Genomic DNA, 115,343 nt, shown 5'->3' with positions numbered 1-115,343 from the left:
CGCTCCAGCACCAGCAGAGCGAATGCCAGGAGCAAAGCGATGGCCGCGCCAACCGTGGCAGACAAGCCCACACCCGCCGCCGGCAACGCCAGATTCCATATTTGCTCGATGCTCAACAGCACCAGTACCGACCACCCGCCCAACCACAATGTGGCCGCGCCAATCTGCCTGAGCAGGTGCAGACTGCGCTGGCTCATGCGATCCAGCAGGCGCTCGTACCAGCCTTCCGGCGCTGGTTCCTCAGCAGCCGTCACCGGCACGACGGGATTGATCACCCGCGCCCGCCAGCGCGTCACCCACCACGCCGATTGCAACCCGGCCACCAGCACCAGCAACGCCGCGCTCTGATTGACCAGCAATGCGGGCCACAGCGATTGCGGCGCAAACAGGCCGACGAAAAATGCCAGCCCCCATCCCGCCCCGGCCAACACGCCCAGACCGATCGCCAGGCGACGCAAACGCCGGCCCTGCGTCGCCGCTTGCTGAAAGCGCGGCATCGCGGTCACCGGCGTGCCTTCATCCAGATCGACTTGCATATCCCCCAAAACCCTTGGCTTTCCACACATATCGTTACGATATAACGAAAGTCGTGAAATATTTGTACTCATTTGCGCCATTCAAAGATGCGCAACCTGTCGCTTGCCTGAAGCCTTGACCGAAATGTCTGGAAACGCACATATTACGTTCGTAATTTTCAGTGGGAACTACTTTTACCGATCCGCATCCTTAAGCCAGGAGTGAGAGCATGAGCAACTATGACGTGGTGATTCTGGGCGGCGGCCCCGGCGGTTATAACGCAGCGATCCGCGCCGGCCAGTTGGGCCTCAAGGCCGCGTGTGTCGAGGGCCGCGCCACGCTGGGTGGCACCTGCCTGAACGTCGGCTGCATGCCGTCAAAGGCGCTTTTGCACGCGTCCGAGCTGTACGAAGCGGCGCTGGGTGCGGAGTTCGCCAACCTCGGCATCGAGGTCAAACCCACGCTCAACCTTGCGCAAATGATGAAGCAGAAAGACGAAAGCGTGAGCGGCCTGACCAAAGGCATCGAATTTCTGTTCCGCAAAAACAAAGTCGACTGGATCAAGGGCTGGGGCCATATCGACGGCCCCGGAAAAGTCAGCGTGACCGGCGATCAGGGCAGCCGGATCGAGCTCACCGCCAAGGACATCGTCATCGCCACCGGCTCCGAGCCCACTCCCCTGCCCGGTGTGGAGATCGACAATAAGCGCATCCTCGACTCAACCGGCGCGCTGTCCCTGAATGAAGTACCCAAACATCTGGTAGTGATCGGCGCGGGCGTGATCGGCCTCGAACTTGGCTCGGTCTGGCGCCGGCTCGGCGCGCAGGTAACCGTGGTGGAATACTTAGACCGCATCTGCCCCGGCGTCGACGGCGAAGCCGGCAAAACCCTGCAACGCTCGCTGAGCAAACAGGGCATCAGCTTCAAGTTGAGCTCGAAAGTGACCAGCGCCACCTCCTCGGCCACTGGCGTACAGCTCAGCGTCGAACCCGCCGCTGGCGGCAGCGCGGAAATCCTCGAAGCCGATTACGTGCTGGTGGCCATTGGTCGGCGTCCGTACACCCAGGGCCTGGGCCTGGAAAATGTCGGCCTGAGCACCGACAAACGCGGCATGCTCGCCAATAAACAGCATCGCACCGAAGCACCCGGCGTGTGGGTGATTGGCGACGTGACGTCCGGGCCGATGCTCGCGCACAAGGCCGAAGACGAAGCCATGGCCTGCATCGAGCAGATCGTCGGCAAGGCCGGCGAGGTCAATTACGACCTGATCCCCAACGTGATCTACACCCGCCCGGAACTGGCCAGCGTCGGCAAGACCGAAGAGCAGCTGAAGGCCGAAGGCCGGGCGTACAAGGTCGGCAAATTCCCGTTCACCGCCAACAGCCGGGCGAAGATCAATCACGAGACCGAGGGCTTTGCCAAGGTCATCGCCGATGAGCGCACCGACGAAGTCCTCGGCGTGCATCTGGTCGGGCCGAGCGTCAGTGAAATGATCGGTGAGTTCTGCGTGGCCATGGAATTCAGCGCCTCGGCCGAAGACATCGCGCTGACCTGTCACCCGCATCCAACCCGCTCCGAAGCGTTGCGTCAGGCGGCAATGAATGTCGAGGGGATGGCGACGCAGATGTAAGCACTGTGCGAATACTTCCCGCGCAATGCGGGAAGTATCAGGACGGCAGATGCCCCAGCGGTAACGCGCCGGGCGTCTTCACTGTGTGGATCGCAAAATTGCTGCGGATATCGCTCACCCCCGGCAGCTTCAACAGACATCCGGTGAGGAAGCGGTCATAAGCGCGCAGGTCCGGCACCACCACTTGCAGCAGAAAGTCTGATTCTCCGGACACCAGGAACGCCGAAATCACCTCCGGCAACGCCGTCACCGCCCGGTGGAACGCCTCAGCCTGTTCATCGTTGTGGCGCTCGACCTTGACCCCGACAAACACCGTCAGCCCCAACCCCACTTCATCACGATCCAGATTGGCCTGATAACCGCGAATGACTCCGGCCTCTTCGAGCATGCGCACCCGGCGCAGGCACGGCGATGCCGACAGACCGATTTCATCAGCCAGCTGCACATTGCTAAGGCGCCCGTCCCGTTGCAGCGCGGCGAGAATCTTGCGGTCGAAGGCATCCAGTTTCATGGTTGGCAGATCCTGATGGTTTAGGCGGTGAAAGTGTGCAGATTATGCCAATTCATCCGCCCTTAGAAGCTGATTACGCAACCACCTGCCCTGCCCTTCGGCCCTAGACTGAGGCGACCGAATCGACAACGAGAGGGGTGCGACATGGCGAGTCTCTGGCTGTTTTTCCTGGCGTTGGGGGTGGTCTATCTGCTGCCCGGCCCGGACATGATCCTGCTGTTGCAGACCGGCGCCCGCCAGGGACGCGGCGCAGCGCTGGCCACGGCGATGGGCCTGGCGATTGCCCGAGGTTGCCACGTCGCGTTGGCGGCGTTGGGTTTGGCGGCGCTGTTCAAGGCGGCGCCGTGGACGTTCGATGCCGTGCGGATCGCCGGGGCGGCGTACTTGCTGTGGATCGGCGTTCAATGTCTGCGCACCACGCTGTTGCCGGATCTGAACGCCGACACCGTAACGGACAGTCATGCGCAGTGGTACGCAGCCATCCGTCGCGGCCTGCTGACCAATCTGCTCAACCCGAAAGCGTTGCTGTTCTGTTCGGTGCTGCTGCCGCAATTCATCGTGGCGAATGGCGCACCGGTGCTGACGCAGTTTGCGCTGCTCGGCGCGATCCTGGTGGGCGCAGGCCTGCTGTTCGACAGCGCCTACGCCCTGACCGGCGCCGCGCTGGGCCGCTGGCTGAAACACAGCCCGACAGCCCAACGAGTGCAACAGTGGCTGTTCGGCAGCCTGTTGATCGGCTTCGCCGTTCGCCTGACGTTTGTCCAGCAGGCTTAAGGTTTGCGGGCCTTGCGTTGGCGGCGAGCAATCAGCAACAACGCCACGGCAGTGAAGGCCACAATCGCGCCGATCTGAACCGGCCACTTGTACGGCCGCAGTGTCGAACGCACCGAATCGGTCACCTGAGTGACGTAGCGCTTGTCGGCGTTTTCGAAGTCCGGATAAGGGCATTGATGGCCGAAATCCACGGCCCACGGTACGTACGGCCCTTCGTCGACATAGCGTTTGTACAAGGCGCTCTGCTCTTCCAGGCTGCTGTTCCAGCCCGCCGCCGAGCATAATACGGCGGCGAATGCCTGACTGGTGTGCGGCAGATTATCCGCCGCCCGACTGGCCAGCGCCGTCGCGACGAACCGATAGTGATAACGCTCATCCGGCTGCGCCTCACTGGCTTTCTGACGTTGCACTTCGGCTTCGCTCACCAGCGGCCCGACTTTGAGCCCGGCATTTTCCAGACTGTAGTTGCCGCCGAAGGTCGCGTAATCCGGGGCCATTTCGTAGCCCAGAATGTCCATGCCCCACTCACGGGCCGTCCACGCGGCATTGAACAGCGCGCTGGCACGCTTGGTTGGCCACCATGCCGAATCTGCCTTCAGGCGTTGCTCACCATAGAGCCGGGCCTTGTTCTGCAGATCGGCGCTGTCGAAATAGCCGACCGCCTCTTCATAACGCCCCTCACGCAGCAACCGCCGCCCCAGCAGATTGCGCAGGCTTGCGGCCACCGGCAGCGGCACGTAATTGTCGCGATCCTGCTGACTCAGCGCGGGCGGTGCCGGGACATTGGTATCGACGTAGTTTTTCAGTTCTTCGACCGTCAGCACCCGCTCGGCCACGGTCGCGGCGTCGAACCAGTAAATATTCCGGCTGCGATACAACTGGTCAAAAGCCTGCAGATACTCGCCACGTTGCAGCGCGAGAATCGCGCTTTCACCCTCGACCCGGCACTTGGGCTGCACGCTTTCGATATTCCAGTCGGCGGTGCGCCGCTCACCCCAGGATTCGTCCTGCGGGAACGCTTGCGCGGCTTTTGCGTAGGCCGCAGCTGCTGCGTTCCTGTCGCCGTCGCGCACCGCCAGTTTTGCCCGCAACCACCACGCCAGGCCACTGTCGCCAGCGTGTTCGAGGAACGCCTTGGCGCTGGCGTAATCGCCCTGTTGGTAATTCATCGCCGCCAATCGATCAGCGTTGTCGAGGCTGCCGCGCGTGCTCGCTTGCAGGGCCTTGACCAGCTTCTTCTCGTTCGGCGGCTCATCGCCAAACGACCAGCCCATCCGGCTGATGAGCGAGGCGGTCACCAGTTGCTGCACCGCTTCGCCGCGCAGCAATTTCGCCAGCCGGTCTTCGGGCTCCTCGGCCAGCTCGTTCATCAATTGTTTGAGCGAGGTGTAACCGACGTTCGAGCCGTGCAGATTCTGCGCGGCATAGAGCTTGATGGCGTTGTTCCAGTCACCTGCCGTGCGCAGCGCTCGCGCCTCTTCGCCGAGGCTGGCCACGCCGAGTTCCAGCGGATCGCTGAAACCGTCGATGCTCAATTGCCGGGTCTGGCGGAAGGCTTCGATGGCGTTTTCCAAGGCTTGTAGCGCATCCCCGGCTTCGCGGCTCATGGCAAAGAATGCCCGGCCCAGTGAATAAGCCGCCCAAGTGCTGCGCAACGCGCGCTGATCGGCCGGCAGCGCCAGCAACTGACGGAAATACTCGACAGCCAGTTGATGGTCACCGGCGCCGAACGCCACGGCGCCCGCCACATATAGACGCAGTTCCGCCGGCAGGCTCGCGCCCTGCACGTCGACCTGACGCGCATCGGTCAGGCTGCGCAGTCGTTTGACCAGTGCCTGCTGTTCAGGTGTCAGACCGATCTGCTCGGCCTTGTCGCGCACCTCGGCGGGTTCTGGCGCCTCGGCGTAGATGTCATCCGGATTGTGGGTGGCGACGGTGACATTCTTCAGCCCGGCAATGGTTTTGCCGAGACGACTGATCTCGAACCTGAAGTTGCCCTCCGGCAGTTCCGCCAGCGATTGCCCGCGATCGTCGAGCAGACGCATCGGGAAATCAGGGCCGCAGGCCAGGGCCGATCCCAGCGGCAGGCTGAGACTCAGACAAAGCAGATGGCGGGGCCAGTTACGGGTCAACATGCGAACCTCCTTGATCAATATTTGCGCAGCGTGCCCAACCGATCGCCCGCTGCCCGCCCGCCGGCAATCGGCCGTCGCGCAGGCGGGTGAAGGTAAGCAGATCCGCCGTCTGTTGCAACGTGTAACCGGCGAGCGCGTCAGCCCCTTCACAGCCCCGGGCCTTGATGGTGATGCGGGCGGGCCAGGTGCTGTCGAGGTTACCGAGGTTACGCAAGGTGATGTCATTCACATCGTTCTGTTCGGTGAACACCAAGCCGAGCTGGCTGTTCAATGCATCGCCTCGGGCGACCGCACGCAGCGTGCTCAGACTCCAGGCTCTGCGGTCGTTGGCCAACGGCAGGCGAAACCAGATCAGGCCGGCCAGATGCGCCGGGCGATCCTCGCGTAATACTTTGGCCAACCGGCCCAACTGTTGTGGATCGGCCAGCAATTCGCGTCGCTGGCCGCCACGTTCGAGCGGCACTTCACTTTCCACCACCGGGGCGCCATCGGTATTCGCCAGCAACGCCACGCCGTAGGCCGGCAGCGCCAGATAAAACGGCTTGTTGGTCACCCGCGCCCAGGCCTTGGCCCAGCGCTGCGCCTGCTCGGGATCGAACAGACCGTGACGCGGATCGCTGACGGCGTGCACCTGCAACACGCTGCTGTCGACGGTCGTCAACAGCGCCGGCAATTGCGGGCTGTCGAGCCAGGCGGGCAATGCGGTGATGCTCAGGGGCAGGCTGGCCGGCAATGCGCCGCGCAAGTGAGTGAGGAATTCGATGTAAGCGGGCAGTCGGGCACTGCCGGCGTCATGGTCGATCTCGACGCCGCTCAGGTTCAGCCCCTGCCCTTGCCAGTCGGCAAGTACTTGAAGGATTTGCGCAGTGACCGCTTGCGGGTCGAGCGCCTTGAGCTGGCCGTCGAGACGAATTACTGCGATCAACGGCCGGGCATCGCGTTTCAGCAGTGCGGTATCGATTCGTGCCCGACTCCATCCCGCATTCGGGAAAGCCTGCAGCGCCAATACCCGCAACGTCGAAAAGTCACTGCGACTGTCGTTCAGGGCAGGTTCATGGGCCGGCGTCCATTGCCGTTGCCAGACATAAAGCTGCTGATCGAGCGGCGCTGCGTCCTGCCGTTCACAAGCACACAGCAACAATACAGCCACCACGGCTGAACACCCGATGATAAAGCGCATACCTTGCAGATCCCTGAGACATCAGGCTGCAAGGTTACACAAAAGCGCTCAGGGCTTGCGGGCGATGATGACCTGACTCTTGGCCACCACCGCATCCAGCGCCTGCTTGATCTGCGCGCCGCGCGGCGAGTCCAGCACCGCTTGCCAGGTCTCGGCCCAGTGATTGAGCAGCGGATGATCCGGATTGCTGAATTCGACCTTGGCTTCCCAGAACAGCAACATCCACATCGACCAGTAAAAGCCGTACTGGCTGTGACTGATGATCTCGAGCCCCGCCTCGCTGACCATCGCCTTGAACTGTTCCTCACTGATGATGCGAATGTGGTTGGGCTTCTGGAAATACTCCGGTGCGGCGATGTCCTTTTGCAGGTCCTCGGAGCTGGGGTGCGGCACGCTGAGCAAATACAGCGCGCCCGACTGGCCGACCCGCACCAGTTCGGCAAGGAACTGCGCCGGGTCGTCGACGTGCTCGATGACTTCAGTGGACACCACGCGAGTGGCGGTGCCATCGGCGATCGGCAGCGGATTGCAATCGGTCACATGGCATTCGACGCCACGCGCCGGCGTATCGCTCAGGCGCTTACGGGTCGCTTCGACCTTGGCGCCGTCGATGTCGGCAATGATGATCTTCGCCCCGCGCATGCCGCAGAAATGCACGTTGCCACCGTCTCCGCAGCCAACGTCCAGCAAGGTGTCGTCGGCGGTCACCGGAAAGTCTTTGAACAGCTCACCGGTTTCCTGATTGAACCAGCCGCTGAGCATCGCATCGTGCAGGCCGAGCATATATGGGTCTACCTTGTCGGCGACCGGTGCGACAGCTTGTACGGGGGCCGGAGCCGCCGTGAGTTTTTTCAAAAGGCTCAGCATGAGGTGGCTCCAGAGGACGAGACGACGGTTCGCGAAGTGCCGAGGCGTTTCACCAGCGTGGCGCCTCGATTGCGCATGGGCATTTCGATAAAGCGGTAGTTGAGTTCGCTGAGCAGAACGATCAGGCCACCGGCGATCAGCAGCGTCACGATCGGATGCCCTGCCGGGCTCGGCAGACCGGCGCTCTGCAAACGGAAGGTCATTTCCCGCACCAGTTGATAGGCCGGGATGTGGATCAGGTAAATGCCGTAGGAGCGGCTGCCGATCCATGCCATCAGCCGTTGCAGGCCACCGGCCGGCAACAGGTAATTGCGATCGTACGAGGCGATCCACACCAGCACGGCGCTGAGCACGGCGATAGACCCGATGCGGTAGCCGGCAAAGGTGAAACGGTCGGTAGCCATGAAGCTCAGCAGCGCTCCGAGACCGATCAGCGCGGACAATCCGGCCCACGGCCGACGCAGGAATACGGGCTCCCAACGGCGGTAACCCGGCTGCACGCTCCCTATCGCCAACAGCACACCCAGCGCCAGCGCGTCGGTACGGATCACCATCAGCAGTGGCGTACGCACGGTGAACAATTGCACCGCTACAAGTGCCAGCAATGCCCACACCAGATGCTTGCGGCACAGCAGGATCAATAGCGGAAACAACAGGTAGAACTGCTCCTCCAGCGCCAGACTCCAGTAGACGAAACTGCTGCCGTATTCGTAATGAAAGAACGCATCGGCAAAGCGGAAGTTGGCGTACTGAAGCACGCCTGCCAGGGTGGCCTGAACGTTGGCCGACCATGTGCCGAATGCCCCCGAACGGTTGAGAAACACACACGCCAGCAGCATCAGCGCCAGCCACAGCCAGGCCGACGGCAAGAGGCGAAAGACCCGGCGCAGCCAGAAATTGCGCGTCTGCTCCCAGTATTCCTGGCGATTGCTGCAACCGCGCAGCGCCGGGATCAGGCTGCGGGCGATAACAAACCCGGAGATGGCAAAAAACAGGTCGACGCCCCACCACGGTTGCGCTACGGCATGGATCCTTTCAAGCAGCGGTACCGGGTCGGTGAACAGGCTGCCCTGCAAGTGATGAAACAACACGCCGAGTACCGCGACAGCTCGCAAGACTTCGATGTCCATGATCCGTTTGCCGCTCATGACACACGTCCTGTATCAATCGGTTTGCGGGCGATGATCACCTGACTCTTGGGCATGAACCGGTCGAGCATCTGTTTGATCGCCAATCCATCGGGCTGCGCCAGCAAGTCCTGCCAGGTCCTGGCCCAACTCTCCATCAACGGTGGATACGGTGCCTGGATCCGGTCGCGCACGGCACCGTCGAGGTCACGTCCGGCAGCCCGTTCGCTGGCCCAGAAAAAGATCATACCCATCACCCAGAAAAAACCCGTGGCCTGACGATGCTCGATCACCAGACCGGCATCCTCCACCAGGGCCGCGAAGCGCTCCGGGGTGAAGATCTGCACATGATTGGGTGACTGGTAATAACCCGCCGGAGCGATGCCTTGCTGCAAATGCTCGCCTACCGGTGCCGGCACACTGAGCAGATACAACGCGCCGGGACGGCCCATGCGCACCAGTTCGGCCATGAACGGCTCGGGCTGGTCGATGTGCTCCAGCACTTCCATGCACACGACCTTGCTCGCACAGCCGTCGCTCAACGGCAGTGGCAGACTGTTGCTGACCAGACCGAGGCTGGCCTTGCGGCTCTGCGCTTCGACTTGCCGGGCGAGGTCGCGCACCTTGTCGTGCTCGCTGTCGGTGAAGATCACCGAGGCGCCTTGGCGCACGGCGAACAATGTCGCCACGCCCTCGCCACAACCCACATCGAGCAAAGTGTCGCCGGCATCGATGACAAAGCCCTTGAGCAGCTCGCCACTGTCGCCGTGAAACCAGCCGTCGATCATGGCATCGCGCAGGCCGACGTCTCGCGGCGAAACACTGGCGGCCAGCGGTTCAGGCGCAGCAACCGGCGAAGAGTCCGGCACCGATCGCGCAACCGGACGCAAACGCCTCAGCAATGCGCGGATCATGTGCCTGTGGCTTCCGTTGCAGCGACAGCGCGAGATTCCTGCACTTGAGCAAGGAAATCACGCAAACGCTGCTCGGCCACCGCCTGACTGCAGAACGCCTGGAGACTGGAAACGGCCTGCGCCGACATTTGCGCATAACGCCCGGGGTCGTTCTTCGCCACCTCATAGCTGTCGCGATAGGCCACACAGACCGACGCCCAGTTGGTCATGTAGCGCAATGTGCGGAACGCCTTGCGCGGATCGTGCGGCCAAGCGGTGAGTTCATCGGTGGACTCGACCAGAAACGCGTTGTCGGTGCTCAGGTAATCGATCATTGCCGTGGTGCGCGGCGCCACCGCTGGTTTGCCGCAGGACATGAATTCCATCAGCGGCAGGCACTGGCCCTCGCCGTAGGAAGTGTTCACCACGTATCGGGTGGCCTGCACCAGACGCTCGTAGTCCGCGTCCGCGAGGTAGCCATAAATCAGCACGATGCGGCAGCGGTAGGACTGGTTTTTGTAAAGGTGATGAAGAATGTCGCCGAGCGCCTCTTCGGCATCGTGATGCGTGAGCTTGAGCACCAGCGTCGCGTCTTCGATGTCGCGGAACGTCACGCAGAATGCACTGAGCATGTCTTCCCAGTTCTTGCGTCCGTCACCGGGATTGAACACCGATGTGTAGACGACACCGTCCAGCAGCAGCTCCTGCTCGCGCACCGGCGCCTGGAAATCGATGCCCTCGCCACGGCGCAAGTGTTTCGGGCCGAACGCGTCGAGATTGAGCTGACGACTGTCGGCGACCAAACCCTTGATCGTCAGTCGAACCGGTCCTGTCGAGGGCTGCCCCTGAGGCTGCGTGCCGCGGGCCGCGAAGCGATCCCACACCGGCGCCGGCACCGCGACAATCGGGTAATCGGCACCCATGGCTTCGCGCACCGCATTGACCGTGTAGCTGGAATGAGTGATCGCCGCACCACAGGCCTGGAGCACCATGCGCCAGTCATTGCGCGGCTCGTTGTCGAAGGGTTCGTTGGGAATGGTGCTGAATTCCCAGGCGAACACCGGCAGCGTCGGGCATGCCAGATGAGTCGGCGTGCGGTGCGGCGGCGAGAACGACAGAAACACGCACGGCTCGCCACGGGACAGGCATTCCAGATACAGCGCATCGACTTCGCGCACCGGGTCGACGACTTCCACCACACGCCCAAGGCGTTCGAGCACCGGTCGGTATTCCTTGAGCACGAAGTAATAGCTGTACTCCGACCGCCCCAGGTTCTGCGCGATGGTGTGCTGGTTGGTTTCCGAGTGAATGATGATCAGCATGAGGCGTTATCCGTCACGGGGGCGGCATCGGCAGCCAGCGGCACGAGACCGAAAAAGTCCGCCATGCGCCGTTGCACCGGAGCGAACGCGCAGTAGTCTTGCATGCGTTCGACAGCAGCGGCGGACATGCGCGCGTAATCCTGCGGCTGCGACTTGGCCATCCGGTAACTGTTCTCATAGGCGCGTTTGAGCGAAGCCCAGTCGGGCCGATAGCGCAGGGTGCGGTAGATGATTCGGGTGTCCTGGGGCCAGATCGTCAGCTCTTCGCTGGACTGCACGACGAAGGCCACCGTGTCGTCGATGTAGTCTTCCATCGCCGTATGGTCCGGGGCGATCACCGGTTTGCCGCTGGACATGAACTCCATCAGCGGCAGGCACAAGCCCTCACAACGTGAGGCGTTGACGTAAAAACTGGCAGCCCGGTAAAGCCGCGCGTATTGCTCGTCGTCCAGATAACCGTGCATCACCAGCACCCGGCAGGCGAACGGTGTCAATTGCGCGAGCAAGGTCATCAGTTCGCTGTAGTAGGACGCCAGATCGTTCTGGGTAATCTTCAGCACCAGGGTCGCGTCAGGCGTTTCGCGAAAGGCCCAGCAGAACGCGGTGATCAGATGGTGCCAGTTCTTGCGGCCGTCTTTGGGGTTGAACACAGTGACATAGACCACGCCTTCCACCGCAGCCTCCACTACCGAAGAGGTATCCGGCAAATCCAGCGGAGGTGGCTCGGCCACAGCCACCGCATGCGGCGCGGCGATGGCCGGGAAACGTTTTTCAAGCCAGGCGTGTGCGCTGTCCGACAGCAGATCCTGCACACCTTCCCAGTACCAGTTGTGCAGGTATTTCACCCGTTCTTCACCCGCGTCCAGCATCCACAGGCGCAGATAATGACGGGCAATGACCAGGCGCCGTTTGACCGTCAGCGGTGGCGGGCGCAGAGCCTCGATTTCAGCCAGTTGCTCGGCAGTCAGCGGTTTTGGCAGCAAGTCATCGGCAGACAGTCCCAGCGTGCGGCTGTCGAAAATGCAGCCCTTGATTGCCAGGGTCGCGCCGGTATTGATCGGCGCACTGGCAGGCTGCTCACGAATGGCGGCGAAGTTTTCCCACAAGGGTGTCGGCAGCACGAGTACCGGAAAGTCTTCGCCCATGGCGCGGCGGATCGCGCGGGCGGTATGGCTCGACAGCGTAATCACCCGTCCCTGTCGTGCGAGCATCTGCGTCCAGTCGTGACGCGGATCGTCATCCCACGACTCATCAGGGATTGAATCGAACTCCCATGCGATCACGCAGATCGTCGGACATTCAAGGTCGGTCGGCGTATTTTGTGGAGGCGTGAAGGACAGGAAAACGCTGCTTTCCCCGGCGCCGAGCAGTGTTCGATAGAGTGGATCGACCTCGGCGCGGCTGGACACCACATGCACCCGCCCCAGGCTTTCCAGCACCGGGCGATAGGCCTTGAGCACAAAGTAGTAGCTGTATTCGGGACGCCCGAGACTCTGGCTGATGGAGCGGTCGTTGACATCCGAGTAGAGAATGAAATTCATGGCATCCCACGGTGAAACCACCATCCCGGCCGCTTCACGCTATGACGGCCAGGCGTCGGATCGAACCGGTATCAGCGGTGTTCGTCCTGCGTCATCGGGCACGTCTCTGTTCTTGTTTTAATGTTCGGTTTTACCCTGTCGCACGATCCTTGCGAAATGCCGCAGGAGATCGCGCCGAGGGGCATTCTAAACACATCCCCCAAGGATTCGGGAACCGCCCGGCGAGAAAAACCCGACTACTCTGACGAGAACTGACCAGTCACGATTTGCCCGGTTGAAATTGCTGCGCAATTGGCACAGATTGGCAACCAAACAAATACAACAACGACTTCACCCGTCTTCTGACATGGTTTTTCTCTCGGTCTGACAGACATCCCCTTAAAACCTGTGGGAAGAGGTGAAAGTTAAAGACCGAGGGGTCGCTGTTTGAAAAAGAGTCTGTTCATCACGGGCCTCAGCGGGTTCGTAGGACAACACATCCAGTCACGTCTGCATGGGGAAGACGCGTCGTGGCAACTGCTGCCTGCCACCTCTGCCTATGACCTGACAAAACCGGACAGCCTCATCGATCTGTGGCCGCAGCTGCCCGATGCGGTCATTCACCTGGCTGGCCAGACCTTTGTCCCCGAAGCTTTCCGCGACCCGGCACGTACGATCGACATCAACCTGCTCGGCACCCTGAACCTGTTGCAGGCACTCAAGACCCGTGGCTTCAAGGGCACGTTCCTGTATGTCAGCTCGGGCGACGTCTACGGCCAGGTTGAAGAAGCCGCACTGCCGATCACCGAACAACAACCGCCCTGCCCGCGCAATCCTTATGCCGTGAGCAAGCTGTCGGCCGAATTCCTCAGCCTGCAATGGGGACTGAGCGAAGGCTGGCCGGTGCTGGTGGCGCGTCCGTTCAACCACATCGGCACCGGGCAGAAGGACAGCTTCGTCATCGCCAGCGCCGCGCGGCAGATCAATCGCATCAAGCAAGGGCTGCAGGCACCGCAGCTGGAAGTCGGTGACATCGATGTCACCCGCGACTTCCTTGATGTCGGCGACGTGGTCTCGGCCTATTTCGCGCTGCTGGAAAAAGGCACGCCGGGGCAGGTCTACAACATTTGCTCCGGACATGAGCAAAGCATCCGCAGCCTCATCGAACAGCTGGGCGATCTGGCCGAGGTCGAGTTGCAACTGGTTCAGGATCCGGCACGCATGCGCCGCGCCGATCAGCGTCGCGTCTGCGGCAGCCATCAACGGCTGGCCCGGACCACAGGATGGACGCCGCAAATCACTACACAACAATCCCTGCGGGCGATCCTGTCCGACTGGGAGACGCGAGTACGACAAGAATGACAAAAAGTGCATTGATCACAGGGATCACCGGCCAGGACGGCGCCTATCTGGCCAGACTGCTGCTCGACAAGGGCTACAAGGTTCACGGCCTGGTGGCACGGCGCAGCAGCGACTCACGCTGGCGCCTGCGCGAGATGGGCGTTGAAGCCGATATCGTTTACCTGGACGGCGACATGGCCGACGCCTGCTCGGTGCAGCGTGCGGTGATCAAATCGGCACCGGACGAGGTGTACAACCTGGCGGCCCAGAGCTTCGTCGCTGCCTCCTGGGATCAACCGGTGACCACCGGCATCGTCGATGGCCTGGGCGTGACTCACTTGCTCGAAGCGATCCGTCAGTTCAGTCCGCACACGCGTTTTTATCAGGCGTCCACCAGCGAGATGTTTGGCCTGATCCAGGCCGAGCAGCAGGACGAAAACACCCCGTTCTACCCGCGCAGCCCTTACGGCGTGGCCAAACTCTACGGCCACTGGATCACCGTCAACTACCGCGAAAGTTTCAATCTGCACGCCAGCAGCGGCATCCTGTTCAACCATGAATCGCCACTGCGTGGCATCGAATTCGTGACCCGCAAGGTCACCGACGCGGCCGCCCGCATCAAGCAGGGCAAACAGCAGGAGCTGGCCCTGGGCAACATCGACGCCAAGCGCGACTGGGGCTTCGCCGGTGACTACGTCGAGGCCATGTGGCTGATGCTGCAACAGGACAAGCCTGACGACTTCGTGGTCGCCACCGGGGTGACCACCACCGTGCGCGAGATGTGCCGCATCGCTTTCGATCACGTCGGCCTCAACTACCGCGACTACGTGAAGATCGACCCGGCGTTCTTCCGCCCGGCCGAAGTCGAAGTGCTGCTCGGCAACCCGGCCAAGGCCCAGCGCGTGCTCGGCTGGAAACCCAAGACCGACCTCGACACCCTGATCCGCATGATGATGGATGCGGACATGAAACGCGTCGCCAAGGAGTAGGCCATGCTGATCCCCGTGATTCTGTCCGGCGGTGCCGGCACCCGTTTGTGGCCGGTGTCCCGCGAGGGCCATCCCAAGCCGTTCATGGCCCTGCCCGACGGCCAGTCGCTGCTGGGCAAGACCTACCGCCGCGCCGCCGCGCTGCTGGACGGCTGGGGCGACATCGTCACGGTGACCAATCGCGAGTACTACTTCCAGAGCAAGGATCACTATCAGGCCGCGCGCCTTTCACGCCATCGCGGGCACTTCCTGCTTGAACCCACCGGGCGCAACACTGCACCGGCCATCGCGGCGGCGGCACTGTCGCTGCAAGCCTTGCACGGTGATGCAGCGATCATGGTGGTGATGCCCGCCGACCATTTGATCGTCAACGAAGACGCACTCAAAAGCGCGGTCGAGCACGCGGTCAATCTGGCGAAAGACGGTTATCTGGTGACCTTCGGTGTGGTACCGACCGCCCCGGAAACCGGCTTCGGCTACATCGAGACCGGCGCCCCGCTGGATGCAAAAGGCGCAGCCAAGGTCCAGCGTTTCGTGGAAAAGCCCGACCTGCAAACCGCCACCCATTACCTGGAAAGCGGCAACTTCCTGTGGAACTCGGGAATGTTCTGCTTCACCACCGCCACCCTGATCGCAGAGCTGGAGCTGCACGCCCCCGAGCTGCTGGAACAGACGCGCGCCTGCATGGCCGCCAGCGAACCGCTGGAAACCACGGGTTACCTGCAACAGGAACTGTCGCCGCAACTGTTCGCCGAGATCACCGACATTTCCATCGACTACGCGTTAATGGAACGCTCCGAGAAAGTCGTGGTGGTGCCCGCCGGTTTCGACTGGAGCGATATCGGTTCGTGGGGCGCAGTCGCCGCGCTGGTGCCGGCCGACGCCGATAACAATCGCGCCAGCGGCGAGGCGATCTTCATCGACAGCCGCAACAACTTCGTTCAAAGCGAAGGCCGGCTGGTGGCCGCAGTAGGTGTTGAAGACCTGATCGTCATCGACACCGCCGACGCCGTGCTGGTGGCCCACGCCGACCGTGCGCAGGATGTGCGGCGGGTGGCCAAACAGCTCAAGGACAAATCTCACGAAGCCTATCGTCTGCATCGCACGGTCAGCCGTCCGTGGGGCACCTACACCGTGCTTGAGGAAGGTCCGCGCTTCAAGATCAAGCGCATCGTGGTCAAACCCGGCGGCAAGCTGTCGTTGCAGATGCACCATCACCGCAATGAACACTGGGTGGTGGTCGAAGGCATGGCCAAGGTCACCAACAACGGCAGCGGCACGACCCTGGTGGCAAAGAACGAATCAACGTTTATCGCCGCCGGTCACAAGCATCGCCTGGAGAACCCCGGCGTCATCGACCTGGTGATCATCGAAGTGCAAAGTGGCGAATACCTGGGAGAGGACGACATCGTCCGCTTCGAAGACCAATACGGCAGGACGGTTTGAATGCTGCTTTCCCTGTACCGCTCGCTGCATGACTACCGGGGTTTCATCCTCGGTAGCGTCAAGCGGGAGTTTCAAGCGCGGTATCGCAATTCGCTGTTCGGCGCGCTGTGGACGGTACTCAACCCGCTGTCGATGATCATCGTGTACACGGTGATCTTTTCCCACATCATGCGCGCCCGTCTGCCCGGCGTGGACGACGGCATGGCCTACAGCGTCTACCTGTGCGCCGGGCTGCTGACCTGGGGCCTGTTTTCGGAAATCACCCTGCGCAGCCAGAACATGTTTCTGGAGAACGCCAACCTGCTGAAGAAAATCAGCTTCCCGCGCCTGTGCCTGCCGGTGATCGTGCTGCTCAATGCCGGGATCAACTTCGCGATCATCATCGGCCTGTTCCTCGGCTTTCTGTTGATCACCGGACGCTGGCCGGGCATGGCCCTGTTGGCACTGGTGCCGCTGCTGGCGCTGCAAGTGCTGTTCTGCGCCGGGCTGGGCATGATCCTCGGCGTGCTCAACGTGTTCTTTCGCGATGTCGGACAGCTATTCGCCATCTGCCTGCAATTCTGGTTCTGGCTGACCCCGATCGTGTACCCGCTGAGCATCCTGCCCGAGTGGGTGCAGCGCCTGTTGCAGCTCAATCCGCTGACCAATCTGATCGGCAGTTATCAGAACCTGTTTCTCTACGGTCAGTGGCCGGTGTGGAGTTCGCTGCTGCCGATCTTCGTGATCGGCCTGCTGTTGTGTGCGGTCGGCCTGCGCCTGTTTCGCCGGCGGGTCGGCGAAATGGTGGATGAACTCTGATGGGGTACATACGCGTTACCGGCCTGGGCAAGGCCTACAAGCAGTACCCCACTCGCTGGAGTCGCCTGGCCGAATGGCTGATACCGTTTTCGCCAATGCGCCATCGCCAGCACTGGGTGCTGCAAGACGTGAATTTCGAGATCGCCCCCGGCGAAGCGGTGGGCATTGTCGGGGTCAACGGCGCCGGCAAAAGCACCCTGCTGAAAATGATCACCGGCACCACTCAACCGACCTGCGGCCAGATCCAACTCGAGGGCCGGGTCGCCGCGCTGCTGGAACTGGGCATGGGCTTTCATCCGGACTTCACCGGCAGACAGAACGCAATCATGGCCGGGCAACTGCTGGGCATGCAGGTCGAAGACATCGAAGCACTGATGCCGGACATCGAACGCTTCGCGGAAATCGGCGAGGCCATCGATCACCCGGTGCGCACTTACTCCAGCGGCATGCAGATGCGTCTGGCCTTCAGCGTCGCCACCGCGCGCCGCCCCGACATTCTGATCGTCGACGAAGCACTGTCGGTGGGCGACGCCTACTTTCAGCACAAAAGCTTCGACCGCATCCGCAGCTTCCGCAAGGCCGGCACCACGCTGTTGATCGTGTCCCACGACCGTTCGGCGATCCAGTCGATCTGCGACTCGGCGATCCTGCTCGAGGGCGGCCACATGGTCATGCACGACAAGCCCGAAGCGGTGATGGATTACTACAATGCCCTGCTCGCCGAGCGCGAAGGCCAGACCGTGCGCCAGGAACTGCTCGACGGCGGCCAGGTACGCACCGTGTCCGGCACCGGCGAGGCCGGGATCCTCAGCGTGCGTCTGCTCGATGAACGCGAACGCTCTATCGACGCCGCCGAAGTCGGTCAGCCGGTGACACTGGAAGTCGAGGTGGAGATTCGTCAGGACATCGAACGGCTGGTGCTCGGCTTCCTGATCAAGGATCGCCTGGGCCAGGCCATGTACGGCATCAATACCCACCGCCAGAACCAGGCGCTGGAAGACCTGCGGGCGGGTGAGCGCATCACCTATCGCTTCGCCTTCGTCATGGGCTTGGGCAAGGGCAACTATTCAGTCGCCCTGAGCCTGTCGCGACTGGACTCGCACCTGGACCGCAACTTCGAATGGCGCGACTACGGTCTGGTATTTCACGTAATCAACAACCGCAAGGAAGATTTCGTCGGCTGTTCCTGGCTGGGCGCCCACACGTCGATCACCCGCCATGCGGACAACCTCGCGGAGCGTGCGCCATGACCCGCCTGCTGGTCGAATGCACCCACGTCTTCAAACACCCGAAGGTCAATTCGGGGATTCAGCGGGTGGTGCGCAACGTCATCAAACATCTGCCGCCGAGTGCCGAAGGCGTCGAATGCGTGCCGGTGGTTCTGCTCAAGGGCCAGTTATACCGTGTGAAGCGTCTGGCGCCGCTGGATTCGCCGCTGTTCAATGCCATCGTCACGTTTGGCGAACGCCTGGAACGGCTGGCTCATCGTTTCTGGCAGCTGCATCAACGGCTGGACACCCGTTGCCGCACAAAACTGGCACGACGCGTGTTGTACGTCGGCTATCGCCTGACCTCGTTCGGTGCATTCGGGCTACCGCTGCGGCTGGTCGAGCAGGTCAATCGCTATCAAATGCCTCAACGCTGTGAACCACTGCAACACCAGCCAGGCGATCAACTGGTGCTGCTGGATTCGTCATGGCATTCGGACTTTTTCCTGCATGCCGAGCGCCTCAAACAGGAAGGCCTGGGCCTCGTTGCGGTGATCTACGACCTGATTCCGCTGTCCCATCCGCAGTTCTACGACACGCGGCTGGTCGAGGTGTACAGCGAGTGGTTCGACTGGATCGCCGGCAACGCCGACGGCTTCATGGCGATTTCCGCCACGGTGCGCGATCAGGTGCGGGCAGAACTGCAACGTCGCCTGGGATCGGCGCAAGTCGGCAAACGCTGGTTCGACTACTTTCACCTCGGTTCGGAGCTGGATCTGCAGAGCGTCGAAGCCGGCGTCGAACCACGTTTGCAACAGCTGTTCGCCACACCGGAGCCAGTGTTTCTGATGGTCAGCACCATCGAGCCGCGCAAGAACCACGACTATCTGCTGGATGCCTTCGACCATGCCTGGGCGAACGGCTCGAAAGCTCGCTTGTGCATTGCCGGGCGCATTGGCTGGAAGTGCGACGCGCTGCTTGCGCGGATCCGCAATCATCCCGAACTGAACCGGCGTCTGTTCATGTTCAACGACTTGAGCGACACCAGCCTTGAACACGCTTACGCCCATGCCAGCGCACTGGTGTTTCCGTCGTTCATCGAAGGTTTCGGCCTGCCGCTGGTGGAAGCGATGCAGCGCGGGCTGCCGGCGATGGGCAGTGACATACCGGTGTTCCGCGAGATCGGCGGTGAATTCATGGCGTATTTCGATCTGCAATCGCCGCACAGCCTCGCCGATCTGGTGCAGACCTTTGAACGCAGCGGTCGATTCCCCGCGGCCCGCGATGTGAGCGACTGGCAATGGATCGGCTGGCGCGAAGCCAGCGCGCAACTGGCCGAGCGTACCGCGCGCCATGTGCTGGAGGCACCTGAGGTGTCAGCGAGGCAACATGCGCATAGCCCTTAACGCCCGGATTCTCCAGGCACCGCGCACCGGCATCGGCCATTACGTGGCCGAGCTGGTGAATGCCTTGCACGCGGAAACCGATATCGAAGTGGCGCTGTTCCATGGCTGGGGCTGGAGCTCGCAACTGCCGGAAGCGGCGATGCCCGGTTATTCGCGCCTGACGCCGCTGCTGCGACAGATCCCTGGCGCCTATCAGGCGCGCCGCTGGCTGGAGCAGAAACGCTTCGATCAGGGCCCTGCGCAACCGGTCGATCTGTATCACGAACCAAGCCTGTGGCCGCTGGCCTTCGACGGCCCGACCGTGATCACCCTGCACGATCTCACGCACCTGCATTTTCCCGAGACCCAGCCGCCGGCACGGCTGCGGGAAATCGAACGGCGGCTCGCCGACGGCGTACGCCAGGCGCGGATCATTCTGACTGACTCACAAGCCATCGCTGACGAGGCCCGGGATTATTTCGGACTGCCTGCCGAGCGCTTCGTGGTCGCGCCGCTGGGTGTCGCCGAGCGCTTCCATCCGCGCGAGCCGCACGACATCGATGCGGTGCTCAAGGCCCATGCGGTCGAGTACCGGGAGTATTTCCTGTGTGTCGGGACTCTGGAGCCGCGCAAGAACCTTAACCTGGCCCTGCGCGCCCACGGGCGGCTGCCGGAACGGGTGCGCCAGCGTTTCCCGCTGTTGATCGTCGGCATGGCCGGCTGGCAGCGCGATCAGTTCAGTGAAGAATTGAATCAGGCGCTGGCTTGCGGGCACGTGTGCCTGCTCGGCTATTTGCCCGACGAGCAAGTCGCGCAATTGCTGGCCGGCGCCCGGGCGCTGGTTTTTCCGTCGCTGTATGAGGGGTTCGGCCTGCCGGTGCTGGAAGCGATGGCCAGCGGCACGCCGGTGGTGCTCACCCGCTCTTCGGCCATGCCGGAAGTGGCGGGCGATGCCGGCAACTATATTGAAGCTGACGATGCAGACGGCTTGCGTGATGCGATGAGCCGACTGATCGATGATCAAGCGCACTGGCAGGCATGCCGGGAAGCCGGATTGCAGCAGGCACGGCTTTTTTCCTGGAAGCGTTGCGCGCAGGCCACGGCCGGCGCCTACCACCAGGCCATGGGAGGTTGAATGCGGGTTCTCCATTTTTTCAAGACATACCTGCCTGACTCGGTCGGCGGTATCGAACAAGTCATCTTTCAACTCTGCGAAAGTGGCGCCCAGCACGGCATCGAAGGCCAGGTACTGACGCTCAGCGCCAATCCCGAGCCAGCCGTGGTACGCCTTGGCCAGCACGAAGTGCATCGGGCCAGACTGGACGTGCAGTTCGCCTCCACCGGGTTTTCCTGGAGCGTGTTCAAGCGGTTTCGCGACCTGGCCGCCGAAGCCGACGTGATCAACTACCACTTCCCGTGGCCGTTCATGGATCTGGTGCACTTCGCCAGCGGCGTGAACAAACCGACGGTGGTGACGTACCACTCGGACATCATTCGCCAGAAGCACCTGCTCAAACTTTATCGCCCCCTGATGAACCGCTTTCTCGCCAGCGCCGACCGGATTGTCGCGGCTTCGCCGAACTACCTGCACACCAGCGATGTGTTGCAGCAGTTTCGGGACAAGACCCGCGTCATCCCGTATGGATTGAACAAGGCAGGTTATCCACAGCCCGACGTCGAGCGCATGAACCGCTGGCGTCAGCAGCTTGGGGATAAGTTTTTCCTGTTCGTCGGGGTGATGCGCTATTACAAGGGCCTGCACATCCTGCTCGACGCCTTGAAAGACGTGGACTATCCGGTGGTGATCGTCGGCGCCGGCCCGCTGGAGCAGGAACTGCACGCCCAGGCCGCCGCGCTGGGCCTGCGCAACATTCATTTCCTCGGCCGTCTGAGCGATGAAGACAAGGTCGCCCTGCTGCAACTGAGCTACGCCATCGTATTCCCGTCGCACCTGCGCTCGGAAGCGTTCGGCATTTCGCTGCTCGAAGGCGCGATGTACGGCAAACCGATGATCTCCAGCGAGATCGGCACCGGCACCAGCTATATCAATATCCACAACGAAACCGGACTGGTGGTGCCTCCGAGTCATCCACAGGCGTTTCGTGAAGCGATGCGCACCCTGTGGGAAAACCCGGCCCGCGCCGCCGAAATGGGCCTCAAGGCTGAGGCCCGTTATCGGCAGTTATTCACAGCCGATGAGATGGGCCGCAAGTGGACCGAGTTGTATCAGGAGTTGCTGGAAGAAAAGGCATTGTCCTTCGCCTGATCCGTTACAGATCCAGCACCAGCGGCTGGGCACTTTGTGCCGGTACCGCGCAGCAAATCAGCACCTGCCCCTCCTCCGGCACGTCCGCCGGAGGCTGTGGATAATTCACCGCGCCGCTGATCAGCCGTGTCTTGCAGGTGCCGCACGAACCACCGCGGCAACTGAATTCCGGACGCAGACCGCGGCTTTCCGCCAGCTCCAGCAAACTGCCGCCGTCAGGCTGCCAGCGCGCTTCCTTGGCCGAACGCTCGAACACCACCGGCACCGACTTGGTCGCGGCGGGCAATTGCTCGATCACGATCGCATCCGGATCGGCTTGGCGCTTGAGGGTCGAAGGGCCGAAGGTTTCGGCGTGGATCTGCCCGTCCCGCACATCCAGTTCACGCAAAGTGTCGTAGATCCCCTGGGTAAAACCGCCGGGACCACAGAGCACAAAGTCGACCTGATCAAAGTCCTCGTCGGTCAGCAGATTGCGCAATAGATCGCCATCGATACGGCCACGAATATCGAAATCCTCGCCTTGCACCAGATCGTCCTCTGGCTGGCTGAGCACTCGCAACACCTTCACGGCGTCACCGGCGTCTTCCAGCAAGCGATCCAGCTCCGCGCGAAACGGCTGGTCGGCGAGGCTGCGGGAGCTCTGAACAAACAGGGTCGGACGAATCCGCCGAGTCCGCAGGCCCTGATACACCACCTCACGCAGCATCGACAGCAACGGCGTGATGCCGACTCCGGCGGCGAGCAACACCAATGGACGGCGTTCCAACCCCGCGACGGTGAAATGTCCTTGAGGCAAGCGCGCCTCCAGTACATCGCCCACGCGAATCTGCTCGTGCAGGTGCGTCGACACACGACCTTCACGTTTGACGCTGATCCGAAAGAAATCGTCTGACGGCGCGCCCGACAGGCTGTAGGTGCGGATGTGCACCTCGCCATCGAGGTTGAACCGCAGCGGCAGGTGTTGCCCTGCCAGAAACACCGGCAGACCCGCGCCGTCGTCCGGCTCCAGATAGATCGAGCGGATGTGGCGGCTTTCCATTTCGATCCTGGACACCCGCAATGGCCGCCAGCTGTCACCCAATGCCTTGGCCTGCAACCGTGCATCGGCCTGGGCCCAGTTACCGGTCAGCAGACTGGTTGGCGACATACCCTCGAAGCGCCAACGCAGAGCCAGGGCCGCCGGACGTCGAACCAGCTTTTCCACTTCAAATGTCCACAACCGCTCGGCGCCCTGGAAGGCTTCGATCTGCGGCCCTTCGAGAATCACCTCGGTACGACCGCTGAGCTGCAACACATCGCCTGTGGAAAAGTCGATAAACAGCAAGCCGGCCAAGGGATTCAGCAGCAGATTGCCGAGGGTGTTGAAGTGCAGATTGCCGGCAAAATCCGGGATCGTCAGGCGATTGCCTTCGATCCGCACAAAACCCGGCTGGCCGCCACGGTGAGAAACATCCACCGAACGCTCACCGTCGACATCAACGTAACTGGCGACAAAGAAGGTGTCGGCGCTTTCAATCAGCGCAATGGCGGCGTCATCGAGGCTGTCACGGTGTTCGGCCTTGCGAGTCTGCGGATCCGTCAGTGGCACCCGCTGAAACTGGCGCAATTGGATGTACTGCGGACAGTTGCCGAACGACTGATCTACCGTCAGCGCAAAACCGTCCGCCCCGAAGCTGCCAATATGACCATTGAGCCGATTGCGCCGGCGGGTGTGCAGCTCGATGCCGAGCAATCCGATCGCGGCGCCGGCCTGCAACTGCGCCGGATCATCGGCAGCCGGCAGACTGGCGAACTGCAGTTGCGTCGGCTCCGGAGAGTGAGCAAAGCCCGGCTCCCCCTCCAGCACACTGGCCCAGGGACGACCTTCGGCATCCACCGCGCCGTACAGCATGAAGGGCAATTGCTGATAGAACTGGCGGTGCTGATCCGGCATCCAGGTGCGAATCACCTTACGACCGAATTCCTCCATGCGTTCGGCAACGCCGACATGGGCCTGCAATTGTTGCTCGCCAGCGTGCCACGGTGAACGTTCCATCTCGGCCTCTCCCCTGCACCCTCGGCGCAGTGTGGATGATCAATGTCAGGCGGTGGTTTGCAGGCCGGCGACAGTGCGCGGCATGCCGACAAAACCGGGCAGCGCTTCGATGCGCGAGAGCCAGGCGCGAACGTTAGCGTAGTCGTCCAGCGACACATTGCCTTCCGGCGCATGGGCGATGTAACTGTAGGCCGAGACATCGGCAATGGTCGGCTCGCTACCCACCAGGTACGGGGTTTTGCCCAGTTCCTGATCCATCACCTTGAGAAAGTTATGCGCACGGGTGATCACTTCCTCGGCGTTGAACTTCGCTCCGAATACCGTGATCAGGCGGGCGGCGGCGGGACCGAAAGCAATTGGCCCGGCGGCTGCGGACAACCAGCGCTGTACGTGCGCGGCGCCGACCGGATCGCTTGGCAGCCAGCGACCATTGCCGTATTTCTGTGCCAGGTAGACGAGGATCGCGTTGGAGTCGGCCAGCACCACACCGTTGTCATCAATGGCCGGTACTTGCCCGAAGCTGTTGATCGCCAGGTAGCCGGGCTGTTTGTGCTCGCCTTTGGCCAGATCGACAAAGATCAGCTCTGTCGGCAATTGCAGCAGGGACAACATCAGCTCGACGCGATGGGCGTGGCCGGAACGCGGGAAGTTGTAGAGTTTGATCGCTTGCATGGTCGACTCCGTTGAATGATGGCGCCGTTCAGGGTGGACGGCGGCCGTGGGAGCCATCTTCCACCTATCGTGAAAACAACAGAATCACCAGCAAACGCAATCCATTATTTCTCTGGATGAAATAAAGCGGCATTTTTCAAGGCGGGATGCTCACGCAATGCGTTCACCATGAAGTCGACAAAACTGCGCACCCTCGCCGGCGCCTTGCGCCCGCCCTGATACACCACATGGATCGGCAGCGCAGGCAATTCAAACTCGGCGAGGACGATTTCCAGTTCGCCGGAAGCCACCTTGCTGGCCACCTGATAAGACAGCACCCGGGTCAGCCCCAGGCCCAGCGACGCTGCCGTGATCGCAGCCTGATTGGCGGTGACCACCAGACGCGGCTCCGGTCTTACGCCAATGAGTTCACCGTTTTCCATGAATGGCCAGCTGCGCTGCTGGCCGATGGCCGACGTCGCCACCACCGGCGCCCCTGCCAGGGCCTGTGGATGGGTCGGCCGGCCGTGAATCGCAAAGTACGCCGGTGAGCCACAAATCACCCGCCGCACCTCACCGACCCGGATCGCATGCTGATTGCTGTCCGGTAGCTCGCCGATACGTATCGCGACGTCGACCCCCTCCTCGACCATGCTCACCACCCGGTCGAGCAACAGGGCGTTGATGGAAACGTCCGGGTATTGCGTCAGATAACGCGCCATCACCGGTGTGACAAACAACTCGCCGAACAAAACGGGCGCCGTCACCGTCAACTGCCCACGGGGCTGGGTATGACTGCCGGCAGCGGAATCCTCCGCTTCCTGCACCTCGGCGAGAATTCTCCGACAGTCTTCCAGGTAACGCAGACCCGCTTCGCTCAGATGCACGCTGCGGGTGGTACGAATCAGCAACTGCGTACCGATCCGCTGCTCCAGCGCCGCCACCGCCCGGGTCACGCTGGCTGCCGACAGACCCAAGCGCCGCGCAGCAGCAGAAAAACCCTGCTCCTGGGCGACGATGGCGAAAACCTGCATTTCCTGGAAGCGATCCATGGTGTCCTCGATCCGGATAAAAAAATCGCAGCCGAAGCTGCGATTTTATTGGGTGATCCACTGTGGATAACTTATTCCACCGTCACCGACTTCGCCAGGTTACGCGGCTGATCCACGTCAGTTCCCTTGAGCACCGCGACGTAATACGACAGCAGTTGCAGCGGAATGGTATAGAGGATCGGCGACAGAATGTCGTGGATGTGCGGCATCTGCACCACATGTGTGCCTTCGCCGTTGGTCATCCCGGCCTTCTCGTCGGCGAACACGATCAGTTCGCCGCCGCGGGCGCGGACTTCCTGCAGGTTGGATTTGAGTTTCTCCAGCAGCTCGTTGTTAGGCGCGACGGTCACCACCGGCATGTCGTTATCCACAAGCGCCAGCGGACCGTGCTTCAATTCGCCGGCCGGGTAGGCTTCGGCGTGAATGTAAGAGATTTCCTTGAGCTTCAAGGCCCCTTCCATCGCGACCGGGAATTGCGCGCCACGGCCCAGGAACAGCGTGTGGTTCTTCTCGGCAAACAACTCTGCGATCTTTTCCACCGTGCTGTCCATCGCCAGCGCTTCGCCCAGACGGGTTGGCAGACGACGCAGTTCTTCGACCAGCGAGGCTTCAACGCCTTTGCCCAATGTGCCGCGCACTTGGCCCAGAGACAGGGTCAGCAACAGCAGACCAACCAGTTGCGTGGTGAACGCCTTGGTCGAGGCCACACCGATTTCGCGACCGGCCTGGGTCAGCAGAGTCAGGTCGGACTCGCGCACCAGCGAGCTGATGCCGACGTTGCAGATCGCCAGGCTTCCCAGGAAACCCAGTTCCTTGGCGTTGCGCAGGGCGGCCAGGGTGTCGGCGGTTTCGCCGGACTGGGAGATGGTGACGAACAGAGTGTCGGGCTGCACCACCACCTTGCGGTAGCGGAACTCGCTGGCGACCTCGACCTGACAAGGAATGCCGGCCAGCTCTTCGAGCCAGTAACGGGCAACCATCCCGGCGTGATAACTGGTGCCGCACGCCACGATCTGCACGTTGCGCACTTTGGCGAACAGTTCAGCGGCTTGTGGGCCAAACGCCTGAACGAGCACCTGATCCGAACTCAATCGACCTTCCAGGGTGCGCTGCACCACGGATGGCTGCTCGTGGATTTCCTTGAGCATGTAGTGACGGAACTCGCCTTTGTCGGCGGCTTCGGCGCCATCGGTGTACTGGACGGTCTGGCGCTCGACGGCTTTACCGGTCACGTCCCAGATCTGTACCTTGTCACGCTGGATCTCGGCGATATCGCCCTCTTCCAGGTACATGAAACGGTCGGTGACCTGACGCAGGGCCAGTTGGTCGGAAGCGAGGAAGTTCTCGCCCAGCCCCAGACCGATGACCAATGGGCTGCCGCTGCGGGCAGCAACCAGTCGATCCGGCTGCTGAGCGTGGATGACCGCCAGACCGTAAGCGCCATGCAGCTCCTTGACCGCAGCCTTGAGGGCGTCGGTCAGGTCCGGCAGCGTCTTGAGTTTCTCAGTCAGCAGGTGGGCGATGACTTCAGTGTCGGTATCGGAACTGAACACATAGCCTTGCGCCTTGAGTTGTTCACGCAGCGCCTCATGGTTTTCGATGATGCCGTTGTGCACGACAGCGATGTCACCGGAGAAATGCGGGTGGGCATTGCGTTCGCTCGGTGCACCGTGGGTCGCCCAGCGGGTGTGGGCAATACCGAGACGGCCGACCAGCGGATGTTCGGCCAGAGCGGCGTCGAGTTCGCTGACCTTGCCCACACGACGGGTGCGCTCGAGGGTTGCGTCATTGGTAAAGACAGCCACGCCTGCGCTGTCATAGCCCCGGTACTCCAGACGCTTGAGGCCTTCGACCAGAATGGCGGTGATATTACGTTCAGCAACGGCGCCGACAATTCCACACATGCTTATTTCTCCTGACTGACAGTCGCGCAAATCAAGTTGATACCGCGAGCCTGAATCTGATCCCGTGCGTCTGAAGGCAGGCGATCATCGGTAATTAGGGTATGGACGCTGCTCCATGGCAGCTCCAGGTTGGGAATCTTGCGGCCGATCTTGTCGGCCTCGACCATCACGATCACTTCCCGCGCCACTTCCGCCATCACCCGGCTGAGGCCGAGCAATTCATTGAACGTGGTGGTACCGCGCACCAGGTCGATGCCATCGGCACCGATAAACAACTGGTCGAAGTCGTAAGAGCGTAGTACCTGCTCCGCGACCTGGCCCTGAAAGGACTCCGAGTGCGGATCCCAGGTGCCGCCGGTCATCAACAGCACAGGCTCGTGTTCGAGTTCGCTCAGGGCGTTGGCCACATGCAGGGAGTTGGTCATCACCACCAGACCCGGCTGCTGGCCGAGTTCGGGAATCATCGCGGCGGTGGTGCTGCCGCTGTCGATGATGATGCGCGCATGCTCGCGGATGCGTGTAACCGCAGCCCGGGCGATCGCCTGTTTGTATTTGGAAACACTGAGGCTGGCGTCCGCCACCAGCTCATGCGGCATGGTGATGGCTCCACCGTAGCGACGCAGCAGCAGGCCATGACTTTCCAGCGCGGCGAGATCCTTGCGAATCGTAACTTCCGAAGTTTCGAAGCGCTTCGCGAGTTCGTCGACACTCACTTCGCCCTGTTCATTGAGCAAGGCAAGAATGTTGTGACGGCGCTGAGGTGTATTGCGTTTCGACATGGTGGATTAAGTTTCGATTCGAAAGATAACGGAAGCAATCAAAACCTATCAGTTGCAAGTCGTCAAGCCGACGCCCATAAAAAAAGACCGCCGGCGGCGGTCTTTTCAGATTCAAGCGTTGTGGATAACTCAGTTCTTTTTGATTTTCTCAGGCCGCTTCCAGCCATCGATATTTCTCTGCCGCGCCCGGCCAACCGCCAATTGCGCGTTATCCACATTCTGGGTGATGGTCGAACCGGCCGCAGTGGTTGCACCGGCGGAGATATCCACAGGCGCCACCAGCGAGTTGTTGGAACCGATGAACACATCCTCACCCAATACGGTTTTCCACTTGTTGGCACCGTCGTAGTTGCAGGTGATGGTGCCGGCGCCGATGTTGGTGCGCGCACCAATCTCGGCGTCGCCCAGATAAGTCAGGTGCCCGGCCTTGGCGCCTTCACCCATGCGGGCGTTTTTCAGCTCGACGAAGTTACCCACATGGGCGCGGGCCTCCAGCACGGTGCCCGGTCGCAGACGGGCAAACGGGCCGGCATCGCTGCCTTCGCCCAACACCGCGCCTTCGATATGGCTGTTGGCCTTGACCACCACGCCCTTACGCAGAGTGCTGTCCTTGATCACGCAGTTCGGGCCGATGACCACGTCATCCTCGATGACGACCTTGCCTTCGAGAATCACGTTGATGTCGATCAGCACGTCGCGACCCACGATCACTTCGCCACGCACATCAAACCGGGCCGGATCGCGCAGAGTGACACCCTGGGCCATCAGACGGCGACCGGCGCGCAACTGATAGTGACGCTCCAGTTCGGAGAGTTGTTTGCGATCATTGGCGCCCTGCACTTCCATCGGGTCGTGCGGTTGTTCAGTGGCGACGGTCAGGCCATCGCTGACTGCCATCTCGATCACATCGGTCAGGTAGTACTCGCCCTGAGCGTTGTTGTTCGACAGGCGACTCATCCAGTCCGCCAGACGATTTGCCGGCACAGCGAGAATGCCGGTATTGCCTTCGGTAATCGCCCGCTGTGCTTCGCTGGCGTCCTTGTGCTCAACGATCGCGGTAACCTTGCCGTCGGCGTCGCGCACGATGCGGCCATAACCGGTCGGGTCAGCCAGTTCGACGGTGAGCAAACCCATCTGCCCGGGCACAACGTGCTTGAGCAGGCGCTGCAGGGTTTCGACTTCGATCAACGGCACATCACCGTAGAGAATCAGTACGGTATCGGCAGTGATGAACGGAACAGCCTGAGCCGTGGCGTGACCAGTGCCCAGTTGCTTGTCCTGCAGCACGAAATTCAGGTCATCGCCGGCCAGACGTTCGCGTACCACGTCGGCGCCGTGGCCAATCACCACATGAATCCGTTGTGGATCAAGTTGACGAGCGCTGTGGATAACATGCCCAAGCATGGAGTCGCCGGCAATCGGGTGCAGCACTTTTGGCAGCGCGGAACGCATGCGAGTGCCTTGGCCGGCCGCGAGGATAACGATTTCAAGAGACATGACTGGCTACCAATCCTGGGTGGTCATCAACTGCGACCGGGGGTTTTGAAAGTCGGAAAAGAAAAAAGGGTAGCCGAGGCTACCCTTTTTTATCAATCGCACAACAAGTGGCTGACGGATTAACCGCCAAACTTCTTGCGGATCTGCTGGACGGTGCGCAGCTGAGCTGCAGCCTCGGCCAGACGTGCGGATGCAGCTCCGTAGTCGAAATCTGCGCTCTTCTCATGCAGAGCAGCTTCGGCAGCCTTGAGAGCTGCTTGAGCCTGAGCTTCATCCAGGTCGGCGGCACGTTGCACGGTATCGGCAAGCACCTTGACCATGTTCGGCTGAACCTCGAGGAAACCACCGGAGATGTAGAACACCTCGGCTTCCCCGCCTTGCTTGATCAGGCGGATCGGACCTGGCTTCAGATTAGTGATCAGCGGCGCGTGGCCCAGAGCGATACCAAGATCACCCAGAGCACCGTGCGCAATCACCATCTCGACCAGGCCGGAAAAGATCTCTCCTTCCGCGCTGACGATGTCGCAATGGACTGTCATAGCCATCTGATTGCCTCAACCTAAATTAGCGCCCGTTGCCGGGCGCCTGGATTACAGTTTCTTGGCTTTCTCGATCGCTTCTTCGATGCCGCCGACCATGTAGAACGCTTGTTCTGGCAGGTGGTCGTAGTCACCGTTGAGGATGCCTTTGAAGCCAGCAATGGTGTCTTTCAGGGAAACGTATTTACCCGAAGCACCGGTGAAGACTTCAGCCACGAAGAACGGCTGCGACAAGAAGCGCTGGATCTTACGAGCACGGGCTACCAACTGCTTGTCGGTTTCCGACAGCTCGTCCATACCCAGGATCGCGATGATGTCCTTCAGCTCTTTGTAACGCTGCAGCACGTACTGAACGCCACGAGCGGTCTCGTAGTGCTCGTTGCCGATCACGTTCGGGTCCAGCTGACGCGAAGTCGAGTCCAGTGGGTCTACCGCCGGGTAGATACCCAGGGAAGCGATGTCACGGGACAGAACGACGGTGGCGTCCAGGTGAGCAAACGTGGTTGCTGGCGACGGGTCGGTCAAGTCGTCCGCAGGTACGTATACGGCCTGGATCGAAGTAATCGAACCTTGCTTGGTCGAAGTGATGCGCTCTTGCAGCACGCCCATCTCTTCAGCCAGGGTCGGCTGGTAACCTACTGCCGAAGGCATACGGCCCAGCAGTGCGGATACTTCGGTACCGGCCAGGGTGTAACGGTAGATGTTGTCGACGAACAGCAGAACGTCGTTACCTTCGTCACGGAACTTCTCGGCCATGGTCAGACCGGTCAGCGCTACACGCAGACGGTTTCCCGGTGGCTCGTTCATCTGACCGTAGACCAGGGCAACCTTGTCGAGAACGTTGGAGTCCTTCATCTCGTGGTAGAAGTCGTTACCCTCACGAGTACGCTCACCCACACCGGCGAACACGGAATAACCGCTGTGCTCGATGGCGATGTTGCGGATCAGTTCCATCATGTTTACGGTCTTGCCTACACCGGCACCACCGAACAGACCGACTTTACCGCCCTTGGCGAACGGGCAGACCAGGTCGATAACCTTGATACCGGTTTCGAGCAGGTCGTTGCCACCTGCCTGTTCAGCGAAGGAAGGAGCGGCGCGGTGGATACCCCAGCGCTCTTCTTCGCCGATCGGGCCGGCTTCGTCGATCGGGTTGCCCAGTACGTCCATGATCCGGCCCAGGGTCGCTTTACCGACCGGTACGGAGATGGCTGCGCCAGTGTTGTTGACGTCCAGACCGCGCTTCAAGCCTTCGGTGGAGCCCATCGCAATGGTACGAACCACGCCGTCGCCCAGCTGCTGCTGAACTTCCAGAGTGGTTTCGGCGCCTTGAACCTTCAAGGCGTCGTAGATGCTCGGTACGCTGTCGCGTGGAAATTCCACGTCGATAACGGCGCCGATGATTTGAACGATACGTCCGCTACTCATAGCTGGATCCTCTGAATATTTGAACCGTTAAACCGCGGCAGCGCCGCCGACGATTTCCGAGATCTCTTGGGTGATCGCAGCCTGACGCGCCTTGTTGTAGATCAGCTGCAAATCGCTGATCAAATCACCGGCGTTGTCGGTAGCGTTCTTCATCGCGATCATCCGCGCAGCCTGTTCAGCCGCGTTGTTCTCGACCACCGCCTGGTACACCTGCGACTCCACGTAACGCACCATCAAGCCGTCAAGCAGCTCTTTGGCGTCTGGTTCGTAGAGATAGTCCCAGTGGTGCTTGAGTTCTTGATCCGGGGTCGCCACCAGTGGAATCAACTGCTCCACGGTAGGCTGTTGCGTCATGGTGTTGATGAACTTGTTGGATACCACGGACAGGCGGTCGATACGGCCGTCCAGATAAGCATCCAGCATCACCTTGACGCTGCCGATCAGATCGTTGATCGACGGTTCTTCACCCAGGTGGCTGATAGCTGCAACGACGTTACCGCCGAAGTTGCGGAAAAAGGCCGCACCCTTGCTACCAACGACACACAGATCAATCTCGACGCCGTTTTCGCGGTTTACCGCCATGTCCTTGACCAGGGCCTTGAACAGGTTGGTGTTCAAGCCGCCGCACAGACCACGGTCACTGCTCACCACGACATAGCCGACGCGCTTGACGGCGCGGTCGATCATGAACGGATGGCGGTATTCCGGGTTGGCGTTGGCCAGATGCCCAATTACCTGGCGGATACGCTCCGCATAAGGGCGGCTAGCAGCCATGCGCATTTGTGCCTTGCGCATTTTGCTGACCGCCACTTTTTCCATGGCGCTGGTAATTTTTTGCGTGCTTTTGATGCTCGCAATCTTACTGCGAATCTCTTTTGCGCCTGCCATGTAACACCTATCAGGTTAGCAAGCGGGAGCCTTGCGGCTCCCGCTGCGGCTTACCAGGTTTGGGTGGCCTTGAACTTCTCGATACCAGCCTTCAGGCCAGCGTCGATTTCGTCATTGAAGTCACCTTTAACGTTGATCTTGGCCATCAAATCGGCGTGATCGCGGTTGAAGTAAGCAATCAGCGCTTGCTCGAAGCTGCCGACTTTGGCGATTTCAATGTCAGTCAGGAACCCACGCTCAGCGGCATACAGCGACAGCGACATGTCGGCGATCGACATTGGCGCGTATTGCTTCTGCTTCATCAGCTCGGTAACGCGCTGACCATGCTCAAGTTGCTTGCGGGTCGCTTCGTCCAGGTCAGAAGCGAACTGGGCGAATGCCGCCAGTTCACGGTACTGAGCCAGAGCGGTACGGATACCACCGGACAGCTTCTTGATGATCTTGGTCTGAGCGGCACCACCCACACGGGATACCGAAACACCGGCGTTCACTGCAGGACGGATGCCCGAGTTGAACATGGCCGATTCCAGGAAGATCTGACCGTCGGTGATGGAAATCACGTTGGTCGGAACGAACGCGGAAACGTCGCCAGCCTGGGTTTCGATGATCGGCAGTGCGGTCAGGGAACCGGTTTTGCCGGTGACTGCGCCGTTGGTGAACTTCTCTACGTACTCTTCCGAAACGCGGGATGCGCGCTCCAGCAGACGGGAGTGGAGATAGAACACGTCGCCTGGGTAGGCTTCACGTCCTGGTGGACGGCGCAGCAGCAGGGAAATCTGGCGGTAAGCCACTGCTTGCTTGGACAGATCGTCATAAACGATCAGCGCGTCTTCACCGCGGTCGCGGAAGAATTCACCCATGGTGCAACCGGAGTACGGAGCCAGGAATTGCAGTGCTGCAGATTCCGAAGCGCTCGCTGCAACGATGATGGTGTTGGCCAGTGCACCGTTTTCTTCCAGCTTGCGAACCACGTTGGCGATGGTCGATTGCTTCTGACCGATTGCCACGTAGACGCAGAAAATGCCGCTGTCTTTCTGGTTGATGATCGCGTCGATCGCCAGAGCGGTTTTACCGATCTGACGGTCACCGATGATCAGCTCACGCTGGCCACGGCCGACAGGGATCATGGCATCGACAGCCTTGTAGCCAGTCTGTACAGGCTGGTCTACCGACTTACGCCAGATCACGCCCGGAGCAACTTTCTCGACCGCGTCGGTCTCGGTGTTGCCCAGTGGACCTTTGCCGTCAACAGGGTTACCCAGTGCGTCGACAACGCGACCCAGCAGTTCCTTACCAACCGGAACTTCGAGGATGCGGCCGGTGCACTTGGCGCTCATGCCTTCAGCCAGAGTCGTGTATGCGCCCAGTACAACGGCACCTACGGAGTCTTGCTCCAGGTTGAGGGCCATACCGTAGACGCCGCCCGGAAACTCGATCATCTCGCCGTACATGACGTCGGCCAGACCGTGAATCCGCACGATACCGTCAGATACGCTGACGACAGTGCCTTCGTTACGGGCTTGGGAGGTCACATCGAGCTTTTCGATGCGGCCCTTGATAATTTCACTTATTTCGGAAGGATTGAGTTGCTGCATTGCTCTGCTGCCCCTTCAAACTCAAGATTTCAATGCTTCGGCAAGTTTCGCGATTTTGCCGCGAATCGAGCCATCGATAACCAGGTCGCCGGCGCGGATGACGACACCCCCTATAAGGGAAGCATCCTCCGCAACTTGCAGGCGCACTACCCGGCTGAGTCGTGCACTGAGAACCTTGGCGAGTTTGTCTTGCTGTTCTTGGTTCAATGCAAAAGCACTGGTCACTTCAACGTCTACCGATTTCTCTTGTTCGGCCTTGTACAGGTCGAAAAGAGCGGCAATCTCCGGCAGAAGCGGGAGACGGTCGTTCTCGGCAACGACATTGATGAAGTTCTGTGCCTTGGCATCAAACTTGTCGCCGCACACGTCAATGAACGTGGCGGCCTTTTCTGCGCTCGTCAGTCGCGGGGCCTTGAGCACGCGCTGCATGGTGTCGTCTTGCGACACCGCTGCTGCCAGGCCGAGCATGGCTGACCAATTGGCCAGTTGCTGGTGGGCCTGAGCGTGCTCGAAGGCCGCCTTAGCGTAAGGTCGGGCCAACGTGGTCAGTTCTGCCATGATCGCCCTCGCTTAGATTTCAGCAGCCAGTTGGTTAACCAGCTCTGCGTGCGCGTTTTGATCGATTGTGGCACCCAGGATCTTCTCGGCGCCGCCGACAGCCAGCAAGCCCACTTGGGCGCGCAGCTTGTCTTTGACACTGTTCAGTTCCTGTTCGATCTCGGCTTGAGCCTGAACCTTCACACGGTCAGCGTCGACGCGGGCCTTTTCAACGGCCTCTTCGACAATCTGGTTACCGCGTTTCTTGGCTTGCTCGATGATTTCAGCTGCCTGAGCTTTCGCTTCGCGCAGTTGCTGACCCGCTTTTTCTTGGGCCAACTCCAGGTCGCGAGCTGCACGGCTGGCAGCGTCCAGACCATCAGCGATCTTCTTTTGACGTTCGTGCAGAGCTGCGATGACCGGAGGCCATACGAACTTCATGCAGAACAGTACAAAAATCAGGAACGCAACGGACTGGCCAATCAGGGTCGCATTAATGTTCACGCCAACACCTCGCAGTTACGTTGTCCATCACACTAAATCACTCGGAAAATCCGAATGATTAGCCAGCGATCTGACCAACGAACGGGTTCGCAAAGGTGAAGAACAGAGCGATACCAACACCGATCATGGTTACGGCGTCGAGCAGACCGGCAACGATGAACATTTTAACTTGCAGCATTGGAACCATTTCTGGCTGACGCGCTGCGCCTTCCAGGAACTTGCCGCCCAGCAGGCCGAAACCAATTGCGGTACCCAGTGCGCCCAGGCCGATCAACAGTGCAACAGCGATAGCGGTTAGACCAACTACAGTTTCCATCTTTCCTCCCGACTTTTACGTCGTATGGTTTAGGTTTTTTAGATTAAAGCGGTAAAACAAATCGTTTCATGGTGCCCCGTGAGGAGCCCCTTCCCGTTTGACCGGGAAGGACATCAGACTAGTCGAGACTGGTCTTAATGGTTTTCTTCGTGCGCCATCGACAGGTAGACGATGGTCAGCATCATGAAGATGAACGCCTGCAGGGTGATGATCAGGATGTGGAACACAGCCCACGCCCACTGCAGGACAACGCCCAGGCCGCTCAGCCAGAGCAGGCCGCTGCCGAACATCACAGCGATCAGGATGAACACCAGCTCGCCGGCATACATGTTGCCGAACAGACGCAGAGCGAGAGAGATCGGTTTGGCGATCAGGGTCACGAATTCCAGCAGGAAGTTCACCGGAATCAGCAGGGCCTGAACGAAGATGTTCTTGCTGCCGAACGGATGCAGGGTCAGCTCGCCGATGAAGCCGCCGAGGCCCTTGACCTTGATGCTGTAGAAAATGATCAGTGCGAAAACCGAGAACGCCATGCCCAGGGTCGCGTTCGGGTCAGTAGTCGACACGGCGCGGAACGGGATGTGGTGGTCGCCGGAGATCAGGACGGCCAGCTGAGGAATCCAGTCGACCGGTACCAGGTCGACGGCGTTCATCAGGAACACCCAGACGAAGATGGTCAGTGCCAGCGGTGCGATCACCGGGCTACGGCCATGGAAGCTGTCTTTCACGCTGCCATCGACGAATTCGACCAGGACTTCAACGAAGTTCTGCAGTGCACCCGGCTGACCGGAAGTCGCCTTCTTGGCCGCCATGCGGAAAAGAATGACGAAGATCAGACCCAGCGCGACCGACCAGCCGAGGGTATCGACGTGGAAAGCCCAGAAGCCCATTTCCTTGGCTTCTGCTGCGGTGTGGGCAAAGCCCCAGCCGCCGTTGGGTAGCTGACCGAAGGTCAGGTTCTGCAAGTGGTGCTGGATATAGCCCGAAGCGGTTGTTTCTGCCATGGTTGCCTCAAACGCCCTAAGGTCTCGAAAGTCTTGTTCTCATCAGCAGGGGAGCGAACCAGCTGACCGACTGAGTCAGCACGAACGCGCCGAATACAGCAATCGGCGCCAGTGGCTTCACACCTGCAAACACCAGTGCAAACAGCACTGCCGTCAAAATCAGTTTGCCTGCCTCGCCGGCATAGAAAGACCGGACGATGGACTGGGCTGCTCGGGCGCCGGAAAACCGAAATGCCTTGTGAGCGAAATAAACATTGGGCAGCAAGGCTATCAGGCCTCCGCAAAGTCCCGAGTATCCGGCAACGACTCCGTGCCATTGCCAGAGCGCCAAAGCGGCAATGAGCAAAATGACAAATTGAGCCATCAACACCGGAAAAACCGCCAGGCGATGGAACGGCAGGCGGTTTGGCTTGCGGGTTTCCATCACTATTGCTCTCCAATGGTCGGCTGCCAAAATTCAATAACTTGGCATAATTTGTGCCGACAAAATGCGCGCAGAGTATAGGGGCGGTTCTGCCCCTATTCAACTGTCAGGTAGTGATTTCCGACTGCGCGCTACAAGGGGAATTGTTTCAGCGGATGTGTGCGAGCACACCTTGAAGCTCATCGAGGGAGTTGTAACCAATCACCAACTGGCCTTTGCCCTTCTTGCCGTGGCGGATCTGCACTGCAGAGCCCAGGCGCTCGGCCAGACGCTGTTCGAGCCGGGCGATATCCGGATCGGGTTTGGCAGGCTCGACCGGCTCCGGTTTGCCGCTCAGCCACTGACGAACCAGTGCCTCAGTTTGGCGCACAGTGAGGCCGCGTGCGACAACATGTCGCGCCCCTTCCACCTGCTGATTGTCCGGCAGACCGAGCAATGCACGGGCATGACCCATTTCCAGGTCGCCATGGGACAGCATGGTCTTGATGACTTCCGGCAGCGCAATCAGGCGCAACAGGTTGGCTACCGTGACGCGGGACTTACCCACAGCCTCGGCGACCTGTTGCTGAGTGAGCTGGAATTCCTGCTGCAAGCGCTGCAGGGCCACCGCTTCCTCGATCGGATTCAGGTCTTCGCGCTGGATGTTCTCGATCAGCGCGATGGCGATCGCGGTTTCATCCGGCACGTCGCGAACCATCGCAGGAATGGTTTCCTGCCCGGCTTGCTGACTTGCGCGCCAGCGACGTTCGCCGGCGATGATCTCGAAACGACCACCGCCAATCGGGCGAACCACGATCGGCTGCATCACGCCCTGGGCCTTGATCGACTGCGCCAGCTCTTCCAGCGCCTGCGGATCCATGTCCCGGCGTGGCTGATACTTGCCGCGCTGCAGCAGGTCCAACGGCAGGTGCTGCAACTCACGGCTGTCCGCCTGCGCTGCCTGTTCTTCCAGCGCGCTGACAGTCGGACCGCTCAGCAGTGCATCCAGTCCTCGTCCGAGACCTCGTTTCTTGACGGCCATGGGAATTCCTTAAGTTGGCTGGGCAGCGGCGGTGCGTGAATTTTTGCGCTGACGGCGAACCATCTCGCCCGCCAGGGCCAGATAGGCCAGCGCGCCACGCGATTGCTTGTCGTACGCCAGCGCCGGCATGCCGTAGCTCGGGGCTTCGGCGAGACGGATGTTGCGCGGGATCACCGTGTCGTAAAGCTGATCGCCGAAGTGTTCCTTGAGCTGGGCCGATACATCGTTCATCAGGCTCAGGCGCGGGTCATACATGGTTCGCAGCAGGCCTTCGACTTTCAGGTTCGGGTTCAGCAGTTCGGCGATGCGTTTGATGTTATCCACAAGGTCGCTCAGACCTTCGAGCGCAAAATACTCGCACTGCATGGGGATAATGACCCCGTCGGCGGCAACCAGTGCGTTCAGCGTGAGCATCGACAGCGATGGCGGGCAGTCGATCAGAATGTAATCGTAGTTTTCACGGATCGGCGCCAACGCGCTGCGCAGACGGCTTTCCTTCATCTGCATTTCCAGCAGCACCACTTCGGCCGCCGTCAGGTCGCGGTTGGCCGGTAGCAGTTGATAACCGCCGTGTTCCGAATAGTGCATGGCCTGGGCCAGATCGCATTCACCGATCAGCAGGTCGTAGACCGAATTTTCCAGGCCATGTTTATCCACACCGCTGCCCATGGTGGCGTTGCCCTGTGGATCGAGATCGATCAACAGCACCCGGCGCTTGGTCGCGACCAGGGATGCTGCGAGGTTGATGCAGGTGGTGGTCTTGCCCACACCACCCTTCTGGTTCGCTATCGCGAATACCTTAGCCATTCTTGCTTGTGTTCCCAATCATGCCGTGCGGCGCAGTATCAGCAGATGGCGTTGGCCTTGGCAACCGGGTACGGCCAGGGCGTGTTCGCTATCGAGTTTGAAGTCTGCCGGCAATGCTACCAGCTCATCGGCCGGATGGACGCCCTTCATTGCCAGCCAGCGCGTATCGGCGTCGCCGAGGTGGCGAGTCCAGTTGGTGAAGTTCTCCATGCTGCTGAACGCCCGGGAAATGATCCCGTTGAACGGCTGTGCAGGCAGGAACGCTTCGACGCGACTGTGGATAACTTGCAGGTTATCCAGTTTGAGTTCGAGTTTGACCTGGGTCAGAAAACGGGTTTTCTTGCCGTTGCTGTCCAGGCACGTCACTTGCGTGTCCGGATACAGGATCGCCAGAGGGATCCCCGGCATGCCGCCGCCGCTGCCGACATCCAGCCAGCGACCGTTTTCGATGAACGACATCACGCTGAGGCTATCGAGCAAGTGACGGGACACCATTTCGTCCGGGTCGCGAACGGCGGTCAGGTTGTAGGCCTGGTTCCATTTGATCAACAGGGCCAGATAACCCAGCAGCAATTCGTGCTGGGTTTCAGTGAGATTGACACCGAGCTCGCGGGCTCCTGTGGATAACTCTTCGGCGTGTTGCGAAGTGACCTTAGAACTCAAGCGCTTTGCTCCAACTGACGGCCCGCGCCGCGTTTTTTCAAATGAATCATCAACAGCGAAATTGCTGCCGGGGTCACACCCGGGATCCGCGAAGCCTGGCCCAGCGTCTCGGGACGCGTGGCGCCCAACTTGCTCTGGATCTCCTTGGAAAGACCGGAAATGTTGGTGTAATCGATATCCACAGGCAGTTTCGTGTCTTCACTGGCGCGCAGACGGGCGATTTCGTCCTGTTGGCGATCGATGTAACCGGCGTACTTGGTCTTGATCTCGACCTGTTCGGCGACCTGTGGGTCTTCAGCGCCCTGCCCGGTTACTTCGACCAGACCAGCGTAGTCGATTTCCGGACGGCTCAAGAGATTGAGCAAGTTGTATTCGTGAGTCAGCGGTGTGCCGAATTTCTCGGCAATCGCATCCCCCTGCGGAGTGCCCGGGCGAACCCAGGTACTTTTCAGGCGCTGCTCTTCGAGTTCGATGTTTTCGCGCTTCTTGCAGAAAGCCGCCCAGCGCGCGTCATCGACCAGACCCAGTTCGCGACCTTTTTCGGTCAGACGCAAGTCCGCGTTGTCCTCACGCAGGATGAGGCGGTACTCGGCACGGGAAGTGAACATGCGGTACGGCTCTTGAGTACCGAGGGTGATCAGGTCGTCGACCAATACCCCGATGTACGCTTCATCGCGACGCGGGCACCAGGCTTCTTTGCCTTTCGCACGCAGCGCGGCGTTGGCTCCTGCGAGCAAACCCTGGGCGCCGGCTTCTTCGTAACCGGTGGTGCCGTTGATCTGACCAGCGAAGAACAGACCGCCGATGACTTTGGTTTCCAGGCTGTACTTCAGGTCGCGCGGATCGAAGTAGTCGTACTCGATCGCATACCCCGGACGCACGATGTGCGCGTTTTCCATCCCGCGAATCGATTGCACGATCTGCAATTGCACGTCGAACGGCAGGCTTGTGGATATCCCGTTCGGATACAGCTCATGGGTGGTCAGGCCTTCCGGCTCGATGAACACCTGATGGCTTTCCTTGTCGGCGAAGCGATGAATCTTGTCTTCGATCGACGGGCAATAACGCGGACCGATGCCTTCGATCTCGCCAGCATCGGAATACATCGGCGAACGGTCGAGGTTTGCGGCAATGATTTCGTGGGTACGGGCGTTGGTGTGAGTAATCCAGCAACTGACCTGCCGTGGATGTTGTTCTTTGTTGCCCATGAACGACATCACCGGAATCGGCGTATCACCTGGCTGCTCGGTCATCACCGAGAAATCCACAGACTTGCCGTCGATACGCGGTGGCGTGCCGGTTTTCAGGCGTCCAACGCGCAGCGGCAATTCACGCAGGCGATGCGCAAGGGCGATCGACGGGGGATCACCGGCACGACCGCCGGAAAAATTCTGCAAACCGATGTGGATAAGTCCGCCCAGGAAAGTACCGGTGGTCAACACAACGGAATCGGCGAAGAAACGCAGACCCATTTGCGTGACAACACCGCGTACTTGTTCCTGCTCGACGATCAGGTCGTCAGCGGCTTGTTGAAATATCCACAGGTTCGGCTGGTTTTCCAGAATTTCGCGGACAGCGGCCTTGTAAAGAATACGGTCGGCTTGCGCACGGGTTGCACGTACGGCCGGGCCTTTGCGGCTGTTCAACACGCGAAACTGGATACCGCCCAGATCGGTGGCCATGGCCATCGCGCCGCCGAGGGCGTCGATTTCCTTGACCAGATGGCTTTTGCCAATGCCTCCGATGGCCGGGTTGCAACTCATGGCACCGAGGGTTTCCACGTTGTGCGTCAGCAGAAGGGTTTTTGCACCCATGCGTGCTGAGGCCAGTGCTGCCTCGGTACCGGCATGACCGCCGCCGATGACGATCACTTCAAAACGGGAAGGGAAATCCACCACGCACCTCGTGCCTGCTTAAGTAGGTAATTCAGGAATAGTTTGAGATCAGGTTTCTGGACCTGGTCGGCAAGTATAGGGACTTCGCCCTTCCTAAAGAACCCTTTGCACAAAATTTAACCAGCTGTGGAGAACTCGCGGTTAAAAGAATAAAAAAGAGAGAAATTTATAAAACCTTTGTTTTAAAGCTTATTCTTACTGCCCATGATTTCTGTGGATAGATTTCTACAGGCCTTTATTTTCAATGTGTACAGAGATTCAAAACCCTGTGGCCATGTCGCCATGAGGCCCTTGGATAACCGGTTTAAGCCTGTGGATTAACGCGGTGGTTATCCACAGAGGCAGTTATGTTCAGTTTTCAGGCCCTGTTATCAACTGCCCTCAGCGGCGGTTATTCACAGGGCTTAATTCACAGAAATCTGATGAATGAAGGGATCGCGGACGCAGAAAATCCGCCCAGGATCAGAAAACCTGTCCGGCACTGGGGCAAGGAAATACGAGGAAGAGGGAACAGACAGGTCGCGTATGGACCTGTCTGTGGACAGCGGATGGATTATTTACCGATGCAGAAGCTGGAAAAGATCCGTCCCAGCAGATCATCGGAGCTGAAGGCGCCGGTGATTTCCCCAAGGGACTGCTGGGCCTGACGCAGGTCTTCGGCCAGCAACTCACCCGCTCCCGCCAACGTCAGTTGGGCACGTCCATGTTCCAGGGCATCACTGGCGTGACGCAGGGCTTCCAGGTGCCGGCGGCGTGCGCTGAAGCTGCTTTCCGACGTCTGTTCGTAGCCCATGCAGGCCTTGAGGTGATCACGTAGCAGATCCAGCCCTTCACCGGCGGATTTTGCGCTCAGACTGATCGTTACATGGCCGTCGTCGCTGACTTCCAGAGCAATGGGTTCACCGGTGAGATCAGCCTTGTTGCGAATCAGCGTGACCTTCGCCGGATCCGGCCGGGTTTCAAGGAATTCCGGCCACAGCGCAAACGGATCGGCGGCCTCGGGCGCCATGGCATCGACAACCAGCAGCACTCGATCAGCTTCGCCGATGGCTTTCAATGCTCGTTCAACGCCGATCTTTTCCACATGATCATCGGTGTCGCGCAGACCGGCGGTGTCCACTACGTGCAGCGGCATGCCGTCGATGTGGATATGTTCGCGCAGGATATCCCGAGTCGTGCCGGCAATCTCCGTCACGATGGCGGCTTCTCGTCCGGCCAATGCATTCAGCAGACTGGATTTGCCGGCATTCGGACGACCGGCAATCACCACGGTCATGCCGTCACGTAGCAATGCGCCCTGCCCGGCTTCGCGCAATACGGTGGATAACTCGTTACGAACCTTGTCGAGCATGCTCAGGACATGGCCATCGGCAAGGAAGTCGATCTCTTCTTCCGGGAAGTCGATCGCGGCTTCGACATAAATCCGCAAACCGATCAGCTGTTCGGTGAGGTTATGCACACGTTGGGAAAATGCACCCTGCAACGAACGCAGAGCGTTTCGTGCGGCCTGGGCAGAACTGGCTTCGATCAGGTCGGCAATGGCCTCGGCCTGGGCCAGGTCGAGTTTGTCATTGAGGAATGCTCTTTCGCTGAACTCACCGGGCCGCGCCAGACGGCAACCCAGTTCCAGACAACGCTTGAGCAACATGTCGAGGACGATCGGGCCACCGTGGCCCTGCAGTTCCAGTACGTCTTCGCCAGTGAACGAGTTCGGCCCTGGGAAATACAGCGCCAGACCTTCATCCAGCACCTGTTGATCGTCACTGAAGAACGGGCCGTAGTGGGCAAACCGTGGTTTCAGTTCACGGCCGCTGATGGCTTTGGCTGCAACGCTGGCCAGCGGCCCGGAAATTCGAACGATGCCCACGCCGCCACGGCCCTGGGCGGTAGCGACGGCTGCGATGGTTTCACGAGGTGCGCTCATAAACCGGTATCCAGACAAAAATGGCAGATAGCAAAACGCCCCACTAGGGGGCGTTTTGAGTGGTGTTATCCACAGAGTAAGTTACGCCTCGGCTTTTTTCGTCGCCGCTTCGATCTTACGCGTGATGTACCACTGTTGGGCAATCGACAGGCAGTTGTTCACAACCCAGTACAGCACCAGACCTGCCGGGAACCACAGGAAGAAGAAGGTGAAGATGATTGGCATCATTTTCATCACCTTGGCCTGCATCGGATCCGGAGGTGTAGGGTTCAGACGCTGCTGGATGAACATGGTCGCGCCCATGATGATCGGCAGGATGAAGAACGGATCCTTGATCGACAGGTCGGTAATCCACAGCATGAACGGCGCCTGGCGCATTTCCACGCTTTCCAGCAGAACCCAGTACAGAGAAAGGAAAACCGGCATCTGCACCAGGATCGGCAAGCAGCCGCCCAGCGGATTGATCTTCTCTTTCTTGTACAGCTCCATCATGGCTTGCGACATTTTCTGCCGGTCATCGCCATGTTGCTCTTTCAGTGCAGCCAGTTTCGGAGCCACGGCGCGCATGCGGGCCATCGACTTGTAGCTGGCGGCCGACAGAGGGAAGAAAATCCCTTTGATCAGCATGGTCAGGAAGATGATCGACCAGCCCCAGTTGCCGACGATGCTGTGGATATGTTGCAGGAGCCAGAAGATTGGCTGGGCAATGAACCACAGAATGCCGTAGTCGACGGTCAGTTCCAGACCTGGGGACAACTCTTTCAGCACAGCCTGGCTTTTCGGACCGGCGTACAGAACAGCGCTGGTTTCGACTTTCGCACCCGGTGCAGCGGTCAGCGAAGGACCGGTGTAACCGATGATGTAATTGCCTTTGCTGTCTTTACGGGTCTGGACGATGTTGTTTTCGCCCTTCGGAGCAACCCATGCCGTCACGAAGTAGTGTTGCAGCCAGGCTACCCAGCCACCGGTGACGGTTTCCTTGAGCTGACCTTTGTCCATGTCCTTCATGGACACTTTCTTGTACGGCTCGGAACTTGTCCACAGGGCAGCGCCCAGGTAAGTCGCGGTACCGGTAGCAGTAGTCGATGAAGGATCGGCGCTTGCATCACGTTTCAGCTGGGCAAACATCGAACCGGACCAAGGCTGAGCGCTCTGGTTGTCGATCAGATAAGTCACGGTCACGTCATACAGGCCACGTTTCAGAGTGAAACGCTTGATGTAATTGACGCCGTCCTTGCTGAACTTCAGGTCAACGACCAGTTGGTCCTGACCGTCAGCCAGTTGATAAGTCTTCTTCTCCGAGGAGTAGATCGGACGACCGGCCGGATTTGCATCCGGACCGTTGGTGCCGATCAGACCGCTCTGTGCCAGATAAGTACGTTCGCCGCCGTTGTCGAACAGCTGGAACGGTACGTCCGGACGATCCTGACGGCGTGGATACAGCGGCAAGGTCAGCTGGGCAACATCGCCACCTTGTGGATCGATCGCGAGATCGAGCACGTCGGTCTTGATCTGGATCAGATCCTTGCTGACGGCGACCGGCGTTTCGGCAGGTGCGCTGGTATCACTTGCGGCGCGCGGAATATCGTCACTGGCGGCAGCATTATTGCCAGTGGCGGTGTCCGGCAAACCGGATGTAGTCGTACTGGAAGCAACATTCTGAGTCGGCAGGGCAGCCTGGCCATAGTCCTGGTTCCATTTAAGGACCATGACGTAGGACACGATTGCCAGGGCGACGATCAGGATCGTGCGTTTGATATCCATGATTACTCGGCCATCGAAGAAGAACGGGAGGTAGGGATAGGTGGAACCGGGTCATAACCACCGGGATTCCACGGATGACAGCGACCTAAACGACGAAAGGTCAGCCAGCCACCGCGCAGAAGGCCATGATTTTCGATGGCTTCATACGCGTAGCAGGAACAGCTGGGGTAGAAACGACAGTGACTGGCCATCAAGGGACTAATGGCATAGCGATAAAACTGGATCGGAACGAGTGCCAGTTTACGCATCGGGACTGTCTACCCCTACAGTTTCGGTTTTGACTGCTGGTACCGGCTTGTTGCGTGCCAGACGCTTCCAGAGTTTGCCGAAATGCTGAATCAATTCGGGGTTTTCTACGTCACCCAAACCTTTGCGCGCGACGATAACGATGTCCCAGCCGACCAGTGAATCCTGGTGCAGGCGAAACGATTCGCGCATCAGACGTTTGAGGCGATTGCGCTCGACGGAGAGTTTTACACTCTTTTTCCCGATAACCAGCCCGAGACGGGGGTGATCGAGATCGTTGTTGCGCGCAAGGAGCAGGAGATTTTTCCCCGGAACCTTGCCGGTAGGGGAGTCAAAGACCGCCTTGAAGTGCCGGGGAGTAAGCAGACGCTTTTCCCGACTGAAGTCCTGACTCACCTCCAGTGCCGGATTATCAAACTGCCAGACGTGCGCGGCCTTTGGCGCGACGACGCGACAGTACGGCACGACCGTTCTTGGTAGCCATGCGAGCACGGAAACCGTGGGTACGAGCGCGTTTGATAGTGCTTGGTTGGAAAGTACGTTTCATGTCGTGTTACCTGGTTCGTCCACAACGGGCCGGAATGGCCCCCGTTTTAAGAGACCGGAGATTCTAGAGAAAGCAAGTCCATAGGTCAATTTCCAACCAACGTTTCCTTATAAATAGATCTTCGGAGCGTGGGGGACCTGATTAACCGTTTGCCAGAGATAAAAATAAAGAAGGGAATTATTTAAAGCTTTTCTGTAAAGCTTGTAAAAGCTAGGCACGTCCTCGTCTGTGGATAACTGGCTCAAGGCCTTGTTTCAAGCGATGTACAGAGAATGACAACTACAGTGGAAAACCGTGTTAAGCCTGTGCTGCACTGTCGGATAACCTGTGTGTGGAAAGGGCGGTTATCCACAGGCCGGTTATCCACCGACTTTCGCCCCCAGTTGTCCAGTGTGCTCAGATAGGGTTATCCACAAAGCTTATGCACACACCGTTGGTCGCCTTTTTCTCGTTTAACGCATTGATAAATCATGTGCACCGGGCAACCTGCATGTGGATAAGTGGACGACTGGCCGCTACAATGGCCGCTTGTTTTTGCCTCACCGGCTTTCAACTTAGGGGATATCCGTGTCAGTGGAACTTTGGCAGCAGTGCGTGGAGCTTTTGCGCGAAGAGCTGCCTGCCCAACAATTCAACACCTGGATCCGTCCACTACAGGTCGAAGCCGAAGGCGACGAGTTGCGCGTCTATGCACCGAATCGTTTTGTTCTGGACTGGGTCAACGAGAAGTACCTGGGGCGCGTCCTTGAACTGCTGGATGAGCATGGCAATGGTCTGGCACCGTCGCTTTCCTTATTAATAGGCAGCAAACGCAGTTCGGCCCCGCGTGCCGCCCCGAATGCGCCATTGGCTGCTGCGCAAGTGGCCCAGGCTCAGGCCAATGCGGTACCGGCCAGCGCACCAGCGCCAGCGCCGACACCTGCACCGACCAAGCGTTCGCCTCAGAAAACCGAAGAGATCAGTGAAGAACCGTCCCGCGACAGCTTTGATCCGATGGCCGGCGCCGCTTCGCAACAGGCACCGGTTCGCGCCGAACAGCGCACCGTGCAGGTCGAAGGCGCGCTCAAGCACACCAGCTACCTGAACCGCACCTTCACCTTCGAAAACTTCGTCGAAGGTAAGTCCAACCAGCTCGCCCGTGCGGCGGCCTGGCAAGTGGCAGACAATCCCAAGCACGGCTACAACCCGCTGTTCCTTTATGGCGGTGTAGGTCTGGGTAAGACGCACTTGATGCACGCGGTGGGCAACCATCTATTAAAGAAGAACCCGAATGCCAAGGTCGTGTACCTGCATTCCGAGCGTTTCGTGGCCGACATGGTCAAGGCGCTGCAATTGAACGCAATCAACGAGTTCAAGCGTTTCTACCGTTCGGTGGACGCCCTGCTGATCGACGACATTCAGTTCTTCGCCCGCAAGGAACGTTCCCAAGAAGAGTTTTTCCACACCTTCAACGCCCTGCTTGAAGGTGGCCAGCAGGTCATCCTTACCAGTGACCGCTACCCGAAAGAAATCGAAGGCCTTGAAGAACGCCTCAAATCCCGCTTCGGCTGGGGCCTGACGGTTGCCGTCGAGCCACCGGAACTGGAAACCCGCGTCGCGATTTTGATGAAGAAGGCCGACCAGGCCAAAGTCGAGTTGCCTCATGACGCGGCGTTCTTCATTGCCCAGCGTATTCGCTCCAACGTCCGCGAGCTGGAAGGTGCGCTGAAACGCGTGATCGCCCACTCGCACTTCATGGGCCGCGACATCACCATCGAGTTGATTCGCGAATCCCTGAAAGACCTGTTGGCGCTGCAGGACAAACTGGTCTCTGTGGATAACATTCAGCGTACCGTCGCCGAGTACTACAAGATCAAGATCTCCGACTTGCTGTCCAAACGCCGTTCGCGTTCGGTCGCTCGTCCGCGTCAGGTGGCCATGGCCCTGTCCAAGGAACTGACCAACCACAGCCTGCCGGAAATCGGCGATGTGTTTGGCGGCCGCGACCACACGACGGTGTTGCACGCCTGCCGCAAGATCAACGAACTTAAGGAATCCGACGCGGACATCCGCGAGGACTACAAGAACCTGCTGCGTACACTGACCACTTGATGAACACCAGCGCAGCTTATTAAGGCAAGGGACTAGACCATGCATTTCACCATTCAACGCGAAGCCCTGTTGAAACCCCTGCAACTGGTCGCAGGCGTCGTCGAGCGCCGACAGACCTTGCCGGTACTGTCCAACGTGCTGCTGGTTGTCGATGGCCAGCAACTGTCGCTGACCGGTACCGACCTGGAAGTCGAGCTGGTCGGTCGCGTGCAACTTGAGGAGCCGGCTGAAACAGGTTCCATCACCGTGCCGGCGCGCAAGCTGATGGACATCTGCAAGAGCCTGCCGAACGATGCGCTGATCGACATCAAGGTCGACGAGCAGAAGCTGGTGGTGAAAGCCGGCCGTAGCCGATTCACCCTGTCGACCCTGCCGGCCAATGACTTCCCGACTGTAGAAGAAGGCCCGGGTTCGCTGACCACCAGCCTGGAACAGAGCAAGCTGCGTCGCCTGATCGAACGCACCAGTTTCGCGATGGCCCAGCAGGACGTGCGTTACTACCTCAACGGCATGTTGCTGGAAGTCTCGACCGGTGTGATCCGTGCCGTCGCTACCGACGGTCACCGTCTGGCCATGTGTTCGATGCAGGCCGATATCGGTCAGCAGGAACGCCACCAGGTAATCGTGCCGCGTAAAGGTATTCTCGAACTGGCACGTCTGCTCACCGAGCCGGACGGCAACGTCAGCATCGTCCTGGGTCAGCATCACATCCGCGCTACCACCGGCGAGTTCACCTTTACCTCGAAACTGGTCGACGGCAAGTTCCCGGATTACGAGCGCGTTCTGCCGAAGGGCGGCGACAAGCTGGTGCTGGGCGATCGTCAGGCGTTGCGTGAAGCTTTCAGCCGTACCGCGATTCTGTCCAACGAGAAATACCGTGGTATCCGTCTGCAACTGGCCAGCGGTCAGTTGAAGATCCAGGCCAACAACCCGGAGCAGGAAGAAGCGGAAGAAGAAGTAGGTGTGGAATACAACGGCGGCTCCCTGGAAATCGGCTTCAACGTCAGCTATCTGCTCGACGTGCTGGGCGTGATGACCACCGAGCAGGTTCGTCTGATCCTGTCCGACTCCAACAGCAGTGCGCTGGTGCAAGAGTCCGACAACGACGATTCGGCTTACGTTGTCATGCCGATGCGTCTGTAATCAGCTGACTCTGGATGTCGCTAAGTCGCGTCTCGGTCACCGCGGTGCGCAATCTGCACCCGGTGACCTTCTCCCCCTCCCCCCGAATCAACATTCTTTACGGCGCCAACGGCAGCGGCAAAACCAGTGTTCTGGAAGCCATTCACCTGCTGGGGCTTGCCCGTTCGTTTCGTAGTACGCGGCTGTTGCCAGTCATCCAGTACGAGCAGCTTGCCTGCACCGTTTTCGGTCAGGTCGAACTCGCCGAGGGTGGCCACAGCGCATTGGGGATATCTCGCGATCGTCAGGGCGAGTTCCAGATCCGCATCGACGGTCAGAATGCCCGCAGCGCTGCGCAACTGGCGGAAATCTTGCCGCTGCAGTTGATCAATCCCGACAGCTTTCGCCTGCTGGAAGGCGCGCCGAAGATTCGCCGACAGTTCCTCGACTGGGGCGTGTTCCACGTAGAGCCGCGGTTCATGGCCACCTGGCAGCGTTTGCAGAAGGCCTTGCGCCAGAGAAACTCCTGGCTGCGGCATGGTACACTTGACGCCGTTTCGCAAGCGGTTTGGGACAGGGAACTGTGCCAGGCCAGCGCTGAAATCGATGAATACCGCCGCGCTTACATCAAAGCCTTGAAACCAGTCTTTGAACAAACCTTGAGCGAACTGGTTGAGCTCGAAGGTTTGACGCTCAGCTATTACCGAGGCTGGGACAAGGACCGGGAATTGAGCGCCGTACTTGCCGGATCCGTGCAACGGGACCAGCAAATGGGTCATACCCAGGCCGGGCCACAACGGGCTGACTTGCGTCTTAGATTGGGCGCACACAACGCCGCGGATATCTTGTCCCGGGGTCAGCAAAAGTTGGTGGTCTGTGCGTTGCGGATTGCCCAGGGGCATTTGGTGAGCCAGGCCCGACGCGGCCAGTGTATTTATCTGGTGGATGACTTGCCGTCCGAGCTGGATGAGAGCCACCGTCGCGCGCTGTGCCGCTTGCTGGAAGACTTACGCTGCCAGGTTTTTATTACCTGTGTAGATCACGAATTATTGAGGGAAGGCTGGCAGACGGAAACGCCAGTCGCTCTGTTCCACGTGGAACAGGGCCGTATCACCCAGACCCACGACCATCGGGAGTGAAGGCATTGAGCGAAGAAAATACGTACGACTCATCGAGCATTAAAGTGCTGAAAGGCCTGGATGCCGTGCGCAAACGTCCCGGTATGTACATTGGTGACACCGACGATGGCAGCGGTCTGCACCACATGGTGTTCGAGGTGGTCGACAACTCGATCGACGAAGCCCTCGCCGGCCACTGCGACGACATCAGCATCATCATCCACCCGGATGAGTCCATCACCGTCAAAGACAACGGTCGTGGCATCCCGGTAGACGTGCATAAAGAGGAAGGCGTTTCCGCCGCCGAGGTCATCATGACCGTCCTCCACGCCGGTGGTAAGTTCGACGACAACTCCTACAAGGTATCCGGCGGTCTGCACGGTGTAGGTGTTTCGGTAGTGAACGCGCTGTCCGAAGAGCTGGTCCTGACCGTTCGCCGCAGCGGCAAAATCTGGGAACAGACCTACGTCCATGGCGTACCTCAGGCGCCGATGGCGATCGTTGGTGACAGCGAAACCACCGGTACCCAGATTCACTTCAAGGCTTCCAAGGAAACCTTCAAGAACATTCACTTCAGCTGGGACATCCTGGCCAAGCGCATTCGTGAACTGTCCTTCCTCAACTCCGGTGTCGGTATCGTCCTGAAGGACGAGCGCAGCGGCAAGGAAGAGCTGTTCAAGTACGAAGGTGGCCTGCGTGCGTTCGTTGAATACCTGAACACCAACAAGACTGCGGTCAACCAGGTGTTCCACTTCAACATCCAGCGTGAAGACGGCATCGGCGTGGAAATCGCCCTGCAGTGGAACGACAGCTTCAACGAGAACCTGTTGTGTTTCACCAACAACATTCCGCAGCGCGACGGCGGCACCCACCTGGTGGGCTTCCGTTCCGCACTGACGCGTAACCTGAACAACTACATCGAGCAGGAAGGTCTGGCGAAGAAGCACAAAGTCGCCACCACCGGTGACGATGCCCGTGAAGGCCTGACTGCGATCATTTCGGTGAAGGTGCCGGATCCGAAGTTCAGCTCCCAGACCAAAGACAAGCTGGTTTCTTCCGAAGTGAAGACCGCGGTCGAACAGGAAATGGGCAAGTACTTCTCCGATTTCCTGCTGGAAAACCCGAACGAAGCCAAACTGGTTGTCGGCAAGATGATCGACGCCGCCCGTGCCCGTGAAGCGGCGCGCAAGGCCCGTGAGATGACCCGTCGCAAAGGCGCGCTGGACATCGCCGGTCTGCCGGGCAAGCTCGCTGACTGCCAGGAAAAAGACCCGGCGCTGTCCGAACTGTACCTCGTGGAAGGTGACTCCGCGGGCGGCTCTGCCAAGCAGGGACGTAACCGCAAGACCCAGGCCATCCTGCCGCTGAAGGGCAAGATCCTCAACGTCGAGAAAGCCCGTTTCGACAAGATGATCTCGTCCCAGGAAGTGGGCACCCTGATCACCGCGCTGGGCTGCGGTATCGGTCGCGAAGAGTACAACATCGACAAGTTGCGCTATCACAACATCATCATCATGACCGATGCTGACGTCGACGGTTCGCACATCCGTACCCTGCTGCTGACCTTCTTCTTCCGTCAGTTGCCGGAGCTGATCGAGCGCGGCTACATCTACATCGCCCAGCCGCCGCTGTACAAGGTCAAGAAAGGCAAGCAAGAGCAATACATCAAAGACGACGACGCCATGGAAGAGTACATGACGCAGTCGGCCCTGGAAGATGCGAGCCTGCACCTGAACGAAGACGCCCCGGGCATTTCCGGTGAAGCGCTGGAACGTCTGGTGAATGACTTCCGCATGGTGATGAAGACCCTCAAGCGTCTGTCGCGCCTGTACCCGCAGGAACTGACCGAGCACTTCATCTACCTGCCGGCCGTCAGTCTGGAAATGCTCGGCGACCACGCCAAGATGCAAGATTGGCTGGCCCAATACGAAGTCCGTCTGCGCACCGTCGAGAAGTCGGGTCTGGTCTACAAGGCCAGCCTGCGTGAAGACCGCGAGCGTGGCGTATGGCTGCCAGAGGTCGAGCTGATCTCCCACGGCCTGTCGAACTACGTCACCTTCAACCGCGACTTCTTCGGCAGCAACGACTACAAGACCGTCGTCACCCTCGGCGCTCAATTGAGCACCCTGCTCGACGAAGGCGCGTACATCCAGCGTGGCGAACGCAAGAAAGCGGTCACCGAGTTCAAGGAAGCCCTGGACTGGCTGATGGCCGAAAGCACCAAGCGCCACACCATCCAGCGATACAAAGGTCTGGGTGAAATGAACCCGGATCAGCTGTGGGAAACCACCATGGACCCAAGCGTGCGCCGCATGCTGAAAGTCACCATCGAAGACGCCATTGGCGCAGACCAGATCTTCAACACCCTGATGGGTGATGCGGTCGAACCTCGCCGTGACTTCATCGAGAGCAACGCTCTGGCGGTGTCCAACCTGGACTTCTGATCCCGGTCGTCGTCAAAAAAAGGCCAACGCATTGCGTTGGCCTTTTTATTGGCAGATCAAACTACGCAGTCTTACTCAGACACCGCCGCCACACTCTCCAACCGATACCCATACCCATAAATCGTCAGCAGCTGCCAACCCCGATCCGCCGTCAGTCCGAGTTTGTTGCGTAGGCGATAAATATGGGTGTCCAGTGGTCGCGACGTGGACATCTCTTCGTGGGGCCAGAATCTCTCGTACAGGTAATCCCGCGACAGCGGCCGCCCCAGGTTGCTGAACAGGCAGTGGGCGAGACGATATTCGCGTTCGGTCATGACGATCGGTTTCCCGTCGCGGGTAACGGTCAGTTCGGCGTCGTCGAACACCAGATCGTTGAAACGCAGTACTTCGGCGGGTGCGCTACGTTGCAGGCTATGCCGACGCAATACCGCTGCCACGCGGGCCTTCAATTCATTGGGTCGAAACGGTTTGCTGACGTAATCGTCGGCTCCCGCATTCAACGCCTGGACGATATCGCTCTCGCCGTCTCGGCTGGTGAGCATTATGGCGGCCGGCGGGGCTTCCATGTGTTCGCGGGTCCAGCGCAGCAGTGCCAGGCCGGTGAGGTCGGGCAATTGCCAGTCGAGGATCAACAGGTCGAAGGTTTCCCGGCGCAACTGGCGCAGGAGGTCTTCACCGCTTTCGAAGCTGTGAAGTGACCACGGCTGTCCTCCAGCCTCGGCGATTTGTTGCAGGGTCTGCTCGACCCGGCGCAGTTCGGCGGGTTCATCGTCCAGTATCGCAACGCGCATACGCGGTGGTTCCTTGTCGCTCGGGCAATGGGTGCCGACCGGATCGGCTCTCTCCATGCAGTGAAAGTAAGCGGCACGCCGTGGGGTGAGCCGCTATGATTCTTCGGGTCTACGTCCTCAGACCGGCCGTCCATGAATCCATTCAACCCGCCCTGCCCTGTTTCCCATGAATAACCAGCGCCGACACGAAAGTCGCGTACCCAGCCAGGTTCAGCGTTTGTTCCGGCAACTGGTGCGCGAGTGGGTGTGGATAAGTCTAGTGCTGTTGCCGCTGACTGCACTGCTTTCCTGGCGTGCGCAGATCAATTTGCATGACTCGGCGCCGTTGCTGGGCGCAGGACTTTCGGTAGCCATGGTCGCGTGCGTACTTGGGTTGCTGCTGTGGCGCCCGCGTCTGGCGCTCTGGCTCACATTGGGCGGGATGGCCTGCGTGCTGTTGACCAGTGCAGGCCTGGCTGAGATGCGGCGTTGGTGGTCACCGACGCCGGCAGTGCTGGGTATGTTGTTCGGTTATCTGATCTGGAACTGGCGACGCCTGAGCGTGGTGCTGACCTACTTCGGTTGGGAGCTTGCGCGGCTGGACAGTGAACCGAAAGTCTTCCCCGAACGGCGTCGGGCGCAGTTTCCCGGCGCCGACCGCTTGCAGGGGCAGATCATGGCGCTTGAGCAAGCCATGAGCCGCACCCGCGATACCCGCCGGTTCATTGCCGACGGGCTGGAATATCTCCCGGTCGCGACCCTGATCAGCGATCCACGGGGGCAAGTCTTGTTGGGCAACCGCAAGGCCCGGAGCCTGTTCGATCACAATCTGGTGGGCGAGGATGTGCTCGATCAACTGGCGAGCCTGGGCTATCCGGAGTTGTCCACCGATCAGCGCCCGCCGCTCTCCGAGCTGCCTCTGCTGGAGTTTCGTGATCACAAGGAACGCAGCCTGCGCCTGGAGCGTGCTGCGTTGTTGCCCGTCGATGGCGACCTGCCGATCGGCTGGCTCCTGAGTCTCACTGACCTGAGCGCCGAACGCGCCGCCGAGGAACAGCGCGGTGTGTTGCTGCGCTTTCTGTCCCATGATCTGCGCGCGCCCCATTCGGCGATTCTCGCCCTGCTCGATGTACACCGGCATCAGGCAGGAACGGATTCGCCACTGCTCGAACAGATTGAGCGTCAGGTACGCCGGGCGCTGGAACTCACCGACGGCTTCGTTCTGCTGGCCCGGGCGGAATCCGAGGCGTACCGGTTTCAGCCGAGCTTGTTCGGAATGCTGGTCATGGACGTGCTGGATCAGGCACTGCCCATCGCCCAGCAAAAGCGCATCCAGCTGTTGAACGACATGGACGAACACTCTCAGGAGCGTTTGATCCTGGCCGATCAAGGCTTGTTGACCCGAGCACTGTTCAACCTGCTGGAAAACGCAATCAAGTACAGCCCGGCCGGATCCACGATCGTCATGCGTGTCAGCTGCCATGACGACTGGTTGCGTTGTGAACTGACCGATCAAGGCAAAGGCATCGCGGCAGAGGAACTGCCTGATCTGTTCAGCCAATACCGACGCTTTTCTTCCGCACAAGGCATCGACGGCGTGGGGTTGGGGCTGTCGATGGTCAAAGCCGTGGTGGATCACCATGGCGGTCGGATCGAGTGCCTGAGCGTGGTCGATCAAGGCACGACGTTTCGTGTGGAACTGCCGCTGATTGCCGAAGAGCAGGCATAAAAAAACCGGCTATATCAGCCGGTTTCCTTACTTCCCAAAAAAACTTATGCACCTTTTACGGTGTTTTATCAGCTTCAGAAATATATAAATAAATCAGTCACTTAATCTGATAATCAGGCACTTTGCGAACAAACCGTACACAGGTTATCCACAAATCTCAGACAGCGATCTGATCGTTCGCAGCCGGAGCTTCAGGGGCCGGAGGCAGCGAGCCCATTTCCCGTTGTGTCTTCTCGTTCCACGCCTGTACCCGGTCATTCAGATCGGCAATGGCGCGAGGGCCGTTGCCCTCGGCGTACATCGGCTCACCAATCACCACAGTGATCACGCCGGACTTTTTGCCCCAACCGATTTTCGGCCAGAACTTGCCGGCATTGTGCGCAATTGGCAGCACCGGAAGCGCCGCATTCACTGCCAATGCGCTGCCACTGCGGGAGAACTTGCCGATGGTGCCGTGGGGAACGCGAGTGCCTTCAGGGAAGATCAGCACCCAGACATTGTCCTTGAGCAACTCGTCACCCTTCGCCGCGACCTGCTTGAGGGCGGCTTTCGGGTTTTCCCGGTCAATTGCGATCGGCCGTAGCATGGCCATCGCCCAGCCGAAGAACGGCACGTACAGCAATTCGCGCTTGAGCACCTGGCTCAAGGGCGAGAAATAAGCGGAGAGAAAGAACGTCTCCCAGGTGCTCTGGTGGTTCGATTGAATCACGCAGGGCCGGTCAGGCACGTTTTCTGCGCCTTTGACTTCGTAGCGGATGTCGAGGAACACCTTGGTCAACCACAAGGCGCAACGGCACCAGTACACGTTGATGAAACGATAGCGCGCCTTGAACGGCAGAAAGGGCGCGATAAAAAAGCTCAGGCTGCACCACAGCAGAGCAGTGGTGCCCAGCAGCAGGTAAAAGAGGAAGATTCTGATGGCCTGCAGTATCGACATGGCGACGTTTACCATTACGGGCGATGCCCGACTGTTCAAGCGCACTCCCGATCAATCCCTGGTCAGGAACTTCAGAAGTACTCTAGTTGTGGATAAGTTCTGCGGCAATCGCCGCGAGATCGTCAAAAATCAGGGTGCCCACCGGCAAGGTCTTGGCCTGAGTCTTTTCGCCTTTCCCGGTCTTTACCAAAACGGGCTGTGAATCGACGGCTTTGGCGGCCTCCAGGTCACCAAGGCTGTCGCCGACAAACCAGACATTTGTCAGCGCAACGTTGTAATGCTGCGCGATGGTTTTCAACATCCCCGGTTTCGGCTTGCGGCAATCGCAACCTTCGTCCGGGCTATGCGGGCAATACACGATCAGCCCGACTTCACCGCCCTGCTCCGCCACCAGTTCGCGCAGACGCGCGTGCATGGCATCGAGGGTGGCGAGGTCGTAGTAGCCGCGAGCAATGCCCGACTGGTTGGTGGCGACCGCCACCGTCCAGCCGGCCTTGCTCAACTGCGCAATCGCTTCGATCGAGCCGGGCAGCGGAATCCACTCCTCCACCGACTTGATGTAAGCGTCGGAGTCGTAATTGATCACTCCGTCCCGATCGAGAATCAGCAGTTTCAACAGCAATCCCTCAACCCAGCAGCGAGATGTCGGCAACGCCCAGGAACAGACCACGCAGACGCGCCAGCAGCGCGTAACGGTTGGCCCGCACGTTGGCGTCTTCGGCATTGACCATCACCGCGTCGAAGAACGCGTCCACCGGCTCGCGCAGGGCGGCCAGGCGTGCCAGCGATTCGTTGTACTGACGCGCCGCGGCCATTGGCTGTACAGCCTGGTCCGCCTGCTGGATCGCCGAGTACAGCGAGAACTCGTTGGCATTGTCGAAGTACTTGGCCTGGACTTCGGTCGGCACCGAGCCTTCCACCTTGCTCAGCAGGTTCGACACACGCTTGTTCACCGCCGCCAGCGCTGCCGCTTCCGGCAGTTTGCGGAAGGCCTGGACCGCCTGCACACGCTGGTCGAAGTCCAGCGCCGAACCCGGCTTCAGGGCACGTACCGACAGGTAGGTGGCAACGTCCACGCCTTCGTCTTCGTAACGCGCACGCAGACGGTCGAAGATGAATTCCAGCACTGCGTCGTTCAGGCCGGCAGCCTTGACCTTCGCGCCGAAGGAATTCACGGCGAACGCCACGGCATCGTTCAGATCCAGATCCAGTTGTTTTTCGATCAGGATCCGCAACACGCCCAGTGCCGCACGGCGCAGGGCATACGGGTCTTTGCTGCCGGTCGGCAGCATGCCGATGCCGAAGATGCCGACCAGAGTGTCGAGCTTGTCGGCGATGGCCACGGCCGCACCGGTCAGGGTGGCCGGCAGTTCAGCGCCCGCACCGCGCGGCATGTACTGCTCGTTCAGGGCCAGAGCGACGTCTTCCGGCTCGCCGTCATTGAGGGCGTAGTAGTAACCGGCGACACCTTGCATCTCCGGGAACTCGCCGACCATTTCGGTCGCCAGGTCGCACTTGGACAGCAGACCTGCGCGGGCAGCCCACGAAGCGTTGCCGCCGATGCGTGCGGCGATGTACGCGGCCAGTTTCGACACGCGCTCGGCCTTGTCGTAGACGCTGCCAAGTTTTTCCTGGAACACCACGTTCTGCAGGCGATCGTTGAATGCTTCGAGCTTCTGCTTCTTGTCTTGCTTGAAGAAGAACTCGGCGTCGGTCAGACGTGGGCGAACCACTTTCTCGTTACCGGCGATGATCTGCTGCGGGTCTTTGGATTCGATGTTGGCCACGGTAATGAAACGTGGCAGCAACTTGCCGTCGGCATCCAGCAGGCAGAAGTACTTCTGGTTGTCCTGCATGGTGGTGATCAGCGCTTCCTGCGGCACGTCGAGGAAACGTTCCTCGAACGAGCACACCAGCGGCACCGGCCACTCGACCAGCGCGGTCACTTCGTCGAGCAGCGCCGGCGGCACGATCGCGGTGCCTTCCTGGCGGGTCGCCAGTTCTTCGGTGCGTTTGCTGATGATTTCGCGACGCTCGTTGGCGTCGGCCAGCACGTAAGCGGCACGCAGGTCGGCCAGGTAGCTCGACGGCGAACCGATGCGCACACTTTGCGGGTGGTGGAAACGGTGGCCACGGGACTCACGGCCAGCCTTCTGCGCGAGGATCGTGCAGTCGATGACCTGGTCGCCGAGCAGCATCACCAGCCACTGGGTCGGACGCACGAACTCTTCCTTGCGCGCACCCCAGCGCATGCGTTTCGGGATCGGCAGGTCGTTCAGCGAGTCTTCGACGATGGTCGGCAGCAGGCTGGCGGTCGGCTTGCCGGCGATGTTCTGGCTGTAGCGCAGTTTCGGACCGCTCTGGTCGATTTCGCTCAGCTCGACCCCACACTTCTTGGCAAAACCCAGTGCCGCTTGAGTCGGGTTGCCTTCAGCGTCGAACGCGGCCTGACGTGGCGGGCCGTCGAGGTTGATGCTGCGATCCGGCTGCTGGGTCGCCAGCGCAGTGATCAGCACGGCCAGACGACGCGGGGCGGCGTAGACGGTTTTGGTCTCGTAGTTCAGGCCAGCGGCCTGCAGGCCCTTGTCGATACCGGCCAGAAACGCTTCGGCCAGGGTGTTCAGGGCTTTGGGTGGCAGTTCTTCGGTGCCCAGTTCAACCAGAAAATCTTGAGCACTCATTGTGCAGCCTCCAGCTTGGCCAGTACTTCGTCACGCAGGTCCGGGGTTGCCATCGGGAAGCCCAGCTTGGCGCGGGCCAGCAGGTAGGCTTGGGCGACGGAACGCGCCAGGGTGCGTACGCGCAGAATGTATTGCTGACGCGCAGTTACCGAGATCGCCCGGCGTGCATCCAGCAGGTTGAAGGTGTGCGAGGCCTTCAGGACCATTTCATAGCTCGGCAACGGCAGCGGCTGGTCGAGTTCGATCAGGCGCTTGGCTTCGCTTTCATAGAAGTCGAACAATTCGAACAGCTTGTCGACGTTGGCGTGTTCGAAGTTGTAAGTGGACTGCTCCACTTCGTTCTGGTGGAACACGTCGCCGTAGGTCACTCTGCCGAACGGACCGTCAGCCCAGACCAGGTCGTAGACCGAATCCACGCCCTGCAGGTACATGGCCAGACGCTCCAGACCATAGGTGATCTCGCCAGTCACCGGGTAGCACTCGATGCCGCCTGCCTGCTGGAAGTAAGTGAACTGGGTCACTTCCATGCCATTGAGCCAGACTTCCCAGCCCAGACCCCAGGCGCCGAGGGTCGGCGATTCCCAGTTGTCTTCGACGAAGCGGATATCGTGGACCAGCGGGTCCAGGCCGACATGCTTGAGGGAGCCCAGGTACAGCTCCTGGAAGTTGTCCGGGTTCGGCTTCAGGACTACCTGGAACTGGTAGTAGTGCTGCAGACGGTTCGGGTTTTCGCCGTAACGGCCGTCAGTCGGACGGCGGCTTGGCTGCACGTAGGCGGCGTTCCAGGTTTCCGGGCCGATGGCACGCAGGAATGTCGCGGTGTGGAAAGTGCCGGCGCCTACTTCCATATCGTAGGGCTGAAGTACCACACAACCTTGCTCGGCCCAGTATTGCTGGAGCGCGAGGATCAAGTCTTGGAAGGTACGCACGGCTGGCGTAGGCTGGCTCACGAAATTCACCTGTTTCTTGGGCTGCGATTTAAAGAGCGGGAGTATACCCGATTCAGTCGCACCTCCACCCCCTGGAGCCTTATGCCACGCTGCTTTTGGTGCAACGAAGATCCGCTGTACATGGCTTACCACGATCAGGAGTGGGGTACGCCGCTACGCGATGCGCAGGGTTTGTTCGAGTTGCTTTTGCTCGAAGGGTTCCAGGCCGGGCTTTCGTGGATCACCGTGCTGCGCAAGCGCGAGCGATATCGCGAGGTGTTGTACGGCTTCGACGTACAACGCGTGGCGCAGATGAGCGACGCGGAAATCGACGATTTGATGCTCGATCCGGGGATCATCCGCAACCGTCTCAAGCTCAATGCCGCCCGGCGCAATGCCCAGGCGTGGCTGGAGCTGGAAGACCCGGTGGCGTTCCTCTGGTCGTTTGTGGATAACCGCCCGATCATCAATCATTTCAAGGATCGCAGTGAAGTCCCGGCCATTACCCCCCAAGCCGTGGCCATGAGCAAGGGCCTGAAAAAGGCCGGTTTCACCTTCGTCGGTCCGACCATCTGCTACGCGCTGATGCAGGCCTCGGGCATGGTCATGGATCACACGCAGGACTGCGACCGCTACGCGCAGCTCGTCAACGGCGGTTAGAATGGCCGCCTCGCGCACAGCACAAGATCAGGAGTGACCTGTGGAAAAGTTTAAAGGCGCCATGCTGGTTGGCGCTCTGCGGCTGTTTGCCCTGCTGCCGTGGCGGGCCGTGCAGGCCGTGGGTTCGGCGATCGGCTGGATCATGTGGAAAACCCCCAACCGCTCCCGGGACGTGGTGCGGATCAACCTGGCCAAATGTTTTCCACAGATGGATCCGGCCGAACGCGAGCGTTTGGTCGGCCAGACCCTGAAAGACATCGGCAAGTCTCTGACCGAAAGCGCCTGCGCCTGGATCTGGCCAGCCCAGCGCTCCATCGACCTGGTGCGCGAAGTCGAAGGCCTCGACATCCTCAAGGATGCGCTGGCGTCGGGCAAAGGCGTGGTCGGCATTACCAGCCACCTGGGCAACTGGGAAGTGCTCAACCACTTCTATTGCAGCCAGTGCAAACCGATCATTTTCTATCGTCCGCCGAAGCTCAAGGCTGTGGATGAATTGCTGCGCAAACAGCGCGTGCAACTGGGCAACAAGGTCGCCGCGTCGACCAAGGAAGGCATCCTCAGCGTCATCAAGGAAGTGCGCAAGGGCGGTCAGGTGGGGATTCCTGCGGACCCGGAGCCGGCCGAATCCGCCGGGATCTTCGTGCCGTTCTTCGCTACCCAGGCCCTGACCAGCAAGTTCGTGCCGAACATGCTTGCCGGTGGCAAGGCTGTCGGGGTGTTCCTGCATGCCCTGCGTCTGCCGGACGGTTCTGGCTACAAGGTGATCCTCGAAGCCGCGCCGGAAGCGATGTACAGCACCGACACCGAAACGTCCTGCGCGGCGATGAGCAAGGTGGTCGAGCGTTATGTGGCGGCTTATCCGAGCCAGTACATGTGGAGCATGAAACGCTTCAAGAAGCGTCCGCCGGGCGAGGCGCGCTGGTACTGATCGGCGATGGGCGATTGTGGATAACCTGACCAGGCGGGTTATCCACAGCTGTCACGGCTTCTGCCGTTCGAGCTTCTTCAGGAACACCGTCATTTCTTTCTCGGCCTGCTTGTCGCCATGGGCCCGGGCCGCCTCCAGCCCTTGTTCCCATGCCTGCCGCGCTGCCGCGTGATCACCTTGCGCCAGCTGCGCCTTGCCCAACAGTTTCCAGGCCGCCGAGTATTTCGGATCGAAGCCGACGCAACGCTGCAAATGTTCGGCAGCCTTCGCGTTCTCCCCCAGATCCAGATAACCCTTGCCCAGGCCGAAGCGCAGCAGCGAGTTATCCACACCCTTGGCGAGCATTTTCTCCAGCGATTCAATCATCGGTTCGGCTCCTGGTGGTCAGAAGAAACTCAGGCCCACGTGGAACAGTTTCTCCACATCGCGAATATGTTTTTTATCCACAAGGAACAGAATCACATGGTCACCGGCGGCGATGACCGTATCGCCGTGGGCGATGATCACTTCCTCATCACGGATGATCGCGCCGATGGTGGTTCCGGGAGGCAGTGCGATGTTTTCGATCGCCTTGCCGATGACCTTGCTCGACTTCGAATCGCCATGGGCCACCGCTTCAATGGCCTCTGCCGCGCCCCGGCGCAACGAGTGCACGCTGACGATATCGCCGCGCCGCACGTGGGCCAGCAAGGTGCCGATGGTCGCCAGTTGCGGGCTGATGGCGATGTCGATGTCACCGCCCTGGATCAGATCGACGTAGGCCGGGTTGTTGATGATCGTCATCACCTTCTTCGCGCCCAGACGTTTGGCCAGCAGCGACGACATGATGTTGGCTTCGTCATCGTTGGTCAGCGCGAGGAAGATGTCCGCGTCGGCGATGTTCTCTTCCAGCAGCAGGTCGCGATCCGACGCGCTGCCCTGCAGCACCACGGTGCTGTCGAGGGTGTCGGAGAGGTAGCGGCAGCGCGCCGGGTTCATCTCGATGATCTTCACCTGATAGCGACTTTCGATGGCCTCGGCCAGCCGCTCGCCGATCTGCCCGCCGCCGGCAATCACGATGCGTTTGTAGCTTTCGTCTAGGCGGCGCATTTCGCTCATCACCGCGCGAATGTTCGCACGGGCGGCGATGAAGAAGACTTCGTCGTCCGCCTCGATCACCGTATCGCCCTGGGGAAGAATCGGTCGGTCACGACGGAAAATCGCGGCCACTCGGGTTTCCACATTCGGCATGTGCTCGCGCAACTGGCGCAGTTGCTGACCCACCAGCGGCCCGCCGTAGTAGGCGCGCACCGCCACCAGTTGCGCCTGGCCTTCGGCGAAATCGATCACCTGCAAGGCGCCGGGGTGCTGGATCAACCGCTTGATGTAGTTGGTGACCACTTGCTCGGGACTGATCAGCACGTCGACCGGAATCGCCTCGTTCTGGAACAGTTGCTCCTCGCGGGTCAGGTACGACGCTTCGCGCACCCGGGCAATCTTGGTCGGGGTATGGAACAGGGTGTGAGCAACCTGGCACGCGACCATGTTGGTTTCGTCGCTGTTGGTCACCGCCACCAGCATGTCGGCGTCGTCGGCACCGGCCTGACGCAGCACGGTCGGTAGCGAGCCACGGCCCTGCACGGTGCGGATATCGAGGCGGTCGCCAAGATCGCGCAGACGGTCGCCGTCTGTATCGACCACCGTGATGTCGTTGGCCTCGCTGGCCAGATGTTCAGCCAGCGAACCGCCGACCTGTCCCGCACCGAGGATGATGATTTTCATCCAGTCACTCCATTGAATCCGTTTAGCCGCGCGCGGCAGCGATCTTGATCAGCTTGGCGTAGTAGAACCCGTCATGCCCGCCCTGCTGGGCCAGCAATTGGCGACCATGGGGCTGCTTGATCCCGGCGGCGGTGGCCAGATCCAGCTCCCGTGCGCCCGGCGTACGCTCAAGGAAAGCGCCGATCACCTCGGTGTTCTCGGTCGGCAAGGTCGAGCAGGTGGCGTAGAGCAGGATGCCGCCCACATCGAGGGTTTTCCACATCGCGTCGAGCAACTCGCCTTGCAGTTGTGCGAGGGCGGCGATGTCGTCGGCCTGACGGGTCAACTTGATGTCCGGATGGCGGCGGATCACGCCGGTGGCCGAGCACGGCGCGTCGAGCAGGATGCGCTGGAACGGTTTCCCGTCCCACCACGCTGCCGTGTCGCGACCGTCGGCGGCGATCAGTTCGGCGTTCAGACCGAGGCGCTCGAGGTTTTCCTTCACTCGCACCAGCCGTTTGGCTTCCAGGTCCACTGCCACCACGCCGGTCAGTGCCGGTTCGGCTTCGAGGATGTGGCACGTCTTGCCGCCCGGCGCGCAGCAGGCGTCCAGTACTCGCTGGCCTGGCGCGAGGTCGAGCAGATCGGCAGCCAGTTGCGCGGCTTCGTCCTGCACGCTGATCCAGCCTTCGGCGAAGCCCGGCAGGCTGCGTACATCAGCGGCGGCGTCGAGAACGATGCCGTCGCGGCTGAAGGTGCACGGCTGCGCGGCGATACCTGCTTCAGTCAGCAATCCGAGGTACGTGTCACGGCTGTGATGACGGCGGTTGACCCGCAGGATCATCGGCGGATGCGCGTTGTTCGCCTCGCAAATGGCTTCCCATTGTTCAGGCCAGAAGGCCTTCAGGGATTTTTGCAGCCAGCGCGGATGGGCGGTGCGAACCACCGGATCGCGTTCCAGTTCGGCGAAGATCGCCTCATGTTCGCGCTGGGCATTGCGCAGCACGGCGTTGAGCAGACCTTTGGCCCACGGCTTTTTCAGCTTGTGGGCGCAACCGACGGTTTCGCCGATGGCGGCGTGCGGCGGGACGCGGGTGTAAAGCAGTTGATAGAGACCGACCAGCAGCAGCGCCTCGACATCGGCGTCCGCAGTCTTGAACGGTTTCTGCAGCAGTTTTTCCGCCAGCGCCGACAAACGTGGCTGCCAGCGGGCGGTGCCGAACGCCAGGTCCTGGGTGAAACCGCGATCGCGATCTTCGACCTTGTCCAGTTGCGTCGGCAGAGAGCTGTTGAGCGAAGCCTTGCCGCTCAGGACGGCGGCGAGTGCCTTGGCGGCGGCCAGACGCGGGTTCATGGCGCGTCCACCGTTGCGCCCAGAACGGTGCCGGTGGCGAATTTCTCACGACGGCTGTTGAACAGATCGCTGAAGTTCAGCGCCTTGCCGCCGGGCAATTGCAGGCGGGTCAGGCACAGCGCCTGTTCGCCACAGGCGACGAGCAGACCGTCCTTGCTGGCGCCGAGGATGGTGCCCGGTGCGCCTTTGCCTTCGGCCAGTGTCGCCGCCAGCACTTTAAGTGCTTCGCCGTTGAGCGTGCTGTGGGTGATCGGCCATGGATTAAAGGCACGGACCAGACGTTCCAACTCAACGGCCGGACGGCTCCAGTCGATGCGTGCTTCGTCCTTGTTCAGCTTGTGCGCGTAGGTGGCAAGCTCATCGTTCTGCACTTCGCCTTCGAGTGTGCCAGCGGCCAGACCGGCAATCGCCTGCACCACGGCGGGCGGGCCCATTTCGGCGAGGCGATCGTGGAGGCTGCCGCCAGTGTCGTCTGCGCTGATCGGGGTGACGACCTTGAGCAGCATCGGCCCGGTATCGAGGCCGGCTTCCATGCGCATCACGGTCACGCCGCTTTCAGCGTCGCCTGCTTCGACGGCACGCTGGATCGGCGCAGCACCGCGCCAGCGCGGAAGCAACGAGGCGTGACTGTTGATGCAACCCAGACGCGGAATATCCAGCACCGCTTGCGGCAGGATCAGGCCGTAGGCGACCACCACCATCAAATCCGGTTTCAGCGCCGCGAGCTCGGCCTGAGCGTCGGCGTTGCGCAGGGTCGGCGGCTGCAACACCTGGATATTGTTTTCCAGGGCGAGCTGTTTGACCGGGCTCGGCATCAGTTTTTGCCCACGACCGGCCGGGCGATCCGGTTGGGTGTAGACCGCAACGATCTCGTAAGGGCTGTCCAGCAGGGCCTTGAGGTGTTCGGCGGCGAATTCCGGGGTGCCGGCAAAAACGATGCGCAGTGGCTCAGTCATGGGGAAGTCTCATAAAAAGAAAAAGGCTTGCCGCAGCAAGCCTTTGGAGAGGGGCATCAAGCGTTCTGGCGGTGCTGCTTTTCCAGTTTCTTCTTGATCCGGTCGCGTTTGAGCGTGGACAGGTAATCGACGAACAACTTGCCGTTGAGGTGGTCGCATTCGTGCTGGATGCACACCGCGAGCAGACCTTCGGCGATCAGTTCGTAAGGCTTGCCGTCACGGTCCAGAGCCTTGATCCTGACCTTCTGCGGGCGGTCGACGTTTTCGTAGAAACCCGGCACCGAGAGGCAGCCTTCCTGGTATTGCTCCATTTCGTCGGTCAGCGATTCGAACTCGGGGTTGATGAACACCCGGGGTTCGGTGCGGTCTTCGGAAAGGTCCATCACGACGATACGTTTGTGCACGTTGACCTGGGTCGCGGCAAGGCCGATGCCCGGCGCTTCATACATTGTTTCAAACATGTCATCGACCAGCTGACGCACTTCGTCGTCCACTACAGCCACAGGTTTGGCGATAGTGCGCAGACGCGGGTCCGGAAATTCGAGGATGTTCAAAATGGCCATAAGCTTGATTGCTGCACGTGTGAGGTAAAGTCGGGCGATGGCCTGGCGGGTCCGAAGATGCAGGCTACCGTTGTGAAACGTAGCTCCTTGCTTTTCAGCATAGAGCAGGGAGCGAGCCACGGGGGCTCTGGCGTTTCACGCGAACGCACATAATAAAGGGATTCACCGCATGAGGAAATCACTACTCGCCCTGCTGTTTCTGGCCTCGGCCGGCGCCGCGCACGGGCAAGTGCAACTCAAGGAAGGTTTTCCACAGCAATACACGGTGGTTTCGGGGGATACGCTCTGGGACATCTCCGGTAAATATTTGCGCGAACCCTGGCAGTGGCCGCAACTGTGGCAGGCCAATCCGCAGATCGAAAACCCCAATCTAATCTATCCCGGCGACACGCTGACGCTCAGCTACGTCAACGGCCAGCCGCGTCTGACCGTCAATCGCGGCGAGTCGCGCGGCACCATCAAGTTGTCGCCGCGCATCCGCACCAGTCCGGTCGCGGAGGCGATTCCGAGCATTCCGCTCAAATCGATCAACAGCTTTCTGCTGAGCAACCGCATCGTCGACAAGGTCGAGGACTTCGACAAGGCGCCGTACATCGTCGCCGGCGATGCCGAACGGGTGCTCAGCGGCACTGGCGACCGGATCTTCGCCCGTGGCCATTTCGACCCGAGCCAGTCGGTCTACGGCATCTTCCGCCAGGGCAAGGTCTATACCGATCCGCAGAGCAAGGAGTTTCTGGGGATCAACGCCGACGACATCGGCGGCGGTGAAATCGTTGCCACTGAAGGCGATGTCGCCACCCTCGCTCTGCAACGCACGACCCAGGAAGTACGCCTCGGCGACCGTTTGTTCAGCGGCGAAGAGCGTTCGATCAACTCGACCTTCATGCCCAGCGCGCCCGCCGCCGACATCAACGGCCTGATCATCGATGTGCCGCGTGGCGTCACGCAGATCGGCGCGATGGACGTGGTGACCCTGAACAAAGGCAAACGCGACGGCCTGGCGGAGGGCAACGTCCTGGTGGTGATGAAAACCGGGGAAACCGTACGTGACCGCATCACCGGCCAGCCGCTGAAAATCCCCGATGAACGCGCCGGATTGCTGATGGTGTTCCGCACCTACGACAAACTCAGTTACGGCCTCGTGCTGAACGCATCGCGCTCGCTGGCGGTGCTGGACAAGGTGCGAAATCCTTAGCTGGCTTCACAAGTTACCAACAGAGTTATCCACAGCTTGTTCCGAAAGGTTCGGGCCTTATAACGATCAAGGATGATCCATGATGATGCCTGATTCGTCGCCGGTTTCCCCGGCGGAACTGGAAGCGCGCCTGCGCCTGCACCGCTTGCCGGAAATCGGTCCCAAGCGTTTTACCAAACTGCTCGAAGCTTTCGGCTCGGCCTCGAAGGCGATCAGTGCGCCCGCCAGCGCCTGGCGCTCGTTGGGTTTGCCGATGGCTTGCGCCGAGGCCCGACGCTGCCCTGACGTTCGCGACGGTGCCAGTCATGCATTGCGCTGGCTAGAGCGTCCGGATCAACATTTGCTGATGTGGGATCACCCGGATTACCCAGCCTTGCTGGCGCAGATTCCCGACCCGCCACCCTTGCTGTTCGTCGCTGGCGACCCCCGGATTCTGGAAAAACCGCAACTGGCGATGGTCGGCAGTCGCCGCGCTTCCCGTCCGGGCATGGACACTGCCGCTGCATTTTCCCGCAGCCTGGCCGGCGCCGGTTTTGTCATCACCAGTGGCTTGGCGCTGGGCATTGATGCGGCCGCGCATCAAGCCGCCGTCGACGTCGGCGGGCAAACGGTCGGTGTGCTTGGTACGGGTCTGGAAAACTTTTATCCACAGCGCAACCGTCGGTTGGCGGACGCGATGATTGCGTCCGGCAGTGCAGTGCTTTCGGAATTTCCTCTGGACGTCGGGCCAACGCCGAGCAACTTCCCCAGACGCAACCGGATCATCAGCGGTTTGTCCCTCGGCGTGCTGGTGGTCGAGGCCAGTGTCGCCAGCGGCTCTTTAATCACCGCGCGGCTGGCTGCGGAACAGGGGCGCGAGGTGTACGCCATTCCGGGTTCGATCCACCACCCCGGCGCCCGGGGCTGTCATCAACTGATCCGTGACGGGGCGGTGCTGGTGGAAACCATCGAGCACATTCTCGAAGCCTTGCGCGGCTGGCAACATCTGCCGGTATCCACCGCCGCAGCGAATCCGCAGAACCCGTTGCTGCGTCTGTTGCACGCCGCCCCGCACACCAGCGAGGGCCTGGCTGACAGCATTGGCTGGGCGCTTCCGAAAGTGCTGGCGGCGCTGACCGAACTGGAGATGGATGGCCGCGCGGTGTGCGAAAACGGCCGCTGGTTTGCGCGCGTAAGCTAGGTTTTACATTGAAGATCGGTAAACTGCGCGAAACCTGTTTGCGGAGAGTTTTTCATGGTCAACAGTTGGCGGGTGCAACAAGCCGCACGAGAGATTCGCGCCGGGGCGGTGATTGCCTATCCAACCGAAGCCGTCTGGGGGCTGGGGTGCGATCCTTGGAATGAAGAAGCGGTGGATCGTCTGTTGGCGATCAAGAACCGTTCGGTGGACAAGGGCTTGATCCTGGTCGCCGACAACATTCGTCAGTTCGATTTTCTGTTCGAGGATTTCCCCCAGGACTGGATCGATCGCATGGCCAGCACCTGGCCGGGCCCGAACACCTGGCTGGTGCCGCATCAGAACCTGCTGCCGGAATGGGTGACCGGAGTGCATGACACCGTGGCATTGCGAGTCAGCGATCATCCGCAGGTGCGGGATCTGTGCTCGCTGGTGGGGCCGTTGATTTCGACGTCGGCGAATCCGCAGGGGCGGCCGGCAGCGAAAAGTCGCTTGCGGGTCGAGCAGTATTTCCGTGGTCAGGTCGATCTGGTGCTCGGCGGAGCGCTGGGCGGTCGCAAGAACCCGAGCCTGATTCGGGATCTGGCCACTGGCAATATCGTGCGTCCGGGCTGATATCACCCCTGATTAATTTCGTGAGTACTCCTCGGCTTTCATGGCGAGGGGTACTACGCTTGCCCGCGATTTTTCCCTCATGTAGCTGTAGTTATAGTCCGGTTTTTTGTTCGATTTTTTCCCTTCTACGTCAGATGAATCCGTAAGTATTCAATTGTTGTAATTTTTCCGACGTTATTCTCAGAAGCCACACAGTGGCGATTTTTCTAAAACCATTCATTATTTCAATGCGCTCAGAAAACTTCGAAAAGTTAACGGCTGCGGAGAAGAAATGGATATCAGGGATTCGCAATTAACGGATTATTTTCAGGAGATTCAGACGACCTTTAAAAGGCGTCATGAAAATTATCGCATCGTTATTCTTGAAGCAGGATCGGATACACGAGAGTTTGAACGGTTTGTTTCCCGTCATTTTAGGTTGCGATTGCAACACTACATGCTGACACCCAAAGCCAGATTACTTGAAACACGTCTGGCGATTATCTCGCGCAGTACCCACTTTTTGTTGTATCAGCACGACAGGCCCACGGCGGTATTGCGCGTGACCCCCGGGCCGTTCGAATGGGCTTCACTGACGCAGCAGCAACTATCCCCTGCCACGACGCTGTCGCGCCATGTCGAGTTCAGCCGCTTGATCAGCCACTCGCAAACGCAGTTCCCCGTGTCGATCAACGGCCTGCTGGCGGCTGCCACGGAATGGGCGATCAAGCGGGGTTATGAAGGGGTCACCGCGCTCTGCCGATCACCGCAACGGCGATTGTTCCAGCGTTTCGGCCTGACGCCCATTACCACCGACGCCCTGCGCATCGAACAGCGCCAGCGCGGCGATTACTGGCTGCTCTCGGCTCAATGGCCGCAAATCCTCACAGCACTTCAACAGTCTGCCCACCTGCTCGCCAACCCATTGGAGAACCCGGTTGATGAACTCGCCTCTCAGTTTTGAACAACAACTAAGCCTGCTCGATGAGCGAATCGAAAAGACATGGGCCGATATTCTGGAAAGTTCGCGACTGATAAAAGCCATACGTGAAGGCAGTGTTTCAAAAGCCTTGTACGCGATCTACATGATCCAGACTTTTCACTACACGGCACACAATGCACGAAATCAGGGATTGGTCGGAGTCCGACATGCGGATAATCCGGTGTATGCCAAGTTTTGCTTTGAACATGCGGCACAAGAAGTCGGCCATGAAAAAATGGCGCTGCATGATGTCATGAGTCTTGGTTTGAAGAATGAGGTGTTCGATATTCCGCCTGCACTTCCAGCTACGGATGTATTGATCGCCTACTTATACTGGATTTCCTTTACCGGTAATCCGCTACAACGGCTTGGTTATAGTTATTGGGCAGAGAACGCTTACCAGTTCATTACTCCGTTGATTAACAGCCTGAGTGAAGTTCTGGAACTGAAGCCCGCTCAGCTGACGTTCTTCATTGCGCATTCCGACATTGATGTCGAGCACTTCAATGAAATCAAACTCATGCTGCAACGCACCTGCAAGCGACAGGAAGACTGGGATGCGATCAGCACTGTCATGGAAACCAGCCTGCGTCTGACCGGCAACATGCTCGAGGCGGTTTATGAGCAGTTCGAGGCCTGGCAAAACGGGCTGGCGCCTCGCTATGACTTCCTTCACGCCGTGGACAACCAATGAAGTCTGGCCGCCCTTGTTCCAATCAGACGGCTGGAGGCAGACATGGCTGATTATTTCGACCGGCTCAACTACACGCTAGGGGATGAAGACACTGCACTCGAGTACGCGATCCTGCCCAGACATGCCGGGCACGTGCTGGGTATTGCCGGATGCGGCGGCCGGCTGTTGCCGTTGCTGGCCGCCGCTCCGTCACGCATGACCTGTACCGACATCAGTGCGCCGCAACTGGCGTTCAGCCGATTGCGTTTTGCCCTGCTGGAACAGACCGATCACGAGTCGTTCATGGCGTTCATGGGCTATCGAATGGAAAGTCTGAGGTCGCAACGCCAATCCATTTTCCAGCAACTGGTTTTACCGCCGGCGGATCGTCGCTGGTTGTTCGCGCTGTTCCAGTCCCGGCACTGGGAAGCGCCGATTTACATGGGTGCATTCGAGCAAACCTTGAAGCGGTTGGCGAGGATCACCGGACTGTTTACCGGCAAGGCTGGCCGAGGCATTTTTCATTCAAGCCGGCTTGACGAACAGACGGAATATTACCGAAACCGCTTTCCGCTCAAGCGCTGGAAAGCCGTGATCGCTTTGCTGGGAAACGCAGCAGTGCTCAATTCGCTGCTGTACAAGGGCGCCTTTCCACCCAACAACCTGGGGATCAGTTCCCGCGCGGCGTATCTGGAAATTTTTCATACGTTGTTCACCACTCAGGTGGTTCGCGAGAGCTTTTTCCTGCAAATGCTGTTTTTCGGTGAGCTGCGTTATCCACAAGGCTTTCCGCTGGAGTGCGATCCGGCAATTTTCCAGCGGGCCCGCGAGGGACTTCAGCAGTGCGAGTTACGCGTGGTGCAGGCCGACATCCTCGACTGTGCCGCCGGGGAAACAGCCATCGATTTCGTATCGCTGTCGGACGTGCCTTCCTTCATGTCCGCAGCGGCCGGCAAGAACGTTTTACAGCGCCTGGCACCGTCCCTGTCGGAAAACGCACAGGTGGTCATGCGGGGGCATTTGCATGTGGTGCGACCCGATTGCGCAGGTTTCTGCGATATCACCCAGCAGTACCAGGCAGACATTGCGCGAGAAAAAACCCAGCTCTGGCGAGTCCAGGTCTATCGCCGTACTCCCTCTTTGCAGGTATCCCGATGAACACTTTTCAACCGACCGTCAATTGGGTCAAAAACCGTGTCCGGCAAGCGCGTGACGATCAGCAGCAATTGTTCGATGCCGGACTCAATGGTCTGAAATTGGCCAAACGTGAAGGCAAAGAGATCGAACTCGAGAGTGGCGAACGGCTGACCGAGTTTCTTTCCTGCTCTTATCTGGGACTGGAGTGTGACCCCCGCTTGATTCAAGGGGCGGTGAGCGCCTCGGAGTCCTTCGGCGTGCAGTTCGCCGCCGCACGAACCCGAGCGCTGTTGCCGCCCATGCGTGAACTGGATGAACTGCTGAACCGGATATTTCAGGGACATACAGTCACCTTCAACTCGGTGGGCAGTGCGCATCTTGGCTGTTTGCCGCTGCTCGGCTCCGGCGAGATGCCCTCGTATCCCATGCGTCGAGGCCCTTGCTGGATTGTTGACCGTGCCGCTCACGCTTCGATGCAAGTGCTGCAAGGCATTCTCTGGCAGTTCGGGCCGATCCAGCGCCGTGACTGCAGCGATATAGAACAGGTGGAGGAAGCGTGTTCAACGGCCGTCGCAGCGGGTAATACGCCCATCATTCTGACGGACAGCATCGGCTCGATGCGCGGTGTGTACCCGGTCAGTCGCCTGCTGCAACTGGCGGAGCGTTTCGACGGTTATCTCTATGCGGATGACGCCCACGGTACCTCGATCCATGGTTTCGCCGGAGGTGGTTACGCGCTGGACGCGGCGGGTGACCGATATCGTGGCCGGTTGATACTCCTGTCATCGCTGTCCAAGGCGTTCGGTGCAACCGGCGGGGCAATCACTGTGCGCACCGAAGCCGATGCCGAAATAATTCGGCGCCATGCGTCGACCTATACGTTTGGCGGGCCACTGTCTGTTGGCGGAGTGGGCGCGGCAGTTGCCTCGGGGAAAATTCATTTGTCGCCGGAGTTGGGGCAATTGCAGGTGGCGTTGTGGAAAAATATCGCCACGATCGACCGTTTGCTGGGGCCAGTGTTGGGTAATCATCACGTCGCGTCCCCCATTCGATTCGTCCGCGTCGGGGCCGAGAGAGATGCGATCAGCCTGGCGCAGCATTTGCGTCGGCAGGGCATGGCGGTCACTACCGCGCTGTTTCCGGTGGTGGCGAAAGGCGAGGCAATTTTGCGTCTGGCCATCAGCGCGAGCCACAGTCAGCGCCAGCTGGAATGTCTGGCGAACGCCGTCCGTAGCGGATTCGATGAGCTGGGCATTCGTCAGGGAAGGCGCGGCAATGAGCAATGAATCGATAACGGATATATCGGCCGAGGCCTTCGCTCGCAAATTGGCTCACGCGAGTTCGCTGCCTTGGTTCCTTGCGTTGTACCCGCGAATCCTGGAAGTGCAGGGATTGGCCGATCAGCATCGGTTGCCGGTTCTGGCGGTGGAAGACGAGTTCGGCGGGGCCCTGTTTTCCGCGCTCGGTGACGCTTCTCATCGAGCACCGGGCGGTGGACTGACCCTGACCTCGGGAGGCAGTACCGGCAGTCGCAAACAGATCACCCATTCCTGGGCGTTCAACGCTGCAATCGTGCACTTGGGGGCACGGATGTTCGGTGCGATGGACGAACGCCCTGAGGTGGTCATCAACTGCCTGACTGCCGGAGAAATGCAGGGAGCCTTTCAGTACGCGTCAGCCATCGTCCAGCACATTGGCGCACGCTTGTTGCCTGCCGGTTCACAAATGGGCGTGGAACGCATCGCCGAGCTGATTGAGGCACACAAGGCCGATGCGTTGATATGCACTCCCTCCTTCGCCGCCGCGTTGTTCAATCATGACGCAGCCCGGTTGGGCACCCTGAAGTGGCTTTATTACATCGGAGAACCCTGCAGTAAAACGCTGCGCGACCAGTTGGCCCGGGACTGGCCGATGCTCAATATTCGCTCGTTGGGCTACAGCTCGACGGAGACCGGCCCCATCGGTTTTCAGTGTGCCCATCTGGAGCACGGCTTTTATCATCTGCATGCCGACGCCATGCTGCTCGAAGTGGTTGATCCTCTGACCCTGAACGCTATGGCTGAAGAGCAAACCGGTGAGTTTCTGCTGACGCCACTGCTGCCCGATCACGTGCCGCTGTTGCGCTACCGGATCGGGGATCGTGGGCGAATCCTGCGCACAGGGACGACGTGTGCCTGTGGCAGCTCCCTGCCGGTGCTGGCGCTGGAGGGGCGGGTCGAGACTTCGATCAAACTGGGTGGCGCGCTCGTCACTCAGTCACAGGTATTGCACGTACTCCGGCAACTTTTACCGCAGTTGCAGGCCACCGATGTCCAGGTGCAGATTGAACGACAGCCCGAGGGCGCACGCATGCGTCTGGTCCTCGCTGAGGACACACTGACAGCCGACACCCGAAGCGTCATTGAAGGTGCGTTGCAGGTCGAAGGGCAGGCCAGCGGATTGCTCAGGCTGCCCGGGGTGTTGGGGCTGGAGGTGAAGCGTCTTGCCCGTCAGGAATTCGAAACCACCCTGGCCGGCAAGACGCCGTTTTTTATGACGCTGGAACAGACCCCGGCACTGTCATGACGATATGCAGAGGCCATCGGCGGTCAGGGCAGCAGGATAGTGGAGCCCGTGGTGCGACGCGCGGACAGCTCGGTTTGCGCTTTCGCCGCGTCAGCCAGCGGATAACGCTGGCTGATATCCACTTTCAGCTTGCCGCTGGCGATCATCCCGAACAGCTCGTCGGCCATGCGCTGCAGGTTCTCGGCGTTGTTGGCGTAGGTCGCCAGGGTCGGCCGGGTGACGTACAACGAGCCTTTCGCCGCCAGAATCCCCAGATTCACGCCGTCCACCGCGCCCGACGCATTGCCGAAGCTCACCAGCAGGCCACGGGGCGCCACGCTGTCCAGCGAGGCCAGCCAGGTGTCCTTGCCGACGCCGTCGTAGACGACCGGGACTTTTTTCCCGTCGGTCAATTCCAGCACCCGTTGGGCAACGTTTTCGTGGCTGTAGTCGATGGTTTCCCAGGCGCCATGGGCCTTGGCCAGATCGGCTTTGGCTTGCGAGCTGACGGTGCCGATCAGCTTCACGCCCAGGGCCTTGGCCCATTGGCAGGCGAGCAAGCCGACGCCGCCGGCCGCTGCGTGGAACAAAATGGTTTCGCCACCCTTGAGTTCATAGGTCTGGCGCAGCAGGTACTGCACGGTCAGGCCCTTGAGCATCACGCCGGCGGCGGTTTCGAAGCTGATGGAGTCCGGCAGGTGCACCAGATTCGCTTCCGGCAGGACGTGGACGTCGCTGTACGCGCCCAGCGGGCCGCTGCCATAAGCCACACGATCACCGACCTTGAACCGGGTGACCTCGCTGCCCACCGCCTCGACGATGCCGGCGCCTTCCGCACCTACGCCCGACGGCAAGGCCGGTGGCGCATACAGACCGCTGCGGTAGTAGGTGTCGATGAAGTTCAGGCCGATGGCCTTGTTGCTCACGCGAACCTGCTGCGGACCGGGTTCGGCGGGTTGATAGTCAACGTACTCGAGCACTTCGGGGCCGCCGTGGGCGCGGAACTGGATTCGCTTGGCCATCTGCCTACTCCTTGGGTGATTCGGGAAGGCCCTTATCGAACGCTCATGCTTGATCTTCGTCAACTGCGGCGTGCCGGTTTGCGATGGTATGCTACGCGCCCATTTGCGCGGGGTGCCGCGCAGTTCCGCCCGATCCAAGGTGAAGCCATGACGACCCGCACCGACGCCGTAAAGGCCTATCTGCTCGACCTGCAAGACCGCATCTGCGCCGCGCTGGAAACTGAAGACGGCGGCACGCGCTTCGTCGAAGACGCCTGGACCCGTCCGGCCGGCGGTGGCGGTCGAACCCGAGTGATCGAGAACGGTACGGTGATCGAAAAGGGCGGCGTCAACTTTTCCCACGTATTCGGCAGCGGCCTGCCACCGTCTGCCAGCGCCCATCGTCCGGAACTGGCCGGGCGTGGTTTCGAAGCCCTCGGCGTGTCGCTGGTGATCCACCCGCACAACCCGCATGTGCCGACGTCCCACGCCAACGTGCGCTTTTTCATCGCCGAGAAGGAAGGTGAAGAACCGGTCTGGTGGTTCGGCGGTGGCTTCGACCTGACCCCTTACTACGGCAACGAAGAAGACTGCATCCACTGGCACCGCGTCGCCGAACAGGCCTGCGCGCCGTTCGGTCCGGACGTCTACCCGCGATACAAGGCCTGGTGCGACACCTATTTCCACATCAAGCATCGCCACGAGCCGCGTGGCATCGGCGGCCTGTTTTTCGACGACCTGAACGAGTGGGACTTCGACACCAGTTTCGCCTTCATGCGCGCCATCGGCGATGCGTACATCGACGCTTACCTGCCGATCGTGCAGCGCCGCAAGAACGACGCCTTCACTGCCAGGCAGCGCGAGTTCCAGGAATTCCGTCGCGGCCGCTACGTCGAGTTCAACCTGGTTTACGACCGTGGCACCCTGTTCGGCCTGCAATCGGGCGGGCGCACCGAATCGATCCTGATGTCGCTGCCGCCGCAAGTGCGCTGGGCCTACGACTGGAAAGCCGAGCCGGGCAGCGAAGAAGCGCGCCTGACCGAGTACTTCCTGCAAGACCGCGACTGGCTGGCTCAGGCCTGAGGACTTCTGATGGATCGTTATGTCGTTTTCGGTAACCCGATCGGCCACAGCAAGTCGCCGATGATTCACAAACTGTTCGCCGAACAGACCGGGCAGAGCCTCGACTACAGCACGCTGCTGGCGCCGCTCGACGATTTTTCCGGCTGCGCCACGGCGTTTTTCCAGGAAGGTCGCGGCGCCAACGTGACCGTGCCGTTCAAGGAAGATGCCTATCGCCTGGCCAACAGCCTGACCGCCCGCGCCGAACGCGCGGGTGCGGTGAACACTTTGAGCAAACTGGCCGATGGCAGCCTGCTCGGCGATAACACCGACGGCGCCGGGCTGGTGCGGGATTTGACGGTCAACGCCGGGTTCAGCCTTACCGGCAAACGCATTCTGCTGCTCGGCGCCGGTGGCGCGGTGCGCGGTGCGCTGGAGCCGTTGCTGGCAGAAAAACCGGCCTCGGTGATCATCGCCAACCGCACAGTGGACAAGGCCGAGCTGCTGGCTGAACTGTTTTGTGATCTGGGGCCGGTGTCGGCCAGTGGTTACGACTGGTTGCGTGAACCAGTGGACGTGATCATCAACGCCACCTCCGCCAGCCTCACCGGCGATGTGCCGCCGATTGCCCCAAGCCTGATCGAACCCGGCAAAACGCTGTGCTACGACATGATGTACGGCAAGGAACCGACCGCGTTCTGCCGTTGGGCCAGCGAGCATGGCGCGGGCGTGGTGATGGACGGGTTGGGCATGCTGGCCGAACAGGCTGCCGAAGCCTTTTTCCTGTGGCGTGGCGTGCGTCCCGACACGGCGCCGGTTCTGGCGCAATTGCGTCGGCAGTTGGCGCTGTAAGGCGCCCTCAGTCCTCGAAGCGGATCGGGCACTTCTCCGGCCCTTCGAGCTTGCGTAATTCCTCCACCACCTGGGGGCGCGCCTGACGCAAGGTCAGGCTGCGATCCTGGCGCAGCAGGCGCCGGGCTTCCTGATGGAGCATTTCCACGCCTGAATAGTCGATGAAGTTGATCTGCTGCGCCTCGATCACCACCCGTGCGCCGTGCATTCGTTGCAAGCGCACTTGCAGGTAGTGGCTGGCGCCGAAAAAGATCGAACCGCCGACCCGCAGCACATCGTCTTCGCCATCGCGCCAATGCTGCACCCGGGGTTGGGAGGTGCGCTTGAGGTAGAAAAACAGCGAGGCCAGCACACCGGCATAGATCGCCGTCTGCAGTTCCAGCAGCAACGTGGCGATGCAGGTCAGGCTCATCACCACGAACTCGGCTCGACTGACCCGCAACAACGCACGAATGCCACGATGATCCACCAGTCCCCAGGCGATCAGCAGAATGCTGCCGGCCATGGCCGGGATCGGAATGTGCGCGATCAGCCCGGCACCGAAAATCGCGAACAACGCCACCCACAACGCCGAAAACACTCCGGCCAATGGCGAACAGGCCCCGGCCTCATAACTCAGCCCGGAACGGGTGAACGAGCCGGCGGACAACGAGCCGGAAAAAAACGCACCGATAATGTTCGAAAGGCCCTGCGCGCGGACTTCCTGATTGGCATCGAGCAACTGTTGCGAGCGCGCGGATATCGAACGGGCAATCGACAGGCTGGTGACCAGCCCGAGCATGCCCACCGCCACGGCACTGGGCAGCAGGCGCAGGATCAGGTCCATATCCAGCGGCAATCCGCTGAACGGCGGCAGGCGCCCGGCAAACGCACTGACCAATTGAACATGGCCGAACATCGCCGGCAACAGCCACACCACCAGACTGCCGAGCACCAGGGTCATCAACAACGTCGGCCAGCGCGGTAGCCATTGTTTGAGCAACGCACCGACCACCACTGTGGCGACACCGAGGAGCAGCGACGGTTTATCCACAGCCCCCAGATGGCGCAGCAGATCCATCAGGCTGTCCAGCGCCGTGGCCCTGGCCGGCAGATCCAGCCCCAGCAGGTTCGGCAATTGACCGATGGCAATCACCACCGCCGCGCCGAGGGTGAAACCCAGCACCACGGAGTGCGAGACGAAATTCACCAGCGCACCGAAGCGCAACAGGCCGAGCAGCCACTGGAAAATCCCGGCAAGGAAAGTCAGCAGCAGGATCAGGGTGATGTAGTCCTGTGACGCGGGCACGGCCAGTGGGCTGACGCTGGCAAACAGCACAATCGAAATGGCTGCCGTCGGCCCGCAGATCAGGTGCCATGACGAGCCCCACAGACAAGCGATCAATACCGGAACGATGGCGGCGTAGAGCCCGTATTCCGGTGGGAGACCGGCGATCAGGGCGTAGGCAATCGACTGGGGCAGCGCGAGAATCGCTCCGGAGAGGCCGACGACCAGGTCCCGCCCGACGCTGGCGCGGGTCTGTCGGGGCAGCCAGGTCAGGAAGGGGAAAAGTGCGCGACGGCTGGGGAGGGCCATGGATCCTCTCGGGTGAAATTTTGCGCATTGTACGCAGTCCGGGACGCCGAGCGTCCATTGCGGCGTTCCCACGCAGAGCGTGGGAACGGTCGGCCGCGTAGTTACAATTTGGCTTTTACGGCTGGCAACGCATCTTTGCCGTCCACGGTTTTCACACCATCAAGCCACTTATCCAACACCCCCGGATTTGCCTTGATCCAGGCCTTCGCCGCATCGGCATTGCTGACCTTCTTGTTCACCACTTCAGCCATGATGCTGTTCTCCATCTCCTGAGTGAACGAAAGATTGGTCAGCAATTTACCCACATTCGGGCACGCCTCGGCGTAGCCCTTGCGGGTCAGGGTGTAGACGCTCCCCGTGTCGCCGAAGTATTTCTCGCCGCCCTTGAGGTAATGCATTTTCAGCTGCACGTTCATCGGATGCGGGGTCCAGCCCAGGAAGGTGACGAATTTCTGTTTCTTCACCGCCCGCGAGACTTCGGCCAGCATCGCCTGCTCGCTGGACTCGATCAGCTTCCACTGACCCATGTCGAAGTCGTTCTTCTTGATGATCTCTTGCAGCGAGATGTTCGCCGGCGCGCCGGAGCCGATGCCGTAGATCTTGCGCTCGAACTTGTCGGCGAATTTGTTCAGGTCGGCAAAGTTATGCACACCCGCATCCCACACATAATCCGGCACGGCCAGGGTGAATTCGGTGCCGTCGAGGTTCTTCGCCAGTTGCGTGACGTCGCCGGTGGCGACGAACTTGTCGTAGAAACCCTGCTGCGCCGGCATCCAGTTGCCGAGGAACACGTCGACCTGACCGTCCTTCAAACCACCGAAGGTGATCGGCACCGCGAGGGTGTCGACCTTGGCCTTGTAGCCCATGCCATCCAGCAGAAACCCGGTGATGGCGTTGGTCGCAGCGATGTCGCTCCAGCCGGGATCGGCCATTTTCACCGTGTCGCAGCTCTCGGCGAACGCGGATGCGCTGCCCAGTGCCAGCAGACTGACCGTCACGACTGTGGATAACTTGACCATGGACTTCCCCTTAACGTTATTGGTTTTGGCAGGGTTGTGGATAACGGGCCTTGCGCTCCAGGTCATCGAGGTCGATGTGGTTGCGCATGTACTGCTGACTGGCGTCTACCAGCGGCTGGTGATCCCAGCTCTTCAGCTTGCCGATCGTCAGTGCCTCGGCAACGAAACGCCGACGCCGCTGGCTTGCAAGTACATCGCGGTGAATCGCCGGGATGTCCCACTTGGCCCGCGCTTCGGCAAGAAAATCGTCGAACAGCTGGCGATGTTGCGGTGATTGGCTGAGTTCTTCCTGTTCGCGTGGATCGTTATCCACATCGAAGAGTAGGCAAGGGTCGGTTTCGCTGTAGATAAATTTGAAAGCGCCACGACGAATCATCATCAGTGGACTGACGGTACCCTCGGCCATGTATTCGCCAAACACTTCGTCGTGACCGCCCCGCCCTTGCAGGTGCGGCACCAGCGAACGGCCGTCCAGCGGCAGGTTCGGTTCCAGGCTGCCGCCCGCCAGTTCTACGAAAGTCGGCAGCAGATCGGCGGTGGACACCGCGGCGCTGATACGGCCGGATTTGAACTGTCCGGGTGCACTGATCAACAGGGGCACGCGCGCGGCCATTTCGAACCAGTGCATTTTGTACCAGAGGCCTTTCTCTCCCAGCATGTCGCCGTGGTCACCGGAGAACACGATGACGGTGTCGTCCATCAGCCCACAATCTTCAAGGGTTTGCAGGAGTTTGCCGACGTTGGCGTCGATATAGCTGCAAGCACCGAAGTATGCACGGCGTGCGTCGCGGATTTTATCCACAGGCAGCGGCTTGTCCCACAGGTCGTAGACTTTGAGCAGGCGCCGGGAGTGCGGATCAAGAGAATGCTGATCCGGCGTCGTCGGAAGCGGGATATCCGCATCGTCGTACAAATCCCAGAACGCCTTGGGAATCGTGTACGGGTCGTGGGGGTGAGTCATCGACACGGTCAGGCAGAACGGCTGGTCGCCGTCCTCGCGGATGTGATCGAACAGGTATTGCTGCGCCTTGAACACCACCTCTTCGTCGAAGTCGAGCTGATTGGTGCGCACGCACGGCCCGGCCTGCAGCACCGACGACATGTTGTGATACCAGCTCGGCCGCACGTCGGGCTCGTCCCAGTTCACCGCCCAGCCGTAGTCGGCGGGGTAGATATCGCTGGTCAGGCGCTCTTCGTAACCGTGCAGTTGATCGGGGCCGCAGAAGTGCATCTTGCCCGACAGCGCGGTGCGGTAACCGAGGCGGCGCAGGTAATGGGCGTAGGTGGGGATATCGGCGGGGAAATCGGCGGCGTTGTCGTAGGCGCCGATCTTGCTCGGCAACTGGCCACTGACCAGGGTGAAACGCGACGGCGCGCACAGCGGGCTGTTGCAGTACGCGGCATCGAACACCACGCCTTGTTCGGCGAGGCGGCTGAGATTCGGCAGTTTGATGGGCGACTGGCCGTAGAACGGCAACATTGGCGCGGCCATTTGATCGGCCATGATGAAAAGAATGTTCTTGCGCTTCATGTGATCGCGGCATTCCATAGTGAATATTTATGCGACATTGCTGCGATTGAGCATGGATTCCACGCAATATCCGGTAAAGCCCGCGCCGGACAATGACTAGGATAAGCACAGCTTATGTATGAAGCCCTCGGTGATTTGTCGCTGGATCTGCTGCGCGCCTTCGAGGTGGCGGCCCGTCATCGCAGTTTTACCGCTGCGGCGGTGGAACTCGGGACCACCCAACCGGCTATCAGTCAGCAAATCAAACGCCTGGAGGAACAGCTCGGAACGCGGCTGTTCGATCGCATCTACCGAGGCATCGAACTGACCGAGGTCGGCTCGATCCTGTTCGAGCAGGTTACCCTCGGTTTGCAGAATATCGACGCAGGATTGAGTGCAATCAGCACGCAGCAGCAACATGAAGTGCTGCAGGTCGCCACCGATTTCGCCTTCGCCGCGTATTGGCTGATGCCACGTCTGCACCGTTTCCATGAGGCTTATCCACAGGTGGACGTGAGCCTGGTTACCAGCGAGCGCAATCACAATATGCTGCGCCCGGATATCGACGTTGCCGTGCTGTTCGGCGACGGTCGCTTCAAGCAGGGCGAAAGTCACTGGCTGTTCAGCGAAGAAGTGTTTCCCGTGTGCAGCCCGCAGTTGCTCAGGGATCGCGCCCTGCCCTTGCCGGCCCAAGCATTGATGGAGTTTCCGCTGCTGCACCTGCGTGGAGAAAACAGCAGCAACTGGTTCAACTGGAGTGGCCTGTTCCGCGCGCTGAACATCATTACACCGCCGGCCCCGGGCCAGCTGCGCTTCGACAATTACACCTTGCTGATCCAAGCGGCGATTGGCGGTCAGGGCGTGGCGATCGGCTGGCGGCACCTTGTGGATAACTTATTAATCCAAGGGCTGTTGTGCCGGCCGATCGCCGAGACCACTCTGTCGCGCCTCGGTTATTACGTGGTGTTGCCGCAGCGCAAACGCCGGGGAGCATTGATCCAGACGTTCGTGGATTGGCTGATGGCCGAACAGGCCAGCAGCGCCGAGTCCCTGGCTGGACTGCCGTTGCCCTCGATTGCTGTGTAACGGATCAGGAAGCCGCAACAAAATCCACGTGCTGACGCAGATGTAGATTCAACCGCAGCTCATCGGAAATCCCCACCGCCACCCGGTTCAGGCGCTCCAACGGCTCGGCGAGACCCGGTTCAAGCGTGCGGCCGACCTGACTGAAATGCTCGATTGTCAGCCCGGCCACACTGCGCGGTGCATTGACCAGCGTCCAGTGCAGCGGGCTGCTTTGCAGGGCTTCGCGTATTTCCTTGGCGGCGTGGCGTTGCAACGGCTCGGCGTTTTCCGGATCGTCCAGTGCTTCGAATTCGCCGATGACAAACAGCCGCGAGACGTTCGCCGCCTGCAACCCGTCGATCAACGCATCCACCGCCAGGACCTGTTCCACCGGTCCCAGCACCACGGATTTCTCGACATGATCGCTGCTCAACGGCAGGCCCGGTGCATTGAGCAGGCAGATCACCACCGAGCTGCCGGCCACGCTCTGATGGACCCGTTCGGCGTCCAGCAGGTCGCCGCTTTTGGTGCGCAGCCCCGGCCGTGGCGCGAGCGCCGTCAGATCGTCGAGGATCGCGATGACTTCGTGCTGGCGGCGCAGCAGTTCAGCCATCAACGCGCTGCCCAGGCTACTCATGGCACCATAGAGCACCACTTTTACCACCGGGGTTTCGGCATTTTTCATGGCTGAGATCCCTTGTGTTTTCCCTTGTATGGTGTGTGACATGCAGCCAACGCCAAGGGTTCGAACCGATACAGAGGGTTTGCGATGCAGACGATCAAGGGTTATCACGCCCACGTTTATTACGACGCCAGCACGATCGAACAGGCGCGAGCGCTGTGTGAGCAGGCGGCAACGCTGTTTCCATTGAAGATGGGCCGCGTGCATGAACGTCCGGTCGGCCCGCACCCGGACTGGAGCTGCCAGTTGGCCTTCGGCCCGGAGTTGATCGGCGATGTGCTGCCGTGGCTGGCGCTCAATCGCAAGGGGTTGGTGGTGTTCCTGCACCCGGACACCGGCGATGACTTGCTCGATCACACCGAACACGCGATCTGGATGGGCGCAATGCGGCCGCTGGACCTGTCTGTTTTTTGATCAGATGGTTTCTTTACTGATCGAACAATGACAGTCGGCGATGTCGTGAAACGCTCCGCTGAACTGATAGCGGATATGTCCGCAATGGCAGGCACCGCTGTGTAATTCAGTCATCGACCTGCCCTCCGCTTCCCGTGTTCATTGACTCCAGTCGCATCCGACGGCCGGTTGGTCGTTCGCATCGAAGCTTTCAGCTGCGAAAGCTGGCTGAAAGGTTGCCCCATTAGGATCGCCGCCACTACCGGCAACAGACCGGTTGGCCAATGCGTGTGATTGCTCGCACGACAGGCCCAATTAACAACAACAATGGTGATTCTGATGTCCTCTGCAACCCGCCTCCTCGCTGCAACTCCGCCCGTACGTCTCGTGCTTCCCGTTCTGCGCTGATCCCGCCCGATCCGCTCACTTACCTAGCCGCGCTACGCCTGGAGTATTCCCATGCTGACTTTCCTTGGCTTCGCCATGGTCATCACGTTCATGTTCCTGATCATGACCAAGCGCCTGTCTGCGCTGATCGCTCTGATCATCATCCCGATCCTGTTCGCCTTGTTCGGTGGTTTCGCCCCGAAGATCGGCCCGATGATGCTCGAAGGTATTACCAAGCTTGCGCCGACCGGCGTGATGCTGATGTTCGCGATTCTGTATTTCGCCCTGATGATCGACTCCGGCCTGTTCGACCCGGCCGTGCGCAAGATCCTCAAACTGGTCAAGGGCGACCCGCTGAAAGTTTCGGTCGGCACCGCCGTACTGGCGCTCGTCGTTTCCCTCGATGGTGACGGCGCGACCACTTACATGATCTGCGTGGCCGCCATGCTGCCGCTGTACAGCCGCATCGGAATGAGCCCGCGGATCATGGCCGGCCTGATCATCCTCGCCGGCGGCGTGATGAACATGACGCCATGGGGTGGCCCGACCGCCCGTGCCGCGAGTGCGCTGCATGTAGACCCGTCGGACATTTTCGTGCCGATGATCCCGGCGATGGCTGCCGGTGTGGTGGCGATCCTGATCATTGCCTACTTCTACGGCAAACGTGAGCGTGCGCGTCTGGGTGAGCTGCACCTGATCGGCGACGAAATCGATCACAGCGAAATCAGCGTCTCGCAATTCCCGGATGCCCGCCGTCCGAAACTGATCTGGTTCAACGGTCTGCTGACCCTGGCCCTGATGTGCACCCTGATCGCCGGCCTGCTGCCGCTGCCGGTGCTGTTCATGGTGGCGTTCAGTATTGCCATGATCGTCAACTACCCTTGCCTGCAAATGCAGAAAGATCGCGTCGCGGCCCACGCCGGCAGCGTGCTGTCGGTGGTCAGTCTGATCTTCGCGGCGGGCATTTTCACCGGTATCCTGTCGGGCACCGGCATGGTCGACGCGATGTCGAAAAGCCTGCTGGCGGTGATCCCTGATTTCCTCGGCCCTTACCTAGCGGTGATCACGGCGCTGGTGAGCATGCCGTTCACGTTCTTCATGTCGAACGACGCGTTCTACTACGGTGTGCTGCCGGTGCTGTCGGAAGCGGCCAGCCATTACGGCATCACCGCAGTGGAAATGGCCCGTGCCTCGATCGTCGGTCAACCGGTTCACCTGCTGAGCCCACTGGTGCCGTCAACGTACCTGCTGGTCGCACTGGCGGGCATCGAGTTCGGCGATCACCAGCGTTTCACCCTGAAGTGGGCAGTGCTGGTCTGCCTGTGCATACTGGTCGCCGCCTTGCTGTTGGGGACTTTCCCGCTGTTCAGCACGTTGTAACGGCACCAAACTCACCAGGACGCCAGCTGATTGCTGGCGTCCTGGTTTAACACTCGCTCAAAGGAATACACATGGAATGGCTGACCAACCCTGAGATCTGGGTTGCCTTCTTTACCCTGACCGCCCTGGAGATCGTCCTGGGCATCGATAACATCATCATGATTTCGATCCTGGTCAGCCGCATGCCCAAACACATGCAGCAGCGCACCCGGATCTTCGGTCTTGGCCTGGCCATGATCACGCGGATCCTGCTGCTGCTGTCGATCACCTGGGTCATGCGCCTCACCGCCGACCTGTTCGAAGTGTTCGGCCAGGGGATTTCCGGTCGCGACCTGATCCTGTTCTTCGGTGGCCTGTTCCTGCTGTGGAAAAGCTCTCAGGAGATGTACCACGCGCTGGAAGGTGAAGACGAAGCCGGCGACGAGCCTTCGGGCAAGGGCGGCAACTTCCTCTACACCATCATCCAGATCGCGATCATCGACATCGTGTTTTCGCTGGACTCGGTCATCACGGCGGTTGGCATGGTGTCTCATGTGCCGGTGATGGTCGCGGCGATTATCGTTGCGGTACTGGTGATGATGGCGGCCTCGGGCAAGATCAGCGAATTCATCGACAAGCACCCGTCGCTGAAAATGCTCGCGCTGTCGTTCCTGCTGGTGGTCGGCACCGTGCTGATCGCCGAGTCGTTCGACGTGCACGTACCGAAAGGCTACGTCTACTTCGCCATGGCGTTCTCGCTGGCGGTCGAAGCGATCAACATCAAGATGCGTACCGCGATTGCCCGCAAGAAGAAACAGCAGGATCCGGTGAAACTGCGCAAGGATATTCCGGGTCAGTAACCCGAACATTGCACGAAAGATCAAAGGGCCTTCGGGCCCTTTTTTCATGGCCGCGTGAATCTGTTTTCATGACACTTTTGTTTCAATCCCCGCTTTAGCTGTGCAATGCTGGCGCCCAGACCGTTAGCCAACTACAGCTTAAGTATCAGAACGTAGAAATTGCGCGGTACCGTCAACTTGCCCCTCTGGGGCGCTGCTATTACGGGGGGTCTGCATGCTCACCCTGCTCAATCTGCTCTCTGCCGTGGCCCTGTTGATCTGGGGCACGCACATCGTTCGAACCGGCATCCTGCGGGTGTACGGCACCAACCTGCGCCACGTGATCGGCCAGAACATGTCCAGGCGCTGGCTGGCCTTTGTCGCCGGCATTGTCGTCACCGCGATGGTGCAGAGCAGTAACGCCACCGCCATGCTCGTGACGTCTTTCGTCGGTCAGGGCCTGATGGCGTTGACCCCGGCCCTGGCGACCATGCTGGGTGCCGACGTCGGTACGGCGCTGATGGCGCGGGTGCTGACGTTCGATCTGTCGTGGCTGTCGCCACTGCTGATTTTCCTCGGGGTGATTTTCTTTCTGTCGCGCAAACAGACGCGGCTCGGGCAGATGGGCCGCGTGGCCATCGGGTTGGGGCTGATCATTCTGGCGCTGCAATTGATCGTCGAGGCCGCCGCGCCGATCACCCATGCCCAAGGGGTGAAGGTGATTTTCGCCTCGCTGACCGGCGATATCCTGCTCGACGCCCTGGTCGGCGCGCTGTTCGCGATGATTTCCTACTCAAGCCTCGCCGCCGTGCTGCTGACCGCCACGCTCGCCGGCGCTGCGGTGATCAGTCTGCCGGTGGCGATCGGTCTGGTGATCGGCGCCAACATCGGCAGCGGCGTGCTGGCGTTCATGAGCACCAGCATGCAGAACGCCGCCGGCCGGCAAGTGGCGCTGGGCAGTCTGCTGTACAAACTGATCGGGTTGCTGTTGATCATTCCGGTACTCGACCCGCTGGTGCACTGGATCGACAGCCTGGATTTCAGCCCGCAGGAAATGGTCATCGGCTTCCATCTGCTCTACAACACCGCGCGCTGCCTGATCCTGCTGCCGAGCGTCGGGCCGATGGCGCGGCTGTGCGCCTGGCTGCTCCCGGAGCGCCCGGAGGTCAACGGTACCGCCAAGCCGCGTCATCTGGATGCGACGGCATTGGTCACGCCGAGCCTGGCGCTGGCCAACGCTGCCCGGGAAACCCTGCGCATTGGCGACCTGATCGACAACATGCTCGACGCGACCCTCGACGTGTTGCGCGGCAAGCAGACCGCCGTCACCCAGGAAATGCGCAAGCTGACCGATGACGTCGAAGCGCTGTACAGCGCGATCAAGCTGTATCTGGCGCAGATGCCCCGCGAAGATCTCGGCGAACAGGACAGTCGGCGCTGGGCGGAGATCATTGAGCTTGCGATCAACCTCAAACTCGCCAGTGACCTGATTGAACGCATGCTGCGCAAAGTGCAGCAGCAGAAGACTTCGCAACGCCGGTCGTTTTCCGAGGACGGGCTGGAAGAACTGGCCGGTCTGCAGCAGCAATTGATCGCCAATCTGCGGCTGGGATTGTCGGTGTTCCTCAGCGGCGACAAGGAAAGCGCCCGTCAGTTGCTGCGCGAGAAACGTCGTTTTCGCGCACAGGAACGGCGTCTGGCCCACGCCCATGTCAGCCGGTTGCAACGTAAGGTCGTGCAGAGTATCGAGACCAGTTCGTTGCACCTGGAGTTGATTGCCGACATGAAACGCCTGAACTCGCTGTTCTGCAGCAGTGCCTACGTGGTGCTGGAAACTTCCGATACCGGCGCGTTGGCGGCGGACGATATGGCAGACATCACGCATTCGCCTTGAACGTCTGGGGTTGTGGTCAGTCAGTAACTCAGAGTTCAGTCTCCAGGGCGCCTTCGCGAGCAAGCTCGCTCCCACATTTGAAATGCATTCCTTTGTGGGAGCGAGCTTGCTCGCGAAAGCGATCTGACTGACGACACGGATCTCCAATTCAGCCGTATGGAAGCTCGTTATGCGTTGCCTGTTGTTCGCCTGTCTGTTGCTCGGTTCCCTGCCCGCCTTCGCCCTGGATCGTTTTCAGGTCGAAGGCTATGCGTTGCCCAATGGTTTGCAGTTGCTGCTCAAGCCCGGCACCGAGCGTGGGCACGTGGCGATCCGCCTGGTGATCGGTGTCGGGCTTGACGACTTCGATTGCAATGAAAAGGAGCTGCCGCACCTGCTCGAACACTTGCTGTTCAGCGGCATCGACGCCACCGGCGAAGGTGGCCTCGAAGAGCGCATGCAGGCCCTCGGCGGTGACTGGAACGCCTTCACCAGCAACGCCGACACCACCTTCGTCATCGAAGCCCCGGCGAAAAACCAGCGCAAGGTCCTCGATCTGCTGTTGGACCTGCTGACCCAGACCCGTTTCGACGACAACGCGATCAACGCCGCCAAACGGGTGGTCGAGCGCGAGGACGGCGGTCATTACACCCGGCTGCAACGCTTTCTCGATCGGCAGGATCTGGGCCACACCGCCAGCAATCAACTGGCGGTCGAACTGGGCCTCAAATGCCCGCAGCGGGCCGAGGTCGATGGCCTGACCCGCGAACAACTGGAGAAAGTACGCAAGGCCTGGTACGCGCCGAACAACATGACCCTGATCGTCGTCGGTGACCTCGACAAGTTGCTGCCGGCCTATCTGGAACGGGCGTGGGGCGCGCTGGAAGCGGTCGAACCGAGCGAACACCGTCCGTTGCCGGACATCCGCGCCAGCGCCGCTCATGAGCGCACGATCACTCGCGGCTTCATCGGCAACAGCGCCAAGCTGCACTGGCTGGTGCCGGAGCCGGTGCTGGACGATCAGTACGACGAAACCTTCGATCTGCTCAAGGAATACCTGGAGTGGGCGCTGTACCGCCAATTGCGCCTGAACCACGGTTTGTCCTACGGGCCGTGGGCCGAGCGCGAAGTGTTTGGCGGTGTCGGCTTCATGAGCCTGAACGCCGATCTGGATCGCGCTGACATTGCCGAAGCCGAACAAGTGCTGGAAGACCTCAAGGCCGACCTGCTGAAAAACGGCCTCGATGCCGACACCTTCAATCGCTTGAAACAAGCCGCCATCGCCCATCAGGCCTGGGCCGTGCAAGGCACCAGCGCCTTGGCCGACTATTACTGGAGCGCCCTGGGCGACTACGAGGATGGTCGCTTCGCCGATCCTGCGCGGGAGCTGCAAGGCGTGACGCTGGAGGCGGCGAACAAGGCCATGCGCGAGTTGCTGCTGCAACCGGGTTATCTGCGCATCGAGAAACCGCTGCTCAGCGACGATCAGGTGTTGTGGCTGCTGGCGGGCGGATTGGGCGTGCTGGTGCTGATTCTGCTCGGCTGGCGCCTGCATCGGCGCAAGTCCGTGCATCCGGATTGACCGGCAGCCTCGCCACGCGGCCCGGCGGGCGGTACTCTGTCGAGGTTTTTTTCCTATCCAGTCGTGAACCGCCCACATGTCTAAATTGACCCTCCTGATCCAGCGCATTCTCGAACTGATGAAGCGCTATCCCGGGGTTATTGCGCTCGGCGGATTCATCTCCGGGGTCGGCAGTTTCATTCTGGTCGACCGGCAACAGGGGCTGGCGAGCTGGATCACCACGATCATGCTGCTGAGCTGGATCTGGCTGATGCTGGAGAACAGCCTGACCCAGCTGTTCACGCGGATCTTCAAACGGGAAATCCCCCAGCCGCTGCTGCGTTACGCGACGCAGATGATCCACCAGGAAAGCCTGTTTTTCGTCCTGCCGTTCTTCTTCATCACCACCACCTGGAACAGCGGCCAGCTGTTTTTCACCGGGCTGCTGTGCATCGCGGCGCTGATTTCGATCATCGACCCGCTCTACTACAAGTGGCTGGCGCCAAGGCGCTGGGCGTTTCTCGCGCTGCACACCCTGACCCTTTTCGCCGCCCTGCTCACGGCGCTGCCGGTGATCATGCACCTGACTACCTCGCAGAGTTTCAAATGGGCGCTGGGGATTGCGGTGGTGCTGTCGTTCCCGAGCCTGGCGTCGATCTTCCCGATCCGCACTGTGCGCAATGCGCTGGCGATCCTCAGCATCACCATCGGGATCGGCGGTGTGGGCTGGGTCCTGCGTTCGTGGGTGCCACCGGCAACGCTGTGGATGACTGACGTGGCGATCAGCACTCAGGTGCAGGACCGGGTTCCGGGCGACAGCCTCAAGGAAGTCAGCGCCGAGCAGATCCGTGGCGGCGGGCTATATGCCTACACCGCGATCAACGCGCCGCGCGGGCTCGATGAGCGGATTTATCACGTGTGGCAGTTCAACGGTAAAGAGGTCGACCGCATCGCCCTCGATATCCACGGCGGGCGCAAGGAAGGCTATCGGGCCTGGACCCACAAACAGAATTTCCCCGGCAACCCGGCGGGCAAATGGCAGGTGCGGGTGTTGACCGAAGACGGTCAGGTGATTGGCGTGCTGCGCTTCGAGGTCAAGGACAGCACACCGACCAAAGAAAAGTAACCGGGTTCGTGCTATTACGTATGCCAGCGTATTCAGCCGAACAAGCCCGGAGCTTATGACCAGCAGCCCAATGACCGGCAGTGCCCGCCTGGACACCTCGATCACCCCTGCCCGCCTGCGGGTTACCGGGGACTGGACGCTTGCCCATTACGCCGACCTCAAGCAACTGAGCGAAACGCTCCACGGCCAGTACGACGCCAACACGCCCATCGATCTCAACGGTCTCGGCGCCCTCGACACCGCCGGCGCGTCGCTGCTGGTGGAACTGCTCGGCTCGGAGCGGCTGGGCAAGTCCGCCGAACACCCCGATTGCACGCTTTCCAGCGCCGACCGCGCCTTGCTGCAAACCGTGTATCGCTCGCTGACCGATTTCTGCGTGCCGATCAAGGAACCGGAAATCAGCGTCAGCGTGCAATTGCTGACGCGCATCGGCCGGGCTGTCGACGCGGTCTGGCAAGACACGCTGCAACTGCTCGGGTTCGTCGGCCTGATCCTCGAAACCATCGCCCGCAGCCTGTTCCGGCCCAGGCGCTGGCGGATTACGCCGATGATCGCCCATATCGAACAGACCGGCCTCGACGCCGCGCCCATCGTCGCGTTGCTGACCTTTCTGGTGGGCGCCGTGGTGGCGTTTCTCGGGGCGACGGTGCTGGCCAGTTTCGGTGCCAGCGTGTTCACCGTGGATCTGGTGGGTTTTGCCTTCCTGCGGGAATTCGGCGTGTTGCTCACGGCGATCCTGATGGCCGGCCGTACCGCCAGTGCCTTTACCGCGCAGATCGGCTCGATGAAGGCCAACGAAGAAATCGACGCGATCCGCACACTCGGCCTCGACCCCATGGAATTGCTGGTGGTGCCGCGGGTGCTGGCGCTGCTGGTGGCGCTGCCGATGCTGACCTTTCTGGCGATGATCTGCGGGATCGTCGGCGGCGCGGTGGTCTGCGCGGTGTCGCTGGATATTTCGCCGGCGATGTTCCTGTCGCTGCTGCAAAGCGACATAGGGATTCAACATTTCCTGGTGGGCCTGGTCAAAGCCCCGATCTTTGCCTTCCTGATTGCCGCCATCGGTTGTCTGGAGGGCTTCAAGGTCAGCGGCAGCGCCGAATCGGTCGGCGCCCACACCACTTCGAGCGTGGTGCAATCGATTTTCGTGGTGATCGTGCTCGACGCGGTCGCCGCGCTGTTCTTCATGGAGATGGGCTGGTGAGTCGTCTACCCCGCGCGCCCTCCGAGGCGGTGATCGAAGTCCGTGGCCTGTGCAATCGCTTCGGCCGCCAGAGCGTGCACGAGAACCTCGACCTCGACTTATACAAGGGCGAGATCCTGGCCGTGGTCGGCGGCTCCGGCAGCGGTAAATCGGTGCTGCTGCGCAGCATCGTCGGCTTGCGCCAGCCGAGCGAGGGCGTGGTCAAGGTGTTCGGTCAGAACCTGCCGAGCCTGGCGGAGCATGAGCGTTCGTTGATTGAACGGCGTTTCGGTGTGCTGTTCCAGAAAGGCGCGCTGTTCTCGTCGTTGACGGTGACCGAGAACGTCGCCCTGCCGCTTATTGAACACGCCGGTCTGAGCCGCGATGACGCCGAGCATCTGGCGGCGGTGAAGCTGGCGCTGGCCGGGCTGCCGCTGTCGGCGGCGGACAAATACCCCGCCTCGCTGTCCGGCGGCATGATCAAGCGTGCGGCACTGGCCCGGGCGCTGGCGCTGGACCCGGACATCCTGTTTCTCGACGAACCCACCGCCGGCCTCGATCCGATTGGCGCGGCGCAGTTCGACCAATTGATCCTGACCCTGCGCGACGCGCTCGGCCTGAGCGTGTTTCTGGTGACCCACGACCTCGACACGCTCTACACCATCACCGACCGCGTCGCGGTACTCGCGCAGAAGAAGGTGCTGGTGGCCGGTCCCATCGATGTGGTCTCGGAAACCGACGACGCGTGGATTCACGAATACTTCCACGGCCCTCGCGGCCGCTCGGCGCTGGACGCCGCCAAACAGCTCAACGAGGTCTGACATGGAAACCCGAGCCCATCATGTGTTGATCGGCCTGTTCACGGTGATTGTGGTGGCGGGCGCCCTGCTCTTCGGTCTGTGGCTGGCCAAGTCCAGCGTCGACACCGAGTTCAAGGATTACGAAATCGTCTTCAACGAAGCGGTCAGCGGCCTGTCCCGGGGCAGTCCGGTGCAGTACAGCGGGATCAAGGTCGGCGATGTGGTCAGCCTGCGCCTCGACCCGAAGGACCCGCGCCGGGTGCTGGCACGGATTCGTCTGGCGGGTGACACGCCGGTCAAGGAAGACACCCAGGCCAAACTGGCCCTGGCCGGGATCACCGGCACCTCGATCATCCAGCTCAGCGGAGGCACGCCAGAGAGCCCGAAACTCAAGGGCCACGACGGCAACCTGCCGACCATCGTCGCATCGCCCTCGCCCATTTCGCGGCTGCTCAATGACAGCAATGACCTGATGAGCGGGGTCAGCACACTGCTGAGCAACGCCAATCAGATGTTCTCCGCCGACAACATCGAGCGCGTGAGCAAAACCCTCGAGCATCTGGAGCAGACCACCGGCTCGATCAACGATCAGCGCGGCGACCTGCGTCAGGCCATGCAGCAACTGGCGACGGTCGGCAAACAGGCCGGCAACATGCTCGAACAGACGTCTGCGCTGATGCGCAACGCCAACGGTTTGCTCAACGATCAGGGCAAGCAGGCGCTGGGCAGTGCCGAACAGGCGATGAAGTCCCTGGAGCAAAGCAGCGCCACCATCAACGGCTTGCTCAGCAAGAATCAGAATTCCCTCGACAGCGGCATGCAGGGCCTCAACGGTCTGGCCCCGGCGATCCGCGAACTGCGTGAAACCCTGAACTCGCTGCGCGCCATTTCCCAACGCCTGGAGGCCAACCCCAGCGGTTACCTGCTGGGCAGTGACAAGAACAAGGAGTTCACGCCATGAAGCCGACTCGCCTCGCCCTCCTCGCCGGCTTCACGCTGATCAGTGCGTGCTCGATCCTGCCCAAGTCCGAACCGCTGGACGTCTACCGTTTGCCAGCCGCACAGGCGCCCGCCTCGGCCGGTTCGGCGGCGGCTCGGCACTGGTCGCTGCGTCTGAACAAACTGCAGGCCAGCGAAGCGCTGAATCGGCCGAGCATCGCGGTGATTCCCCAAGGGGATGTGATCAGCAGCTACAAGGCCTCGCGCTGGAGCGATCCGGCGCCGGTGCTGGTGCGTAATCGGTTGCTTGATGGCTTTGCGCGTGATGGCCGGGTGACGTTGCTCAGTACCGATGACAGCAATTTTGCTGCGGACCTGGAGCTGGGCGGCAGCCTGCAAGCGTTTCAGACCGAGTACCAGGGCAATCAGGCCAGCGTCGTGGTGCGGGTCGATGCGTTGCTGGTGCGCGGTTATGACCAGAAGATTCTCGCCAGCCAGCGCTTTGAAGAGCGCCAGCCGCTAAGTGATGTGCAGGTGCCGGCGGTGGTGGCCGGGTTTGGACAGGCCAGTGATCGCCTCACCGCGAAGGTTGTGGCATGGACCGTTCAGCAAGGCCAGCAGTTTGCGCAACAACCCAGACCTTGAGGCTCCATATTCGAGATTTGTGTTTAACCGAAGAACCAGTAGCAGACGCCGATAGCGCCGAGCACGCCCGCCAGCTCGGCCAGCAGCGCGCATCCCACGGCATGTCGCGCCCGCTGGATGCCCACCGCGCCGAAGTACACCGCCAGCACGTAGAACGTGGTCTCGGTGCTGCCCTGGATTGTCGCCGCCACCAGCGCCGGGAAACTGTCCACGCCCGAGGTCTTCATGGTTTCGATCAGCATCGCCCGGGCGGCGCTGCCGGAGAACGGTTTGACCATGGCGGTCGGCAGCGCATCGACGAAACGCGTGTCCCACCCTGCCCACTCCACCAGATGGCGAATGCCGTCGAGACCGAAATCCAGCGCACCTGAGGCACGCAATACGCCGATCGCGCACAGCATCGCCACCAGATACGGCAGCAGGCTCTTGGCAACGTCGAAACCTTCCTTCGCCCCTTCGACAAAGGCCTCGTAGACCTTCACCTTGCGCAATGCGCCGATCACCAGGAACAGCATGATCAGGCCGAACAGCGTCAGGTTGCCGAGAATCGATGACAGCCCCGCCAGCGCGGTGGCCGACATCGTCGCGAGCAGCGCCATGAAGCCGCCGAGAATCAGCGCACCGGGAATCAGGTAAGCCAGCACCACCGGGTCCCACACACGCAGGCGCTGCATGAACGCCACCGACAGGAAGCCGACAATGGTCGAGCAACTGGTGGCCAGCAGGATCGGCAGGAACACCAGCGTCGGGTCCGGCGCGCCTTGCTGGGCGCGGTACATGAAAATCGTCACCGGCAGCAGAGTCAGGGACGAGGCGTTGAGCACCAGGAACAGGATCTGCGCGTTGCTGGCGATGGTCGAGCTGGGGTTGAGCTCCTGCAGCGCCTTCATGGCCTTGAGGCCGATCGGCGTGGCGGCGTTGTCCAGGCCAAGGCCGTTGGCGGCGAAGTTCAGGGTGATCAGGCCCAGCGCCGGGTGACCTGCCGGCACCTCCGGCATCAGCCGCAGGAACAGTGGCCCGAGCACCTTGGCCAGCCATTCGACGATGCCGGCCTTCTCGGCGATGCGCAGAAAACCCAGCCACAGGGTCAGCGTGCCGAACAGCAGCACCATGACTTCGACCGACAGCTTGGCCATGGCAAAAATGCTTTCCACCATCGCCGCGAAGATTCCGGCGTTACCGCCGATCAGCCATTGTCCCAGTGCCGAAACGGCTGCCACGATGAAGAAGCCAAGCCACAGGCCATTAAGCATCAGTCAAATCCCCCGGAAGATGCGGCGAATGATAGCGGGGTCGCCAGAAACGACAAACCCCGGATTTCTCCGGGGTTTGTCAGGGTGCCTTGCGGCGGGGATCAGTTTTTCGAAACGTCACCGGCCGGCAGTTTTTCCTTGCTGCGCCAGTGCGGCAGCGAGTTCCAGTAGCGCTGGCCCTTGGCGTCGTCGTACATGCCTTCCCAACGTGCGATGACCAGTACGGCGAGGGCGTTGCCGATGACGTTCAGGGCGGTACGCGCCATGTCCATCACACGGTCGACACCGGCGATGAAAGCCAGGCCTTCCAGCGGAATGCCGACGCTACCCAGGGTGGCCAGCAGCACCACGAAGGACACGCCCGGTACACCGGCGATGCCTTTGGAGGTGACCATCAGGGTCAGGACCAGCAGCAGTTGCTGGCTGATCGACAGGTCGATGCCGTACAGCTGGGCAATAAAGATCGCCGCGATGGACTGGTACAGGGTCGAACCGTCGAGGTTGAACGAGTAGCCGGTCGGTACCACGAAGCTGCAGATGGCTTTCGGTGCGCCGTAGGCTTCCATCTTCTCGATCACGCGTGGCAGCACGGTTTCCGAGGAGGCGGTGGAGTAAGCCAGCACCAGTTCATCCTTGAAGATGCGCATCAGCTTGATCACCGAGAAACCGAACATCTTGGCGATCAGGCCCAGAACCACGAAGGCGAAGAAGGCGATGGCGACGTAAACCAGGATCACCAGTTTGGCCAGCGGCAGCAGCGAGGCGAAACCGAAGTTGGCCACGGTCACCGCGATCAGGGCGAACACACCGATTGGCGCGTAATTCATGATCATGTGGGTGACTTTGAACATGCTTTCCGAGACGCCCTGGAACATCTTCACCAGCGGCTCGCGCAGGTCGGACTGCAGGCTCGACAGACCGAGGCCGAACAGTACGGAGAAGAAGATGATCGGCAGCATCTCGCCGCGGGCCATGGCCGCGAAGATGTTCGACGGGATCAGGTTGAGGATGGTCTCGATGAACGCGTGTTCATGCTGCACTTCGGCGGCGGTCGCCTGGTACTTGGAGATGTCCACGGTGCCCAGGGTGCTCATGTCGATGCCTGCACCCGGATGGAACAGGTTGGCCAGCAGCAGGCCGACGACAATGGCGATGGTGGTGACGATTTCGAAGTAGATGATGGTCTTCAGGCCGATGCGCCCGAGCTTCTTGGCGTCGCCCACGCCGGCGATGCCGACGATCAGGGAAGAGATGACGATCGGGATCACGATCATCTTGATCAGACGGATAAAGATATCGCCTGCCGGTTGCAGGACGTTGCTGATCCACCAGGCCTTCTCGGCACTGAAATGGTTGAGCAACGCACCGATTGCAATCCCCAATACCAGACCGATGAGGATCTGCCAGGCGAGGCTAAGCTTTGCCTTCTTCATTATCTTTACCCTTACTTGCGTTTGACTCAGGCACATGCAGGAACTGGAACGCTCATCAGCGGAAAAGTCTGTGCATCTGCCTCCGTATAAGGTGCCCCGAAGCGCGTGTTTACGGCTCTCCGGCAGGCGAAAAAAGGCGCAACTATTCCGATGCAAGGTTGCGCCGTCTAATGCCGTAAACGCCTACCCTATGCCGAATCGGCATGAGCTTTTTCAAATGAAACTGGCGTCCCAACCGGTTCGAATACGACATTTCGGCAGGCATAAGTGCCGTGAACCGGCCATTACAGCGTAGGTTGGTTGTATTTTGAACGAGTGATTTCGACAAAAAATTCAGGAAAAAGCCTACGTTCGGACTCTAAATGTCCGACTTACTTGATCGACTCTTTCTCGATATACGGTCGCAACGAAACACCGCGAAATGCTTTCGCATGCAGTGTGGGCGATAAAAAGACGAGCAGAACGCTCTGGATCAACGTTTTGTCACGTTGCAAGCCCAGCGCAAGTCCGTCGAACCGCTCCGGTTGGCGGACTTGCGTCGCAGCTTTTACCCTGACCCGGCCCTCATCGCAGGCACTCCCTGTACCCGTAGGTCACTCCGACCCTGCAACAGTCAGAACGTCCCGGCCCCCTGGTCATGCACCGGCCTTCCTCGGGCGGGTGCAATAGAGGACAGCCTCTCGGCTGCCCTCATGTTCAATACCAGTTCGGATCTTTCTTCAGTGTTTCCATCAACAGATCCTGCATGCCCTGGTCGGGCTTGCCGAGGAAGCGGTAGGTGGCATGTCGCGTTGGCGACTTGTCGGCCGGCAATCCTTCGGGCACATCGACCAGCATGGCGTAGGCGTCTTTCTTGTCGAAGCTGAAGGCGACGATCAGGCGGTGGTTGAGGCATTTGTCCTGCGATTCGCAGAGCGGCCCCACCAGATATTGATCGCCATCTTCGGTGACGGCATTCATCTGTTGGTCCGGCGCGCCGGACAGGTTCATCACCCATTCCGGCAGGCGTTCTTCCTTCTTCACCACGCCTTCCCAGGTTTCCCTGTATTGCGGGTCGGAACTCAACAACTCGTTGACTCGCGTCTGGCCGTCATTGGCCGCCATCGCCATGGCACTACCGCCCAGGAGCAGGGCGGCTGCCAGCGTCTTTAAACCCTTCATGTTCAGCCTCGACCGCGACGGCCAAAGAAGAAAGAAGCGATGAACATCACCAGGAAAACGACAAATAGAATCTTGGCGATACCCGTGGCGGTGCCCGCGATACCACCGAAGCCCAGTACTGCAGCGATGATGGCAATGATCAGGAAAGTGATTGCCCAGCTCAACATGGTGATTCTCCTTGCTTCTATTTAAGGGTGTTGCCGGTCTTGGCGCGGGGGCGCCCAGATTCGTTGATTAGAAAACCCAGCGTTCTTCACGGGGCATGTCGCCCAGCGGCTGTGGTTGGTCGACGTCCATCATGCGCATTGCGCCGTTGTCTGCCTGGCTGCTGCTGACGGCGCTGAAGTGGGTCTGTGTCGCGTGTTGCATGTAAATCAGGGGCTCAGGATGCTGACTCTGCTCCCAGCGCAGGTATTGCTGGCAAGCGATCAGCGTAATCAGGAGCGCAAGTGCGCCAAACAAGGCCTGCTGCAAGTGCAGTGGCGAAATACGCATTTGGGCGGCACGTGGGCGAGTCATCCTGGGTTCCTCACTCTTGTTCGGTTGGGGCAGTGCATTTCTGCCCGGGCTGAGAGAAGTATTGCAGCCTGCATGCCAGCTTTTTTGTTTTAAAAAAATCAATAAAATCAGTTAGTTGCAGATGTAATGAAAGTTCATGACGACGCATCCTGCACGATGACCCCCGCAGGCTCGTGCGTAATGCACGATTATTTCGTAGGAAAAATCATTCTTTTTGAATTGAGTGCAGGGTGCAGATGTCAGAAAAGTAGGCAGGAAACCGACTTGAAACGGTGCGATGTTTAAAAAATCAACAAAATCAGAGGATTAGCCGTTATGGCAGGAGAGAGCTACCCTGCAATGGCTGGAATCGATCAGAATCAACCATGCAACTTGCCCGATTTTTCCGGGACTAACCCAAGACATTTACTTATGGAGCGTAGGAAAAATGGAATCAGCCACTGAGCACCAAGGCCGCATTCTGCTGGTGGACGATGAATCCGCCATCCTGCGAACCTTCCGTTATTGCCTCGAAGACGAAGGTTATACAGTCGCCACCGCCAACAGCGCGGCCCAGGCTGACGCGCTGTTGCAACGTCAGGTGTTCGATCTTTGCTTCCTTGATTTGCGCCTCGGCGAAGACAACGGTTTGGATGTGCTGGCGCAAATGCGCATCCAGGCGCCGTGGATGCGGGTAGTGATCGTCACCGCCCATTCGGCCGTCGACACTGCGGTGGATGCGATCCAGGCTGGCGCCGCCGATTATCTGGTCAAGCCGTGCAGTCCGGATCAACTGCGCCTGGCGACTGCCAAGCAGCTTGAGGTACGTCAGCTTTCGGCGCGTCTGGAAGCCCTGGAAGGCGAGATCCGCAAACCCAAGGACGGTCTCGATTCCCACAGCCCGGCGATGAAAGTCGTACTCGAAACGGCGCGGCAAGTGGCGAGTACTGACGCCAACATCCTGATTCTCGGCGAGTCCGGCACCGGTAAAGGTGAATTGGCCCGAGCCATTCACGGCTGGAGCAAGCGCGAGAAGAAATCCTGCGTCACCATCAATTGCCCGTCGCTGACCGCCGAACTGATGGAAAGCGAGCTGTTCGGTCACAGTCGCGGCGCGTTTACCGGGGCCAGTGAAAGTACCTTGGGACGGGTCAATCAGGCTGATGGTGGCACGCTGTTTCTCGACGAGATCGGCGATTTTCCGTTGACGTTGCAACCCAAGTTGCTGCGTTTCATTCAGGACAAGGAATACGAGCGGGTAGGGGATCCGGTCACCCGCCGGGCCGATGTGCGCATTCTCGCCGCCACCAACCTCAATCTCGAAGACATGGTGCGCGACGGCCGTTTCCGTGAAGACCTGCTCTATCGCCTGAACGTCATTACCCTGCATTTGCCGCCGTTGCGCGAACGCGCCGAAGACATCCTGACCCTGGCCGACCGGTTCCTTGCACGCTTTGTGAAGGAATATGCGCGTCCTGCGCGGGGCTTCAGTGACGAGGCCCGCGAAGCGCTGCTAGGCTACCGCTGGCCGGGCAACATTCGCGAGCTGCGTAACGTGGTCGAGCGAGCGAGCATCATCTGCCCGCAGGAGCGCGTGGAAATCAGCCACCTCGGCATGGCCGAACAACCGGCGAACAACGCGCCACGGGTTGGCGCCGCGTTGAGCCTCGATGAGTTGGAGAAAGCCCACATCGGCGCGGTATTGGCGACTGCCGGGACCCTCGATCAGGCCGCCAAGACCTTGGGGATTGACGCTTCGACACTGTATCGCAAGCGCAAGCAGTACAACCTGTGAGCATCTGCCGATGAAACTGGCGATGAAGTTGCGGACCCGCTTGTTCCTGAGCATATCCGCACTGATCACCGTGGCCTTGCTCGGGCTGTTGCTCGGGCTGGTCAGCGTGATGCAGATGGCCGGGACCCAGGAGGCGTTGATCCGCAACAACTTCGTCACCCTCGATCTCGGACTCAAACTGCGCCAGACCCTCGGCGATCAGCTGATCATGATGCTTGCCGAGAAGCCCGACCCCGTGGCGTTCGAGGCGTCCAAACGGCGTTATTTCGAATTGCTCGACGAGGGCATCGCCCAGGAACAGAAAGACGACGACCGTCCATACGGTTTCAGCCAGGCAAAAGCCGATTACCTGAACTTCCTCCAGGCGTTCGACATTTCACGCGACCCGGCAGCTGCCCTGAGTGGCGGTGGCGATTTGCGTGAGCGCTTCAATACGCTACGCAACGGATTGATCACCGAGCACAAACACGCACTGGACAACATCAATTCGGTCCAGCACGCCGCCCGCGACCGCGCGTTGCTGATTTCCGGCCTGCTTGGGCTGGTTGGGCTGGCAGTGCTGATCATCGGCTTCATCACCGCCCAAGGCATTGCCCGGCGTTTTGGTGCGCCGATCGAGGCGCTGGCCAAAGCGGCGGACAATATCGGCCAAGGCAATTTCGAAGTGATGCTGCCGGTATCTTCGGCGATGGAGATCAACCTGTTGACCCGCCGCTTCGGGCTGATGGCCGAAGCTTTGCGCGAACACCAGGCGACCAATGTCGACGAATTGCTTGCCGGCCAGCAGCGCCTGCAGGCGGTACTCGACAGCATCGATGACGGCTTGCTGATGATCGATCGTCAGGGACGTCTGGAACACTTGAACCCTGTGGCCCAGCGACAACTGGGCTGGGACAGCGACCGTTTCGGCGAGGGTCTGGGTACGGCGCTTCAGCGTCCGGAACTGGATGCACAACTGCAACTGGTGTTGCGCGGTGGCACGCTGGAGCGAGCGCCGGATGATTTGAGCATCGAAGTCGATGGCGAATCGCGTCTGCTGACCTACAGTCTTACGCCGGTCAGCCATACCCAGGGGCACATCCTCGGCGCCGTGATGGTGTTGCATGACGTCACCGAGCAGCGCGCCTTCGAGCGGGTGCGCAGCGAGTTCGTGCTGCGTGCGTCCCACGAATTGCGCACACCGGTCACGGGCATGCACATGGCGTTCGGCCTGTTCCGCGAGCGGGCGAAGTTTCCACCGGAGTCTCGCGAGTCCGACCTGCTCGACACGGTCAACGAAGAAATGCAGCGCCTGATGCAGTTGATCAACGATCTGCTGAATTTCTCGCGGTATCAGAGTGGGTTGCAGAAGCTCACGCTGGCGCCGTGTTCCATCGAAGACTTGCTGGAACAGGCGCGTTTGCGTTTCGCCGATTCAGCGGCCGAGAAGGGCGTTGCCCTGCAGGTCGAAGCGCAAGGTCCGCTGCCACGCCTGCAGGCGGATCAGGCGCAGCTCGATCGAGTCCTCGACAACCTGATCGACAACGCGTTGCGCCACACCGCGCGTGACGGGCTGATCCGCTTGCAGGCCCGGCGCCATGGCGAGCGGGTAATCATCAGCGTCGAAGACAACGGCGAAGGGATTGCTTACGGTCAGCAAGGGCGGATTTTCGAACCCTTCGTCCAGGTCGGCAGGAAGAAGGGCGGTGCCGGGCTGGGACTGGCGCTGTGCAAGGAAATCGTCCAGCTGCACGGTGGACGGATGGGCGTTTACTCGCGGCCGGGGCAGGGCACGCAGTTCTACATGGCGCTGGCCGTCTAGGCTTCGTCGTCGAGTCGGCGTCCGGCGAGTCGTCGGCCACGGGTGATCAATTCGATGAACTGCACCGCGCTCAAGGCGTGGGCGAACAGCCAGCCCTGGCCGAATTTCACCCCTTCGCTGCTCAGCAGCTCGGCCTGGGATTCATATTCGATGCCTTCGGCGATCACTTTCAGGTCCAGTGCCTGGGCCATGTGGATAATGTGCGGCGCAACACCACTGCTGGCAGCATCATGCCCGAGGGCGTCGATGAACGCCTTGTCGATCTTCAGGCAGTCCACGGGCAAGGTTTGCAGATAGGCGAGGCTGCAATAGCCGGTGCCGAAATCGTCGATCAGCACCTGATGGCCGACATCACGCAGCGCTTGCAGGTTTTCCCTGGCCACCACCACATCGATCAGACCGCGTTCGGTCACCTCGAACGCAATCTGCCGCGCCGCGACCCGGTGCAGGGTCAGCAGCCGCGCCATGACCTGGCCGATGCGCGGCACCATCACGTCGCAGGCGGCCAGGTTCACCGAGATATACAGCTGCGGGTTGGCCCGCAGCAACTGGCCCAACTGTTCGAGCAAGCGCTGCAGGACGAAGTCGGTCATCTGGCGAATCTGCCCGGTGTTTTCGGCCATCGGGATGAACAGGTCGGGACTGGTCAGCGTGCCGTCCGGTCGGCGCCAGCGCAGCAGCGCTTCGGCGCCGACGCAGTTGCGGCTGTCGAGATCGAAAATCGGCTGATAAAGCACCTGCAATTCACCCCGACGAATCGCGCCGTGCAACTCGGCGTCCAGCGACTGGCGCTGGCGTACGATCCAGAACACCAGAACGCCCACCACCGCACCGAGCACCAGACAGAAGGGCACCATCCACCACCAGAGCTGCGGAATGTGCATGCCCGTGCGTGGGCTGATCAACACCAGTTGATATTCCGGGTTGTCGGTGGGCATGCGGTAGATCAGGCGCGACTGGGTGACTTGCAGCGCATCCCGGGTTTTCGGCGGCCAGGGTTGCGCGGGTGGCCAGGTCTGTGGAACGCCGAGTACCGGAATCGCCCGGGTCCCGTGATCCAGCACCACCAACAGGCTGCTGCCGGGCGACAGGTCGACCATGTCGGTCAGGTGCCCGCGTGAGGTAGCCACGCGAAAATTGCCGCGCCCGAGCATCAGCGCCGCGCGGTTTTCATCGGGTTCGGTGGTGGTGTTCAGCCAGTAACTGTAGGTCGGACCTTTGATGTCCGGAGGACGGATCACCGACAGGCCATCCTGGCGCGGACGGTTGGAACAGATCCGCGTGGCGTCCATGTAGGCGGCTTCGTAGACGAAGCGATAGTTGAACGTCACTTGCTGCAACGTGGCGATCATCTCGTCGTCGCAGCTGCGCAAGGGTTGGGCTTCGAGGTCGTCGAGGCTTTCGCGCAACTGGCCGAACAGTTGCTCCAGACGCGCCAGGAACCGCTCGCCCTGGGCATTCATTTCCTGGCTTTCGCTTTGCTCGACCTGGCGCACGGCCACGAACAGCCCGCCGGTGATCAGCAGGCTCGCACTGAGGACAGCCGCGATCATCGCCAGAAACCAGGGGCGATAAAACCAGCTACGCAGCGTCTCTCGGGTAGCAACCATCATGGATATCCGAAGAATTACCAATGAGTTATAGCTGCTGATTGCGTTTTCGCCCTGACCGTCGGGCGGGCGTCATTATTTTGTCTGATTCAACACCAGCAGCAACGCTGCCGTTTGTGCATCCGGCGTGCCGTCAAAGCGCGTCGGGCGGTAGTGCATCTGGAAGGCCGCGAGCACATGACGGGTCGCTACATCAAGCTCGCCGGTCTGCGGCGTCGAGTAGCCCAGGCGCGCCAGTTGGCTCTGGAACCAGGTGATGCTCGGCAGTTCGGCATCGAACTGCGCCTGTTGGCGTGCCACCGCTTGTTCATTGGGCCAGAGCCCCAGCCCTTCGGCGGCCAGGCGCTTCCATGGGAACAGTGGCCCCGGGTCTAGCTTGCGCAGCGGGGCGATGTCGCTGTGGCCAATGATGTGGCGCGGGCTGATGCCCTGGCGTTTGCTGATGTCCTTGAGCAGAACGATCAGCGATTGCACCTGGGCTTCGCTGTAGGGATACCAGAGGCGACCGGTCGGTGTGTCCTTGAAACCCGGATTGACGATTTCGATGCCGATCGAGCTGGAGTTGAGCCAGGTGCGGCCTTGCCATTCGCTTTCGCCGGCATGCCAGGCACGGAGGTTCTCGTCCATCAGCTTGTAGATGGTGGCGTTCTTGTCGTCGCCGATCAGGTAATGGCTGCTGACTTCGCCGTGGGTCAGCAATTGCAGTGAGTGTTCGAGCGAGGCGGACGTGTAGTGCACGATCACAAACTGCACGCGACTGTCGTGATTGAGCGAAGGATGGCTGGTGTCAAAACGCGGGCCGCTGGCACAACCGGCCAGGAGGATCAGCGACACGAGGAGGGTAAAAAATTTCATGGCAGAGGGCAGTACACGCAAGACGATAATGCAACAGTGTAACGTATCGCCTCGCGCTTCGACGCTTGAAGGGCTGATTTAAACAATATGGAACAATTGCCTCAGCCCAGCTCCACCCGGTTACGCCCTGCGTTTTTCGCCCGGTAAAGCGCCTGATCGGCTCTTTTGAGCACCAGATCGCTGTGTTCTCCTGGCCGGAACGACGCCAGTCCCATGGAAACCGTGATCGTGACGCGCTCACCCTTGAAGTGAAACGGGCAGGCTTCGATGGCCGCTCGCAGGGTTTCCAGGAATTTGGCGCCGACGGCTGGCGTAGTGGCTGGCAGCAGCAGGACGAACTCTTCGCCGCCGAAACGAGCGATGAAGTCGCTGCCACGCAGGCGCTTGCGCAGCACCGTCGCGATGATCTTCAACACCTTGTCGCCGGCCAGATGGCCATAGTTATCGTTGATCCGTTTGAAATGATCGAGGTCGAGCATGGCCAGGCTCAGGGTGTTGCCGTGTTGCCGCCATTGAGCGATTTCATGTTCGAGCCGTTCGGTCCAGGCGGCGCGGTTGGGCAGGCCGGTGAGTGGATCGATCAGGGCTTTCTGGCGCTGCTCTTCAAGGTGTTCGCGATAGCCCAGCGCTTCCTGCTCCATGTGCGCCACGCGCTCGGCCAGGCTTTTCAGGCGTCCGGCGACTTCCTGTTCCCGGGCGTCTCGCTGCTTCTGGTGCTGATCCATGGTGCCGAGCAGGCCTTCGAGGTGGTTTTCCAGTACTTGCTTCAGATCATCCAGATCAGCCGCTTCCTGCACGCTGTTCTGCAAGCCGTCGACCTGTTCGCGGATCTGCGTGTCCATCGCCCGCGACGCGGAGCTGTTGTCGGCGTGGCCTTCGCTGGCGGCCTGCAAGTTGCTCTGAAATGCTTCGAGGCGTTCATTGAGTTGCTGCAGGTAGGCTTCGAATTCGTGCTGGCCGCTGTCGGTAATGGCCAGCATCAAGGTCGCCAGATCGTCGAGGATCGGCAGCAGTTCGTACCAGTTCAGACCGTTTTTCAGGCGGTCGCGCATGGCTTCGGCTTGCGGGCGGTGGCGCTCCGGCAGGGTCAGGTCATCCAGCAATCCGATCAGCGTGTCTTCGATATGTTTGGCGACCGAGCTGTAGGACGGTTCCGGCGAGTCGGGCAGGGCATAGAGAATGTCGTGCTCGGATTGCTCCGGATCGATGGCGGCCAGTGCCTGAGCGATGGGTTCGGGCAGGGGGAGGCTGTCGAGGATCACGGGTGGCGGGGTATCGCCGGGGTGGATCAGTTCGTCCGGATTAATGGCTTTCGGCGCTGCGGGCGCGAAAACCGGAGGAGGCGTGAAGGCCTGCGGCTCCGGCTCAGGCTTAGTGGGTTCTGGTTCGGTGGGTTCTGGTTCGCCGGGGGCCGTGGGGGCTTCGGTGAGGATTCTGGAAGGCTCAAAGGCAACCACCTCCGGCTCAGAATGGTACTCAGGCAGCGGCGCGGGAGTTTTCGCTGGTTCTGCCACGGTTTCGGCGACCGGTGCTTGGCTGGCGGGCGCAGGGGCGAGCGTTTCGCTGGTCGTGACAGGTGCTTCCTGCAAGGGCGCAATTTCATGCGTGACGGGCGTTTGGTCTGGCTGTGCTGGAGGCGCGACCACGCCAGGCTGAGTCACTGCGGCATGCGTTTCCTCGCTGTCGCGGCTGCCGAACAGGCGCTGCAACAGCCCCGGGCGCCCGGGTTCCGCTGGCGTCTCCAGCCGGCTCAAGGCCTTGCCCTGCAAGCCGCTGAGCTCGCTGAGCAACAGCGGCATTTCCCTTGCCTGACTGACCCGGCCGTCCAGTTGCTTGGCGAATTTCTTCAGCGGCTGGGCCACATCGCGGGGCAGCGGGAGGGATTGCAACTGAGTAACCAGCGCAGTCAGTGCGGTGCTGACCTGTTCGATCCGGGTTTCCCGGCGCTGCTCGGAATCGAGCACGGCTTTTTCCAGGCGTGGCAACAGGGCGGCGAGGCCGGCGTCCATGTCATCGGTGCGCACCACGTCGCGCATTTCTTTCATGCACTGATCGACTACGCGGTCGGTGCCTTCCGCCGCCAGGGTGCTGCGCACCAGACCACGGCGCAGCAAGTCGAGCCGGGCGTCCCATCGACGTTCGAGCTTTTCCTGTTGTTCGATGCTTTTGAGGTATTTCTCTTTCCAGCGCTGGGCTTCGTCGCTCATTCAGGGGTTCCGCGAAGGGCAGTGCTCAACGCGGGCAATGCATCGGCCGTGAGCGAACCCGGCAGACGAATCTCTACCGCGACCGGCAGGTGATCGGAAATCGGTTGTGCCAGCACTTCGACCTTTTCCAGGGCCAGGGTCGGGCTGAGCAGAATATGGTCCAGGCAACGCTGTGGGCGCCAGCTGGGGAATGTCGCTTCGAGTTGCGGGGCCAACAGGCCGAGGTCGCGCAACGGCGAGTGTTGCAGCAGATCGCTGGCGTGGGTATTCATGTCGCCCATCAGCACCTGATGCTTGTAGCCGCCGATCAGCTCGCGGATGTAGGCCAGTTGCATGCTGCGCACGCGCGCGCCCAGTGCCAGATGCATCATCACCACTACCAGCGCTTCCGGGCCCTCGCCAAAACGCACCAGAATTGCACCGCGCCCTTTCGGACCCGGCAGCGGGTGGTCCTCGATTGCCCACGGTCGCAGGCGACTGAGCACGCCATTGCTGTGCTGGGCCAGTCGGCCAAGGTTGCGATTGAGTTGTTGATACCAGTAAGGGAAGGCGCCCAGTTGGGCCAGGTGTTCGACCTGATTGACGTAGCCTGAACGAAGGCTGCCGCCATCGGCTTCCTGCAGGGCGACGAGATCGAAGTCGCCGAGCAGATTGCCGATCTTTTGCAGATTGCTGGAGCGCCCGGGGTGCGGCAGCAGATGCTGCCAGCTGCGGGTCAGGTAGTGCCGATAGCGCTCGGTGCTGATGCCGACCTGAATATTGAAGCTGAGCAAGCGCAGACGGCTGTCTGCGGGCAGGCCCGTCGATTCCAGGTGATGCTCGTTGACCTGCGGATCATGCAGGCCAACGACGCGTCCGGTTCCCCAGCGGCGCATGGCGATTGCCGCGCTTAGTTGGCGGCTGCCTTGCTGGCCGCTCGCTCTTTGGCCACCAGTTGGTCAGCCAGTTTCAGCGCTTGTTCGGCGCCGCCGGCAGAGCCGATGTCGAAGCGGTATTTACCGTTGACGATCATGGTTGGAACGCCGGAGATTTCATACTTCTTGGCCAGCTCGCGGGCTTTTACGATCTGCCCTTTGATGGCGAACGAATCGAAGGTCGCCAGGAACTTGTCCTTGTCCACGCCTTGAGTGGCGAGGAAGTCGGCCATGTCGTTCTTGTCTGTCAGTTTCTTGTGTTCTTTCTGGATCGCGTTGAATACGGCAGCGTGCACGTTGTGCTCGACGCCCATGGCTTCCAGGGTCAGGAACATTTGACCGTGAGCGTCCCAAGGACCGCCGAACATCGCAGGAATGCGCACGAAGTTGACGTCGGACGGCAGTTTCTCAACCCATGGATTGATCACCGGCTCGAACGCGTAGCAGTGCGGGCAGCCATACCAGAACAGCTCGACCACTTCGATCTTGCCAGGCACGGCGACCGGCACCGGGTTGCTCAGCTCGACGTAAGGGGCAGCAGGGGCTTCGGCGGCCTGGGCGGTCACGCCGAACAGGCTGGCAGCGACGAGGGCGGCGCTGATGATCAGGTTACGCATGCTTTACTCCTGGACAATTTTGGTCGCCTCGCGCGACCTGTTTTCAGACAGGTCCTGGCGGGCATGAGTTCTGTAGTGTAACGGCAGCGGCCACAAAAAAGGGCGGCCAAAGCCACCCTTTTTATACTTGCTGCGACGGATTAATCGAGCGTTAACGTGACAGGCGTTGGCCATTGCACGCAACGCTCGAATCGCGCGTCTTAGTGCAGGCCCTGAATGTAGCTGGAGACTGCCGCGATGTCTTCATCGCTCAGCTTGCGGGCGATGGTGCGCATGGTCATCGCGTCGCCGTCGTTGTTGCGGCCGGCTTCTTCTTTGCGGAAATCGGTCAGCTGCTTGGCGATGTACTGAGCGTGTTGGCCACCCAGGTGCGGGAAGCCGGCGGCTGCGTTGCCGGCGCCGTTCGGCGAGTGGCAACCGGTGCAGGCTGGCAGGCCTTTCTCGAGGTTGCCGCCACGGAACAGGGCTTCGCCGCGAGCGACGATCTTCGGATCGGCGGCACCGACGCTGCCTTTCTGGCTGGCGAAGTAGGCAGCGATATCGGCCAGGTCCTGATCGCTCAGGTTGGTCAGCAGGCCGGTCATTTCCAGAACGGTGCGCTTGCCCGACTTGATGTCGTGCAATTGCTTGGTCAGGTAACGTTCACCCTGTCCGGCCAGCTTTGGAAAGTTTGGCGCCATGCTGTTGCCATCCGGGCCATGGCAGGCCCCGCAAACGGCAGCCTTCGCCTGGCCTGCGGCGGCATCGCCTGCAGCATGGGCGAAACCTGAGATTCCCACGGTCAACAGCAGACTCACGATCAGTTTGTTCATCAGCTAATCCAACTACGGCTAAGGGTTAAGAGTTATGGACCGGGCTTACTCTCGCTCATCCATAGGATGATGGCCTGGTAATCCTCGGCACTGCAGTCCATGCACAAACCACGCGGCGGCATCGCCTTGAAACCCTGGGTCACGTGTTGCACCAGCGTCTCCATACCTTTCGCCAACCTCGGCGTCCAAGCTTCCTGATCGCCTCTTTTGGGCGCCATGGGTAGTTGGCCGGAATGACAGGCTCCACATACACGGTTGTACACGGCTTCCGGATCCTGTGTAGCCTGTGCGCTGTACAGCGGCATCAAGACTCCGGCAGCCAGCAGCCATTTCGTCATAAAACGACCTTTTCAGGGTTGAGAGCGTTCTGCGTTCTAATGCGCAATCAAAGTCTGTCGCTCTCGTGAACTTCATCCTTCGCTGGGACAAAGCACACACAAAATCTGCGGCATTATATACTGGCGCCACTGAAACGGAAGCGACACCGCGTTCCGCGCCTAATCCCGGCGCCGCCCACATCGGAAATCCCATGCAACTCAAGAATCCCATCCTCGGCCTGTGCCAACAGTCCACGTTCATGCTCAGTGCCGCCAAAGTCGATCAGTGCCCCGACGACGAAGGCTTTGAAGTGGCGTTCGCCGGTCGCTCCAACGCCGGTAAATCCAGCGCGCTGAACACTCTGACTCACGCCAGCCTGGCGCGCACCTCGAAAACCCCAGGTCGCACACAGCTGTTGAACTTCTTCAAGCTAGACGATGAACGGCGTCTGGTCGACCTCCCGGGCTACGGTTATGCAAAAGTACCGATCCCGCTCAAGCAACACTGGCAGCGTCACCTGGAGGCTTATCTCGGTGGCCGCGAGAGTTTGAAGGGTTTGATTCTGATGATGGACATCCGTCATCCAATGACCGATTTCGACCTGCTGATGCTCGACTGGGCCGTTGCCGCCGGCATGCCGATGCACATCCTGCTGACCAAGGCCGACAAGCTGACCTACGGCGCAGCCAAGAACACCCTGCTCAAGGTGCAGTCGGAAATCCGCAAGGGTTGGGGCGATCAAGTGACGATCCAGCTTTTCTCGGCCCCGAAACGCATGGGCCTGGAAGAGGCCTACACTGTGTTGGCAGGCTGGATGGAGCTGGCGGATAAAGGTGCCGAAGCGGCGACCGAGGCAGAATAAGGGGATTTCAAAACTGTCTGTGGTGCCGCCAGGCAAGGCACGGGCAGTTTTGAGGCAAAAAAAGCCCCGGACTTCATATGGGGAGGGAGAAGTTCCGGGGTTTAAGCTCCGAACCGCTAGGGCGGGGTTCAGATATCTGCCAACACTTAACACAACATAGGAGCATCGAAGGGCTTCACCAGCCATTCAGTATCTCTGAGTGCCTTGTCGCAAGATTAGTTCAGAATTTTTTCAAAGAACTTTGGAATAAGCTCAAGAACGATCAGGCCTAAGCGGTTTTCGATGCCTTTGCCGCGACGCTCTGTCGCGGCAAAACCCCGTCTCAGAAACCTCAGTGCGCCTCGTCCCAGTTGTTGCCAACCCCGACTTCCACCAGTAACGGCACGTCCAGTTTTGCCGCTTCGCTCATGTGCACGCGTATTTCTTCGCGAACCTGATCGACCAGATCCTCGCGTACCTCCAGCACCAGTTCATCGTGCACCTGCAGGATGACTTTGGCGTCCAGCCCGGAAGCGCTCAGCCAGTTATCCACCGCCACCATGGCTTTCTTGATGATGTCCGCTGCGGTGCCCTGCATCGGCGCGTTGATAGCGGTGCGCTCGGCGGCGGCACGTTCCTGCGGCTTGTTGGAGTTGATGTCCGGCAGATACAGACGACGACCGAAAATCGTTTCCACGAAACCCTGATCTGCTGCCTGCGCGCGGGTGCGGTCCATGTACTCGCGAACGCCCGGGTAGCGCGCGAAATAGGTGTCGATGTAGGCCTTGGCGGTCTTGGTGTCGACGCCGATGTCCTTGCCCAGCTTCTGCGCGCCCATGCCGTAAATCAGGCCGAAGTTGATCGCCTTGGCGCCACGGCGCTGGTCGGAGGTCACTTCGTTCAGCTCGACCTTGAATACTTCCGCTGCCGTTGCTGTGTGCACGTCCAGATTGTTGCGGAAGGCGTTCATCAAGCCCTCGTCGCGGGACAGGTGCGCCATGATCCGCAGTTCAATCTGCGAGTAGTCCGCCGCCAGCAGTTTGTAGCCTTTCGGCGCGACGAACGCCTGGCGGATGCGCCGGCCTTCGGCGGTGCGCACCGGGATGTTCTGCAGGTTCGGATCGCTCGACGACAGGCGACCGGTCGACGCAACGGCCTGATGATATGAGGTGTGGATACGTCCGGTGCGCGGGTTGATCTGCTCCGGCAGGCGATCGGTGTAGGTACTCTTCAACTTGCTCATGGAACGGTGTTCCATCAGCACTTTCGGCAAGCGGTGATCGTCTTCGGCCAGCTTCGCCAGCACTTCTTCGGCGGTGGATGGCTGGCCCTTGGCGGTCTTCTTCAGCACCGGCAGGCCGAGTTTTTCGTAGAGGATCACGCCCAGTTGCTTCGGCGAGCCGAGGTTGAATTCTTCACCGGCGATTTCGAAGGCTTCACGCTCCAGCGCGACCATCTTGTTGCCCAGCTCAATGCTCTGGATGCCGAGCAGTTCAGCGTCGACGAACGCGCCCTGGCGTTCGATGCGAGCGAGCACCGGCACCAGCGGGATCTCGATATCCGTCAGTACGCTGGCCAGGCTCGGGATGGCGCTCAGCTTCTCGAACAGCGTCTGGTGCAGGCGCAGGGTCACGTCGGCATCTTCGGCGGCATACGGCCCGGCCTGTTCCAGGGCGATCTGGTCGAAGGTCAGCTGCTTGGCGCCTTTGCCGGCGATGTCCTGGAAGCTCACGGTGGTGTGATCGAGGTACTTCTGCGCCAGGCTGTCCATGTCGTGACGAGTGGCGGTGGAGTTGAGCACGTAGGACTCAAGCATCGTGTCGAAGGCAACCCCGCGTACGGTGATGCCTTCGTTCTGGTCGCCACCGATGGCGCAGTTGGCCAGGATGTTCATGTCGAACTTGGCGTGCTGGCCGACCTTGAGCTTGTTCGGGTCTTCCAGGATCGGCTTGAGCGCGCGCAGCACGGTGTCGCGATCCAGTTGCTCCGGCACGCCGATGTAGGAGTGGGTCAGCGGGATGTAGGCTGCTTCGTTGGCTTGCACCGAGAAGGACAGACCGACCAGTTGTGCCTGTTGGGCGTCGATCCCGGTGGTTTCGGTGTCGAAGGCGAACAGCTTGGCGTTCTTCAGCTTTTCCAGCCAGACGTCGAAGCGCGCCTGATCGAGGATCGTTTCATACGCGGCTTCAGTCGGAGCGGCGGGCGCTTCTTCTACGACAGGCGCGCTGAACAGATCGCCGGCCGGCGCAGGCTCGGTGGCAACGCTCAGTTCCAGACGCTTGGCGTCCCGCTGCAGATCGTTGATCCAGCTCTTGAACTCCAGCAGGGTGTAAAGCTCAAGCAGTTTGGCCGGATCTTCCGGGCCCATTTGCAGGTCGTCGAGGCCGATATCCAGCGGCACGTCAACCTTGATGGTCGCCAGTTGATAAGAGAGGAACGCCATCTCCTTGTGCTCTTCGAGCTTGGCCGGCAGGGTCTTGGCGCCGCGAATCGGCAGGGTCGGCACGATGTCGAGCTGCGCATACAGCTCGGTCAGGCCACCGTTGACGCCCACCAGCAGGCCGGAAGCAGTCTTCGGACCGATACCCGGAACGCCGGGGATATTGTCGGAAGAGTCGCCCATCAGGGCCAGATAATCGATGATCTGCTCGGGAGCGACGCCGAATTTCTCCTTCACGCCCTCCACGTCCATCGAACTACCGGACATGGTGTTGACCAAGGTAATGTGGCCGTCGACCAGTTGCGCCATGTCCTTGTCGCCGGTGGAGATGATCACCGGGCGATCGGCAGCCGCGCTGCTGCGAGCCAGGGTGCCGATCACGTCATCGGCCTCGACGCCTTCGACGCACAGCAGCGGGAAACCGAGGGCGATCACGCTCTGGTGCAGCGGCTCGATCTGCACGCGCATGTCGTCCGGCATGCTTGGGCGGTTGGCCTTGTATTCGGCGTACATCTCATCGCGAAATGTCCCACCCTTGGCGTCGAACACCACGGCGAACGGGCTGTCCGGATACTGCTTGCGCAGGCTCTTGAGCATGTTCAACACGCCTTTGACCGCACCGGTCGGCATGCCTTTGGAGGTGGTCAGCGGTGGCAGCGCGTGAAAGGCGCGGTACAGGTAAGACGAACCGTCCACCAGGACGAGGGGGGCTTGGCTCATGAGCAGAATCAACCTTTTCGGCGGGCCCGGCGCTAGAATAGCGGGACCATTGACGACAAAGGGACAAGGTTATCATGCGTACGTTAAATCGCTTGCTGCTGGTCAGTCTGATTGCTGTCTCACCGCTGGCCGCGATGGCGGCGGATGATGCGCCATCCTCGGAGCCGGAAGTTACCATTAGCACGCACACGGAAGGCGACAAGGTCATTCAGGAATACAGCCGGAGTGGATTCGTGTATGCGATCAAGGTCACACCGAAGGGCGGCAAACCCTATTTCCTGGTGCGCGCCGATGGTACGGACGCGAACTACATCCGGTCCGACCAGCCGGATATGCTGATTCCGTCGTGGGAAATCTTTACCTGGAAGTAAGTTTCCTGACTTTTAATCGGCGCCGTCTGATGGCGGCGCCAGAACTGAGCAGTTTTTAACCATGTCTGTGTTCACCCCCCTGGCTCGGCCCGAGCTGGAAACCTTTCTCGCCCCTTACGGGCTCGGCCGTCTGCTCGATTTCCAGGGGATCGCCGCCGGCAGCGAAAACACCAACTTCTTCATCAGCATGGAAAAGGGCGAGTTTGTCCTGACCCTGGTCGAGCGCGGGCCGGTGCAGGAAATGCCGTTCTTCATCGACCTGCTCGACGTGTTGCACGAAGCCGATCTGCCGGTGCCTTACGCACTGCGCACCACTGACGGCGTGGCCTTGCGCGAGCTGAAAGGCAAACCGGCACTGCTGCAGCCGCGTCTGGCGGGCAAGCACATCAAGCAGGCCAACGCCCAGCATTGCGCGCAGGTCGGTGACCTACAGGCGCATCTGCACCTGGCGACCCAGGGCGACAACATGATCAAGCGCAAGACCGATCGTGGCCTGGACTGGATGCTGGAGGAGGGTACTCAGTTCCTTTCGCACCTGAGCGATGAACCGCGCGCACTGCTGCAAACCGCGCTCGATGAAATCACTCAACAGAAAGAGAAAATTCTCGCGCTGCCACGGGCGAACATCCACGCCGATCTGTTCCGCGACAACGCGATGTTCGAAGGCACTCACCTGACCGGGCTGATCGACTTCTACAACGCCTGCTCCGGGCCGATGCTCTATGACGTGGCGATTGCTCTGAACGACTGGTGCTCTGACGATGACGGTCTGATCGACGGCCCGCGTGCGCGTGCGTTCCTGGGTGCCTACGCGGCACTGCGACCGTTCACGGCTGCCGAAGCCGAGCTGTGGCCGACCATGTTGCGAGTGGCGTGCGTGCGGTTCTGGCTTTCGCGGTTGATCGCGGCGGAATCGTTCGCCGGGCAGGACGTGCTGATCCACGATCCGAAAGAGTTCGAGCAGCGGCTGGCGCAGCGTCAGGCGGTCAATACGCCGCTACCTTTCGCCCTGTAAAAGAAAAACCGCAGCCTGTTTGCAGGCTGCGGTTTTTTGTATCAGAGCGATTCGAGACAGCCCGCCAGGTCATTCCCCAGCTTCTCCAGCACTTGCTCGTAACCCTGAGCCGTCGCTGGCGTGTACCCGCCCAACGCATCCAGCTCCGCCAGCTTCACCGGCAGGCCCGCCACCAGCGTTTCGGCCAGGCGTGGACGCAGCGGCGGCTCACTGAACACGCAGGTCTTGCCGACCTCCTGCAATCGCGCGCGCATCGCCGCCACATGCTGGGCGCCCGGCTGCACTTCCGCCGCCACGCTGAATACGCCGGTGTGTTTCAGGCCGTAGGCGTCTTCGAAGTAGTCGAAGGCTTCGTGGAAGACGAAGTAGGGTTTGCCTTCAATACCGGCCAGGCGTTTCTTCAAGCGCTGGTCGAGTGCATCCAGACGCTCATCGAACGCCTTGGCGTTGCTCTGGTAGCGCTCGGCATTGGCCGGGTCTGCGGCGCTCAGGTCAGCAGCCATTTTGTCGGCAATAACCCGCGCGTTCACCGGCGATAGCCACAAATGCGCATCGAGG

At 60.5% G+C, this 115,343-nt stretch carries 105 protein-coding genes and 1 pseudogene (2 of these 106 cut by a window edge); 43 read left to right on the top strand and 63 right to left on the bottom strand.

Annotation, left to right across the window (positions count from 1 at the left end; translation table 11 throughout):
- On the bottom strand, positions 1–536 hold the start of the coding sequence (gene hflK / locus CAF79_RS03800; protein ID WP_085696674.1) for a protease modulator HflK. 1,411 nt of this gene lie to the left of the window's left edge; the window shows 536 of its 1,947 coding nt (coding positions 1–536); its start codon is at positions 534–536; its stop codon lies beyond the left edge, outside the window.
- Between the two features lie 209 nt (positions 537–745).
- On the opposite strand from hflK, the gene lpdA reads away from it, so the two are divergent.
- Positions 746–2,146, top strand: a complete 1,401-nt coding sequence (gene lpdA / locus CAF79_RS03795; protein WP_085696672.1) for a dihydrolipoyl dehydrogenase — start codon at positions 746–748, stop codon at positions 2,144–2,146.
- Between the two features lie 37 nt (positions 2,147–2,183).
- Here lpdA and CAF79_RS03790 read toward each other — a convergent pair whose 3' ends face one another.
- Entirely contained in the window at positions 2,184–2,657 is a 474-nt protein-coding gene (locus tag CAF79_RS03790) for an Lrp/AsnC family transcriptional regulator (protein WP_007954205.1), read from the bottom strand.
- A 144-nt stretch (positions 2,658–2,801) separates the two neighbouring features.
- Here CAF79_RS03790 and CAF79_RS03785 point away from each other — a divergent pair, with 144 nt between their 5' ends.
- Complete coding sequence (locus tag CAF79_RS03785) at positions 2,802–3,431, top strand: LysE family translocator (protein ID WP_085696670.1); 630 nt, start codon at positions 2,802–2,804, stop codon at positions 3,429–3,431.
- Here the strand turns inward: CAF79_RS03785 and CAF79_RS03780 are convergent.
- From CAF79_RS03780 to CAF79_RS03750, 7 genes are read right to left on the bottom strand one after another with little or no spacing between them, the layout of a single operon-like run.
- Positions 3,428–5,566, bottom strand: coding sequence for a hypothetical protein (locus CAF79_RS03780; protein WP_085696668.1), 2,139 nt, complete (start codon positions 5,564–5,566; stop codon positions 3,428–3,430). The genes CAF79_RS03785 and CAF79_RS03780 overlap by 4 nt on opposite strands.
- Positions 5,553–6,746 carry a DUF3142 domain-containing protein gene (locus CAF79_RS03775; protein WP_085696666.1) on the bottom strand — a complete coding sequence of 398 codons (1,194 nt, stop codon included), beginning with the start codon at positions 6,744–6,746 and terminating at the stop codon, positions 5,553–5,555. Before CAF79_RS03775 ends, CAF79_RS03780 begins: the two co-directional genes overlap by 14 nt.
- Positions 6,747–6,794: 48 nt before the next feature.
- Positions 6,795–7,613, bottom strand: a complete 819-nt coding sequence (locus CAF79_RS03770; protein ID WP_085696665.1) for a class I SAM-dependent methyltransferase — start codon at positions 7,611–7,613, stop codon at positions 6,795–6,797.
- A complete protein-coding gene (locus CAF79_RS03765) occupies positions 7,607–8,761 on the bottom strand; it encodes an acyltransferase (RefSeq protein WP_085696663.1) in 1,155 nt (384 codons plus the stop codon). The genes CAF79_RS03770 and CAF79_RS03765 overlap by 7 nt, the downstream gene beginning before the upstream one ends.
- Complete coding sequence (locus CAF79_RS03760; protein WP_085696661.1) at positions 8,758–9,654, bottom strand: bifunctional 2-polyprenyl-6-hydroxyphenol methylase/3-demethylubiquinol 3-O-methyltransferase UbiG; 897 nt, start codon at positions 9,652–9,654, stop codon at positions 8,758–8,760. Before CAF79_RS03760 ends, CAF79_RS03765 begins: the two co-directional genes overlap by 4 nt.
- Positions 9,651–10,955: a glycosyltransferase gene (locus CAF79_RS03755; RefSeq protein ID WP_085696659.1), complete on the bottom strand. Its 1,305-nt coding sequence runs from the start codon at positions 10,953–10,955 to the stop codon at positions 9,651–9,653. Before CAF79_RS03755 ends, CAF79_RS03760 begins: the two co-directional genes overlap by 4 nt.
- Positions 10,949–12,496 carry a glycosyltransferase gene (locus CAF79_RS03750; protein ID WP_256579227.1) on the bottom strand — a complete coding sequence of 516 codons (1,548 nt, stop codon included), beginning with the start codon at positions 12,494–12,496 and terminating at the stop codon, positions 10,949–10,951. The genes CAF79_RS03755 and CAF79_RS03750 overlap by 7 nt, the downstream gene beginning before the upstream one ends.
- 426 nt (positions 12,497–12,922) lie before the next feature.
- Between CAF79_RS03750 and CAF79_RS03745 the strand changes: the two genes are divergently transcribed.
- The 8 genes from CAF79_RS03745 to CAF79_RS03710 are packed head-to-tail and all read left to right on the top strand — an operon-like array spanning position 12,923 to position 21,908.
- Complete coding sequence (locus tag CAF79_RS03745) at positions 12,923–13,837, top strand: GDP-mannose 4,6-dehydratase (RefSeq protein ID WP_085696656.1); 915 nt, start codon at positions 12,923–12,925, stop codon at positions 13,835–13,837.
- Positions 13,834–14,805: a GDP-mannose 4,6-dehydratase gene (gmd, locus tag CAF79_RS03740; protein ID WP_007954189.1), complete on the top strand. Its 972-nt coding sequence runs from the start codon at positions 13,834–13,836 to the stop codon at positions 14,803–14,805. The genes CAF79_RS03745 and gmd overlap by 4 nt, the downstream gene beginning before the upstream one ends.
- Before the next feature lie 3 nt (positions 14,806–14,808).
- Positions 14,809–16,251 carry a mannose-1-phosphate guanylyltransferase/mannose-6-phosphate isomerase gene (locus CAF79_RS03735; protein ID WP_085696654.1) on the top strand — a complete coding sequence of 481 codons (1,443 nt, stop codon included), beginning with the start codon at positions 14,809–14,811 and terminating at the stop codon, positions 16,249–16,251.
- Positions 16,252–17,049, top strand: coding sequence for an ABC transporter permease (locus CAF79_RS03730; RefSeq protein WP_011336675.1), 798 nt, complete (start codon positions 16,252–16,254; stop codon positions 17,047–17,049).
- Positions 17,049–18,299, top strand: coding sequence for an ABC transporter ATP-binding protein (locus CAF79_RS03725; protein ID WP_085696652.1), 1,251 nt, complete (start codon positions 17,049–17,051; stop codon positions 18,297–18,299). Before CAF79_RS03730 ends, CAF79_RS03725 begins: the two co-directional genes overlap by 1 nt.
- Entirely contained in the window at positions 18,296–19,663 is a 1,368-nt protein-coding gene (locus CAF79_RS03720; RefSeq protein ID WP_085696650.1) for a glycosyltransferase family 1 protein, read from the top strand. Before CAF79_RS03725 ends, CAF79_RS03720 begins: the two co-directional genes overlap by 4 nt.
- Complete coding sequence (locus tag CAF79_RS03715; RefSeq protein ID WP_085696648.1) at positions 19,647–20,777, top strand: glycosyltransferase family 1 protein; 1,131 nt, start codon at positions 19,647–19,649, stop codon at positions 20,775–20,777. Before CAF79_RS03720 ends, CAF79_RS03715 begins: the two co-directional genes overlap by 17 nt.
- Entirely contained in the window at positions 20,778–21,908 is a 1,131-nt protein-coding gene (locus tag CAF79_RS03710; protein WP_085696647.1) for a glycosyltransferase family 4 protein, read from the top strand.
- A 4-nt stretch (positions 21,909–21,912) separates the two neighbouring features.
- Here CAF79_RS03710 and CAF79_RS03705 read toward each other — a convergent pair whose 3' ends face one another.
- The 24 genes from CAF79_RS03705 to rpmH all read right to left on the bottom strand — a co-directional run bounded on the left by CAF79_RS03705 (position 21,913) and on the right by rpmH (position 45,928).
- Positions 21,913–23,943 carry a pyridoxamine 5'-phosphate oxidase family protein gene (locus CAF79_RS03705; protein ID WP_085696646.1) on the bottom strand — a complete coding sequence of 677 codons (2,031 nt, stop codon included), beginning with the start codon at positions 23,941–23,943 and terminating at the stop codon, positions 21,913–21,915.
- A gap of 45 nt (positions 23,944–23,988) precedes the next feature.
- Complete coding sequence (locus CAF79_RS03700; RefSeq protein ID WP_085696644.1) at positions 23,989–24,615, bottom strand: glutathione S-transferase family protein; 627 nt, start codon at positions 24,613–24,615, stop codon at positions 23,989–23,991.
- A gap of 104 nt (positions 24,616–24,719) precedes the next feature.
- Positions 24,720–25,646: a LysR family transcriptional regulator gene (locus CAF79_RS03695; RefSeq protein WP_085696643.1), complete on the bottom strand. Its 927-nt coding sequence runs from the start codon at positions 25,644–25,646 to the stop codon at positions 24,720–24,722.
- A gap of 71 nt (positions 25,647–25,717) precedes the next feature.
- Positions 25,718–27,550, bottom strand: coding sequence for a glutamine--fructose-6-phosphate transaminase (isomerizing) (gene glmS, locus CAF79_RS03690; protein WP_085696641.1), 1,833 nt, complete (start codon positions 27,548–27,550; stop codon positions 25,718–25,720).
- Between the two features lie 2 nt (positions 27,551–27,552).
- Positions 27,553–28,329, bottom strand: coding sequence for a DeoR/GlpR family DNA-binding transcription regulator (locus tag CAF79_RS03685; protein ID WP_085696639.1), 777 nt, complete (start codon positions 28,327–28,329; stop codon positions 27,553–27,555).
- 129 nt (positions 28,330–28,458) lie between these two features.
- Complete coding sequence (gene glmU, locus CAF79_RS03680; protein ID WP_085696637.1) at positions 28,459–29,826, bottom strand: bifunctional UDP-N-acetylglucosamine diphosphorylase/glucosamine-1-phosphate N-acetyltransferase GlmU; 1,368 nt, start codon at positions 29,824–29,826, stop codon at positions 28,459–28,461.
- A 119-nt stretch (positions 29,827–29,945) separates the two neighbouring features.
- On the bottom strand, positions 29,946–30,371 hold the full coding sequence (locus CAF79_RS03675) for a F0F1 ATP synthase subunit epsilon (RefSeq protein WP_007954164.1): 426 nt from the start codon (positions 30,369–30,371) through the stop codon (positions 29,946–29,948).
- A gap of 45 nt (positions 30,372–30,416) precedes the next feature.
- On the bottom strand, positions 30,417–31,793 hold the full coding sequence (gene atpD, locus CAF79_RS03670; protein WP_065260117.1) for a F0F1 ATP synthase subunit beta: 1,377 nt from the start codon (positions 31,791–31,793) through the stop codon (positions 30,417–30,419).
- 27 nt (positions 31,794–31,820) lie between these two features.
- The gene (atpG, locus tag CAF79_RS03665) at positions 31,821–32,681 is read right to left on the bottom strand and encodes a F0F1 ATP synthase subunit gamma (protein WP_040071850.1); all 861 of its coding nucleotides are present in this window, start codon (positions 32,679–32,681) and stop codon (positions 31,821–31,823) included.
- 50 nt (positions 32,682–32,731) lie between these two features.
- On the bottom strand, positions 32,732–34,276 hold the full coding sequence (atpA, locus tag CAF79_RS03660) for a F0F1 ATP synthase subunit alpha (protein ID WP_085696635.1): 1,545 nt from the start codon (positions 34,274–34,276) through the stop codon (positions 32,732–32,734).
- A gap of 21 nt (positions 34,277–34,297) precedes the next feature.
- Positions 34,298–34,834, bottom strand: coding sequence for a F0F1 ATP synthase subunit delta (locus CAF79_RS03655; RefSeq protein WP_085696633.1), 537 nt, complete (start codon positions 34,832–34,834; stop codon positions 34,298–34,300).
- 12 nt (positions 34,835–34,846) lie between these two features.
- Entirely contained in the window at positions 34,847–35,317 is a 471-nt protein-coding gene (locus CAF79_RS03650) for a F0F1 ATP synthase subunit B (protein ID WP_007954149.1), read from the bottom strand.
- A gap of 58 nt (positions 35,318–35,375) precedes the next feature.
- A complete protein-coding gene (gene atpE, locus CAF79_RS03645; RefSeq protein ID WP_003097235.1) occupies positions 35,376–35,633 on the bottom strand; it encodes a F0F1 ATP synthase subunit C in 258 nt (85 codons plus the stop codon).
- A gap of 134 nt (positions 35,634–35,767) precedes the next feature.
- Positions 35,768–36,637: a F0F1 ATP synthase subunit A gene (atpB, locus tag CAF79_RS03640; RefSeq protein ID WP_085696631.1), complete on the bottom strand. Its 870-nt coding sequence runs from the start codon at positions 36,635–36,637 to the stop codon at positions 35,768–35,770.
- Positions 36,638–36,653: 16 nt separating this feature from the next.
- Positions 36,654–37,061, bottom strand: coding sequence for a F0F1 ATP synthase subunit I (locus CAF79_RS03635; RefSeq protein ID WP_003229783.1), 408 nt, complete (start codon positions 37,059–37,061; stop codon positions 36,654–36,656).
- A gap of 148 nt (positions 37,062–37,209) precedes the next feature.
- The gene (locus CAF79_RS03630; protein ID WP_085686130.1) at positions 37,210–38,082 is read right to left on the bottom strand and encodes a ParB/RepB/Spo0J family partition protein; all 873 of its coding nucleotides are present in this window, start codon (positions 38,080–38,082) and stop codon (positions 37,210–37,212) included.
- Between the two features lie 9 nt (positions 38,083–38,091).
- Complete coding sequence (locus tag CAF79_RS03625) at positions 38,092–38,889, bottom strand: ParA family protein (protein ID WP_039764974.1); 798 nt, start codon at positions 38,887–38,889, stop codon at positions 38,092–38,094.
- Positions 38,890–38,907: 18 nt separating this feature from the next.
- Positions 38,908–39,552, bottom strand: coding sequence for a 16S rRNA (guanine(527)-N(7))-methyltransferase RsmG (rsmG, locus tag CAF79_RS03620; protein ID WP_085696630.1), 645 nt, complete (start codon positions 39,550–39,552; stop codon positions 38,908–38,910).
- Complete coding sequence (gene mnmG / locus CAF79_RS03615) at positions 39,549–41,447, bottom strand: tRNA uridine-5-carboxymethylaminomethyl(34) synthesis enzyme MnmG (RefSeq protein ID WP_085696628.1); 1,899 nt, start codon at positions 41,445–41,447, stop codon at positions 39,549–39,551. The genes rsmG and mnmG overlap by 4 nt, the downstream gene beginning before the upstream one ends.
- A 553-nt stretch (positions 41,448–42,000) precedes the next feature.
- Positions 42,001–43,371: a tRNA uridine-5-carboxymethylaminomethyl(34) synthesis GTPase MnmE gene (mnmE, locus tag CAF79_RS03605; protein ID WP_085696625.1), complete on the bottom strand. Its 1,371-nt coding sequence runs from the start codon at positions 43,369–43,371 to the stop codon at positions 42,001–42,003.
- 81 nt (positions 43,372–43,452) lie between these two features.
- Entirely contained in the window at positions 43,453–45,135 is a 1,683-nt protein-coding gene (gene yidC / locus CAF79_RS03600; protein ID WP_007954136.1) for a membrane protein insertase YidC, read from the bottom strand.
- Positions 45,136–45,137: 2 nt separating this feature from the next.
- Positions 45,138–45,383 carry a membrane protein insertion efficiency factor YidD gene (gene yidD, locus CAF79_RS03595; RefSeq protein ID WP_010465488.1) on the bottom strand — a complete coding sequence of 82 codons (246 nt, stop codon included), beginning with the start codon at positions 45,381–45,383 and terminating at the stop codon, positions 45,138–45,140.
- Complete coding sequence (rnpA, locus tag CAF79_RS03590; protein ID WP_011336726.1) at positions 45,376–45,777, bottom strand: ribonuclease P protein component; 402 nt, start codon at positions 45,775–45,777, stop codon at positions 45,376–45,378. The genes yidD and rnpA overlap by 8 nt, the downstream gene beginning before the upstream one ends.
- Before the next feature lie 16 nt (positions 45,778–45,793).
- Positions 45,794–45,928, bottom strand: a complete 135-nt coding sequence (gene rpmH, locus CAF79_RS03585) for a 50S ribosomal protein L34 (RefSeq protein WP_003213577.1) — start codon at positions 45,926–45,928, stop codon at positions 45,794–45,796.
- 567 nt (positions 45,929–46,495) lie between these two features.
- Here rpmH and dnaA point away from each other — a divergent pair.
- From dnaA to gyrB, 4 genes are read left to right on the top strand one after another with little or no spacing between them, the layout of a single operon-like run.
- Positions 46,496–48,019 (top strand): chromosomal replication initiator protein DnaA, encoded by a 1,524-nt coding sequence (gene dnaA, locus CAF79_RS03580; RefSeq protein WP_085696623.1) that lies wholly within the window; start codon positions 46,496–46,498, stop codon positions 48,017–48,019.
- 39 nt (positions 48,020–48,058) lie between these two features.
- Positions 48,059–49,162, top strand: a complete 1,104-nt coding sequence (dnaN, locus tag CAF79_RS03575; protein WP_007954131.1) for a DNA polymerase III subunit beta — start codon at positions 48,059–48,061, stop codon at positions 49,160–49,162.
- 14 nt (positions 49,163–49,176) lie between these two features.
- Complete coding sequence (gene recF / locus CAF79_RS03570; protein WP_003220208.1) at positions 49,177–50,280, top strand: DNA replication/repair protein RecF; 1,104 nt, start codon at positions 49,177–49,179, stop codon at positions 50,278–50,280.
- Between the two features lie 5 nt (positions 50,281–50,285).
- On the top strand, positions 50,286–52,703 hold the full coding sequence (gyrB, locus tag CAF79_RS03565; protein ID WP_085686140.1) for a DNA topoisomerase (ATP-hydrolyzing) subunit B: 2,418 nt from the start codon (positions 50,286–50,288) through the stop codon (positions 52,701–52,703).
- A gap of 71 nt (positions 52,704–52,774) precedes the next feature.
- Here gyrB and CAF79_RS03560 read toward each other — a convergent pair whose 3' ends face one another.
- Positions 52,775–53,494: a response regulator transcription factor gene (locus tag CAF79_RS03560; protein ID WP_085696622.1), complete on the bottom strand. Its 720-nt coding sequence runs from the start codon at positions 53,492–53,494 to the stop codon at positions 52,775–52,777.
- 166 nt (positions 53,495–53,660) lie between these two features.
- Here CAF79_RS03560 and CAF79_RS03555 point away from each other — a divergent pair, with 166 nt between their 5' ends.
- Positions 53,661–55,202 carry a HAMP domain-containing sensor histidine kinase gene (locus tag CAF79_RS03555; RefSeq protein WP_085696620.1) on the top strand — a complete coding sequence of 514 codons (1,542 nt, stop codon included), beginning with the start codon at positions 53,661–53,663 and terminating at the stop codon, positions 55,200–55,202.
- 157 nt (positions 55,203–55,359) lie between these two features.
- Here the strand turns inward: CAF79_RS03555 and CAF79_RS03550 are convergent, their stop codons facing one another.
- The 4 genes from CAF79_RS03550 to glyQ form a co-directional block, all read right to left on the bottom strand.
- Positions 55,360–56,139 (bottom strand): 1-acyl-sn-glycerol-3-phosphate acyltransferase, encoded by a 780-nt coding sequence (locus tag CAF79_RS03550; protein ID WP_085696942.1) that lies wholly within the window; start codon positions 56,137–56,139, stop codon positions 55,360–55,362.
- Between the two features lie 82 nt (positions 56,140–56,221).
- Positions 56,222–56,761 (bottom strand): D-glycero-beta-D-manno-heptose 1,7-bisphosphate 7-phosphatase, encoded by a 540-nt coding sequence (gene gmhB, locus CAF79_RS03545; RefSeq protein WP_170929693.1) that lies wholly within the window; start codon positions 56,759–56,761, stop codon positions 56,222–56,224.
- 4 nt (positions 56,762–56,765) lie between these two features.
- On the bottom strand, positions 56,766–58,820 hold the full coding sequence (glyS, locus tag CAF79_RS03540; RefSeq protein WP_085696617.1) for a glycine--tRNA ligase subunit beta: 2,055 nt from the start codon (positions 58,818–58,820) through the stop codon (positions 56,766–56,768).
- Positions 58,817–59,770 (bottom strand): glycine--tRNA ligase subunit alpha, encoded by a 954-nt coding sequence (gene glyQ, locus CAF79_RS03535; RefSeq protein WP_085696941.1) that lies wholly within the window; start codon positions 59,768–59,770, stop codon positions 58,817–58,819. Before glyQ ends, glyS begins: the two co-directional genes overlap by 4 nt.
- A gap of 81 nt (positions 59,771–59,851) precedes the next feature.
- Here glyQ and tag point away from each other — a divergent pair, with 81 nt between their 5' ends.
- Both tag and CAF79_RS03525 read left to right on the top strand, forming a co-directional pair.
- Complete coding sequence (gene tag / locus CAF79_RS03530; protein WP_085696615.1) at positions 59,852–60,409, top strand: DNA-3-methyladenine glycosylase I; 558 nt, start codon at positions 59,852–59,854, stop codon at positions 60,407–60,409.
- Between the two features lie 40 nt (positions 60,410–60,449).
- On the top strand, positions 60,450–61,337 hold the full coding sequence (locus CAF79_RS03525) for a lysophospholipid acyltransferase (RefSeq protein ID WP_085696614.1): 888 nt from the start codon (positions 60,450–60,452) through the stop codon (positions 61,335–61,337).
- Positions 61,338–61,388: 51 nt separating this feature from the next.
- Here CAF79_RS03525 and CAF79_RS03520 read toward each other — a convergent pair whose 3' ends face one another.
- From CAF79_RS03520 to def, 5 genes are read right to left on the bottom strand one after another with little or no spacing between them, the layout of a single operon-like run.
- On the bottom strand, positions 61,389–61,703 hold the full coding sequence (locus CAF79_RS03520) for a tetratricopeptide repeat protein (RefSeq protein ID WP_085696612.1): 315 nt from the start codon (positions 61,701–61,703) through the stop codon (positions 61,389–61,391).
- A gap of 18 nt (positions 61,704–61,721) precedes the next feature.
- Positions 61,722–63,098 (bottom strand): Trk system potassium transporter TrkA, encoded by a 1,377-nt coding sequence (gene trkA, locus CAF79_RS03515; RefSeq protein ID WP_085696610.1) that lies wholly within the window; start codon positions 63,096–63,098, stop codon positions 61,722–61,724.
- Positions 63,099–63,120: 22 nt separating this feature from the next.
- On the bottom strand, positions 63,121–64,431 hold the full coding sequence (rsmB, locus tag CAF79_RS03510; RefSeq protein ID WP_085696608.1) for a 16S rRNA (cytosine(967)-C(5))-methyltransferase RsmB: 1,311 nt from the start codon (positions 64,429–64,431) through the stop codon (positions 63,121–63,123).
- The gene (gene fmt, locus CAF79_RS03505) at positions 64,428–65,387 is read right to left on the bottom strand and encodes a methionyl-tRNA formyltransferase (RefSeq protein ID WP_085696607.1); all 960 of its coding nucleotides are present in this window, start codon (positions 65,385–65,387) and stop codon (positions 64,428–64,430) included. The genes rsmB and fmt overlap by 4 nt, the downstream gene beginning before the upstream one ends.
- A 56-nt stretch (positions 65,388–65,443) precedes the next feature.
- Positions 65,444–65,950 carry a peptide deformylase gene (def, locus tag CAF79_RS03500; RefSeq protein WP_085696605.1) on the bottom strand — a complete coding sequence of 169 codons (507 nt, stop codon included), beginning with the start codon at positions 65,948–65,950 and terminating at the stop codon, positions 65,444–65,446.
- Positions 65,951–66,119: 169 nt separating this feature from the next.
- Here def and CAF79_RS03495 point away from each other — a divergent pair, with 169 nt between their 5' ends.
- From CAF79_RS03495 to CAF79_RS03460, 8 genes are all read left to right on the top strand, one after another.
- Entirely contained in the window at positions 66,120–67,145 is a 1,026-nt protein-coding gene (locus CAF79_RS03495) for a LysM peptidoglycan-binding domain-containing protein (protein ID WP_085696603.1), read from the top strand.
- 79 nt (positions 67,146–67,224) lie between these two features.
- On the top strand, positions 67,225–68,325 hold the full coding sequence (gene dprA / locus CAF79_RS03490; RefSeq protein WP_085696602.1) for a DNA-processing protein DprA: 1,101 nt from the start codon (positions 67,225–67,227) through the stop codon (positions 68,323–68,325).
- Positions 68,326–68,379: 54 nt separating this feature from the next.
- Complete coding sequence (locus tag CAF79_RS03485; RefSeq protein ID WP_085696600.1) at positions 68,380–68,937, top strand: L-threonylcarbamoyladenylate synthase; 558 nt, start codon at positions 68,380–68,382, stop codon at positions 68,935–68,937.
- A 271-nt stretch (positions 68,938–69,208) separates the two neighbouring features.
- Positions 69,209–69,880, top strand: a complete 672-nt coding sequence (locus tag CAF79_RS03480) for a hypothetical protein (RefSeq protein ID WP_085696599.1) — start codon at positions 69,209–69,211, stop codon at positions 69,878–69,880.
- Positions 69,858–70,592 carry an iron-containing redox enzyme family protein gene (locus CAF79_RS03475; protein WP_085696597.1) on the top strand — a complete coding sequence of 245 codons (735 nt, stop codon included), beginning with the start codon at positions 69,858–69,860 and terminating at the stop codon, positions 70,590–70,592. Before CAF79_RS03480 ends, CAF79_RS03475 begins: the two co-directional genes overlap by 23 nt.
- Before the next feature lie 42 nt (positions 70,593–70,634).
- Positions 70,635–71,729, top strand: a complete 1,095-nt coding sequence (locus tag CAF79_RS03470) for a DUF3419 family protein (RefSeq protein ID WP_085696596.1) — start codon at positions 70,635–70,637, stop codon at positions 71,727–71,729.
- On the top strand, positions 71,726–72,994 hold the full coding sequence (locus CAF79_RS03465) for an aminotransferase class I/II-fold pyridoxal phosphate-dependent enzyme (RefSeq protein ID WP_085696594.1): 1,269 nt from the start codon (positions 71,726–71,728) through the stop codon (positions 72,992–72,994). Before CAF79_RS03470 ends, CAF79_RS03465 begins: the two co-directional genes overlap by 4 nt.
- A complete protein-coding gene (locus CAF79_RS03460; protein WP_085696593.1) occupies positions 72,984–74,273 on the top strand; it encodes a phenylacetate--CoA ligase family protein in 1,290 nt (429 codons plus the stop codon). The genes CAF79_RS03465 and CAF79_RS03460 overlap by 11 nt, the downstream gene beginning before the upstream one ends.
- A 23-nt stretch (positions 74,274–74,296) precedes the next feature.
- Here the strand turns inward: CAF79_RS03460 and CAF79_RS03455 are convergent, their stop codons facing one another.
- Positions 74,297–75,274, bottom strand: coding sequence for an NADPH:quinone reductase (locus CAF79_RS03455; RefSeq protein WP_085696591.1), 978 nt, complete (start codon positions 75,272–75,274; stop codon positions 74,297–74,299).
- 147 nt (positions 75,275–75,421) lie between these two features.
- On the opposite strand from CAF79_RS03455, the gene hemF reads away from it, so the two are divergent.
- Both hemF and aroE read left to right on the top strand, forming a co-directional pair.
- A complete protein-coding gene (hemF, locus tag CAF79_RS03450) occupies positions 75,422–76,336 on the top strand; it encodes an oxygen-dependent coproporphyrinogen oxidase (protein ID WP_085696940.1) in 915 nt (304 codons plus the stop codon).
- 9 nt (positions 76,337–76,345) lie between these two features.
- Positions 76,346–77,167, top strand: a complete 822-nt coding sequence (gene aroE / locus CAF79_RS03445) for a shikimate dehydrogenase (RefSeq protein WP_085696589.1) — start codon at positions 76,346–76,348, stop codon at positions 77,165–77,167.
- Between the two features lie 7 nt (positions 77,168–77,174).
- Here the strand turns inward: aroE and CAF79_RS03440 are convergent, their stop codons facing one another.
- From CAF79_RS03440 to betC, 3 genes are all read right to left on the bottom strand, one after another.
- A complete protein-coding gene (locus CAF79_RS03440) occupies positions 77,175–78,743 on the bottom strand; it encodes a SulP family inorganic anion transporter (RefSeq protein WP_085696587.1) in 1,569 nt (522 codons plus the stop codon).
- A 101-nt stretch (positions 78,744–78,844) separates the two neighbouring features.
- Positions 78,845–79,762 (bottom strand): choline ABC transporter substrate-binding protein, encoded by a 918-nt coding sequence (gene choX, locus CAF79_RS03435; RefSeq protein ID WP_085696585.1) that lies wholly within the window; start codon positions 79,760–79,762, stop codon positions 78,845–78,847.
- A gap of 16 nt (positions 79,763–79,778) precedes the next feature.
- Positions 79,779–81,293, bottom strand: coding sequence for a choline-sulfatase (gene betC / locus CAF79_RS03430; RefSeq protein WP_085696584.1), 1,515 nt, complete (start codon positions 81,291–81,293; stop codon positions 79,779–79,781).
- A gap of 114 nt (positions 81,294–81,407) precedes the next feature.
- Here betC and CAF79_RS03425 point away from each other — a divergent pair, with 114 nt between their 5' ends.
- Complete coding sequence (locus tag CAF79_RS03425; protein WP_085696582.1) at positions 81,408–82,358, top strand: LysR family transcriptional regulator; 951 nt, start codon at positions 81,408–81,410, stop codon at positions 82,356–82,358.
- Between the two features lie 4 nt (positions 82,359–82,362).
- On the opposite strand, the gene CAF79_RS03420 is transcribed toward CAF79_RS03425, so the two are convergent.
- Entirely contained in the window at positions 82,363–83,022 is a 660-nt protein-coding gene (locus CAF79_RS03420) for an NAD(P)-dependent oxidoreductase (protein WP_085696580.1), read from the bottom strand.
- 84 nt (positions 83,023–83,106) lie between these two features.
- Between CAF79_RS03420 and CAF79_RS03415 the strand changes: the two genes are divergently transcribed.
- Positions 83,107–83,433: a DOPA 4,5-dioxygenase family protein gene (locus tag CAF79_RS03415; protein WP_085696579.1), complete on the top strand. Its 327-nt coding sequence runs from the start codon at positions 83,107–83,109 to the stop codon at positions 83,431–83,433.
- A 12-nt stretch (positions 83,434–83,445) separates the two neighbouring features.
- On the opposite strand, the pseudogene CAF79_RS03410 reads toward CAF79_RS03415, so the two are convergent.
- A pseudogene (locus CAF79_RS03410) lies at positions 83,446–83,547 on the bottom strand (GFA family protein); the annotation flags it as partial.
- Between the two features lie 324 nt (positions 83,548–83,871).
- On the opposite strand from CAF79_RS03410, the gene CAF79_RS03405 reads away from it, so the two are divergent.
- The 9 genes from CAF79_RS03405 to CAF79_RS03365 all read left to right on the top strand — a co-directional run bounded on the left by CAF79_RS03405 (position 83,872) and on the right by CAF79_RS03365 (position 94,124).
- Complete coding sequence (locus tag CAF79_RS03405; RefSeq protein WP_007954069.1) at positions 83,872–85,179, top strand: CitMHS family transporter; 1,308 nt, start codon at positions 83,872–83,874, stop codon at positions 85,177–85,179.
- 71 nt (positions 85,180–85,250) lie between these two features.
- Positions 85,251–86,018, top strand: a complete 768-nt coding sequence (locus CAF79_RS03400) for a TerC family protein (protein ID WP_085696577.1) — start codon at positions 85,251–85,253, stop codon at positions 86,016–86,018.
- A gap of 214 nt (positions 86,019–86,232) precedes the next feature.
- A complete protein-coding gene (locus CAF79_RS03395) occupies positions 86,233–87,891 on the top strand; it encodes a Na/Pi cotransporter family protein (protein WP_085696576.1) in 1,659 nt (552 codons plus the stop codon).
- A gap of 169 nt (positions 87,892–88,060) precedes the next feature.
- Positions 88,061–89,452, top strand: coding sequence for a pitrilysin family protein (locus tag CAF79_RS03390; RefSeq protein ID WP_085696574.1), 1,392 nt, complete (start codon positions 88,061–88,063; stop codon positions 89,450–89,452).
- A 76-nt stretch (positions 89,453–89,528) separates the two neighbouring features.
- Positions 89,529–90,557 carry a DUF5924 family protein gene (locus CAF79_RS03385; protein ID WP_085696573.1) on the top strand — a complete coding sequence of 343 codons (1,029 nt, stop codon included), beginning with the start codon at positions 89,529–89,531 and terminating at the stop codon, positions 90,555–90,557.
- A gap of 55 nt (positions 90,558–90,612) precedes the next feature.
- Positions 90,613–91,761: an ABC transporter permease gene (locus CAF79_RS03380; RefSeq protein ID WP_085696571.1), complete on the top strand. Its 1,149-nt coding sequence runs from the start codon at positions 90,613–90,615 to the stop codon at positions 91,759–91,761.
- A complete protein-coding gene (locus CAF79_RS03375; RefSeq protein ID WP_085696569.1) occupies positions 91,758–92,561 on the top strand; it encodes an ABC transporter ATP-binding protein in 804 nt (267 codons plus the stop codon). Before CAF79_RS03380 ends, CAF79_RS03375 begins: the two co-directional genes overlap by 4 nt.
- Position 92,562: 1 nt before the next feature.
- Positions 92,563–93,501 carry an MlaD family protein gene (locus CAF79_RS03370; protein ID WP_085696568.1) on the top strand — a complete coding sequence of 313 codons (939 nt, stop codon included), beginning with the start codon at positions 92,563–92,565 and terminating at the stop codon, positions 93,499–93,501.
- A complete protein-coding gene (locus CAF79_RS03365) occupies positions 93,498–94,124 on the top strand; it encodes an ABC-type transport auxiliary lipoprotein family protein (protein WP_085696567.1) in 627 nt (208 codons plus the stop codon). The genes CAF79_RS03370 and CAF79_RS03365 overlap by 4 nt, the downstream gene beginning before the upstream one ends.
- A 23-nt stretch (positions 94,125–94,147) precedes the next feature.
- Here CAF79_RS03365 and CAF79_RS03360 read toward each other — a convergent pair whose 3' ends face one another.
- From CAF79_RS03360 to CAF79_RS03335, 5 genes are all read right to left on the bottom strand, one after another.
- On the bottom strand, positions 94,148–95,377 hold the full coding sequence (locus CAF79_RS03360; RefSeq protein ID WP_085696566.1) for a nucleoside recognition domain-containing protein: 1,230 nt from the start codon (positions 95,375–95,377) through the stop codon (positions 94,148–94,150).
- A 101-nt stretch (positions 95,378–95,478) separates the two neighbouring features.
- A complete protein-coding gene (gltP, locus tag CAF79_RS03355; protein WP_085612511.1) occupies positions 95,479–96,810 on the bottom strand; it encodes a glutamate/aspartate:proton symporter GltP in 1,332 nt (443 codons plus the stop codon).
- A gap of 696 nt (positions 96,811–97,506) precedes the next feature.
- Complete coding sequence (locus CAF79_RS03345) at positions 97,507–97,971, bottom strand: inhibitor of vertebrate lysozyme family protein (protein WP_085696565.1); 465 nt, start codon at positions 97,969–97,971, stop codon at positions 97,507–97,509.
- A gap of 2 nt (positions 97,972–97,973) precedes the next feature.
- Positions 97,974–98,138: a DUF1328 domain-containing protein gene (locus tag CAF79_RS03340; RefSeq protein ID WP_003177151.1), complete on the bottom strand. Its 165-nt coding sequence runs from the start codon at positions 98,136–98,138 to the stop codon at positions 97,974–97,976.
- Between the two features lie 67 nt (positions 98,139–98,205).
- Entirely contained in the window at positions 98,206–98,490 is a 285-nt protein-coding gene (locus tag CAF79_RS03335) for a hypothetical protein (protein WP_085696564.1), read from the bottom strand.
- Between the two features lie 427 nt (positions 98,491–98,917).
- Here CAF79_RS03335 and algB point away from each other — a divergent pair, with 427 nt between their 5' ends.
- Both algB and CAF79_RS03325 read left to right on the top strand, forming a co-directional pair.
- Positions 98,918–100,264 (top strand): sigma-54-dependent response regulator transcription factor AlgB, encoded by a 1,347-nt coding sequence (gene algB / locus CAF79_RS03330; protein ID WP_025112294.1) that lies wholly within the window; start codon positions 98,918–98,920, stop codon positions 100,262–100,264.
- Between the two features lie 10 nt (positions 100,265–100,274).
- On the top strand, positions 100,275–102,065 hold the full coding sequence (locus tag CAF79_RS03325) for a KinB sensor domain-containing domain (protein WP_085696563.1): 1,791 nt from the start codon (positions 100,275–100,277) through the stop codon (positions 102,063–102,065).
- Here the strand turns inward: CAF79_RS03325 and CAF79_RS03320 are convergent.
- The 7 genes from CAF79_RS03320 to CAF79_RS03290 all read right to left on the bottom strand — a co-directional run bounded on the left by CAF79_RS03320 (position 102,062) and on the right by CAF79_RS03290 (position 109,418).
- Complete coding sequence (locus CAF79_RS03320; RefSeq protein WP_170929692.1) at positions 102,062–103,675, bottom strand: EAL domain-containing protein; 1,614 nt, start codon at positions 103,673–103,675, stop codon at positions 102,062–102,064. The two genes, CAF79_RS03325 and CAF79_RS03320, sit on opposite strands and share 4 nt — an antisense overlap.
- 75 nt (positions 103,676–103,750) lie before the next feature.
- The gene (locus tag CAF79_RS03315) at positions 103,751–104,530 is read right to left on the bottom strand and encodes an N-acetylmuramoyl-L-alanine amidase (RefSeq protein ID WP_085696561.1); all 780 of its coding nucleotides are present in this window, start codon (positions 104,528–104,530) and stop codon (positions 103,751–103,753) included.
- A gap of 101 nt (positions 104,531–104,631) precedes the next feature.
- Positions 104,632–106,737, bottom strand: coding sequence for a diguanylate cyclase (locus CAF79_RS03310; protein ID WP_085696560.1), 2,106 nt, complete (start codon positions 106,735–106,737; stop codon positions 104,632–104,634).
- A complete protein-coding gene (locus CAF79_RS03305; protein WP_085696559.1) occupies positions 106,734–107,612 on the bottom strand; it encodes an endonuclease/exonuclease/phosphatase family protein in 879 nt (292 codons plus the stop codon). Before CAF79_RS03305 ends, CAF79_RS03310 begins: the two co-directional genes overlap by 4 nt.
- A gap of 14 nt (positions 107,613–107,626) precedes the next feature.
- Positions 107,627–108,268, bottom strand: a complete 642-nt coding sequence (locus CAF79_RS03300) for a thiol:disulfide interchange protein DsbA/DsbL (protein WP_085696558.1) — start codon at positions 108,266–108,268, stop codon at positions 107,627–107,629.
- 200 nt (positions 108,269–108,468) lie between these two features.
- A complete protein-coding gene (locus tag CAF79_RS03295; protein WP_039764863.1) occupies positions 108,469–109,080 on the bottom strand; it encodes a cytochrome c in 612 nt (203 codons plus the stop codon).
- A 32-nt stretch (positions 109,081–109,112) separates the two neighbouring features.
- On the bottom strand, positions 109,113–109,418 hold the full coding sequence (locus CAF79_RS03290; RefSeq protein ID WP_085696557.1) for a cytochrome c5 family protein: 306 nt from the start codon (positions 109,416–109,418) through the stop codon (positions 109,113–109,115).
- Positions 109,419–109,609: 191 nt separating this feature from the next.
- Between CAF79_RS03290 and yihA the strand changes: the two genes are divergently transcribed.
- A complete protein-coding gene (yihA, locus tag CAF79_RS03285; protein WP_085696556.1) occupies positions 109,610–110,260 on the top strand; it encodes a ribosome biogenesis GTP-binding protein YihA/YsxC in 651 nt (216 codons plus the stop codon).
- A 331-nt stretch (positions 110,261–110,591) separates the two neighbouring features.
- Here the strand turns inward: yihA and polA are convergent, their stop codons facing one another.
- Positions 110,592–113,399, bottom strand: a complete 2,808-nt coding sequence (gene polA, locus CAF79_RS03280) for a DNA polymerase I (RefSeq protein ID WP_085696554.1) — start codon at positions 113,397–113,399, stop codon at positions 110,592–110,594.
- Between the two features lie 74 nt (positions 113,400–113,473).
- On the opposite strand from polA, the gene CAF79_RS03275 reads away from it, so the two are divergent.
- Positions 113,474–113,770 (top strand): DUF2782 domain-containing protein, encoded by a 297-nt coding sequence (locus CAF79_RS03275; protein ID WP_085696553.1) that lies wholly within the window; start codon positions 113,474–113,476, stop codon positions 113,768–113,770.
- A gap of 61 nt (positions 113,771–113,831) precedes the next feature.
- The gene (locus CAF79_RS03270; RefSeq protein WP_085696551.1) at positions 113,832–114,785 is read left to right on the top strand and encodes a homoserine kinase; all 954 of its coding nucleotides are present in this window, start codon (positions 113,832–113,834) and stop codon (positions 114,783–114,785) included.
- 41 nt (positions 114,786–114,826) lie between these two features.
- On the opposite strand, the gene CAF79_RS03265 is transcribed toward CAF79_RS03270, so the two are convergent.
- On the bottom strand, positions 114,827–115,343 hold the 3' portion of the coding sequence (locus CAF79_RS03265) for a zinc ABC transporter substrate-binding protein (protein ID WP_085696550.1). 404 nt of this gene lie beyond the right edge of the window; 517 of the gene's 921 nt are visible here — the last part of the coding sequence; the start codon falls outside the window, past its right edge — the gene reads right to left on this strand; it ends in the stop codon at positions 114,827–114,829.

Source organism: Pseudomonas sp. B26(2017) (assembly GCF_002113045.1).
Lineage (GTDB): Bacteria > Pseudomonadota > Gammaproteobacteria > Pseudomonadales > Pseudomonadaceae > Aquipseudomonas.
The sequence above is the reverse complement of the archived record's forward strand: the minus strand, read 5'-3'. Positions and strand labels throughout refer to the sequence as shown.

Coding starts and splice junctions, on each gene's coding strand:
- lpdA (WP_085696672.1), top strand. CDS start 746: ATGAGCAACTATGACGTGGTGATTCTGGGCGGCGGCCCCGGCGGTTAT.
- CAF79_RS03790 (WP_007954205.1), bottom strand. CDS start 2,657: ATGAAACTGGATGCCTTCGACCGCAAGATTCTCGCCGCGCTGCAACGG.
- CAF79_RS03785 (WP_085696670.1), top strand. CDS start 2,802: ATGGCGAGTCTCTGGCTGTTTTTCCTGGCGTTGGGGGTGGTCTATCTG.
- CAF79_RS03780 (WP_085696668.1), bottom strand. CDS start 5,566: ATGTTGACCCGTAACTGGCCCCGCCATCTGCTTTGTCTGAGTCTCAGC.
- CAF79_RS03775 (WP_085696666.1), bottom strand. CDS start 6,746: ATGCGCTTTATCATCGGGTGTTCAGCCGTGGTGGCTGTATTGTTGCTG.
- CAF79_RS03770 (WP_085696665.1), bottom strand. CDS start 7,613: ATGCTGAGCCTTTTGAAAAAACTCACGGCGGCTCCGGCCCCCGTACAA.
- CAF79_RS03765 (WP_085696663.1), bottom strand. CDS start 8,761: ATGAGCGGCAAACGGATCATGGACATCGAAGTCTTGCGAGCTGTCGCG.
- CAF79_RS03760 (WP_085696661.1), bottom strand. CDS start 9,654: ATGATCCGCGCATTGCTGAGGCGTTTGCGTCCGGTTGCGCGATCGGTG.
- CAF79_RS03755 (WP_085696659.1), bottom strand. CDS start 10,955: ATGCTGATCATCATTCACTCGGAAACCAACCAGCACACCATCGCGCAG.
- CAF79_RS03750 (WP_256579227.1), bottom strand. CDS start 12,496: ATGAATTTCATTCTCTACTCGGATGTCAACGACCGCTCCATCAGCCAG.
- gmd (WP_007954189.1), top strand. CDS start 13,834: ATGACAAAAAGTGCATTGATCACAGGGATCACCGGCCAGGACGGCGCC.
- CAF79_RS03735 (WP_085696654.1), top strand. CDS start 14,809: ATGCTGATCCCCGTGATTCTGTCCGGCGGTGCCGGCACCCGTTTGTGG.
- CAF79_RS03730 (WP_011336675.1), top strand. CDS start 16,252: ATGCTGCTTTCCCTGTACCGCTCGCTGCATGACTACCGGGGTTTCATC.
- CAF79_RS03725 (WP_085696652.1), top strand. CDS start 17,049: ATGGGGTACATACGCGTTACCGGCCTGGGCAAGGCCTACAAGCAGTAC.
- CAF79_RS03720 (WP_085696650.1), top strand. CDS start 18,296: ATGACCCGCCTGCTGGTCGAATGCACCCACGTCTTCAAACACCCGAAG.
- CAF79_RS03715 (WP_085696648.1), top strand. CDS start 19,647: ATGCGCATAGCCCTTAACGCCCGGATTCTCCAGGCACCGCGCACCGGC.
- CAF79_RS03710 (WP_085696647.1), top strand. CDS start 20,778: ATGCGGGTTCTCCATTTTTTCAAGACATACCTGCCTGACTCGGTCGGC.
- CAF79_RS03705 (WP_085696646.1), bottom strand. CDS start 23,943: ATGGAACGTTCACCGTGGCACGCTGGCGAGCAACAATTGCAGGCCCAT.
- CAF79_RS03700 (WP_085696644.1), bottom strand. CDS start 24,615: ATGCAAGCGATCAAACTCTACAACTTCCCGCGTTCCGGCCACGCCCAT.
- CAF79_RS03695 (WP_085696643.1), bottom strand. CDS start 25,646: ATGGATCGCTTCCAGGAAATGCAGGTTTTCGCCATCGTCGCCCAGGAG.
- glmS (WP_085696641.1), bottom strand. CDS start 27,550: ATGTGTGGAATTGTCGGCGCCGTTGCTGAACGTAATATCACCGCCATT.
- CAF79_RS03685 (WP_085696639.1), bottom strand. CDS start 28,329: ATGTCGAAACGCAATACACCTCAGCGCCGTCACAACATTCTTGCCTTG.
- glmU (WP_085696637.1), bottom strand. CDS start 29,826: ATGTCTCTTGAAATCGTTATCCTCGCGGCCGGCCAAGGCACTCGCATG.
- CAF79_RS03675 (WP_007954164.1), bottom strand. CDS start 30,371: ATGGCTATGACAGTCCATTGCGACATCGTCAGCGCGGAAGGAGAGATC.
- atpD (WP_065260117.1), bottom strand. CDS start 31,793: ATGAGTAGCGGACGTATCGTTCAAATCATCGGCGCCGTTATCGACGTG.
- atpG (WP_040071850.1), bottom strand. CDS start 32,681: ATGGCAGGCGCAAAAGAGATTCGCAGTAAGATTGCGAGCATCAAAAGC.
- atpA (WP_085696635.1), bottom strand. CDS start 34,276: ATGCAGCAACTCAATCCTTCCGAAATAAGTGAAATTATCAAGGGCCGC.
- CAF79_RS03655 (WP_085696633.1), bottom strand. CDS start 34,834: ATGGCAGAACTGACCACGTTGGCCCGACCTTACGCTAAGGCGGCCTTC.
- atpE (WP_003097235.1), bottom strand. CDS start 35,633: ATGGAAACTGTAGTTGGTCTAACCGCTATCGCTGTTGCACTGTTGATC.
- atpB (WP_085696631.1), bottom strand. CDS start 36,637: ATGGCAGAAACAACCGCTTCGGGCTATATCCAGCACCACTTGCAGAAC.
- CAF79_RS03635 (WP_003229783.1), bottom strand. CDS start 37,061: ATGGAAACCCGCAAGCCAAACCGCCTGCCGTTCCATCGCCTGGCGGTT.
- CAF79_RS03630 (WP_085686130.1), bottom strand. CDS start 38,082: ATGGCCGTCAAGAAACGAGGTCTCGGACGAGGACTGGATGCACTGCTG.
- CAF79_RS03625 (WP_039764974.1), bottom strand. CDS start 38,889: ATGGCTAAGGTATTCGCGATAGCGAACCAGAAGGGTGGTGTGGGCAAG.
- mnmE (WP_085696625.1), bottom strand. CDS start 43,371: ATGAGCGCACCTCGTGAAACCATCGCAGCCGTCGCTACCGCCCAGGGC.
- yidC (WP_007954136.1), bottom strand. CDS start 45,135: ATGGATATCAAACGCACGATCCTGATCGTCGCCCTGGCAATCGTGTCC.
- yidD (WP_010465488.1), bottom strand. CDS start 45,383: ATGCGTAAACTGGCACTCGTTCCGATCCAGTTTTATCGCTATGCCATT.
- rpmH (WP_003213577.1), bottom strand. CDS start 45,928: ATGAAACGTACTTTCCAACCAAGCACTATCAAACGCGCTCGTACCCAC.
- dnaN (WP_007954131.1), top strand. CDS start 48,059: ATGCATTTCACCATTCAACGCGAAGCCCTGTTGAAACCCCTGCAACTG.
- recF (WP_003220208.1), top strand. CDS start 49,177: ATGTCGCTAAGTCGCGTCTCGGTCACCGCGGTGCGCAATCTGCACCCG.
- CAF79_RS03560 (WP_085696622.1), bottom strand. CDS start 53,494: ATGCGCGTTGCGATACTGGACGATGAACCCGCCGAACTGCGCCGGGTC.
- CAF79_RS03555 (WP_085696620.1), top strand. CDS start 53,661: ATGAATAACCAGCGCCGACACGAAAGTCGCGTACCCAGCCAGGTTCAG.
- CAF79_RS03550 (WP_085696942.1), bottom strand. CDS start 56,139: ATGTCGATACTGCAGGCCATCAGAATCTTCCTCTTTTACCTGCTGCTG.
- glyS (WP_085696617.1), bottom strand. CDS start 58,820: ATGAGTGCTCAAGATTTTCTGGTTGAACTGGGCACCGAAGAACTGCCA.
- tag (WP_085696615.1), top strand. CDS start 59,852: ATGCCACGCTGCTTTTGGTGCAACGAAGATCCGCTGTACATGGCTTAC.
- CAF79_RS03520 (WP_085696612.1), bottom strand. CDS start 61,703: ATGATTGAATCGCTGGAGAAAATGCTCGCCAAGGGTGTGGATAACTCG.
- trkA (WP_085696610.1), bottom strand. CDS start 63,098: ATGAAAATCATCATCCTCGGTGCGGGACAGGTCGGCGGTTCGCTGGCT.
- rsmB (WP_085696608.1), bottom strand. CDS start 64,431: ATGAACCCGCGTCTGGCCGCCGCCAAGGCACTCGCCGCCGTCCTGAGC.
- fmt (WP_085696607.1), bottom strand. CDS start 65,387: ATGACTGAGCCACTGCGCATCGTTTTTGCCGGCACCCCGGAATTCGCC.
- def (WP_085696605.1), bottom strand. CDS start 65,950: ATGGCCATTTTGAACATCCTCGAATTTCCGGACCCGCGTCTGCGCACT.
- CAF79_RS03495 (WP_085696603.1), top strand. CDS start 66,120: ATGAGGAAATCACTACTCGCCCTGCTGTTTCTGGCCTCGGCCGGCGCC.
- dprA (WP_085696602.1), top strand. CDS start 67,225: ATGATGATGCCTGATTCGTCGCCGGTTTCCCCGGCGGAACTGGAAGCG.
- CAF79_RS03485 (WP_085696600.1), top strand. CDS start 68,380: ATGGTCAACAGTTGGCGGGTGCAACAAGCCGCACGAGAGATTCGCGCC.
- CAF79_RS03480 (WP_085696599.1), top strand. CDS start 69,209: ATGGATATCAGGGATTCGCAATTAACGGATTATTTTCAGGAGATTCAG.
- CAF79_RS03475 (WP_085696597.1), top strand. CDS start 69,858: ATGAACTCGCCTCTCAGTTTTGAACAACAACTAAGCCTGCTCGATGAG.
- CAF79_RS03470 (WP_085696596.1), top strand. CDS start 70,635: ATGGCTGATTATTTCGACCGGCTCAACTACACGCTAGGGGATGAAGAC.
- CAF79_RS03465 (WP_085696594.1), top strand. CDS start 71,726: ATGAACACTTTTCAACCGACCGTCAATTGGGTCAAAAACCGTGTCCGG.
- CAF79_RS03460 (WP_085696593.1), top strand. CDS start 72,984: ATGAGCAATGAATCGATAACGGATATATCGGCCGAGGCCTTCGCTCGC.
- CAF79_RS03455 (WP_085696591.1), bottom strand. CDS start 75,274: ATGGCCAAGCGAATCCAGTTCCGCGCCCACGGCGGCCCCGAAGTGCTC.
- hemF (WP_085696940.1), top strand. CDS start 75,422: ATGACGACCCGCACCGACGCCGTAAAGGCCTATCTGCTCGACCTGCAA.
- aroE (WP_085696589.1), top strand. CDS start 76,346: ATGGATCGTTATGTCGTTTTCGGTAACCCGATCGGCCACAGCAAGTCG.
- CAF79_RS03440 (WP_085696587.1), bottom strand. CDS start 78,743: ATGGCCCTCCCCAGCCGTCGCGCACTTTTCCCCTTCCTGACCTGGCTG.
- choX (WP_085696585.1), bottom strand. CDS start 79,762: ATGGTCAAGTTATCCACAGTCGTGACGGTCAGTCTGCTGGCACTGGGC.
- betC (WP_085696584.1), bottom strand. CDS start 81,293: ATGAAGCGCAAGAACATTCTTTTCATCATGGCCGATCAAATGGCCGCG.
- CAF79_RS03425 (WP_085696582.1), top strand. CDS start 81,408: ATGTATGAAGCCCTCGGTGATTTGTCGCTGGATCTGCTGCGCGCCTTC.
- CAF79_RS03420 (WP_085696580.1), bottom strand. CDS start 83,022: ATGAAAAATGCCGAAACCCCGGTGGTAAAAGTGGTGCTCTATGGTGCC.
- CAF79_RS03415 (WP_085696579.1), top strand. CDS start 83,107: ATGCAGACGATCAAGGGTTATCACGCCCACGTTTATTACGACGCCAGC.
- CAF79_RS03405 (WP_007954069.1), top strand. CDS start 83,872: ATGCTGACTTTCCTTGGCTTCGCCATGGTCATCACGTTCATGTTCCTG.
- CAF79_RS03400 (WP_085696577.1), top strand. CDS start 85,251: ATGGAATGGCTGACCAACCCTGAGATCTGGGTTGCCTTCTTTACCCTG.
- CAF79_RS03395 (WP_085696576.1), top strand. CDS start 86,233: ATGCTCACCCTGCTCAATCTGCTCTCTGCCGTGGCCCTGTTGATCTGG.
- CAF79_RS03390 (WP_085696574.1), top strand. CDS start 88,061: ATGCGTTGCCTGTTGTTCGCCTGTCTGTTGCTCGGTTCCCTGCCCGCC.
- CAF79_RS03385 (WP_085696573.1), top strand. CDS start 89,529: ATGTCTAAATTGACCCTCCTGATCCAGCGCATTCTCGAACTGATGAAG.
- CAF79_RS03380 (WP_085696571.1), top strand. CDS start 90,613: ATGACCAGCAGCCCAATGACCGGCAGTGCCCGCCTGGACACCTCGATC.
- CAF79_RS03370 (WP_085696568.1), top strand. CDS start 92,563: ATGGAAACCCGAGCCCATCATGTGTTGATCGGCCTGTTCACGGTGATT.
- CAF79_RS03365 (WP_085696567.1), top strand. CDS start 93,498: ATGAAGCCGACTCGCCTCGCCCTCCTCGCCGGCTTCACGCTGATCAGT.
- CAF79_RS03360 (WP_085696566.1), bottom strand. CDS start 95,377: ATGCTTAATGGCCTGTGGCTTGGCTTCTTCATCGTGGCAGCCGTTTCG.
- gltP (WP_085612511.1), bottom strand. CDS start 96,810: ATGAAGAAGGCAAAGCTTAGCCTCGCCTGGCAGATCCTCATCGGTCTG.
- CAF79_RS03345 (WP_085696565.1), bottom strand. CDS start 97,971: ATGAAGGGTTTAAAGACGCTGGCAGCCGCCCTGCTCCTGGGCGGTAGT.
- CAF79_RS03340 (WP_003177151.1), bottom strand. CDS start 98,138: ATGTTGAGCTGGGCAATCACTTTCCTGATCATTGCCATCATCGCTGCA.
- CAF79_RS03335 (WP_085696564.1), bottom strand. CDS start 98,490: ATGACTCGCCCACGTGCCGCCCAAATGCGTATTTCGCCACTGCACTTG.
- algB (WP_025112294.1), top strand. CDS start 98,918: ATGGAATCAGCCACTGAGCACCAAGGCCGCATTCTGCTGGTGGACGAT.
- CAF79_RS03325 (WP_085696563.1), top strand. CDS start 100,275: ATGAAACTGGCGATGAAGTTGCGGACCCGCTTGTTCCTGAGCATATCC.
- CAF79_RS03320 (WP_170929692.1), bottom strand. CDS start 103,675: ATGGTTGCTACCCGAGAGACGCTGCGTAGCTGGTTTTATCGCCCCTGG.
- CAF79_RS03315 (WP_085696561.1), bottom strand. CDS start 104,530: ATGAAATTTTTTACCCTCCTCGTGTCGCTGATCCTCCTGGCCGGTTGT.
- CAF79_RS03310 (WP_085696560.1), bottom strand. CDS start 106,737: ATGAGCGACGAAGCCCAGCGCTGGAAAGAGAAATACCTCAAAAGCATC.
- CAF79_RS03305 (WP_085696559.1), bottom strand. CDS start 107,612: ATGCGCCGCTGGGGAACCGGACGCGTCGTTGGCCTGCATGATCCGCAG.
- CAF79_RS03300 (WP_085696558.1), bottom strand. CDS start 108,268: ATGCGTAACCTGATCATCAGCGCCGCCCTCGTCGCTGCCAGCCTGTTC.
- CAF79_RS03295 (WP_039764863.1), bottom strand. CDS start 109,080: ATGAACAAACTGATCGTGAGTCTGCTGTTGACCGTGGGAATCTCAGGT.
- CAF79_RS03290 (WP_085696557.1), bottom strand. CDS start 109,418: ATGACGAAATGGCTGCTGGCTGCCGGAGTCTTGATGCCGCTGTACAGC.
- yihA (WP_085696556.1), top strand. CDS start 109,610: ATGCAACTCAAGAATCCCATCCTCGGCCTGTGCCAACAGTCCACGTTC.
- polA (WP_085696554.1), bottom strand. CDS start 113,399: ATGAGCCAAGCCCCCCTCGTCCTGGTGGACGGTTCGTCTTACCTGTAC.
- CAF79_RS03275 (WP_085696553.1), top strand. CDS start 113,474: ATGCGTACGTTAAATCGCTTGCTGCTGGTCAGTCTGATTGCTGTCTCA.
- CAF79_RS03270 (WP_085696551.1), top strand. CDS start 113,832: ATGTCTGTGTTCACCCCCCTGGCTCGGCCCGAGCTGGAAACCTTTCTC.